The organism is Paenibacillus sp. EKM10P (genome assembly GCF_011800655.1).
In the GTDB taxonomy this organism is placed as follows: Bacteria; Bacillota; Bacilli; order Paenibacillales; family Paenibacillaceae; genus Paenibacillus; species Paenibacillus polymyxa.
On record NZ_JAALET010000005.1, the window covers coordinates 64,183 to 179,525 of the forward strand.

The following is a 115,343-nucleotide window of genomic DNA, read 5'->3' on the forward strand; positions in this document are numbered from 1 at the left end:
CCCTTTGGAACGCGAATCCTCCTGGTACTTGGGTACTGTATCGTTAGCCGTATGGGTACTGACAACACTTGGCATTGAATTTTTGCAAATTAAAAGCAAGAAAGTCAGGGATTTATCAGATGGAAAGACGACAGTCCTAATCAAAGACGGCAAAATTTTAGAGGATAATCTGAGAAAAGAGCGACTCACCCTGGATGAACTCATGGAACAGCTTCGAAGCAAGAATGTATTCAAAGTAGCTGATGTAGAATTTGCTCTTATGGAAACTAGTGGCGAAGTCAATGTGCTGTTAACCAAAGACAAGCAGCCTGTGACGCTTAAGGATCTGAATATGCTGCAGCTACCGGAGAAGGAACCTACTGCAGTCATTATGGATGGACAACTTATGGAGCAACAAATGGCATACATGGGGATTACTCAGCAATGGCTGGATGCCAAGCTAAAGGAAAAGAGTCTAACGGTCAAAGATGTGTTTTTTGCCCAGGTGGACACACAAGGAGAACTATATATTGACCAATATAGCGATAATGTACAACAATCCAAGGTACAGGACTCTAATCAAGCCGTGCTGACTCTATTAGAACAGTGCACTACTGAATTGCAAAAGCTCGCATCTGGCTCCAGTGAGCAGCAAAGAAAACAACTATACGAACAATGCTCACAAAGTTTGAAACAAGCTATACAGGAGATGAAGCCGGTAAATACATCTAACTCCTGAGCATATACACATAGCCCGTAAGAGTATAAGCATAGGAACAAAAAAAGGAGCGTCCTGCCAGCCGTTTATGGCTTGGAAGACGCTCCTTTTGTAATTACAGGGCCAGTGCGCATTTCATGTTTACACTGTAAAAAAATAATCTCGTTCTACCTTGCTCACTCTTAAACCGAATGCTGTATACCACTCGGATTTCCCTTTCTCCTGTGCTACCTTGTGCAGCTCGTTATCCTTCCAATGTTTTATAGCGTCCAAAGACTCCCAATAGGACACTGTGATGCCCACTCCGTTTTGGTCACGAACACTTTCCACACCTAGAAAGCCAGGCTGCTTGGCAGCCAGTTCCACTATTTTGTCCCCCATCTTTCCGTATCCACCATCCCCTTCCGAACGTTCAGAAGTAAAAATAGCTGCATAATAAGGGGGCAGTGGTGTCTTTGCAATTGAACTCATAGGTACCTCCCAGAAATTAATGATTAATCGGCATTTTTCTCAAGTTCGATTATAACCACAAAGCTGAGATAAAAAAAATGAATATATGTGATACTATGTATGAATATATTTCATTCTAAGTTGGAGGACATATGAATTTGTTTAAATATAAGGTCTTTCTTAGCGTAATAGAAGCAGGAAGCTTTACCAAAGCAGGAGAACTTCTCAATCTAACACAATCCGCTATTAGCCATGCCGTTTCCGCTTTGGAGCAGGAATTGGGCCTGACTCTTTTAATTAGAGGACGTTCAGGCATCCAATTGACCAGCAACGGAGAACGTCTGATGAAGCATTTCAGAGAAATCATACAAATGAATGAAAAGCTGTATCAAGAGGTCGCCCTCATCAAAGGATTGGAAACCGGAACTGTAAAGATAGGCACATTCTCAAGTGTATCCATCCATTGGTTGCCTGGGATCATCCAAAAGTTTAACGAGCAGTTCCCACTTATTGAACTAAAGTTGCTTGACGGGAACTACCATGACATTGAAAAATGGATAGCCAGCGGAGAAGCTGATTTTGGCTTCGTTAATCTGCCTACTCTCGATGGACTGGAAGTATTACCGTTAAAAAAAGAAAGAATGCTGTGCGTACTTCCATCTAATCATGTGCTTCGGGAGCAAACAAGCATACGTGTGGATCAGCTTCTCCATGAACCCTTCATTATGCCGGCTTCAGGCTGTGACACAGATGTACAGAAAATTTTTTCCCAGCATAAGCTTGTTCCGAAAATCAAATATGAATTAGAAGATGATCATGCCATTATGGCTATGGTGCAAAATGGCCTGGGCGTAAGTATCCTGCCCGAAATGATTTTAGTGCAAAACCCTTATGAAATTTGTATTCGGCCCTTGGATGGACCATATTTCCGTTCCGTTGGTATCGCTACTGCCTCCTCAAAGAACATGGCTCCAGCCGCCAAAAAGTGTATGGATTTTATTACTGAATGGATCAACTAGTTTCTTCATGTTGGCCAAGGCAACGGATTCTCAAAGCTGGACCAGTCCATTTCCATTTCGCTATCGTCCAGCAGACATTCATCTAGCTCTTCTTCCAAGTTCAGCCGATTCATTCCGATACCGATCATAACGATTTCGTTCAAGCGGTCTCCCCATTGCTCATCCCAATGGTCCAGAACCTCAGGGTTGGCCGCGACGATTTCCTGCTGTTCTTCTTCTGGCAACGCCGCAAGCCAGCTTCCCGCTGGACCAAATTGAATAGATGGCCCTGCCTGGCTGATACTCGCTGCCCAATCCTGGGGGGCTGCAATCCAGGCCAAACCCTTGGCGCGAACGATTTCCTCCGGCCAGTAGCTCATAAATTCTGCCAATCTTGCAGGATGGAACGGTCTTCTGCGGCGATAAACAAAGGAGTTGATTCCATATTCGTCCGTCTCCGGTGTGTGGCTTTCCAGCTCCAGCTCGCGAATCCATCCAGCGGATTGACTAGCTTTGTCAAAGTTGAACAGCCCCGTATTTAAAATGTCCGTAGGCGTGACCTTTCCCTTGGAGGTGCGAATGATTCGGGCTTCAGGCTGCAATCTCCGCAGCACACCCTCCAGCTTGTCCAGCTCTGCGGGCTGAACCAGATCGCACTTATTCAGAATCAATACATCACAAGTTTCAATCTGGTCAATTAGCAAGTCCGAGATATCACGTGTGTCATCTTCTCCAGTAGCCTGCTTGCGATCCAGCAGCGTTTCTCCTGATTCAAAGTCATGCCAGAAACGGTTCGCATCGACTACAGTCACCATACAATCCAGTTTTGCCAGCGAAGCTAAATCAATGCCTGTTTCTTCATCAGCGTATGTGAAGGTTTGAGCGATGGGTACGGGTTCACTGATGCCTGTAGATTCGATTAATATATAATCAAACTCACCTTGTTCCGCCAGCTTCTTGACCTCAAGTAATAAATCTTCACGCAATGTACAGCAAATACAGCCATTAGACAACTCGACCAGTTTTTCTTCTGTTCGGGACAAGCCGCCCTCTTTCTTAACCAGCTCGGCATCTATATTCACTTCATTCATGTCATTAACGATGACTGCTACTTTCATTCCGTCTCGATTGTTTAATACATGATTCAGAATCGTCGTTTTTCCTGCACCCAAATACCCGCTCAACACGGTTACCGGGATTGGTTTCTTATTCATTGCTGGTGCACTCCCTTTAATATTGGTTTATTATTGTTTTAATCGTAATTATTACTATTAAATCAGCATTCAGAAATATACATTATTCCTTTTGCTTTGTCAACTGTAAAGAAACTCTTGAAATGAATGATCTTGAGTCATTAATATGAGAAATAACGACACTTAAAGAATTAGGAGAATGCTATGCGCTCAATCTGGTTAGGTGTGTTTGCAGCTTTCTTTTTTGCTTTTACATTTGTTCTCAATCGGTCTATGGAGCTGTCTGGAGGAAGCTGGATCTGGAGTGCTTCGTTACGTTATCTGTTTATGGTTCCTATGTTGTTTGTCATTGTCATGGCCCAGCATAAGCTTAAGCCTCTGTGGAAAGTTATGAAGGAACAACCGGGAAGGTGGCTGTGGTGGAGCTTCATCGGATTTGGTTTATTTTATGCTCCGTTATGCTTCGCATCGGCATATTCACCAGGTTGGTTGATCGCAGGAACTTGGCAAATAACCATTATTTCCGGTTCTTTGCTTGTTCCTTTATTTGCTGAGGTTGTCCATACGGAGAACGGACCTGTCAAAGTACGAGAAAAAATCCCTATCCAAGGACTATTGATGTCTCTGATTATTTTAATCGGAATTATTGTGATGCAGGTCGAACAGTCGCAATCTATTTCTACTCAAGATTTTTTATTCGGTATATTGCCTGTCATACTGGCTTCTTTCGCATACCCTTTAGGTAATCGTAAAATGATGGAAGTTTGTGCGGGGCGGTTAGATGCCTATCAACGTGTGCTCGGAATGACTATAGCCAGCCTGCCTTTTTGGTTATTGCTTTCGTTATACGGGGTTTTTAGCACAGGATTGCCAAGCAAGGATCAGACCATACAGTCTGCTCTGGTGGCCGTGTTCTCAGGGGTCATTGCTACGGTTTTATTTTTTAAAGCTACAGATCAGGTACGTGGAAATATGCAAAAGCTGGCCACAGTAGAAGCCACACAATCGCTGGAAGTGCTTTTTGCACTAATGGGGGAATTAATCTTTTTGTCTATCCCCATCCCATCTGCTTGGTCATGGCTGGGAATGTTCATCGTTATCCTTGGTATGAGTCTGCATAGCTATGTATCACATCAAAAAACGACTGTTCAGCAAATACGATCTAAAAAGGCAGATTCCGTTTAGTGCAAAAGCAGCAGATCATAGAAGAGGCTTCTGATCTGCTGCTTTTTGCCGATTTATGATCAATCCATATTACCAAGCGTAGGCTTCTGGTGCAGGTTTTCCCGGACCCGGGAAAATCTCATCCAGCTTGGCAAGCACATCTTCACTTAATTTAACCTCAGGTACCCGCAGCGCATCCTCTAACTGTTCTAATGTACGTGGTCCGATAATTGGAGCCGTCACGGCCGGATGAGATAGCACCCAAGCCAGGGCAATCACGTCTTCCTTTTCGCCCAGCTCGCGGGACAACGCTGCAAATTGCTCCAGCTTCGCACGATTCTGCTCTACCTTTTCCTTGGCACGTGCGCTGCGGGAACCAGTACCTGCTAATGCATTGCGTCCCAGCAGTCCGCCCGCCAACGGACTCCATGGAATCACACCCAGACCCAGCTCTTGAGCTGCCGGTAATACTTCAAGCTCAGCTGAGCGTTCGTTCAGGTTGTACAAATGCTGCTCCGATACCAGTCCCAGAAAACGCCGTGCCTTCGCTTCGGCCTGCGCCACCGCAATGTGCCAACCCGCAAAATTACTGGAACCGATATAGCCAACTTGTCCCCGATCCACCACGGACTCAAATACGCCCCATAGCTCATCCCATGACACGTTGCGGTCAATGTGATGCATTTGATATAGCTCTATATGTTCTGTTTGCAGACGTTTCAGCGACGCATCCAAATGACGGCGAATTTTGTATGCAGATAAGCCCGACCCTGCATTGGGTCCGTCATTTTCATTTTTCATGTCTCCATATACCTTGGTTGCCAATACGACCTTCTCGCGTCTTCCACCACCCTGTTGGAACCATCGTCCGATAATTTCTTCTGTCCAGCCTTTACGGTCATGGCCATATACATTAGCCGTATCAAAGAAATTAATGCCCGCATCCAGCGCGGCATCCATAATTTTAAAAGCATCCTTTTCTTCAGTTTCCGGTCCGAAATTCATTGTGCCTAGACATAACCGACTAACCTTCAAGCCTGACTTTCCTAAGTATGAATATTCCATACTATCTCCCGCCTTTGCTTAAGGATTTTTTGAAAATTCCGAAAAATTGCATAAAAAAAGACCATACCTACTTCATTCACCAGAATAACCCCCCTTTGAAACACCCCAAAATGCATTTAAAAAGGTAGATAGCGCATGCAAAAAAGCCTCCGCACCATGCCGAAGCATTACATGCGGAGGCCACCCCTACATACTACACGCCGAATGTTAAGAAAGTGAATTTACGGCGGAGCCGCTCACCTCAGCCACCGTAACTAACTCTCTTTTTAACAATCAAGGAATTAATTTTGTTTCTTTCGCTCGCTCTGCCATTTTCTTCGTATGCTTGCTGAGCGGCTTCTTAAGTACTAATCCAAACAAGAAGCAAATTCCGATAAACACAAACAGCATCACTACATCTCGTGTTACCGTTGAAGGCAACATTCCTCCTACCGTTTCCCGTAGTAGACTAACCGCATAGGTGAACGGTACGAACGGATTCAGGGTCTGAAAGAAAGCTGTACTCGTCGCAATAGGAAATGTGCCCCCTGAACTGGAGAATTGGAGCACCAGCAGGATGACTGCCAGACCCTTCCCGATATTGCCGAACACCGAAACCAAAGTATAGGTCATGGCCGTAAACACTAGACTGATCAGCATAGAGGAGAGTACAAATGCTACTTTGGCATCCACATATGTTCCCAACAGGAACAAATCACCGAGAGATACGCTCAGCGCCTGAAAAATACCAATTGTAGAAAACGTCATGAGCCGTCCAAAATACACCTGGTAGCTTTTATATTGACCTTCCGGGTCATCCACATCTACCCTGAACATGGAGACCAGCAGCATCGCACCTACCCAAATCGATAATGTAGTGTAAAAAGGTGACATGGCAGAACCATAGTTAGGAATCGGGTATATCCGCTCCTGCTTCAGTGATACCGGACTACCGAGGAAATCACTTTCCTTTTTTACATCTCCCTTAAGCAACGCAATAGCTCTTCCGAGGGCATTTTCGCCCTTAAGCTTACGGATCGTGTCTGCTGCCTGACGTATGGAATCCTCGGCAGCAGGAAGATCGGTTCTGACAAAATTGGCTACCTGGTGTACCGCTTTTTCAGCTTCAGGAAATTTGTTTTCAATCAAATCCGCCATTTTAACAAACTGTTGTTCCGCTTTCGGCAAATCATTACGTACAAAGTCTGCCGCCTGATGAATTTTACTTTTAACCGTTGGCAAATCGTGCTTCACGAAGTCTGCTGCTTTGTTCACAGCATTCGTAAACTCGTCCATACGTCCCTGAATCGTCGTAGCGGCTTCATGCAGCTTTTGGCGATATTGTGGCAAGTCCTGCTGGATACGTGTTAGCTCTTGCTGGCCGAATTCAGCTGCGGCCTGTGCATCATTTAATAGCTTATCAATATTCGGGAGCTGCTCTTGAGCTGTGGTCAACACATTGGCAGAATTGCGGGCAACAGATTTGATTTGATCCAGCGCCTTTTGAATGGCAGGAGCATATTCCGTATCATAATTGTCCAAAATGCTGTCAATTCCGCTACTGATTTCTCCTGCAAGGCGGTCAGCATCATCCAGCAGATTTTGGGCAGGCTTCTCACCACGCTGAATAGCATCCCCAATGCTAGTGACCGTGCTATTCAATCGGCGGAAGCGATCCTCTACCCCGTTTACCCGGGAAATAAGTGAATTCAGTGGCTGGCTAGGCAAATATCCGTTCACACGGTTCAGCAGTTGAGAAATATGGTCCAGCACACCTACGGCAGTCGTGAGCCTACCGCTAATCCGATTCGCCGCAGCTTGTGCTGCTTTAGGATCAAAATCCACACCACGAATGATGCCTGTAATCTGTGAAACTTCATTCGCAATTTGTTGCACCAGCTGTAAATCTTCTTTAACTATGGTTCCGATCGAATCAAGCGCACCTTCGTTTTTATCCAGAAAGTCAAGTATACCAGTTGTAAAATCCTTGCCTGTATCGGCTATTTTCTGTACTTTCGGCAGTGCTGTCCGGGCAGCATTAATGACCTTTAGGGCCGTTTGCGTGTCCTCCAAGGCGGTAGCGAGTACACTTTCTACCTTATTGAAATTCTGATCCAGCTCAACAATTCGATCACCGGCTTTTTGAATATCGGGCAGTTTTTTTTGTATATCCAAAATAACTGCGGCCACCTTGTCCAGCTCAGGCAGGTTTTTGTCAATTTTAAGCACTAGGTCGCCAGCACGGTTGATTTCAGGGATTTTTTTCTTCAATGCAATGATCTTTTGGCCCTGAGCCTTAATTTTCGGTAAATTCTGCTCCAGCTCTAATGCCTGCTTACCCAACCGATCGATATCAGGCAACCGATTATTCAGCTCCAACACCCGATTTTCAATGTTGCGAATCGTCGGCAACTCCTCTTCCAGCTTTACTCCGGCTTCCTTTAATTTCGTCAAAACCGCCTGGCTGGCCGTTTCAATAAAGTTTTGGCTAATTTGGTTTGTCAGAGAGGTTGCCCCTGAAGAAGTAATTTTCGGAGCGACCGCGTTGATTTTTTCATTCACAGCATAATCAATCTCCGGCTTCTGCGGATTTTCTGTAAGCACACTCGTAATTTTCTCTGAAAAATCTTTTGGGATCAGCAGGCTGGCATAATAATCACCGTTCAGCACCCCTTTTCGCGCTTCCGCTTCATTGACAAAAGTCCAACCCAGCTTCTTGTTATTTTGAAGGCTATGTATAACCTCGTCGCCGATATTAATCTTTTTACCATTTACCTCAGCACCCTGATCTTGGCTGGTTACTGCAATTTTAATACCTGATGTATTCGCATATGGGTCCCACATTGCTTTCAAATTCACCCATGCGTAGACGGAAGGCAAAAGAATGATGCCAATGACTAATAAAGTCCCGGTCGATACTTTGAATACATTTTTCCAGTCTGTTAAGTAGATTTGCCATATCTTCCGCAACTTCACCACTCCTCATATGTACATTAACCTATCGTCCAGTGTTGTATGCACACGTATTGTAAACGATTTGAGCGGCTGAAGCGAATGTAATAAACGAACTCCATTTGCAGTCATAGCCTCCAGCGAATAAAAAGCACCCTATTTATTGATTTGGGGACTGCCCCCCATTTGTGAGACAGGGATCAAAACATTGGTTCTTCGCCTTTTCGATACCACCTCATTCATGTTTGTAGCTGTGCCTTATTCTTTATTCCCAATTGCTCCATAACCTCTCTTATCGAAACTCTTGCCAATCTCATTTCAATAGCTTTCATCTTTGTTTCTAAGGATAACTCACTCTCGTTGCCAACGTAAAAACACCTCCAAGGTTATCTTCATATCTTACGACATGGCTTGATTCTCTTGAAGGTGTTTTGATTTGTCTCACGTTATGAGGGCTGTTCCTCTTAAGCTGAAGGCAGTTCTTTCTTTAGTTTGCGTCTTAGTTTATATTTTGCCAGCAACATATAAAGAGACGGTACCACAAATAAAGTCAGAAGTGTAGAAAACAGCAAACTGCCAGTTACCGCGATTGGAATCATGCAGCCGACCACGTTGATCGGTTGCCTTTTAAGTTTTATTGAGTTATCGTCTCCCGTTAGCTTGATAATGCATTGCTATCGATTTGATACAATATGCTGATCATTTTGATGCGCATCTTCATTAAAGTAATGTTCAAACTGTTTTTCCATTTTATCGGCTACCAAGTTTGTGTGGCGTGAATGCACAATTGCTGTAATGACAAAATAAAGGGAAACTATTGTTAGAAAAAAATAAAGTATATTCATCGAAAAACCCCTCTCCAGAAGGTAGATGACCGAAGATTGTATGGTTCCATTTGACTTTATGTGAGCTGCATTTTTATTTTATAAAACTATTGGTCACTTTTTCTTACCATTCAACCTGATCAAAACGCATGTCTTTATAGTAGAACTCTCTATCATGATCCGTAATCTCACGAAGAACTCTGCATGGATTTCCAACAGCTATTACATTCGCAGGGATATCCTTGGTTACCACACTACCAGCACCAATTACACTCCCTTTGCCAATCGTGACTCCTGGAACAATAATCGCTCCGCTCCCGATCCATGCCCCATCCTCAATGACCACTGGTAATGCAAACATCCCGCCTTCTTTGCGCTTTTCTGGATGTACAGGATGATTCGTTACAGCAATCGTTACATTCGGGCCAAACATGACATCATTACCAATCGTAACTTTATAGTCGTCAACCACGGTTAGATTGAAATTGATATATACATTATTTCCTACGGTCGTATTTGAACCATAAGACATGCGAATTGGCGGCTCCATCCATACATTTTCTCCAATGCTTGCAAAGAGTTGTTTCATTAACGTTTTGCGCATTTCAACATCATCCGGATGCAAATTATTAATTTCATAGCATATTGCCTTACCACGCTGGCGTGCTTTCGCCAACTCTGCAGCCTCTTTCGGATAATTAGCATCGTGATCTGTAAATAATTGTTTGCTAGCCATTCGTTCTTGGATATTCATGCAACATTCTCCCTTATAAATGCTTGTATTTATTAGAGTAAATTGCATAACCCTTAGTTATGATCAGGTTTATGCAAAGTTTCTAGTTATGTTGTTAAGCCACTTAAACTGTCGATATCGAATAAAAGCAATGGGTAATTTAATCATCTCGTCTAAGCTGATGACGATATACAAAAAGATAGGCGGCACTTGCCAAACAAAAGCACATAGGTAACTAAGCGGCAGAATAATAAGCCACATGACAACAGTGTCGCACCAAAATCCAAATTTGGAATCCCCACCAGCCGTAAATATACCCGCTATAGTTGTGGAGTTTAAGGATTTAGCCATACAATAATACGCACTAATGTAAAGCATTCCATCTAGGTAACTTTGAGCAATTGAATTCAAATTGACGATGGAGTATACCAATGGTTTAATGAACAGAATCGTGCAGGCTGCAATAACTCCAAATATCAAAGCATAAAAACACATTTTGTTGCCCGCATGCTTTGCCTTCTCGATGTCACCCTGTCCCAAATACTTTCCAACAAGTACAGAGCCTCCAGTAGCTATGCCTCCACAGAGAACAACTGCTAGGTTTTTAACTACAGACGCTATCGAGTTAGCTGCTACCATATCGGAGTTCACATGGCCAATAATTGCAGCCGTAGCGGTAAGAGCTCCTCCCCATACAATATAATTCCCCTGTACAGGCAGAGTATATTTTAAGAAATCTTTTAATAAATTTCGTTGAATGCCATCACGTACAGGCAAACGAAAACGAATGCCCCCCTTGGTTACGGAGTGAATCATACAACATACTAGTTCAATAATCCGTGCTAAAACCGTGGCAAGAGCTACTGCGGAAATGGCCAGTTCGGGTCTTGATGGGAATAAAATAAAAATGCAAAAGTAATTTGCCCTGCGAGTGATACGGCTGACATTGCAGATTGACTAATCATACCCAGCATAAATACATCAACGGATATCACGGTTGCTGATATTAAATTTTGTAATGCAATGGGAATGACGAGCATCATTAACTCTCGATTAAAATCACGATTGCCAGATCCTCTAAATTGTATACGGTTTCTCACCTATACCCTGTCCTCTCGTTGATTTCCGCATTATAAGAATAGGATATTATTATTGTTATTTCCATTAAAATTGGCTATAATTTTATAAAAATCGTATATATTCAAAGGATGATTTTGTTGATGACAAATTTAGAGGTGTTTTCCGATTTATCAGAACGTTTGAATTATAATATTCCTGATTTACCACTTTACGTAAGAAAGGGAAGCCTTCATCAATTTAACAATCATACAGCAGTAGCGCATTGGCATGTGGACGTGGAGTTTATCTACGTATTAAAAGGAGCGATGGATTTCTCTGTTAATGGAACTATCACTCGATTGCATCAGGGAGATGGACTTTTTGTGAATAGCCAACGCTTGCATTTCGGTTATTCTCTTGCAGACCACAACGATTGTTTATTCCTTGTCATCGTCATTCATCCGTCTATCCTTGGTGTGAAGCCTTCATTTGTTCAAACATACTGGGGGGATAAGTTTAGTTTAATGATGGATGATTTTGTCGTGCTTACAAATCAGATTGATTGGCAGCAAAGAGTATTACTTTCCATTCAAGAAATCTATCAGGAAATGCACAAGGACCATACTCCTCCCAATCCGCTTCGTCTGGCATCACAAGCTTTATCTTTGTGTGCTACTATAGGGGATCATTTGCAACCCATTTCTGGGCAATCTGGAGTATTGACACATGTTCAGGAAATGACTCGTTTCATTCATCAAAACTATGATCAAAAAATAACTCTTGAGGAGATCGCATCTGCAGGAGCTGTTTGCAGAAGCCGTTGCTGTACATTATTTAACAAATATGTGGGCCAGACGCCCAACAACTATGTCACTCAATATCGCCTTCAAAAAAGTTGCGAAATGTTAAAAGAAACACGAAGATCCATTAGTGAAATCGCACTTGCCTGCGGTTTTCAAAGTGCTAGCTATTTTTCGTCCATTTTCAATAAACAGATGGGTGTAGTTCCGCAAAATTATCGAAAACAAGTTTCGAATAACGATTCAACTTGAATGGAAGTAATACAAGCCGATTTGAAATCATCTGGATTACAACAGTCTTCCAACTCAAATATTATTTTGTCAAAAGCGTAATATAGAAATTCAAACAATAAGGAGTACGGGCACTGCAACTCAAATGATAAAAGAGCGGGGCAATCACACCATTGCCCCGCTCTTTTACAGAATACAATACCATTTGACAGACAAGGGTCACTGCAAATCCAGTATTTTTTGAATCGTGAGAAGAACACCATTTTCTTCGTTTGACTTAGTAATGAAGTTTGCTGCCTTTTTAGTATTTTCACAAGCATTACTCACTGCAAAACTGTATTTCGCGATTGCCATGAGTTCCACATCATTCTCGCCGTCACCAAATGACATTGTTTCCTCGTATGTGACGCCCAACATTTCTTGCAGTTTCTTTACTGTCTCACCTTTGTGCGTATGCAATGCCGTGATATCCAACCATCTAGCTTCAGAATCAACAATATAAATTTGTCCACCTAACGTATTCTCAACATGTGCTCTTAATGCTGTACTTCGCCCCTCCGTGTCGAAGACCGTGATTTTGATAAAACGGCTATCTATGTTTGCAAAGGAGTCTGTTTTTAATACACGTTCATAGGAGCCTTTAACAACTTTATACATATCTTCTGAAATGGAAAAATGAACGTACGCAGCATCACTTGCACATACAATAAGCGTCATATTGTTGTCGAAGTCTTGAATTTGATCAATCGCCTGTAGAGCTAGATCCCGATCAATACTAAACTCTTTAACCACTTGGCCATCTTTTTTAATTCGAGCAGCACTGTCACCCAGTATCCAAACTCCCTTGCCATGTTCGTCAAACAATTTTTCAACACGTTCACATTGTTTACCTGTACATGCGACAAATGTAACTCCTTTTTGCTGCATCTCTGCATAAACTTTTTTGAAAAGTTCGACATCGTACTGACTTTTATTGTTCAGAAATGTTCCGTCTAGATCCGTGACTACAAGTTTAATCATACTTATGCCCTCCAGTTTTTTGCTTGTCTTTTTTGTCCTTTTGATTAAAATGATCTACGTGTTTCACTTGCATGTTTTCCACAAGAATTTGAATTTTTTGCGAATATACAATTGCGCTGATGATAAAATACGAACCTATCAAAATGCATGTGGTCAATATAATTCCCACTAATATTCCCATGAGTATTCGCTTCCTGTGAAGTTCATAAAGGTCTTTTTTTATATACTTTATAATGAATGTTTAAAAAGTATCTAAAAAAATTCAAAACGAGTTGGTAACATGCTTATCTATGATCTCTCGCTACAAAACAAGATTAAAATATGTAACTGGTTTCATGTCAATAAATTAATTTCAGTACATCAGACTTTAGCGTGGAATGAAACGATTCGATAGGGGCATAATCAGCGGGTGTTCCTTTACGGGACATGCTCATGGTCATGCCTTTTCCCTTTACTGCAGCTTGATAAGCCTGTGACGTATATACGCTTCCCTGAACGCTATGGAGCAGCATGCTTGTCTATTTTGGAAGTTGATTTAGCGTACCCACAACCAAGGACGTATCTTGCTTGTCCGCTATACTGTAAGCCACAATCTCCCCGTTGTACAGGTCTAGAATGCTAGAGAAGTACAATATCTTTCCGCCAAACGGTAAATTTTTCCCACAACAGTAGTCGTGCCTTTTTTAAGAATGTATATTCGTTTTTCTATATTTTCACAGTAAATCCATCCAGGTTAATTCCAAAAAGAGATATACACATAATCCTTAGACGTGGCATAAAAGTAAAGATTTGCTTAACCCAAAAGAAGCCCCTCAAGGCCTAAACGATAGGCTCAAGGAGCTTCTGATGCACAACATTATCCATTCTTCAGCAATCTGGTCGGCGAAAATCCTGCGCCATGACGCAGTTTCCGCTTTTCCAACCGTTTGTGCAGCGAACGGTTATACAGAACCTGAATGACAAAATACGAAATTATGCCCAGCACCACACCGAAAATAGACATGCCGATCAGGATGTGGAGGCCTCCGTGCAGTAAGTCTCTGAATACAGACCAGTTGCCGTGAAAAAGCTCCATAAAAGAATGCTCGTGAAGTCGACCGCCCCTGACATGTACCGGATAATGTGATGGATAAATCCAAGCTCCCAGTTGCTTGGCGAATGGCATCAGTACAATCGGCAAAAAGGTCAGCTTGCCGACAACGTTACCCACAATGGCGGCAGGCAGCGAACCACCGGACAGCCGAACAATCGGGTAAAACACGAGGTATACGAGAGAGGCCGTGGAAATTACGATCATCTCCAGACCAAAGCCAATGGCGAAGCCCAAAGAGATCTTTTTAACTCCACCAGGGGCGCGCAACAGCTTAATAAAATTCAGACGAATCGCCCGCCATATATTTTGAAACACATTGTATTTCTTCCTTGATTTATGAGGTTTGAGCCTTTTCGGATTGAACTTTATCAATAGGAGGACTCCTTCAACAGTACAAATTCAAGTTTAGGAATGAGTTCAAATAACTCCCCATCCTTACTTAGTCTATACTGTCATTATAACCCTCAGCGTTCGAAAAGCAATGCTATTCCGCCTGTTTCGCTATTTTAGAACACAATTCGCTTATTGACATCGCTGGATAGAGGTACAAGGTCCCAAATCTCAGCCGCGTATTGCTGGATTGTACAATCACTGGAGAATTTCCCGGAATGGGCCATATTTACAATAGCACGTCGTGTCCACTCCGAAGGATTGCGATACACCTGTTCAATATGAACCTGCGTATCTACATAAGCTGCAAAATCCTTAAGCACAAAGTATTCATCATTATGATCAATCAGAGATTGATAAATGGCCTCAAATTCCCGTTCATGCCGCGTAAAAGGTGCATCGTTCACCAGTTGATCCAGCACTTCACGCAATCTTTCATCACTGTTGGCTGTTTTGCGTGCCGAATACTGTCCATTCCGATAATAGTCTTCAATCTGATCTACCTTCAATCCAAAAATGAACATGTTGGCATCGCCTACCATTTCATGCATTTCAACATTAGCTCCGTCCAATGTACCCAGTGTGAGCGCGCCGTTCATCATAAATTTCATGTTCCCTGTGCCTGATGCTTCCTTGCCTGCCGTAGAAATCTGTTCACTGACATCCGCTGCAGGAATAATCAGCTCCGCCAGCGAGACCGAATAATTTTCAAGGAAAACGACTTTCAGCTTGTCCTTAACATCTACATCCCGATTGATCGTGTCCGCCACATTATTTATGAGCTTAATCGTCTGTTTAGCGAGAAAATAACCGGGGGCTGCTTTCGCGCCAAAAATAAATGTGCGTGGCGTAACATCCAGCGCAGGATTACTTTTGAGCTGGTTATATAGATGCATCACATGCAAAATATTGAGCAGTTGTCGCTTATATCCGTGCAACCGTTTGACCTGTACATCAAAAATGGAGGATGTATCCAGTCGTACGCCCTGTTTTGCAAACACATGCTCAGCAAGCCTGACCTTATTATTTCGCTTAATCACCTGAATCCGTTCTTGGAACGATTCGTCCCCACTGTAGCGAAGCAGGTCAATGAGTTCGCGTGGACGGGTTCTCCAGCGTGTACCGATAGTCTCATCATACAAGCTTGCCAGCTCCGGGTTGGCATGCATCAGCCAGCGTCTATGGGCAATTCCGTTTGTTTTATTATTAAACCGGTCAGGATACAATTCATGAAAGGACTTCATCTCTCGTTCCTTCAAGATTTGCGTATGCAGTGCAGCTACCCCATTCACACTGTAGCTGCCGACGATGGCCAAATGAGCCATACGAATTTGTTCACCATGAATAATCGCCATTTCACCAATTTTGATGTCCTGACCCGGATAACGCTCTAATAGCATAGCGCAATAACGTTTGTTCATTTCTTCAATGATCAAGTAAATCCGGGGAAGCAGTTCTCTCACCATGTTGACGGGCCATTGTTCCAGCGCCTCACTTAATATCGTATGATTCGTATATGAAACGGTCCGTGTCGTAATATCCCATGCTTCGTCCCACCCCAAGCCTTTCACGTCCATCAAAATACGCATCAGTTCCGGTATAACCAGCGTCGGATGGGTATCGTTAATTTGCAGTGCTATTTTATCAGGCAATTGACTGTAAGGTAAACGAAGCTTCTCAAACGTACGCAAAATGCTCTGTAATCCGGCCGAGCAGAGGAAATACTGCTGCTTCAAGCGAAGCAGCTTACCCTCATAATTGGAATCATCCGGATAGAGAAATGCCGAGATGGACTCTACCGATCGATTGTAATCGAGAAAGCGGTAATATCCGCCCTCGCCTCGAATCGGTCCTCGAACGGGATCAAGCGCGGATTCCGCACTCCAAATCCGTAGCGTATTCACCTGCGCATGACCATAGCCCACCAGCGGAATATCGTAAGGGACGGCCCAGACCGTCTCGGCATCCTGTGTCTCGAATACAAGACGCCCCTCCTGTTCACGAGTTTCCACACGTCCCCAAAAATGAACCTCGACCTTTTTGTCAGGACGACGTTCCTCCCATACATTCCCTTTCTGTAGCCAGTAATCCGGCAGTTCCACCTGATTTCCGTCTACAATACGCTGCTCAAACAGGCCATATTTATATCGAATCCCGCAGCCATGCCCTGCATAGCCAAGGGATGCTAATGAGTCCATGAAGCAAGCCGCCAGACGGCCGAGACCCCCATTGCCTAGCCCTGCGTCTGCTTCCTGTTCCTCGATTTCCTCCAGATTCCATCCCAATTCCCCCAATGCCTGCCGAACCATATCCAATACGCCCAAATTCAGCAAATTACTGCCCAATAGACGACCTATTAAAAATTCCAATGAAAAATAATAAATCTGCTTCACTTGTCCTTCTTTGTAGGCTTGGTTCGTTTCTGCCCAATTCTTGCCGACTTGTTCACGAATCATGCCACCCAAAACCTTATATACGTCTTCCGACTGAGCCTCCTGCATCGGTTTACCCAGTCTTCCGACTAGTTGCTCTCGAAAGGCCTGCTTAAATGCTTCTTTATTGCTGAACAAAGTGGTACCTCCTGTTAATTCCGTTTTAATGGCTAAGTATGATCTTTTAAATCACGCTATTCTTGGCAATCACATAGGGAACTTTAATGTCTCCAATCAGAGTTCGATCTGGTGAAAGCTGTACATCCTTATCTAAAACCACATTCTGCACAACTGCGCCTTTACGGATGATGCATTTTTGCATAATAATCGAGTTGCTTACCCGCGCGCCTTCCTCTACTTGCACGCCACGAAAAAGAATGCTGTTCTCGACCTTCCCCCCAATGGTGCAGCCATTGGCAACAAGGGAATGATCCACCTCGGCGTTGTACGTATAACGCGTCGGAGCTTCATACTTGATTTTGGTATGCACCGGCTGATTCTGGAACAGGGCTTGATATTGCTCCTGATCCAGCAGTTTCATGCTATTTTTATAATAGCTCTCGATAGAATTAATAACTGCATGATAACCATCATAGCGATACGCGTAGATGCGCAGGCCACTTGGATTTTTCTGAATCGCATCGCGAAAGAAATGATTATCATGATGAGCAATACAATGCTTTACCTGATCCAGATACAAGCTTTTGTCCATTACAAACATTTCTAGATAAATATTATGATGATCCTGCTCCTGATGAATACCGGTCACTCGTCCGCTGTCGTCAATCTCCAGCCGTACACACGGTGCATGCTCAGTTTCGAGCTGGTGAATGGGTTTATATACGAGGGTGACATCCGCATTCTTTTCCAGATGATATCGGTATACATCCTCTAAATCAACCTTGTTGATATGCTGAGTTCCTGCATGTACAATGGTTTGCCCCGATGAGCGATGGAAAAAATCCAGATTATTGTGCACATGCTGCAAGTCCCCACGTGATGTGTCCGTCGGATCGTTCCAGTCCGGTGGCAAAATAAACAACCCACCCCTTCTGCGGTCTAAATCCCATGGCCGACCTTCACCCAAATGATCCAGCAGCGAACGGTATTTGCGGCGGATAAACAGTGCAATATCCTGCATCCCTGCATGCATCATATTGGATAAGGTGAAATCAATGAGCCGATATCGACTAGCAAAGGGTACTGCTGCCCCGCACCGGAAATAAGTCAACTCCTTCAATTGATCCAATTCGTGATCCAGGTTGATCACTCCAATGAGCCGGCTCATAGCGGACACCGTCCTTATCCGAGTTATATTCGTGCGTGAAGCTGGCTTTCCTGATCGAACAAAATAATCTCATCCAGGCTATCTTCAGGTCCAATGACTGCGTTGTCTTCAATAACCATGTTCTCATTCACGATGGCCCGGTGAATACGTACATTGCGTCCGATTTTTACATTCGGCATGATGACAGAATCAGTAATAACGCTCCCCTCACCGACTTCAACCCCATAAAACAGTACGGAGTGCCTTACTTCTCCATCCACCATGCAGCCTTCATTTACGATGCTGTTTTTCAGGATCGCCCGCTGGGTGATATACTGGGCAGGTTGATTGGGGCTGCGGGTATAAATGCGCCAGAACGGGTCATTCAGATCTAGCGGCGGGTCCTGAACCAGAAGATCCATATTAGACTCCCACAAGCTCTGAATGGTGCCCACATCCTTCCAGTACCCAGCAAACGGGTATGCATACAGCGACCGGCCATGCTGAAGCAATAGCGGAATGATGTCTTTACCAAAATCATGTGAAGATTCAGAATCACTTGCGCTTTCCAGTAAGTAGTGGCGCAACACATCCCATTTGAATAAATAAATACCCATAGAGGCCAATGTGCTTTTCGGCTGTTCAGGCTTCTCCTCAAAGTCGTATATCTTCAGGTCCTCATCGGCGTTCAGTATCCCAAATCGTTGGGCCTCCTGAACCGTGACATTGATAACAGAAATGGTGCAATCGGCTCCCTTTTCCTTGTGATAGTGGAGCATTCGACTGTAATCCATTTTATAAATGTGATCCCCTGACAGAATGAGCACATGCTCCGGGTCATACTGATCCAGGAAATGCAGGTTCCGATAAATCGCATCCGCTGTCCCACGGTACCAATTGTTTCCATTCTCTTTCTCGTGCGGTGGTAAAACGAAAACTCCTCCATCCAGGCGATCCAAATCCCAGTCGCTGCCTACGCCGATATAGGAATGAAGCACCAACGGCTCATATTGGGTCAATACGCCCACGGTGTCTATTCCCGAATGAGAGCAATTGCTGAGAGGGAAATCAATAATACGATAAGTTCCTCCAAAAAATACTGCCGGTTTGGCCAGTGTGCGGGTTAGTCCTTTGAGTCTTTTGCCTTGTCCGCCGGCGAGCAGCATGGCAACCACTTCCTTCTTTCTCATAACAAAGACCTCCCTGTCATGTGCGTCTGAAGCAATTGTGGCAGGATATTTGATAATATCCATTAAACGTGAAAAGACAGTCGTAATCGTTTCATTACCAATGGAACGGGTAAGATGTGATGGAAAGGGTAAATCATAGTTATGCGGAACGAGTGCAAGGAATCACTAAATCGTAAAATCCCGTTCATCATTTCACATTTTGGATGCTTTTTAGGCATTAGCGTATGACAACATGATCATAAGGAGGCGTTATTGATGAAGAATAAAAAATGGGTAGTAGCAGCATTGGGAATGGGTGTTACGTATCTGATGAAAAATAAAGGAGCGCGTGATAAGGTGTTGAATAAGGTACAGACGATGGTCAACCGTGCAAAAACATCTGCAAAATCTTAATCGTAAATTTTAAAGCCAGAAACAAACGAGCCTCTCTGAAAAATTGTTCAGGGAGGCTCTGCTCTGACGCTACTCAGCAACCACGAACAATGCACAACACATCGGTTCGAGGCTGAATCATTAGACGTTCAGGCATTCTCCTTTTGCTCTTCTACTTCCATGATATGTTCGATGGTAAAGGTTCGATGCGTGCATTCGGAGGAACGGTACGCTTCTAGAAGACCCGAGGTACGAATGTTCTCTTTACTCACCTTCTTAAAGGTATGAGTAATCTCTACTTTACCCTTGAAAGGGAAAAAGGACAGACCTACTGTCTGGTCCGATAACCACTCAGCCCGAACCCGTCCGCTTTCATGACGAACAGCCGGGAAGCTCAAACCTTCAGCAAACCATTCATAATCTGCTGTAGGAGTACCCGGCTCTCGGCTGCATAAAAACAGACTCAATTCGTCGCAAAACAACATTCTCCGGACATCTGTCCGCACTTGATGTTCGAAGGTTACACTGCATGTCAGCTCCTGTTTGAGCCTCTGGCGACGCTGTTCCTCTGCCTCTTGATAAGCATGCGTAATCTGCTTGTCCTGAGCTTTTTCATGCTCGGTCCGTCCGACGAGCTCCTTGTACATCAAGCTGCACAGCAACGCCGCATACGCATTCTCTTGCTCGACTTCATCAATCCCGAGACGATAAAAAACAAAACGTGGACTAAGCGGAAAATCGATAAACGTATAAGGTGCTGACACATAATCATTCCAGAAAGGAGCAGCGTCCAGCCTAATCCAACCCCGGTCATGCTCCCTCGCTGCATATATAAAATCCTGTTTATGACGTCTATTTTTAAAGGCACTGTCTTCCCACTGTGAAGCCAACTCACCTGAAATACGGGCATGGTCATGCTGCGTCGTCATGATATAAGCTTGATCCGTTTCATAAATAACCATATGCTATCCCCTTCCGTTAGGCGTCTATCTGATATGTGTACAAACTTTCTGATCGAAGGCCATGGTTATGTTTACCTTCATTCATTATATCAGGATAAGGGTAAAAAGGCAGTGAAGTTTTCTCCATCCTTACTTTCAATTACCCCTTAGATTCTTCAGCCGAAACTGCTGCGGAGTCATCCCTTCCAGTTCACGGAACACCTTGTTAAAATGCTTGGCATTGTCAAAGCCCACAGTAGCCGCAATTTCATAAATCTTGCCCTCTTGACGCCCTAGCAGCTTTTTGGCTTCTGCAATGCGCAGCCTTTTTAAATATTGAACAAAACTAAGACCTGTATAGGCTTTGAACGCCTGACTAAAATACGTATAATTCAAGGATACTACATTAGATACTACCGCCATGTTCAAATCCTCGCTAAAATGAGCATGGATGTACTGGATTGCTCTCGTCAAGCTGCCGCTTCTATCGGCAATCGCACTAGCAACGTTCGTTCTTCCAGTCAGTCTATCTATCTCCCCGCTATTCACACAATCGTTTTTTAGAGAGTTCCTTTGCTGCAATTCTTCGTTCAAAACTGCCAACGCACTGAACAGTTCCTCTCTCACGATCGGCTTCAGCAAATACTCCCGCGCTCCACAACGAATCGCTTCGCGCGCATATTGGAACTCGTCATATCCACTGAGAATGATTACTGAAGGTCTGTCTCTTGGCTCCAGCTTGCGAATATGCTGCATCAGCATAATTCCATCCATAACAGGCATACGGATATCTGTTATCACCAACTCGGGTGAAAACTCCTTTACATGCTGCCAGGCTTCGCCTCCGTCCTTGACCAGCACGCATTCATAGAGATCGGAATACTCCCGTTCGATCATAGCTTGTAGCCCCATTCGAATGTTCTTCTCGTCATCTGCAATCAACAGCTTAGTCGTCATGGTTCGTCCCCCTCGTGATGTGACGTCTAGGCAAAATCAGGGTTACTGTCGTCGATTGTCCAGGAATGCTGGCCAGTTTTATGCCAAACCCTAGGCCATACTGCATACTCAAACGGCGATGCACATTATACAAACCGATCCCCCTATTTATCCCGGGCTCGTGGGAACCCATATCCGTCTGTTCCAGACCAGCCATGATGGCGTTTTTTCTTTCTTCAGACATCCCCACTCCATTATCCTGTATACGCAGTTCAACGATATCTTGCTTGGAGAAGGCTTCAATGTTGATGCGCAGCGGGCTTTGTAATGCACTCCAACCGTGCTTTATCGCATTTTCGACTACAGGCTGCAGCGACATTTTCAGTATTTCCAGTTCCATAAACGTCGACGACAGGCGAATGTCCAGTGCAATTTGGTTATCATGGCGGATGTTCATAATGGCTACATAATGCTGAATATGACGGATTTCATCCCGCAAAGAAACACACGGCCCAGACCATTGGAGATTATAGCGCATCATCGAACCAAGGGAGGTGAGCGCATCCGACAGCGGATACTGTCGCTCGATCTCCGCCATCATTTTTAGATTTTCCAATGTATTATAGAGAAAATGGGAATCAATCTGATGTTTGAGTCCTTGTAGCTCGGCCTCCTGAGCAGCGGCCTGCTTCTGTACAGCCTCAGCAATGAGCACGTTAATCCGACTTAGCAAACTGCGAAAATATAGTGCCAGCTCCGCGACTTCTCCCCGCCCATATACGGGGATTGTAAGCTGAAAGTCGCCCTCCTGCTGTACTTTTTTCATAGATTCACGCAGTGTATGCAGCTGCTTGAGAATAAGGGCGTGCAAGGTATAAGAAATAACGGACATTAGCAATATCAATATACAAATAATGAGCAGCATGGCATTGCGTTTTTGACGAAGGTCACCCAGCGGACCGTCCAGCGCCACTACATTTAGCAGATAAGCATCTATTCCTTCTATATAACGGTACAAACCAAGATAGGGCTTATTTCCATAGGTAAAGTCAAAAGCACCACCCTGTCCCTGAACGCGGGACTGTAACAGATGGTGCACATGGGACAGAGGGATCGGAATGGGATCAGGTTGAAAGGAAGCTGTAGCTATATCGGTAGAAGACACTGATTTTCCACCGTTCAGGATGAACATTTGCCATGCATAATCACGTGGTACGGTTCCGAATACTCTAGGTGAAAAGAGCTCCAGCCTCATGTTGGTTTCCACCAAGCCTGCGTGTTTTCCCCCGCTAGCCTGAATTTCACGCAGCAATGCTATATACCGTACCGCTTCACTTTCCTGCCCTGCTTGCCCCAGCAATAAGCTCTTAGGTCCCTTGTATATATCCCACCATATTTTTCCTTGCTGATGTTGAGCTGTTGTCAGCCAGGAAGCTTTGGGCAGGCGTGATTCATTGAAAATCATGGGCCATATTTCATGTACCTGGGGATTACTCGTATACAGCCGGATATTCTCTACGTTGGGATTGCTGTACAGCAAGTGCTGTAAATTGGGAAACACATTTAAGTTGAATTGAACCAGTTCATCGCTGCTTATTTCACGTTCCTCGGTTAGATAACGAAGTACGTTGCGATCTGAAATCGCAAGCTGTGCGGTCCGCTCCATAATTTCCATATTGCTGTGAATCTGGGCCAGCTCTGTATCCAGTACATACTGATTTTGTACGGTAATGTCATGCATGGTGTTCTCGTACAATTGATGAAAGGTATATAGCGAGAACAATACCACCGGGATTAAAATGACGCCGATATAAGCGACAATGAGCTTGACTTGAAGGGAGCAACCGCCTAGCCGATCGGCCGTATCCGTCAGCCACTGCCATATATGGCGGCGCAGCAGGCTCTTCAGCTGTGAACGTACACGGCCTGACATGAAATCACATCCTTAACATTCAATAGATAAATGATTGAGCGAGATCATTTTGTGAACTGTTCCATTTTTTTGAGGTTTTCCTCATAGGCTTTTTGTTGATAAGCCATTACTTTGTCATAGCCTGCTTTTCTGCGGTCTTCCAAAAGGCGGGCAAACAGCTGATCGAACTCCTCATCCGAGGAAGCTAGCAGCAGCTTCGGTAATGCCTTGCCCCAAATTTTGTCTATCTGGCCTGAAGCAATGCCTTCTGCCGAGGTTCCGGTCGGTTTGATATTTTCATATTGGGAGAAGCTGTGGGTCTTGCCTTTCGTCCAATCTTCCGGCTGCTTATACGGCTCGACGCTGGGCGGCGCCCACTGCAAATTCATATTCGTATCCATCAGCATCCAGAAAGTGAAGGAGGCGCCATACTTTTTGTCAAAAGCAGAGCGATCCTTGTTCAGCAGTTCCAGTACCTCCGGCTTGAAGGCTGGCTTACCGTTAACCGTGTCCCACAGCTTTCCCTGCTCTCCTAGATATAGATCACGGTTCCCTTCCTCGCTAATCAGATAAGTCAGAAATTCAATAGCCCGCTCCTTGTCTTTGACATCCTTCGAAATGAGCGTCACCGTCCAACCGGAAATGCCCGGCCCGGCCAGCGTCGGCGGGTCCAGCTTACTGTTGGAGGGTCCATCCACCGCAATATAGACGGAGTTCGGGTCCTTCGCATGTAACATCACCTGTTGTGTAGCAAAGTCGGAACGCTGATATAGCATGGCAAAATATCGGCCTTGTGCCACCTTTTCCTCCATTTGCGGACGTTTGTCGATAAATACGTCCTTGGCGATCAGGCCCTGCTCGTTTGCTTGACGGAATGTTTTGAGCCAGCGAATGTATTCTTCGTCTGAACGACGGTCGTACAGCTTCCCATCCTTTTCATGCGGAATGGCTAGAAAATTGAGTAAATAGTCTTCAAAAGAATAATTCCCGTTATCCGTAAATTCGTGGAACCCTATCGGGATCAACGGCTGACCGTTCACCTCTGGAAATTTCTCTTTCGCTTTTTGAAGCGCTTTCAAAAATCCTTCCGGTGTTCTCATATCCGGCTTGCCAATCGCCTCATACATATCCTTCCGAACCATAAACGTCTGATTGGAGACAAAATTTTGGCCGTATTTTTGGTAGTCCTGCGGTGAAGAGGACGCGTTGGGATACCCATATACATTCCCGTCTGTTTGACGATACCAGGACATTTTGGCCGGGTCAGCCATTTTAATCAGATACGGATCGTATTTCTCGGCCAGCTTGTTAAGCGGGAGAACCATCTTGCCCTCGATCATTTTTTTGACCGCATCCTCCCCCCAACCAAGCGTGACAAAATCAGGCAGCTTACCGGAGGCGAGCATGGTATTCAGCTTTTCATTTTCATTCCCAGCAGGTACGATAAAATTGACACTGACTCCAGTCTTTTGCGTCACATATTTCGAAGTCATATCCGTCCCCCACTTGTTCGGGAACCAGGAAAAATTTAAATACCAGTCAAACGTAATCGGCTCTGTATCGGCCTTCCAGCCTGGCGCATCTGCCGAAGCCTTAGTCTTCTCGTCCTTCAATTCCGTGACAGCGCCACTTCCACCGGATGTACATCCCACGAGCGTTCCTACCAGTAGAACAACAGCCAACAGCCCCTTCTGCCATTTGCGAATGTTCATCATAAATCTCCCCCTTGGATGATATGCTAGCCCTTAACCGAGCCGATCATTAGCCCTTTGACAAAATATTTTTGCAGAAATGGATATACAAGTACAATCGGCAACGTTGTTATGACCATCGTCGCCAGCTTGATGGACTGCGAAGTAACGGACTGGGCGACAATCCCGGGTGCGGCAGACATCATTTGATTAGAGCTGGATTGGGCAACAACCCGGTACAAATACGTCTGAATCGGCTGAAGATCCGTATTATTGATATAGATCATTCCTGTAAAATAATCGTTCCACTGGTACACCCCATGAAACAACGAAATGGTCGCTACTACAGGCATCGATACAGGAAGTACGATCCGGCAGAAGATGCTGAAGTCGTTAGCACCGTCTATTTTCGCCGCCTCCTCCAACGCATCCGGCAGCTCCCGGAAAAAAGCCATAAAAATAATAAGGTCAAAAAAGCTGAACATTGCAGGAATGATGTACACCCAAAAGCTGTCCAACAGCCCAAGATCACGAATCAGCAAATACGTAGGAATCAAACCTCCACCGAAAAATAGGGTAATGGTGCCGATCAGCATATACAGCTTACGCCCGATCAGCTCTCTACGGGAATATGCATATGCAATCATTGCGGTAAAAAACACATGTACAATCGTGCCAATTAGCGTCTTGGCAACCGTTACCCCCATCGCAGTCATAATGCCGCTGTTGGCAAATACAGCCTGATAGCTATCCAGACTAAAGAGTCTCGGCCACCAGTAAATGCCGCCTCGCATTGCGTCAGCTCCTTCGTTAAAGGAGTTCACCAGCACATACCACACGGGATATAAGGTCACAAAACAAATAACCAGCATGAAGATGTTGTTGAAGAAATCGAATATCGCTTCGCCTGCTGTTCTGCGTCGCAATAACTGCATACATCCGTCCTCCTTCAAAATAGAGAGGTATTATTCATCCGTTTGGTCACCGAATTGGCTATCAGCAGCAAAATGAGAGCAAGAACTGATTTTAGCAATCCCACCGCAGTAGAATACGAGAAGCGTCCCTGCTGAATGCCCACCTGATATACATAAATATCAACTACATTACTTGCACTTTCATTTAGCGAGTTACGCAGGACAAGAATTTGATCAAAGTTGGAGTTCAATATGCCGCTGACCGCTAAAATAAACAAAATGGATATTGTGCCCTTGATGGCGGGAAGTGTGACGTACCACATTTTCTGAAACCGTCCCGCTCCGTCAATGGTGGCTGCTTCGTACATGTCCGTAGATACGCCCGCCATGGCTGCCAAATAAATAATAGCTGACCATCCAAGCTCCTTCCAAATATCCGAGCTGACGACGATAGTCCAAAAATAGCCTGGCTCCGCTAAATAACTAATCGGCTGGTCGATCCAGCCCCAAGCCAGCAACAGTTGATTGATCATCCCAGTATCTGCCAGCCATGTGGTTAAAATTCCGCCAAGAATGACCCATGATAGAAAGTGAGGAAGGTACGAAATGGTCTGAATGGATTTTTTAAACCGCGTAGACCGGATTTCATTTAGAAACAGAGCAAATACAATAGGTAACGGGAACCCGATTGCCAGCTTGAGCAGGCTAATGCCCAGTGTATTTTTGACAATGTACCAGAAGTTATCATCCTCCAAGAAGGCGCGAAAATGCTCTAACCCCGCCCATGGTGCGCTTGATATAGTACCAATAATGTCAAAATGTTTGAAAGCAATCAAAATGCCGTACATCGGAATGTAATGGAAAATAATCATCCATACCACTCCAAGTAGTGCCATGGTCTGCAAATGTTTTTGCCCCCCCCATCTGCGGGCTAGTGACGTCCATCTCCCCGATCGAACCGATGGCTGTGGTTGTGGTTGTGGATTTTTCCATCCTGTACTCATACAGAAAACCTCCCCTCTCTATAATGTAAGCACTTACATTTATTATTTTAGGGGCTTTTGCTTCTAATGAGTAGTACTTGATTTTTTGATTTTGGTGTCTAAAGTTCAGGTGGAGATAGGACAATACGTAAAAAGTTTCTTCCAGCCTTTGGATTTTCTATATCTATTAATTCACAAAAAAGACTATCAGATGGTACGATAAGACTATATGGAATTCCAATCATTACCTATGACCTAGATCAGGAGGATTAAGAATGGAAGAATTGGTTCGTTCGATTCAGAAACAGGTTCGGATAAAAAGGTTTGCCTGCTGGGCAGGGCTCATCATGTTTGGCCTGTGTACTTTAGTTGGCATTGCAGCTGAGGAATGGTTTATGGCGCTTCTGGGACTCGCAATGACAGTCTTATCAATCTATGGATTAACCATGATGCGTGGTATGACGAAGTTTAATAAAGAGTATCAACCGGGAAAAGGATACGGTTATTATCGCCGTACGGCACAGCAAAAGCTGCGTTATTTGACTTGGGGACAATGGATACTCGGCGGCTTTATCGTCCTAATGTTCTTTATATATCACGTCCGTCTTAGTGCTTTTCTTATAGCTATCTTGGGGATCTTGACCATTCAGTTCAGTATCAAAAAACGAATTAAAAATCATCAGGAGCCTGACGTCACAGAGTTGGATGAGTTTGTACGAATGGGGATTGTTTCTCCGCATGAGCAGACTATTGGAGTGTATAAAGATTTCCTGCACCTTAGCCATACGTTTCAGGGCAACCAAATTGTTATCGTTACAGACAAACGGCTGATATCTGTGTTTGTAGAGGAACAAGGACGTGCGTTGAAAACAGAAATACTACTTTCAGGTATAAACAAAGTACGCGCCATCGGTACGGGTTTTCAGGGTCAAGGTTTATTACTGTCTGTAAGCAACCGTGACCATAACGAGCTTCACATTCATATGATCGGGAAAAGCATTTACTTTTCGCCAGAGCAATTCGTGGGCTGCTTGCTACGAGCACTGGACGCAGCATTAAAAATTGGATCATACAGTACAGAAGACACATTCCCCGCTTACCAACAGACAAGGATTTCATTGCATCCATTAGAACAAGGTTTGTTGCACAAGCCTACAACCGCTTAAATATTCCTCATAAAAAACGCTAAATAGCAAGCAAGCTCTGATCTTCATGAGCTTACTTGCTATTTGGTTAATCAAAACATCCTACTTTTTACCATTCTCACTTATTAATGATTGGCTCCATGATAAAACACGGTGATGAGATCATGACTAGTAACAAACACCAGCAAACTAAACAGACTGAGCGACAACGGGCGTGAAATCAATTTTTTCATCCTTTAACACTCCTTTTAGAATGGTTATATATTGGTCTTGCTGTGTTGCCGTAGCTTGGGATCTGAAAATCTCAAATATAGCAGTACATTTCCTAAACTCATGCTCATGTTCCATACCCAGAGTATCGGACAGCTTGAGAGATTGCAGGATATAGCCCAACGCAACCCTAAACTGCCGCAGTTTTATATAATAAAGAGCCAACTGATAGCAGAAGCGAAAATAATATGAAACATTCACAGGCTCTTCAAAATATTTAAAATCCTCAATTTGTTCGGCAAATGATTCAAGCACGCGTTCCAAAGGATAGTCGTGTCTGGTCGCTCCCTCAACAATGGAAAGAAGTCCTGGTAACAGCTCTTCCGGATTGTCACGAAGAAATTGAACGTATTCCTGCAACATTTCGGAACGACCTGACAAAATATCAAGAGCATATAAATTAGCTCTCGCAGCATGGCGATAATAATCCACTTCTGCTTCTCCATATGGATCGAGACCATTAAACCAGCCTAACTCTGCATATTTTTCAATGCAGTCTCGGGCGGCCTCATACTTGCCCTGTTTTTGGAAGGCCATGCCTTTCATAAGATGACTGTAGCCGTAATAGTAGACTAACGGCCGTTTGGTATGTATCGGTTGTATAGGTTTCTTGAATGCTTTGTAGAGCTGCCACTCTTGATACTTCTGGTTGACGTGGTAATACAGCTGATCGCATAAAGCGATCATATGGGTACCATCCATAAACGAAAAGGACAGCTTAATCATGTTAACAAGTGTGTCTAGATCTGTGATGTCGGAGTGAACAAGATCATCCACCCTCCCCACCTCCTTGTCCGACTTTTGTACTCATCAAACAAACCATGATCTATATCCCAATCAAAAATAACTTAATTACGTATTTATAACGTAATTAAGTTATATCATGAAATCAAATATATGACAAGGAAAATTATAAAATATTCCAGTTTTCAAAATGTAGATCCTATAGAGCATTCATTTGTTCAGTTCCATATGAAGCAACGGAAATGCCCGGCCTGATCCATCCAGCGCAGATCGTCCTGTTTGTTTAAAGCCATAATGTCTATAGAAAGCATGCGCCTTCTCGTTTTGCTCATTCACATCTACTTTGAGGTGCGTCCCTTTTATTTTTTCAGCATGCTTGATAAGTCGGCTGCCTGTGCCCTGTCTATGCCGTTCTGGGTCGACAAACAGCATCTCTATTTTCTGCCCGTCCAGCCCGATAAAACCCGTGGGCTCCTGAAGTTCAGTACATTCTACCCAAACCTCAATTTCTCTAAAAGCGCCGTTACTTACGATGTGATGGTAAAATTGAATGTCCTCTTCAGACAAAAATGTGTGCGTTTGGCGTACTGCCCGAAGCCAAATATCTACGAGTTGATCATGATTTTCTTCCCGATAAGCAATAATTTTATGTTGCACTGTACTTCCCCCTTATGCGAATATCCATATAGCATATTTTGCAGTAAGTTTAACAGCGTATTTAGAAGTATTCAAACACAAAAAAGGAAGCGGATCCATCCGCCTCCTTTAGGTTACAACCCTTTTACAACGTAACGCCATTTTTGAAAATAGCAAGCTCCCTGAAATTGTTTTTCTCATTATTCACCCAGGTTCCGCTGGCTACATCGATAATGTAATCGACAAAGTTGCGTAGCGCCTCTTCCATACTGACATCCTCCACCAGTGAACCAGCGTTATAGTCAATCCAGTGAGGTTTAGCCTTATATAACGGCGAGTTGGTCGACACCTTCATCGTCGGAACGAAGGAGCCAAAAGGCGTGCCACGCCCGGTTGTGAATATGACGAGCTGACAGCCCGCTGCAGCAAGAGCTGAAGAAGCAACCAGATCATTCCCCGGCGCGCTGAGCAGATTAAGTCCCTTGGTCTTGAGACGCTCCCCGTACTGAATGACATCGGTGACCGTGGAAGACCCGGATTTTTGCGTACAGCCCAGTGATTTATCCTCCAGTGTCGTGATGCCCCCTGCTTTATTGCCTGGTGACGGATTTTCGTATACTGGCTGCTTATAATCCAGAAAATATTGTTTAAAATCGTTAATCAAATGTACGATCTTATCAAATACTTGCTCATCGGCAGCGCGTTCCATTAAAATCGTCTCCGCGCCGAACATTTCGGGCACCTCCGTCAGTACAGTCGTTCCACCCTGTGCTGCCATATAATCCGACAGACGCCCAAGCAGTGGATTGGCAGTAATACCCGACAGGCCGTCAGATCCACCGCATTTTAAGCCGATGTTCAGCTCAGACAAAGGTACAGGCTCCCGTCGATCTTCTTGTACGGCTGCAAATATTTCATGGAGCAGCTTTACCCCTTCCTCCACTTCATCCGACACCTCCTGGGAAAGTAAGAACTTCACCCGCTCCGCGTCATATTCCCCGATGGCTTCTTTAAATTCTTTCATTTCATTGTTCTCACAGCCCAAACCAAGTACTAGTACGCCACCTGCATTCGCGTGTTTCACTGCATCAATCAAAATCGTGCGCGTATGTGCATGGTCGTCGCCCAACTGAGAACATCCATAGTTATGCTTGAGCACAAGTGCATTTTCAAAAGGTGAGAGATCTCCCACTTCCTGCTTGAAGCGGTTTAAAATGAGTTCGGCAATTCCGTTCACACAGCCTACCGTCGGCACAATCCACAACTCATTGCGAATCCCTACACGACCATCCTTGCGCCGAAATCCTTGAAACGTCCGACTCTCCTGTTCATAAATATGAGGAGCTGGCTTAGGCTTGTAAGTATATTCCTCCACACCTGTCAGATTCGTTTTCGTATTATGCGTATGCACATGTTGACCTGCCTGAATGGGCTGAATGGCATGACCGATGGGATATCCGTATTTCAGGACATGCCCACCTTCAGGGATGTCCTGCAACGCAATTTTGTGCCCACGCGCTACATCCTCCGCCAGCTCCACGCATTGTTCTTGTTGTGCTCCCCATGCCAGCGTCTCTCCCTGCTTGTAATCACGCAAAGCGACAGCCACGTTATCTTGATCATGAATTTGAATGAATTCCAGCATTCCAGTCTCCTCCTTGCTTATGCTCCGGGTACGCTGTTCCCGGTTAGAGAATCGAGCGTCTCCTTCATTCCTCTGCTTGTAATTTCATACACGTGCTGCGCCGTTTGTTCAGCCAGCCCTTCGATCTGATTCAGATCTTGACCCCACCATGTCTGTTTGCTGAGTACCTGCTCGGTCAATTGCTTTGCTCCAGCGAGAGATCCGTCATACGTACTCCACAGTTCGCCAAACGTGCTCAATACTTCCGCTTCGTCGGCCAATGCAATCGACTCGCCATTTCTGTCTCCCCGGTAAAATACGAGTAAGGATGCTAGCGAAAATACGATTTTGGCAGGCAACGCCTTACGCTGTGCCACATACTGTAGCAAGGATGGCAAGTTCCGTGTCTTGAACTTGGATACCGAATTCAATGCGATGCTCATGACATAATGACTTACATAGGGATTACGGAACCGTTCAATCACATCGTCGGCATATACATTCAATTCCGCTGCTGGCGAGTCCAGTGTCGGAATAATTTCTTCTCGAATCAACGACTGGATATATTCGCCCATAACCTTATGCTCGACCGCTTGCCCCACTGTATCCAGGCCATATAGATAGGCTACAGGGGTAAGCGCCGTATGTGCTCCATTCAAAATGCGCACCTTCCGTGTACGATATGGCGCCATATCGTCGACAATCAGTACATTCAATCCAGCCAAATGAGCAGGTAATTCTTCTTTAAGCCACTGTGGCCCTTCAATAACCCATAAATGATACTGTTCGCCCACAACAACCAAATCGTCCTTGTAACCCAATTCCGCTTGGATTTCATGAATCCGGTCTTTGGGATAACCAGGTACAATCCGATCCACCAAACTGTTGCAGAACGTATTCGCTTTCTCTAGCCATGCAATAAATTCGGACCCAAGCTCCCATTGGTTCGCATATTTCAGCACGATTTCCTTGAGAGCGTCTCCATTACGGTCGATGAGTTCGCACGGAATAATGACCAGTCCCTTGCTTTGATCGCCCTTGAAAAATTGAAAGCGCTTGTACAGAAAGGCGGTCAGCTTGCCTGGAAAGCTTTTTTGCGGGCGATCTTCCAATTGATCCTCAGGTGCATAAGCGATCCCTGCCTCCGTTGTGTTTGAAACAATAAAGCGCAGCTCTGGCTTTTGGGATAATGCTTCATACTCCATGAATTCCGGGCCGTATGGATTAATACCACGAGTGACGCACTCCACAACGGTATGCTCTTTCATGGCTTTCCCGTCCTTAATTCCTTCAAGGATAACCGTATAGAGACCATCCTGTACGTTAAGCTTCTCCACAAGGCCTCCTGGCTGCGGTTGTACAATCACAACCCCTGTATTCCATTCTGCCAGCTTATTCATTTTGTCAATTTGCCAGTCTACAAAAGCACGCAGGAAGTTTCCTTCCCCGAATTGCAGTACCCTCTCGGGATGTGGTTCTGTAATGATAAAGCTTTTTCTGTTTAATTGGTCTAATTCATCTACATGTTTCATCTGGAGTAGCCTCCCACTAGTACCATAATGATTTCACCGTTATTTTATCACAATGCACACGTTAACAAAATAGTTTTATCAACATTTTTAGTTTAAAAAAATAATAATGACAATAATATGAACACGTTAACATATACGTTTATATAAAAATATGCAAGTATATTGTCCTTCTTGCGTTGTTTCGCACCTGTTCCAAGACGGTTAAGGCTAACTATTACCCTATCCCGAGACCTTGTTCATATATACATTTCAGCAGAATAGACGCAAGAAAGCACGGGCAGGATAACACTACTTACTAGGCAGGAGGAGCATCTATGAAGACAATCGCAGATACTATTGTACAAGTTTTAGTTAATGCAGGGGTCAAGCGGATCTATGGCATCGTTGGAGATTCATTAAATAATATGGTGGATTCCATTCGCAGCAATGGTCAAATTGAATGGATTCATGTAAGGCACGAAGAAGTGGCTGCCTTTGCAGCTGGAGCAGATGCTGATCTTAGTGGCAGCATTGCCGTATGTGCCGGTAGTAGCGGCCCCGGGAATCTGCATCTGATTAACGGTTTATATGATTGCCACCGCAATCGAGTGCCTGTACTTGCTATTGCGGCTCATATTCCAAGTGATGAAATCGGAAGTGAATATTTTCAGGCTACACACCCTGAGCATCTTTTTGGAGAATGCAGTCACTTTTGTGAGGTAATTACGACACCGCGTCAAATTCCAAGAACAGTGACCATGGCTATTCAGGAGGCAGTTTCACGTTCAGGTGTTTCCGTCATTGTTCTTCCCGGTGACGTAGCAGCTTTGGAAGCTGAAAAGGTGCCCACTCCTGAACATGTCTATCACCCCACAGCACCTGTCGTCCATCCGTCCGCTTCTGAAATTTCCCGGCTGGCCGAATATTTAAATAACGGTAAACGAATTACGCTGCTATGTGGCGCTGGTTGTGCTCACTCTCACGACTTGCTTATGCAGCTGTGCGACAAGCTAAAGTCTCCCATGGTATCCGCTCTGCGAGGCAAGGAATATCTAGAATATAACAACCCTTATTATGCTGGATTGACGGGACTGATCGGGTATTCTTCCGGGTACCATGCCTTGATGGATTGTGACGTCCTGCTCATGCTCGGAACAGACTTTCCTTACAGACAATTTTATCCTGAAGATGCGATTGTCCTACAGGTAGATATAGATCCTTCCCATCTCGGCAGACGAACTCCGTTGACGTATGGTTTATGCGGGGATGTAAGGGCAACGTTGGAAATGCTGCTTCCTCATTTAACGTCGAAGCATGATGCCAAGCATCTGGAAAAAACCGTCTCCCATTATGCCAAGGTACGCCAGGAGCTGGACGATCTGGCGGTTGGTAAGCCAGGTCATATGCCGATCCATCCGCAATATCTCGCCAAGGTTATCAGTGATGCCGCCCAGGAAAATGCTATTTTCACTTGTGATGTCGGTACTCCCACAGTATGGGCAGCGCGTTATTTGCAAATGAACGGTCAGCGCCGACTTCTCGGTTCCTTCAATCATGGTACGATGGCAAATGCACTGCCGCAGGCGATCGGTGCGCAAGCCACTGAGCCTAACCGACAGGTGATTGCCCTCTCAGGCGATGGTGGACTCACGATGCTGATGGGCGACCTGCTCACCCTAAAACAGCATCAACTGCCTGTAAAAGTTATTGTTTTCAACAATGGCGCTCTCGGCTTTGTCGAGTTGGAAATGAAAGCAGCCGGATTCTTGGAAAACGGGACTGAACTGGTTAACCCTGATTTTGGTGCTGTAGCACAAGCCATGGGACTTAAGGGCATTCGGGTTGAAGATCCGACCATGCTGGAGGATGCCATTCAGCAAGCATTGACTCATGACGGCCCTGTTGTGGTAGATGTGGTGGTGAACCGCCAGGAACTATCCATGCCACCTAAAATTAATCTTAAGCAAGCAGAGGGATTTACACTGTGGATGATGAAAGCCGTGCTGAACGGACGCGGAGACGAGATTGTTGAACTGGCTAAAACCAATCTCTTTCGTTAAATACATGACGAAGCAGTGCTCATTTCAACAAAAAAGGGGCAGGAACAGTGCTTGAGCATTGTTCCTGCCCCTTTGGGGCTTGCCTCTTTTACATAACAAAACTCAGCGTAGTCTGTCTGCCGTCGATTTCCGCTTCATGAGCGCGGTTTCCATAAATATAAGCTCGCCCTCATTGGACGGTGACTGAATTCGTTCCAGAATGCAAGCGGCTCCGCGCTCGCTAATCTGCTCAATCGGTCTTTTGACCGTCGTTAACGGTGGAGTCGTATACATTGAGAAGCCGATATCGTCAAACCCAATGATAGAGATATCCTCCGGTACTTTCAAGCCATTTTCAAATACCGCATTCATCGCACCAATAGCCATATCATCGTTAGAGCAAAACACTGCTGTCGGTGGTTCTTCCAAGGCAAGCAGTTGCTTCATTGCCAGACTTCCGCTTTCCGTATCATAGTGACCCTGCACAATATATTCGTGTCGGATCGGCTTACCACGATCAATTAATGCATTCATGAAACCCTCGCGGCGTTGCTGGGTCGACTTGAAGCCTTCTACCCCCTCGATAATCGCAATGCGTTCATGCCCGCTTTCAATGAGAAAGGAAACAGCTTCATAGGAGCCTTCCTTATCATTAGAAATCACATTTACAATCCCAGCCCCAGACACCTGCCGGTTCAGTACAACTAGCGGAATGCCTTGACCTAGCACATGATAAATAAAAGGGTTGTCCGCTTCGCTTTGACTCATCAGAATGATGCCATCAAAACGCTTGCGATGAATAGCAGAAAAATCAGCGTAATCGTCAATTCCTCGCACAAACAGATTGTAATCCACCCCAATGACGTTGTTAACTCCACGGATGGTATCCGCAAAAAAACTGGAGCTAGTGCCTTCTGAAATACTGGTGAAAAACAGGCCTATCGTATGCGAGCGCTGGAGAACCAGGCTTTTAGCATTGTAATTTGGAATGTAATTGAGCTGCTCTGCCAACTCCATAATTTTGCGTTTCGTATCTTCTTTAATCAGCGGGCTGTTATTGAGCGCCCGGGAGACGGTTGTATGGGAAACATTAGCCAGTTTGGCAATGTCTTTAATAGTAGCTGCCATATACGTATCCTTTCCTTAGTAAGGCTCTAAAAAATTATATACTCACCATACCACAGGAGCCGCCCGGAAAAGAAGACCTTCACAAATTATACGCGGTTGTCCGCATGTCTACGCTGTAATTCTTGAACCATTTCTGCATGTCTGCTGTCCGTCAGTTTGTACATTTTACCGATTACTAGCATAGCCAATGCCAAGGCAACAGCCGGATAAAGACAAAGCAAGGCTTTGATTCCAAGCAGCGTTCCAGAGGATTGAATCACATTCGGTACATATCCTACAAGCGCCAGTCCAATACCCGATAGAAAACCGGACAAGGATTGAGCCAATTTACGTGAAAAGTTAAATAGTGAGTAGGTAATCCCTTCCTTGCGCTCCCCGGATGACCATTCGCCGTAATCAATGATATCGGACACGAATGCCCAGGTAACCCCGTTGGGAATACTAATACCAATGAACGAAATACTCGCCAGAATTGTGAAAATATATACGTTGGAAGGCATCAAAAAGTTAATCGAATCGGCAATAACGCTAACTAGCATCCCTAAGATTGCTGTTTTACGTTTACCAAAACGCCGTACCAGTTTGGGCAGGAACAATACACCCAGCAGTGACGAACCGATAATAATAAAATTCATATACGCCATTAATTCTACATGTCCCAAATTATATTCGGCAAAATAGATCAACAGTGCGGACTTGATATTGTAAGCGGAAATGGTGAAAATCGTCATTAAAACGAGTACCAGCAAGGGTTTATTATTCGTAAAGGTGTGCACAATCACGCCTAAAGATAGCTTCTCTTTGGGCCCGGACTGGCTAATAATACGTTCTTTCGTTCCTCGGTAACATATGATGAAAGCGATCACACCAATGAATGACATAATTCCCATGACCACCGGATAGCCAACATGATGGTTAGGAAACAATAAAATAAGCGGCATGACCACGACACTGGTTACGAATAATGCGCCTAGTGATCCCGCCTGACGGAAAGATGACAACGAAGCACGTTGCTGAGTATCCTGCGTAATGGCAGCACCCAACGAGCCGTATGGAATGTTTACAATAGAGTAACCAATCCCCCAGATCATATAGGACGCGTAGGCGTAAATGAGTTTGCCTGTGGGTGAAATATTCGGCGAAATAAAGGTAAGAACCGTAAGAATTGCTAGGATAACGCTTCCAACGACAAGAAAAGGTCTAAATTTTCCGCGTGTACCGATATGTTTGCGATAATCAACAAAGGACCCTACAATGGGATCACAGACGGCGGCGAACAGCTTGCTGACCAAGAAAATGCCTGCGGCGGCTCCTGCAGAAACCCCTGCTACATCCGTAAAAAATTTCAGCAAATACAACTGCCCCAAATCAAACATGAATCCGTTTCCAAAGTCACCCATACCATACGAAATCTTTTCTTTCAGGCTAATATGCTCACCTGTCTTGTTGTCAGTTTGGACGCTCTCCTGCACGATAGGCACTCCCATACCTACACACTCCTCTACACTTGTAATTATTTTCACATACTCATTGATATCTATTTTGGTTTTTAATTGCTCTTGCCGGGAGATGGGTACAAGCTCCTAGCAAGAGCTCCTTTTCTCTGAAGTTAGTGAGTCCTCACTTTAAATGTAGCGTCACTTACTATGAACAACCGTTGGGAAGTTAAAATATTGCTCGGCGTTATTGTAGCAAATATTTTGTACCATGGCTCCGAGCAGTTCCAGATCCTCAGGGGCCTTGCCCTCCTGAACCCACGTTCCGATTAAATCGCAAAGGATACGGCGGAAATATTCATGACGTGTGTAAGATAGAAAGCTGCGCGAATCCGTCAGCATGCCAATAAAGCGGGATAGCACTCCGTAATTAGCCAGCAGCTTCATCTGCTCCTGCATGCCTTCGATATGGTCATTAAACCACCAAGCGGTACCAAACTGGATTTTCCCTACTGTACCACCGGATTGGAAGCTGCCTGCGAGACTTGCCAATACTGGATAGTCAACCGAATTAAGCGAATACAAAATGGTTTTTGGCAATCCTCCTGCCAGTTCCTGTGCATCCAGCAATGCTGCCAGTGGACGAGCGAGGGAACCATCGTTTACAGCATCGTAGCCTGTATCCGGTCCCAAACGACGGAACATCGCAGTGTTGTTGTTACGCAGCGCGTGAATATGGTACTGCATCGCCCAGCCGTGTTCTGCATACTGTTTGCCAAGGAAGACCAGCACGTACGACTTATATTTCGCCTCTTCCAAAGGAGTCACACGGCCTTCCTCCAGCCCCTTGCTGAATATGGCTGCTGCTTCCTCCGGTGTTGTTTCTTCAAAAACTACAGTATCCAGCGCATGATCAGATACCCGACCTCCGGCAGCATGAAAATGGCGCACCCGGCTTGCCAGCGCATTCAAAAATCCTTCAAACCCGGAAACGTCCAATCCGCTGACTTCACCCAATCGAGCCACCCATGGCTGGAAGGTTTCACGATTAATTTCCAAAGCTTTGTCGGGGCGGAAGCTTGGCAACACAGCTACTGGGAAATCGGTCAGCTTGCTGATTTGTTTGTGGTATTCGAGATGGTCGGTCGGATCATCCGTGGTGCACACGACAGTTACCTTCGAGTTCACAATCAGATCACGTGCCCCATAGCCCGGCCCCTGCAGCTTTTGGTTTACCTTTTCCCAAATCACAGGTGCGTTCTGTTCATTCAGCAACTCGTAGACACCAAAAAAGCGTTGAAGCTCCAAATGTGTCCAATGGTACAACGGGTTGCCGATCAATGTAGGTACAGTTTTGGCCCAGGCCAGAAACTTGTCATAATCTTCACCATCACCCGTGATCAATCGCTCCTCGACCCCATTGGCCCGCATAAGTCTCCACTTGTAATGATCACCGTACAACCAAGCTTCCGTAATATTCTTGAATTTTTTATTTTCATAAATTTCTTGTGGACTTAAATGACAATGATAGTCAATAATCGGCATATCCTTGGCATATTGATGATACAAGGTTTCAGCCGTTGGATTGCTCAACAAAAAGTTTTCGTCTAAAAACGTTTTGGTCATTACTTTCTCATCCCTTCTATAATCGTGTTTCTTAATTAATTGTTAACGTTAACAAAAATATTCGAGCTCTACTTACCTTTTAACAATTACATTCTCCATAACATAGAAATCCACGTGGTTATACAGGATGAAAAAGCTATAATATGATTTCTGTACATCCTATCACGCTGGATTACTTCACCTTAAATTTAATGTTTACGTTAACAACAATTACATTGTAACCGCTATCCTTTGTAGAGGAAAGTGATTTTTATCATGTGAGCGGATAAAAATGATCTGCCCCCATTTGAGGAGAACTGTTCTAAACCTTCTCGATGACTGAGACCATAAGAAAATTCCACAAATTTTAATTTCCGCGATAAATCAAACTTTGAAAACGTTTTATACGATTTTCTCTTTTTTTCTGAAAATTTCTTTCTTGAAAATACCAGTTATTGTATTATAATTGCAATATACATCCATTGATTTACATTGAAAGTATTTCATTAGTTTATTTCACACACGAAGAAGAAGAGGTGGTAGCATTGAGTACAAAAGTGCAAGCTGTTCAAACTAAAACTAAAACCAAATCCGATACAAAAGGAGCCGACCTTGTTGTCGACTGTTTGATTAAGCAAGGGGTTACGCATATTTTTGGCATTCCAGGTGCCAAAATCGATTCTGTTTTTGATGTTCTTCAAGATCGGGGTCCAGAATTGATCGTATGCCGCCATGAACAAAATGCCGCCTTTATGGCAGCAGCGGTCGGTCGATTAACTGGTAAGCCGGGTGTATGCATTGTTACCTCGGGTCCAGGCGCGTCTAACTTGGCGACAGGACTTGTCACCGCGAATGCAGAAAGTGATCCTGTCGTCGCCATTGCAGGTGCAGTCCCAAGATCGGAACGCCTGAAACGCACACATCAATCTATGGATAATGCCGGACTATTCGAACCTATCACTAAATACAGTGTAGAAGTAGAACACCCTGATAATGTACCGGAAGCCATTGCTAATGCATTTCGGATTGCGACCTCAGCCCAGCCTGGAGCCACATTCGTCAGCCTGCCGCAGGACGTGTTGACTTCGTCATCCGAAGTAACAGTCATTGAGAAGGTTTCCCTTCCCCAGCTTGGGACTGCACCCGCCGAGCTCATCAAACAAGTCGCAGACCAAATCAAAAAAGCCAAACTGCCCGTACTTCTTCTCGGTATGAAAGCCAGCACGCCTGAAGCCACCGCAGCTATCCGTGCTCTTATTCGAGATACAGATCTGCCTGTTGTCGAAACCTTCCAGGCCGCTGGAGCCATCTCCCGTGAACTGGAAGACCACTATTTTGGAAGAGTGGGGCTGTTCCAAAATCAACCGGGTGATATGCTGCTTGGAGCCGCAGATTTGGTATTGACGATTGGCTATGATCCTATCGAATACGACCCAAAAAACTGGAACATCCCGGCAAATCGAACACTCATTCATCTGGATGACCATCAAGCCGATATTGATCATGATTATCAACCGGATTACGAGTTAATCGGGAACATAGGTCTGATTGTGAGTGGCCTCGCAGAAGAGTTGCCTACCTTAAAGCTACCTAAATCCTCCTGCGACCAATTGAATCGTCTACGCCATGATCTGAACGAGCAAGCAGCTGTTCCAGCCCACAAGCATGATTTTCTGATTCATCCATTACAATTTATTCGCACACTTCGCAGTCTGATTGATGATAACGTCACAGTCACCTGTGATGTCGGTTCACACTACATTTGGATGGCACGGTATTTCCGTTCGTATGAACCGCGACGCCTGCTATTCAGCAACGGAATGCAGACGTTGGGCGTAGCACTGCCTTGGGGGATTGCCGCTACACTCGTCAACCCCGGTCAAAAAGTCGTGTCTATTTCTGGAGACGGAGGATTTCTGTTTTCATCCATGGAGCTCGAAACCGCTGTACGTCTTAACTCACCGCTAGTGCATATTGTATGGAGAGATGGTACCTATGACATGGTCGCCTTTCAACAACAGATTAAATACGGCAGAACGTCTGGCGTAAAATTTGGAGATGTCGATGTCGTGAAATATGCGGAAAGCTTTGGGGCCACCGGATTACGCGTCCACTCTCCTGAAGAACTGGAAAACGTATTGCAGCAAGCTCTTCATACGGATGGCCCTGTGGTCGTTGATATTCCGATTGATTATCAAGATAATATCCAGTTGGGACGCAAACTGCTACCAAATCAATTAAACTAACTTTTACCGAGACTCTCTCGTGACGGTTTCGTGACAATTAAAGAGCAACACGTTATTTTTTATAATTTTTTTGAGCTATTTGTGTTATTTACTGAAACATTACGTTTATTATTGAAAAAGAAAGAAAATGAATGCATACAATTACAAAAGGAAGTGTATTACCATGACCGTTGCAGGACTGGAAACCAAGCAAGAAAATGATCATGATATTTACCAAACGTCCACTATGCTTGCTCTATTAGATGGTCTTTATGATGGAGTTGTTGCCTTTGAGGAGCTGCAAAAGCACGGGGATTTCGGAATTGGTACCTTTGATCAACTGAATGGCGAGATGATCGCGTTCGATGGTGAATTTTATCACTTGCTTCCAGACGGTACGGCCCATCGCGTAAAACCGGAAGAAACTACTCCGTTTTCCACCGTCACCTTTTTCCGCGAAGATTTCACATATACTATTGACCATCCCATGCATCGTGAAGAGCTGGAAGCTTTGCTGCTAAAGCTGTTTCCAAGCCGTAATCTGTTCTATGCCTTCCGTATGGATGGCACTTTTCGTGAAGTAAAGACACGTACTGTGCCTCATCAAGTGAAGCCTTACAAACCATTTATCGAAGCAACCAAGTCACAGCCTACCTTTACTTTTAATGACGCTTCCGGCGTGATCACAGGCTTTTGGACACCTGCTTATGCACAAGGGATTGGAGTAGCCGGATTTCATCTCCATTTTATTAATGATGAACGCACTGGAGGGGGGCATGTTTTTGATTTTGTTGTCGACAAGTGCACAATCCGCATTTGTCAAAAATCCAATCTACATCTTGTCCTGCCCGATACACCAGATTACTTGAAGGCTAATTTGTCCAGAGTAGACTTGGAGAAAGAAATTGCTGTCACCGAGGGTGCGCAATAATCACAGCATATAGCTCCTCCAGGTAGGCCCCTACAGCTAGACAATAAAAAGCAAAAGATCACAGTTAGAAAAGAGGCTTCCTGCTCTCTGACTGTGATCTTTTTATGTAGGAAACATATATACACAATGCCGCTTATGCTCTCACTCCGGCCTACTTATTCCTCGATCTGGTCTAACTTATCAGCATAATATTGAATGGCACGGGAGTACTCCTGTAATGTTATGTCTGCAGTCGTTTCAGCCAACTCCATGAGCAGCCCCTCCATGGCCTTCCCGTGTTTCCCCAGATTATATAACACCATAGCGTAGAATACCCGAAACGGTCTGTAATCCGGAAATTCGTTCATTCCTGTGTCCAACCACGCTTTCGCCTTGGCGTAATCCCCTAATACACGATATGTACTGCTTAATCCTAGGATGGCTCCTCTCCTGGAATCTGCGGCTAGTGCCATACCTAGGCTTTTTTCATAAAAGGGAACCGCCTCCCTTTCCATGCCCAATACGTCGTGCGTCCATGCTGTCTGATACCATAACTCCGCTTCTTTCGGCTCCTGCTCAAGGACCTCTAATAAAAGCTCACGTGCTTCCATTGCCTGTCCTGTACGTCTTAGATCGCTGACTTTTGCAATCATTTGTTCCATGCTAATTCCCCACTTTTTTCTTGACTATTTCCTTGAGATACATGTTACCCGACATTTGAATACGATGTAAATGGAGATTCTCAAATAAAATGAAGCGCACAAAAAGACTCTCCGCTTAGGAGAGTCGTTATAGTCCGTTGTTACGACTTATTTAACCTTTAAGGATGCTGTACTCAATATTCCCGCTACACGTTGCGTGTCGAAAATACGGGAAAGCTCCTCCACTGCTGTCAAGTACAGCAGGCCGTTGCCCTCCATCTTAGGAGAATTGCCGAGTGGAATTGTGCGTTTGATGAGTTGGGCGTATAATTCCGGTTCGGTGAGATCACGCTCAAAGCTCGCATTCGCCAGCTGCTTAATCAACGCCAATGCACCTGCTACGTGCGGAGTAGCCATCGATGTTCCGCTAAAGGTCGCATATTTCCCGCCCGGAACTGTGGACAAAATATCTTCTCCTGGTGCAACCAAATCCACCTCATTATTAGAATTACTGAACTCTGAGGCGTGTCTGTCAAAGTTGATAGCACCTACGCTGATCACTTCATTATAACAGCCAGGGTAGCCGAGCTCGTCCGTTCTGTCGTCACCGTCTCCCTCATTTCCAGCTGCACAGATGACCAGGATTTGGCTGGCTACAGCCTTTTTTACTGCTTCATGAAGCTCAGGCACATCCTCAGGGCCGCCAAGCGACATCGAGATGATGTCTGCCTTTTGCTCAATTGCATAATAGATACCTTGGATGATCCAGTCATATTGACCGGAGCCCTGCTTGTTTAGCACTTTGATGATGAGCAGATCTGCCTCTGGGGCGACACCTACGACACCATTCTCATTTTCCGCTGCCGCAATGGTTCCTGCCACATGTGTACCGTGACCGTTGTAATCCTTGAAAATTTCCGGATCACCTTCGTCATCATCCGTGAAATTGCGGCCACCAATAATGCGTGCCTTCAGATCCGGATGGTCCGCATCACAGCCCGTGTCCAGTACCGCCACCTTTACTCCTCGGCCTCGAGTCTGGTTCCATACCGCAGGTGCCTGGATCATCTCCACCCCTCGCGGTATTTCATTCACTTGTTGCTCCTGCTTGATCACTTGGTAAGGAATGATATGCACTTTACGTTCCATCTTATTCCCTCCTTCATGGATTCAATTGGAAACCATCCGTCTTTGAAACTTTGAAAACCTCTACTGCATTCGAGGTTACTATATTCTAGCAATTTTTGAAAAGTTTGAACATCCCAATTTGCTTATTTTTGCAAAAAAAACAGACATCAACCAAATCAATTGGGAAATGTCTGCCTCTATGAGCCTTAGATTGATTCCGCTTGTAGCTCAGCCTTAGATAGCAGCGATTTGTGCTGCCATTTCCGGCCTTTCCAGCGTAAATAGTGAAAAATACCTCGTACCCATTCATCGCATGCATGTGCTATCCACACACCCAGCACACCATATCCCATATGAATGCCTAGCACATATGCTAGCGGGATTTTGATCCCCCACATTGAAATAATGGCCATCATTAAGGGGAACTGAACATCTCCTGCTGCTCGCAGAGAGTTAATGACCACGTGATTGAACACACGGCCCGGCTCCAGCAATATACAGAACAACAAAATCGCTGCCCCTAATTGAATGATCGCTGGCTCGTCCGTAAAGATCGCCATCACTTCATATCGGAAAAAGGATACAGCCACGATCACAGCAATCGTAATGACTAGTGACCATTTCAGGCTTCGTAAAAGTTGATGATATGCTTTTTCCTTGTCTCCTGCTCCAATCAGGCGAGCCACAATAATTTCGGTTCCCTCGCCGACGGCCATTCCAAATACCATAAAAAAATACACAATCGTATTCGTATAGAAATGAGTTGCAATCGCTGTTGTACCCATAAAGCTGACAAATCGGGTCACCATCATTTGACTAAGCTGATAAGAAAGCCATTCCAGCCCGGCAGGAATACCAATTTTCAGGATCGCCACCAGCTTGCTCCATTGAAGCTGTACATAATATTGGATACGAATCGGCGCACTTACACGTTTGTACAGCAGGATAAAAATCCACACAAATGCGACGACGCGGCTAATAACCGTTGAAATCGCTGCTCCCGCCACTCCCATTTGCGGCAGACCAAACCAGCCGTATATGAGCAATGCATTTCCCACAACATGCAATATATTCATACCAATGCCTACGATCATCGTATCTTTGGTAAAACCATGCGAGCGAATGACCGGCCCTGCGGTTAGCATAAGGGCTTCCAAAAACAGCGAACCCCCTGCCAGCATCATATAGATTTCTGCATTTTCCTTAATGGTCGGAGTAATATGATAGAAGGATAGTAAAAAATCCCGGCTCACGATAAACATCAAACTCAGCGCCAGGCCAAATACCAGATTAAAGGTTAGTGCCGATGCGGTAACACGGCTTGCGTCCACATGCTTTTGCGCACCTAATAACTGAGCAATGATCACACCTACTCCAAGACCAAGCAGATTGAAGAGTATAATCGTAAATTCAATTAACTGTCTGGATACACCGACAGCCGATACAACCTCATCTGAAACATGGCTAAGCATGAACGTATCCACGCTACCCATCAAAATATGAAATAGCATTTCTATGAAGATCGGCCAAGTAATCGCGAAAACCGTCATCGTTTTAACGGCCTGCGCTTGCTTGGAGCCACTTTCCTGCGACAATGACATACTTATGTATTCCTCCCGCTTCCGTATGTAAATCCAAATTTACTCATACATTTTTTGATAACGCTTACTTATTCGTAAAAAGTCATATGTTTTTTATCATTTTTATAATATTCCAAGCGGTCCTGCAATTGTCCTGTGTGGAATTCGAACTTGTGTCCGTCTGGATCTGTAAAATAGACTGATCTTTTATCCTGTTCATTTCGCTCACGTCCGGGCAGAATAGGGACATTAAGAGTTTTCAGCTTGTTAAGCATACTTTCAAAATCCGCTTCCGCTACTGAAAATGCAATATGCGTGTAGGAATGATGAATTTCATTTCTCAGAATATCCTCTTCCACATTGAGAGCCAACCACATTCCCAGGCAATCCAGATAAGCCAGCTTGCGTCCTTTAACGAGCAGTTTTCCATCTAGTATATTCTGATAGAATTGTATAGACTTCTCCAAATTAGACACCGAAAAGCAAATGTGATTCCATCCTTGTATGCTCATGCTTCCTATTCCTTTCAACGAACCCTGTTCAGCCAGTAGTTCCATGCTTCTGTATATTGGTCTAGATCTTCCGGATGATGGCGAATGCAGGTAGCTATACGAAAGTATAATCCCTGTAGCACTTCCCTGTTCAGCTCATATTCCCCTGTCATCTCTGGACTAAGCTTCTCTACTGCCGGCAAAATGGTATCGATGGTCAGCCTATCCGGTGAAGAACAAAAGGCATATATCAAATCATACAGAGGTTCTCCCACCACTGGATCAGGGTCAATAATACCTGTCAATGTACCATCTTCGGCAAACACAAAATTATGTACTCCGAAATCGCCATGAAGCAAATATTTAATATTCCGTTGCGGTGATCCGGCCACAAGAGTATGGATGAACCGATGATTTTCTGGGGGTAAGACGTCTTGTATAATCTTTTCGGATTCTTTCGTTCTGTGGAGCAAAAAATCTCTCCATTCCACAAACGGATGATCCGAATAACCATACTTGCGTTCCTCTCGAAGGGATTTGTAGTGTGCAATGACCTCTGTCGCCAGACTGAGCAGCAAATCATCCTTATTTCTTTCACTATATTGCCTAGTGAATCCTGGCTTGAACGCATATACCAAATAACGATGCAGGGAATCTACATAAATCACTCGAGATAGCTTCTCAATCTGTGCATAGGTAAGCAAAAATTCTGCCTCGGCTTTTACAATCGCGGGATCATTTTGCTTAATGACATATCGTGGTCTGGTACCGTCCATGACAACAACCACTTCACTCGAAGTTCCGCCAGTCAGCGGTTTGAGATTTTGCATATGGCTTTCAAGCACGCCTGCTTCATACAGCTCATTCAGGATAAATTGAATGTCCATGTAAAACCTCCCTATGCATCTGATCCATAAATAATACGACAAATAATGTGGCTGGCGCTTCAGATTGCTGATCTAGCCCACCTGTTCGCCAGCCATTCTTTTCTTACAAATATATTTTTTCATGCTCCGCATAGATTTCAAGCGCCCGCTCCATCTTATGGACATAGGCTTTATCCTGACTGGTACATAGAAAAGTGACATGTCCCTCCTGCAATTGGCCGGTTGTCAACGGAGCTGCCAGTAAATTACGCTCGGACAGCACCTGTTTCAAGCGTTTGACCGTTCCCTGGCTCCCATCAATGAGCTGAATATGAGAAGGCAGCAGTTCTCTCAAAATTTCCTTATAAAATGGATAATGTGTACATCCCAATACGACCGTACCATAGACGTCTAAGTTAAACGAAGACAGCTTATGGTTAAAATAATTGAACAATTCCGTACGGTCAAAATTCAACTGTTCGCAATATTGTACGAGCTCCGGCAAAGGCAATGAGTCCACACTTCCGTGATCGTCAACTCTGGATACCAGTGCCGCATAACCGGATTGTTTTAATGTCAACGGTGTCGCCAGCACCAGAACTCTTTTACCATTGGCTCGGTTCATCTCGACCGCTGGCTTCACGGCTGGTTCCATTCCGATAATCGGAAATTTATATTCCTTCCTTAGCTCCGCCACCGCGATACTTGTAGCCGTATTGCAGGCAATCACCAATGCCTTAATATCCTCTTTTAGAATCGTTTGCACCGAAGCCTTGACATAACCAAGCACCTCTTGGGGTGTTTTCGTTCCATAAGGAACATGAAGCGTATCCGCCATGTAAACAAAATTTTCGTTTGGCAAACGTCTTAGCGCCTCAGACAATACTGTAACTCCACCCAATCCCGAATCAAAAAAACCTATCTTCAAGCTACTCACCTTTTTTCGTTCAACTATGGTGTTAAATCTTGATGGCACCATGTTCATTTCCTTCCTCGCCTATCCAAGCATACTCTTCATTAGACTTTACATTTAAATTTTACCGCAAAACTGATATTTTGCAAAAGAAACACGTAAATTTCACAGTGTAAAAAATAAAGCAGCTTTTCAAAGTAAATTTAATATAGAAGTGTTGACAGATATTATCTTTATATTGTAATATTACGTGGTAACTTACTAACTAAACTTACTTATTCAACTTACTTAGGGGGAAATAAATCATGTCTAAAGTATTATTTGTCAAAGCTAATGATCGTACAGCTGAAGAATCTGCAACAGTTAAATTGTATAACGCATTCGTGGAAAGCTACAAGTCTTCCCACCCATCTGATGAAATCACTGAGCTGGACCTGTTCTCCGTCGAGCTTCCTTATCTGAATGCTAACATGATCAACGGCACGTTCAAATCCGCAAGAGGCATGGAGCTGAACGCAGAAGAAGCTCGCCTGGCAAACATCGCTAATGGTTACCTGGATCAATTCTTGGCAGCAGACAAAGTCGTATTTGCTTTCCCGCTCTGGAATATGACGATTCCAGCTGTACTGCACACATACATTGACTACCTGAACCAAGCTGGTAAAACATTCAAATACACTGCTGAAGGTCCTGTAGGTCTTGTAACTGACACTAAAGTAGCCCTGTTGAATGCAAGAGGCGGCGTTTATTCCGAAGGGCCTGCTGCTGCTGCTGAGATGTCTTTGAACTTCATGAGCAACATCTTAACCTTCTTCGGTGTTAAAGACATTGTGAAGGTTGTACTGGAAGGACATAACCAAGCTCCTGACCAAGCACAAGAGATCGTTGCTTCTGCCGTACAACGTGCAGTAGACGCAGCAAAATCGTTCTAATTATATATATGAAGAAAAGAGGATGTCCGCACCCTTTTATGGGATGGAAATCCTCTTTTTTTGCTACAAAATACAAAAACACGTGCTCCCCTGATCTGTGATCAAGTAAGAAGCACGTGTCTGTATGAGCTTACCTCTATTTAAGGAATGAACTGCTGCACGATTTTTACAACCTTACCGTCACGAAGCGTAACATGGTATGGAAATTGGCTGAGGTCCAGAACATCCTTTTTAGCAAAATCCTTCTCAAACTGTGCCAAAGGAATGGATTCGTTCCATTGCACGTCTGTGTCTTCTATATTCCCTGTGTGGTCATAAATCTGCACCTCTACCGTAGCATCTGGTGCAACCTGATACACGTCATTTTGTACGGAATTGTTTACGATGTAGTAGCCATCCGGCGCTCCATCCAATCCTGTATTTCCTTCATGCTCCACAAATGCTTTGTCTGCTGCTGCGCCTTCGTACCATTCAATCGGGTCTGCTGACAAATAAATTTGTCCATCGCGAATGTCCATTTGGTTTATATATACGGTCTCCTGATTTTCAGCAGCTGCTACAGGTGTGTAGCCTTGCGCTGTTGCCCCTGCCGTCGTAATCAGCATCATCATCAAAGTCAATACGGTCCATTTCGAAGCTAATTTCATCATGTCTGATCTCTCCTTGCCGTTTGGGTATGTACACGGTGTCTGTAAGCTTCATTACCCTTGTGTACCTATCATAAACTTTGAACGGTTAAAAAGTGTATCAGATACATAAAAAATAAGTTACGATTTTTTAAGACTTGGTCTTAAAACTTGATGACATGTCCTAATTTACCTTTGTTATTTTAGTAATCCCACCTGACGTGCCTGTTCCTCGGTGAGAATAAACTCTTCATTTTGCCATACCTCGTCCTCTTTGGTTACAGCAAACATCCCCATAATCTCTGTCCAGATTCCTTTGTCGGCGGCTTCCTTTTGTGTAATGATTATTTTCATATGAATCCCATCCTCCTCAAGAATGCGTGCAATGTGTAGCCCACTGCGTAAACAGATGGTTTCTCCGATCGCTACTCCAAATCCACTGCCCGCTTCGTTACTCAGCTTATCCTTGCCATTCTCATCTTTCATGAATTTATCCAAAACAACAACGATCTAACAAACTGATACCAATACTTAGACTAAAATATATCTTTTCGTTTCAAAGCTCCAACCCTTATATATGGGAGCCACAGTGCTTGTCCTAAATTGCAAAAGGGATAACTGTTCCGCTTATAACATATGTACCCTTTTCCCACCGAGATTATTCGTATTTTATTTATGATCTTAAAACTTTATATTACTTCCGTGGGTAATGATCTATTTGGAACGACTGGGTATAAAATAAAAACGGCTGCAGTTATCCTACAAGCCGTTTCTACTAATAAATTTTTATGTTTGGTCCGTTCTCGTAGCGGTCACGAGCCGCATACCGTTACTTCAATAATTCTGATGTTTTTGCTCTATTTTTACACGGAAAAGTAAAAAGGCTGTACGCATACAGGCTTGGACACAGTTACTTGTTGTCCATTATAGGTCAAGCGGCCGCTTGCCTTGTCCACTTTGAAGGTAACAATATTGTTGGTGTCGCGGTTAGCCACGAGCATATAATCACCATTAGGTGTCAAAGCAAAATGACGCGGATGCTCGCCTTCAGCAGATACATGCTCCACTAGACTCAGCTTGCCTGTTGCAGCGTCTACAGCGTACACTACGATGCTATCATGTCCACGGTTGGAACCGTAAAGATAAGCTCCATCCTGTGAGATCGCAATTTCTGCAGTTGTGTTTTCGCCAGTAAAGTCAGACGGCAATGTCGGTACACTCTCCAGCTCAGTAAGCTTACCAGCTTCTGCATCATATGCAAAAGAAGTAATGGAAGAATCCACTTCGTTAATAACAAAAGCAAATTTACTGTTCGGGTGGAAAGTCAAGTGACGTGGACCTGCACCTGCATGGGTTTTTGTTTCACCGTGCAGCACCAGTTGCCCTTTGCTGTCATCAATGGTATAAATACGGATCAGATCCAGTCCAAGATCTTGTACGAACAGGAAGCGGCCGTCCGGGCTAAAGAAGCTGGAATGTGGATGTGGACGATCCTGACGCTCAGGATGCGCTCCTTTGCCCTCGTGCTGTTTAACATCCAGCAACTCACCGATACGTCCGTCCTCAGTCAGAGACACCAGCCCTACCATACCTCCGTGGTAGCTGACCACAATCAGGTAACGATCGGATGGATCACGCTGAATGTGACAAGTTGTGGAGCCTACGTTTTCCGCACGATTTAGCAATGTAAATGTGCCTTTAACCGGGTCAATTTCAAAAGCAGAGGCTTCGCCTACCTTCGCTCCTGCAGCGGAAGTTGTCTCGCCAATGGAATACAGCTTCCGATTTTTAACATCCACATTTAGGAATGTAGGATTTTTCAAGCCGGAGAACTCATCCTGTAGTGTCAGGGCTCCTGTCTGTTCATTAAAAGTATACGAATAAACTCCGTTACCTTCCAATTCGGCGTAAGAGCCTGCGAATACGAGCAATTTTTGTTGTGCTGTCATGGTTGTGTCCTCCTTGGATTAAAAAAATGATGGGCAATTGGAATGATTGCGCCTGTTACAGATATTGCTTTAAGAGGCGCGCTCCACCACAGGCTCTGTAGACAATGCTACATTTCCTGCTACGGCACGCGAGATCATACATGAGGTTTCAGCCTGCTCTGCAAGGCGCAATGCTTGTTCGATTTGTGATTCTGCTGCATCGACGGACAATAGAACTCGCGGACGATGCACGATTCGGCGATATGTAAAAATATTGTTCGTTACATCGACGATCCCTTCCGATTCCAGTGCCAGTGATACCACCGGGAGACTGGCACGCTCCATCATCGCCGCCAAAGTAATCAGATAGCAGGTAGCAGCTGCACCGAGCAGCATTTCATCCGGATTGGTGCCCACACCAGGGCCTCCCATCTCAGCCGGAATCGAAATCGCTGTTTGCAACTGTCCGGCCTCAATACGCCCGTCGCTGTTGCGCCCCCCGTTCCAGTCTGCCTTGAGCAGAAAGGTATGCTCCATTTCAGGTCACTCCTCTCTCTTGTATTATGAATCTTTACACAGGTGAATGTAAAGGTTAGTCAATCTCCTGATTTTTAGTTTCGGTACCCAGCAACCATACAGCAACTGCTCCGATCAGGATCGCTACGAAGAAAATCGCAAAGATAGATGGTAACGCTATGCCTTGTCCTACGAGTATACCAACCACAAAAGGCCCGATTACGCCCCCAATACGGCCAAATGCAGCTGCCATACCCACACCGGTAGAACGGGCAGACGTTGGGTATAGCTCCGGGGTATAAGCATACATGGCGCCCCATGCACCGAGATTAAAGAAGGACAAGCAAATACCAGCAGCCAGCAGCACCCCTGCCGTTTCCGAAGTTCCAAACCAAATAGCGGACACTGCTGTGAGCAACAAGTAGATAATTAGTACAAATTTGCGACCCAGCTTTTCAATCAGATAGGCAGCGGTAAAATAACCTGGTAATTGTGCAAGTGTCATGATTAGGACATACTCAAAGCTTTTAACCAGCTCAAACCCTTTCATAAACATTATGCTTGGCAGCCACAGGAACATGCCATAGTATGAAAATACAACTGTAAACCATAAAATCCACAGCATTAGCGTAGACTTGCGATGGGGTCCTGACCAAATCGCAGCCAAGCGTGCACGTAACGGAAGTTTGACGCTTTGCTGTTTGTATCGCGGTGAATCCTCAATAGCTCTGCGCAAATAAAGAGCGTACAGGGCAGGTACTGCGCCGAGAATAAAGGCAAGCTGCCAACCATATTTCGGAATAACAAAATAGGCAATAAGAGCCGAAAGAATCCAACCTGCCGCCCAGAAGCTTTCCAGCAGCACAACCGCTCTCCCTCGTTCTTTCACAGGCACTGATTCTGACACCAGTGTCGAAGCAACAGGCAATTCTCCACCTAAGCCTGCGCCAGCAATAAAACGCAGCACCAGCAGCATACCGAGACCTGTAGCCAAAGCAGACAAGCCACTGGCAATGGAAAAGATCAACAGGGTCCACACTAATATAGCGCGTCTGCCGTAACGATCTGCCAAAATCCCTGCCAAAGCAGCCCCAAATACCATTCCTATCGAATTCATTGCAGTCAGCAGACCAATCTGCTCTGACCCGAGATGCCACTCCTTAGCCAATGCTGCGACTATAAATGAGAGCAGCCCCACATCCATAGCATCAAACAGCCAGCTAAGTCCTGCGCTAAACAGCAATTTCCTTTTTTTGGCTGGTGGTAATGAAGTTAATTCACTCATGATCCGCTCTCCCTTAAAAATGCATCGTATGTAGACGTATATTCAGGTGTCTTGTCACCTGTAGTCCAGCCTCTATTGTACCGCAAGCTTCCTCAATCCGCGAGCATTTTAACGCAGAAAAAAACGGAAGATTGCCTACGGCAATTCTCCCGCCTTCTGGAACCTGCCACTTACCGGTTTTGGACCAGACCGATGATCGTCACCATGAGCACCAGCAGCTGGATGAGTGTATCGTTACTCATTCCAATCGCCTCCATCCCATATGAGATACTCCTTCGGCCGTTTCCCCTCTCCCCGGATTATGACGCTTGTTCCCCACTACATACCTATGCAGGTGGCGGGAAGCTTATGATCAATATTAGACATAAATCTTCAAACATACATTTAAGGTTTAATCCAGGACCACTGCAAATCCATTTCCTGAATGCATTCACGACTATCATGTTCATCATTGGCCACCAGCGGGGTCACCGGATAGATGCTCATATCACCTTGCTCATACGTGCGCAATAAAGGCAGCAACTCATCAATGTTCTGGAGCGACGGATCTAGCCATGAATCTATTTGGTCTACTTCCAAAATAGCGGGCATACGGCTGTCAAATTCACGTATATCCGTATTAGCTTGAACCGTCATCATCGTACAGGTGCGTAACGGTTCCTTTCGGCTATCCTGCCATATCTCATATAGCCCCGCGACCGCAAACATTTTCTGTTCCGGCAATACCACTCGGACGGCACACATGCGTTTTCCTAATTTTCGCCAATAATAAAATCCATTGCACGGAATAATACAGCGACGGGTTTCCGCCATCTTGCGATAGCTAGGATTTACCCGAACGGTATTCAGGTCTGCATTGACACAATCCTTGCCCCAATAGGGAATAAATCCCCAGCGAAATTCATCAAGCACCCGTTCTCCATCCTGATGCAGCACGATTGGAACATGCTGGGTGGGACTCATGTTATAACGTGTTTTATAATAATACATGACACGTTGTATACCAAAATGATCCCTGACCTCATCCAAATCTGCCGATAACGAAAATCTTTTGCACATATGCAATTCATCCCTCCGCCTTTTTTTACCTATTGTGCGGATATACAAGGAAAAATATGCATAAGGAAGAATTTTACAAAAATCTGATACTCAAAAACATATAGCAATATCCCCGCAGTCATGAAGCTACGGGGATAGATACTAACTTATATCGTTATTACTTCTTCTCTACAGCGTGGCCGCCAAATTCATTGCGCAGTGCAGCAACTACTTTTCCGTTGAATGTATCGGCATCCAGCGAACGGTAGCGCATCAGCAAGGACAAGGCAATGACCGGAGTTGCTGCCTGAAGATCCAGTGCTTCCTCAACTGTCCATTTACCTTCGCCGGAAGAGTGCATAACCCCACGGATTTCCTCCAGGTTTGCATCTTTGGAAAATGCGCGTTCTGTCAAGCCCATCAGCCAAGAGCGGATAACGGAACCGTTGTTCCACACACGCGCTACTTGTTCGTAATCAAAGTCAAAGTTACTTTTCTCCAGCACTTCAAAGCCTTCACCGATGGATGCCATCATGCCGTATTCCACACCATTGTGAACCATTTTCAGAAAATGTCCGCTACCGGATTTACCTGCATACAGATATCCATTTTCCACCGCTGTATCGCGGAAAATAGGCTCAACAACTGCCCAAGCTTCTGGATCGCCACCGATCATATAACAAGCACCGTTTCGCGCGCCTTCCATACCGCCAGAAGTTCCTGCATCCATGAAGCTAATACCATATTCTTTCAGACGGGCATGGCGAGCAATGGACTCTTTGTAATGAGAGTTTCCGCCTTCGATAATGATATCTCCTTTGGACAACATCGGTTGAAGCTGATCCAGTACAGAATCAACAATTTGGTGAGGAACCATAATCCACAGCACTCTAGGGGATTGAGTTGCTTGCACAAGCTCTTCCAAAGTAGAAGCACCCTTAGCTCCATATTCCTTCATTTCTTGGATTGCAGCTGCGTTGACGTCATAAGCCACAACTTCATGCTTATGATCGATCAGGTTTTTTCCAAGATTCAAGCCCATTTTTCCCAAACCAATTAATCCTACTTGCATTATAAAGGCCTCCTGCCGTAGCAAATATATATTTTGTATACACTTTTTTTATGTTGGGTTAAGCACGAACGACTGCTTTTTCAGAGCTTTCGGACTTTTCGTCCAACCACCATGTAAAGCCTTGTTCTTCCAACAATTGATCTGAAGCTTCTGGACCGTAAGAGCCTGCCGCATACGTGTGAAGCGGAACTTCACCACGGGCAAAAGCTTCCAGTACTGGTTGAACCCACAGCCATGAAAGCTCCACTTCGTTCCAATGAGCAAAAAAGGTGGAATCACCGCGCAGCGCATCATAGATGAGGCGTTCATAGGCTTCTGGAACATCCTTAGCCTCGGAATGATAATTCATCAGAATCGTCTCCAACTGGCCATTGTTCAGCGGATCTCTACTGTTCAAACGAAGTGTTACTTTTTCATCCGGGTTAACATGGATGATCAGCAAGTTCGGGTCTGTCGGCTGCCCTTGAGCAGCATAAGGATCTGTGTTGTCCTTTTTAAATTCCACGACGATACGAGTGGATTTTTCTTTCATGCGTTTGCCAGTACGAATATAGAACGGCACACCCGACCATTGTTCATTATCAATCCAAAGACGAGCTGAAATGAACGTATCATTTTGCGAATCAGGTCCGATATCCGGCTCTTCTTTATAGGATGGAACTGCTTTTCCGTTGATTTCACCTTCGGTATATTGTCCTCTAACTACGTTGGATTTAATATCGGAAGGATCGAGGGCACGAAGCGCGTCCATCACCTTACTTTTCTCGTCCCGCACCTGGTCAGCTGTGATATGTCCCGGTTTGTCCATCGCCGTCATCATCAGCACCTGCAGCATGTGATTTTGTACCATATCACGAATAGCACCGGAGTGATCGTAGTATCCTGCTCGCTCCTCTACACCTACAGTCTCAGATGCGGTAATTTGCACATTGGCAATGTACTGGTTGTTCCATATACCTTGAAGCAATGGATTAGCAAATTTCAAGGCTTCCAGGTTTTGAACCATGGGCTTACCTAAGTAATGGTCAATACGATAAATTTCATCCTCAGCAAAGGTTCTGCTCAGGCGATCATTCAGCTCACGTGCCGATTCCAAATCATGCCCAAATGGTTTTTCAATAATGAGTCGTTTCCAACCCTTCGTTTCAGCCAAACCACTTTCCCGAATATTGTGGGCAATCACATCAAAAAATTCCGGTGCCACCGATAAATAAAACATGCGGTTCCCCGGAATTCCCAAGTCATTTTCACGTTGCTCAGCAAGCTGTAGCAGCTTTTTATAATCTTCCGGGTGGTTAACGTTCAATGCGCTGTAACGGAAAGCACTTAAGAACTGATCCATCTGTGCACGGTCTTCATTCACATGTCTGGAAAAATCCTTAATGGATTGCTCTACATTACTTTGAAATTGCTCGTCTGCCACTTCACGACGCCCCATCCCAATTACAGAAAAGGAAGCCGGAATTTTACCTTCTACAAACAAATTATACAAGGCAGGGTAAATTTTGCGTTTGGCCAAATCCCCTGTCGCTCCAAATAAGACAAATGTCATTGAATCCATGAAATATTCCTTCTTCCCATTATAAAAGATGAGGTTATTAAAAGTTACCTGAGGAATTAACGTAACCCATAATACACCCAAAATAAGGGGCAAGTCAATCAAATTTTAGCGAAATCGTGAACATTCGATATATCCTGTAATGATAACGTTTTCTGTGGTATGATTGACGATAGGAAAGAGAAAAAAACTGTTAAAATTGTCACAGTTGATACAATGCATTATAGTTACTATTGGTATACAGAGTTACTTTTAGTATACTGTTTAAAACAACAATGAAATTGAGGGGATTCAGATGAGCGACGACAGGCAGCCTAAGCTTTTGTGCGGTAAGGTGGAACAGTCCTTTCAGATCATCAGCAAAAAATGGACCGCTCTCATCATTCATACTTTGATGGAACATCCCAAACGATTTAGTGAAATTCAAGTCTCCATACCTGATCTTAGCAAACGCATGCTCAACGAGCGCATCAAGGAACTAGAGCTTTCCGGCCTAATCCTTCGCAATGTCATCACAGAGCGGCCTGTGCGTACCGAATATTCGCTGACACGTAAGGGTAAAGAGCTAGGTGATGCATTGAATGGTGTGGAGAGCTGGGCCGAAAGATGGCTCTAACCGCTAACAGGAGATCGGCAAATACGCTCTCCTGTTATTGTGTTACTCCATGTGGATCATAATACAAGCAATAGGACGAAAATAATGGGACAAGCACGCAATAGCTCATGATTTCAGTAATGAGCCAGGAAAGGATGAGACCGATGGCATTTGGCATCACCGGACAGGAACTACTGACCTGGAAAAGAGAGGTCAGCCGTGGCCAGATTGCTTTTCTAACGCATTATTGGCTGGATGACCGCTTTCCAGGCATTACAACTGTCACCAAGGTGGGCTGTTCTGACTTGAATAAGCTACGCTCATGGTGCAAGCTCAACGGATTGGACCCCCAGTATATACATCAGCGTCAGCCCTATCCTCATTTTGATCTCATCGGTAACAAACAGACGGAAATTTTACGCAAGTATGGCATGAGCGATCAACTAAGACGCTTCGAGCCTCATCTTCAACCAAGTACACGCCCATCGTTCTAAACCGCAGCTCTCAGAGTTGCGGTATTTTTGTTTTCATACCGGATAATACCTTGTGTATCCAGATCGCTGACATAGCTCCTTCTCCCATTGCAACCGTCGCTTGCTCGGCATGAGCCCCTAAGTCTCCGGCCACCCATACATGTTCCACGTTTGTCATTTTGCTGCGGGGATGCGTCTCAATATGCTTGTTATGCAGCAGATGCACACCCATTTGCTCCGCCAGCTCTGAATGAGCATGGTTGCTTCCAAAGGCTAAGAAGCCCCGCTCTGCTCGAACCACTTGTCCATCAGCCAGCCGCACTCCTTCAAAACAGCCCGGTTGTCCCGTGATAATCTCAGAAATGGTTGCTTCCTTATATTCAATCCCTTTTTCCCGTAGCTTCACGATCAGCTCGTCCGGTACTTCTGAACGCTCATGATTGACATAGACAAGGTGATCGGTACGTGCCGACAAAATCAAGGCCATGGAAGCTCCCGATTTGCCCGCCCCCATGACGACTGTACTGCGATCCTGGACCTCATACCCGTCACAGTCCGGGCACACATATACACTGTTGCCCAAGCAGGCTTGTAGCCCTTCCAGCTTTGGAAAACGGTCCGTCAGCCCTGTGGCCAATAACAGCGTTTTTGACGTATAAACTGACCCTGCCTCCACTTCAATATCAAAAAGCTCATCTCTCTTGGTCGCTTTTATCGCCTTACCATCAACAAATTCAGTGCCTAGCCTCGTGGCTTCACTACGTCCAAGCCGTCGTAGCTCTTCACCAGAAATCCCATCAGGAAAGCCCAAAATATTATGATACTGATGGCACAGCGTAGATCGACCATAGCCCGAATCGATCACCAGCACCCGATGACTGCTGTATCTGCCCAATTGAATGGCTGCTTGCAATCCGGCAATTCCCCCACCGACAATAATGCAATCGTAGTTCATGTCCTAATTCCTCCTTCAAATACGTGCAAATGCTAAACATCTGCAAAAAAAGCAATCACACTTATGTAAACTTCTCATCCAATTTCAAACATAATATCACCCACTTACGGATGAATTAACCTCGTGCTCTATGTATTCCAAAGGTCACACTCCTTAAAAAATGGAATGGCAAACAGCACTGAGGATTATCTGCAGTGCTGTTCTCAGGTCGAATCTGAATCATTATACTATTGTGATCATTGTTTATAAAAATGGCCAATACCTTTTAATATCTCTGCTATAGCTCTTTCTCAAACTCTAGAGTTAAGAAGTTATAAACCATTAACAGGCCCCTTGGGCTTGATAATGGTCATACTTTCTATTATAGCTCATCCCAATATTACCAATTGTTTGTGAACAGTAAGATTAAGCATCAAGAGCGCTCATATCCAGATGAGCAGCTCCGAATGCAGCTCCCTTAGGAACTGCTTCATCGATTCGCTTCAAATCTTCTTGTGTAAGCATTATTTCTGTAGCACTGGCATTTTCCTCCAAGTACTTTCTACGTTTCGTTCCTGGAATTGGAACAATGTCGTTTCCTTGTGCCATTAGCCAAGCTAATGCCAATTGGGAGGGCTTAATGCCTTTCTCGGTGGCTATTTCTTCAATAAGCTTTACGAGATTCAGATTTTTGATGAAATTCTCCCCTGAAAACGGGGCGAGAACCTTCTGGCATCGTCTTCCGCTAGGTCTTCGAACTTTTGGATTTGACCTGTTAGAAATCCGTACCCGAGCGGACTGAAGGCGACAAAACCAATCCCGAGCTCGCGACATACTGCCAAAATGTCATCTTCTACATCGCGACTCCAGAGCGAATACTCCGACTGCAAAGCAGTAATGGGATGTACCGCATGTGCGCGCCGAATAGTTGCCACGGAGGCCTCAGACAACCCAATATGACGGACTTTGCCCTCACGTACCAGTTCGGACATGGCACCAACCGTTTCTTCAATAGGAGTATCAGGATCGATCCGATGTTGATAGTACAAATCGATATAGTCTGTGCCAAGTCGGCGAAGACTGGCGTCGCAAGCCGCTTTAACATATTCGGGACGACCATTCACGCCAAGATTTGCACCGTCATCGCTTCGCACAACTCCGAATTTTGTTCCCAGAATGACTTTGCTACGCAACCCTTTCAAGGCTTTGCCGATGAGCTCTTCGTTATCACCTACGCCATACATATCCGCCGTGTCCAGAAAATTTATACCCAGTTCGATAGAACCGTGCAGTGTACGGATCGATTCTGTTTTGTCACGACCACTGTAAAAATCGGACATACCCATGCAGCCTAGTCCAAGTGCCGAAACCTCCAAGCCGCTTTTGCCTAGCATTCTTTTCTTCAAAAGATTCACGCCTTTCTATTAAATTAAATGATATGGTGTCAATATCTTCTTATAAATTAACTTGTTTCATTCCTTGCTCAGGCATACGTTCACCATATGCTGTTGGACTAACAGCATCAATACGGGCTAAATCTTCAGAAGTAAGCTGAATGTCAACAGCACATGCGTTTTGTTCTAGATATTTTCGGCGTTTCGTACCTGGAATTGGCAACGCGCCATTGGCCATTGTCCAGGCTAGCGCTAATTGTGGGACAGTACAGTTTTTCTCTTTAGCAATTTCACTAAGCTTGTCTACTATATCAACGTTTTTCTGAAAGTTATCACTTTGAAAACGAGGTAGATATCTACGAAAATCATTATCATCAAGATCCTCAAATTTTCGAAGTTCGCCGGTGATGAATCCCCTGCTTAGAGGACTGTAAGCTACAAAAGTAATTCCCAGTTCTTTAATGGTAGGAAGAATCTCCTCTTCAATGTCCCGACTCCAAAGAGAATATTCCGATTGTAATGCGGAGATTGGATGTACCGCATGTGCTCGGCGAATCGTAGATGCGCCGGCTTCAGAAAGACCAAGATAACGTACTTTTCCTGCTTTAACTAGACCAGCCATAGCACCAACCGTCTCTTCGATTGGGATATCAGGATCGACTCGATGCTGATAATAGAGGTCGATATAATCAATATCAAGACGCCGTAAGCTTTCATCGATTGCTTTTTTAATGTAATCAGGATGTCCCCCGATAAACTCCCAATCAGGTCCAAATGAAAACTTAGTAGCGACAATCGCCTGCTCTCTGCGCCCCTTCAGTGCTTTGCCTAAAAGTTCCTCATTATGTCCTTTGCCATACGTATCAGCGGTATCAAACAACGTTATTCCAAGATCTAAAGCTCGATGTATCGTTTTAATAGACTCTTCATCATTTATGGTTCCATAAATACCCGGAGACATTCCCATCATACCCAATCCAATAGAAGAAACAACAAGATCACTATGGCCAAGTTTCTGCGTTTTCATTTAAATCATCCTCACTTTAAGTAGTTAACTGCCCATTCATCTTACCACACAAAGTATATAAATTAAACACTTTATATAAAAAACGTCTATTTAATCAAAATAATATGTGATGTATCTGTTATTATGGATTTAGGGTATAATTATATATTCAGATTACAATGAACATGGGGGTTTATGATTTGAGTAGCAAAATTAACAATTGTGATAAAATGAATGAGACGCGAAATAAGCTTATTACAAAAATCCTTCCTTACTTTCGAAAAAATGACCTTCAATCTGCTCGAATGGATGAAATCGCAAAAGTGATGGAGATTAGCAGAGCGACTTTATATAAATACTTCTCAACTAAAGAAGAAATAATCTTATACATCGTGGATGGTTTTGTAGATTACATGAATGAACTGACTTCAAATTCTTTAGATTCAGATCAAAATTTTGGTATTCGATTCCAACAAATATTTGAACAATCTGTCTTGCTTGTCGAATACTTTACAGATGTTTTCTTAAATGAACTCGAAAATAGTTATCCAGATTCTTATGATCGATTGAATGAAGCCATGAAGCAGCGAGAACAGCAAGTATTAACTTTCTATGAAGAAGGCGTTCGAAAAGGCATTTTTTATAATATCAATGGCAAGCTGCTAATCATGCAGGATGAACTTCTTCGAAGTCTGTTTAATGTCAAATATTTAATGACAAACCAAATAACCATTCAACAAATTTTATATGATTATTATCAATTAAAGAAAATTCAGTTATTTAAACCCGAAAAAATTTCAGCTGTCGATGATGAAGTCATGATGCCGAGAATTGAGTATTTGGCTCAAAAGATTATAAAAAATCTTTTTTGATTCATAGTGAGCATCAATCACCCTCTGCATCAATTCTTCCAGTTCCTCCTTTTCGTTTATCGTCTCACTTACTTCTATGATTTGTTGTTCATAACCGTTTGGTGAAATTCCAGCCGCTTGGACTTGCAGTAGCCCATTTTGACTGCCGCATAAGAGTCGATCCCGAAAGGGCGAATTTTCGCCCCTTAACGGTACCGGTATGAATCTTAGTAGATATTCGGGTGAGTGCCGAAGGCGGTGAGGCTTGCCCGGATTTCCGCTTAAATGAATTGGCAGGCTGTACTATATGAAAGTAAAAAGGTGAGCATGAATATCCAATAAAAAAACCGCCGGCGGCGGTTTTTTTTATTGGATATTGGTTATAGGTTATACGAAAATTCGCAAAACCCTTACTTAAATGTTTTTACGCGTTCCTCAATCGGCTGAAATTCTTTGTCACCTGGTTGGAATGTCGGTTTACCAAATGGCATTTCAGCAATCAGTTTCCAGTGCTCAGGAATGTTCCATTCATTTTTCACTTTTTCGTCGATCAAAGGATTATAGTGCTGAAGAGATGCGCCCAATCCTTCTTGCTCCAGAGCCGTCCATACAACCAGTTGCAGCATACCGTTAGATTGATTGGCCCAGATTGGGAAATTGTCCGCATACGCTTCAAATTGTTGTTGCAGACCAGCTACCACGTTGTTGTCTTCAAAGAACAAGACCGTTCCGTAACCGCTGCGGAAACCGTTCATTTTCTCAGTAGTAGATTTGAATTGTTCTTCATTGCCTACCACTTCCCGCAAAATATCTTCTGTAATATTCCACAGTTTGTCATGATGCTCTCCGAGCAACACTACAGCGCGTGAAGTTTGGGAGTTGAAAGAGGTAGGTGTGTACTTCACAGCTTCCTCTACGATCTCTTGAATCCGTTGGTCAGAAATTACTTGTTCTTTGCTAATGCCATAATAGGAGCGTCTGTCTTTCAGAGCTGTGAAGAAGTCTTTAGTCATTTTGTTACCTCCTGAGAAAAATTAATTACTTTTCGTAACTTAATATACATCGTATATATCTTAAAGTCAAGAGATTTCTTTTTAAATATTACCAGTTAGTCGAAAATTATACGCCGCCATTATATTTTTTCTCACTAGAAGAGGTGTGCTTGGTTACATCCTTGTCTCTCTCCTCTTGTCTTTCCATCTTTAAATCCTCTACGGGAATGGCATCTACCGTCTGCTCGATTTCAAAACGGTCGAACAAGCTTTCCTGATCTGTCGGATACTGCTCTGCATGATCACGATTAATCGGCTGTTCCTGATGTTTAGATTCCGTTGTCTCTTTCCCCGTCTGGCTTTTTTGCTCATTCTCACCGTGTAGCTTATCTTCAAATGGGTTCATCTTTCTTCCCTCCCTATCGGATTGGTATCCACAGTATACTTTTACCTTTCAGGTTGGGGATTAAACGCAAAAAAGAGAAAATCTCCGAAAGATTTTCTCTACTCATGCTCTTATAGATCGTTGACTGGGTTATTCCGAGCTGGATTTACGTGTACACTCATGAAAAAGATGAGGTTCCAGCTTCTCTCCCGCTACGAGCTTCTGCACCAGCTCTGTACCTGAGGCGGGGGTCATTTGACCATACCAGTCCCCTTGCGGATATACGATCACAACCGCAGCATCATGACAGCGCCCATTACAACGAGTTCTGGTCGTATGAATATAGGCTTCTGCATGTTGTTTACGAATTTCATCCCGAATTGCTTGTGTAACTTCTTCGCCTTCATGTCGCATACATGTGCCTCCATTGCAGATCAACACATGATGCTTCATCGGTTCTAAATCAAAAATAGCCATAGCTTCCCCTTTAATCAACAGTTGTTGGTTTTATATCAATGTTTATCTGGATAAAGAACAAGCCGTGCTTCCATCTGCCCGTCTTCAATCGTCAGCACGATAAATGAGTATTCGTCTTCACCGCGCTTGTCCGTGGGAGACCCCGGATTAAGGACAAGCAGATCATCTATCTTTTTGACCACAGGAATATGCGAATGTCCATAAATCAGGCAATCCAATGTTTCTCCCTTAAATGTATTCAGTGCGATATTCTCTGTCGAGCCGCGCCAGCCGTGACCATGAACCATGCCGATCCGCTTGCCTTGGACTTCAACGATTCGTTGATAGCCTAGACGCTCCACGATGTCGGTTCCATCATTGTTTCCGGCAATGCCCTTCACAGGCGCAAATTCAGCTAGACGTTCATATACGAACCAATCCGTCCAGTCTCCGGCATGGAGAATGAGGTCACTGCCTTTTAACTCCTGCACAAGCCGACTAGGCAGCGTTTTGCTTCTATGTGGCATATGAGTGTCTGAAAGTACGATGATTTTCATATCAATTTCTCCTTACCGGCGTCTTTACACGGATGAACTTTGTTGTCCAATCCGCTGCTGGAGCGCCTGCTCCAGATCTCGCAACGTAACGGTCTCGAAAAACGCCTGGATTTTCTGCTCTGCCACGGTATATAAACCATCCAACAAAGCATCTATGTTCCTGCCAACCTCGCAATTGTGATTGCTGTCGGTATGAATGGCAAACAACGGACCTTCATCCTTGGTCGCTTCATAGATCATTTTCAGATTAATGTTTGAACTCGACATGCTTAGACGAAAGCCACGCGCTCCCGGTGACGAATCCACCAGACCCGCTTGCTTGAGTCGGCTCATAATTCTTCTTACAACTACCGGGTTGGTATTGATACTGGAAGCAATAAGTGACGAAGTCATTCGCTCGGGTGCCCCTTCAGCCAGAAGAAGCAGACAATGGATACTAACGGAAAAATGGGTACTCATGTTAACCACCTTTATTTGTGTGCCTCATTAAATGTTTGGTAAAATGCATGTTTCCATCATACCACAATAGAGGCAACGACACAGTGCTAACTATTCCTTACTCCGGAAAATAGTCATTTTCAGGGCGTACTCGCACTTTTAGTTGGCGCACACTATATTCCAACTGCTTAATGATATCCTCCAGTTGACGTCGGTCAAGTGCATTAAAGTCGGTGGCAGGCTTGGGTGCACTTTTCAAATCACGTATGGTTGCCTGCTGCTCCTGCCACTTGTCCATCAGGTCGGCTATATTCGCATAAAAGCGTTCATAATCCTTGATTACTTCATCCAGAAAGGCATCCACCTCATCCGGATCATAGCCGCGCATTTTATTTTTGAACTGTTTCTCATGAATGGAGAGCGCGTCCAGCTGAATGCCCAGTTGTTTAAACAACTGCTTTTGCTTATCCAGACGACGCTTCATATGTTCATCCATCGGTTTTCCCTCCTTAACACACTATTCTTTTTATATCACATTCTAGGCTGGGAATAAAAGTCTCTGTGATTGCTAGGCTTTATGAACGGGTATAAAAGAGCATACACGCCACTCATACAGACCATGAAGGGGAGAGATGATCATGAACCATTTGAACGATTCGCAGCTTGCAGAGCTGAAACATATGTTATTGGAGCAGAAAAAGGATTTAGAAAAACATTTTAAACAAAATGGTCAGGAAAATACGAAATTGGGAGAAACACTGACAGATTCCACAGGGGAACTCTCATCCTATGATAACCACCCTGCTGATATAGGGACGGAAACCTTTGAACGATCCCGTGATCTGGCGATTAATGAGTCGCTGGAAAACGAGCTGGAGCAGGTTAATGCAGCCCTGCAACGGATGGAAGATGGGACGTATGGAATATGTGTGGAGAGCGGCGAAGAAATTCCTTTTGAACGGTTACAAGCCATTCCATATACAGCCTATACCGTCGAGCACACGCCAACACGGGAATTATCGAATGACCGCCCAATCGAGGAACAGGTTATGACTCCGCCGCCCAAAGGTGCAGGTGAGGTTCGCCAACGGAATGCAGGACGATTTGACGATGCGGGCGCATGGGACGCAGTAGAAAAATACGGCACATCGAATTCGCCTGCGACAGCCGCCAAGCGTGATGTTACAGATTATGATGAAAATATGTAATGCTCGAATGTGCAAAGACTCATTAAAAATACCTATGTATTGGTTCATCTAAAAAAGCAGCTTGTCCTTGGGACAGGCTGCCTTTTTATGCCTTCTGGGAATACGGTAATCCTGCTTATCCAATCTCTATCCGTTTACGACTGCGAGCTGATTCAATACAGGCGTCGATCACTTTCATATTACTAACCGCATCTTCTGGCTCATATGGCAAAGGAATACCGTCAAGCACGGCTTTGGCAAAAGCATCAGCTTGCAGTTCAAAAGAATTAAAACCCTTTAGACGTTCCTCACGCGTAACCGAACCAACGTGAACGAAAATTTGCGGTACGACAGACGTTCTTTCCCAACCGAACATTTTGGGCATCGCAATCGTACCCTTGCTGCCAAGAATTTCCATGTTGGAACGGTTGGCTGCCCACATGCCACAATCGAAAGTAAGGTTGACTCCACCCGGAAATTCCAGCAGACCGGAGGCCATCATATCAACGTTGTCATGCTCCGGGGAAAATAAAGCATGTACCGTCACTGCCTCCGGCTCCCGATCCAAATACATACGAGCGGCTGATATCGGATATACGCCCACATCATACAACGAGCCACCGCCCATGCTTTTATTAAAGCGCACATTATCTGCCTGATCGGTATTGTTAAATGTAAACGTGCAATGAATGCCGCGAATGTCACCAATTTCCCCACTATTGATGATTTCCTTAATTCTTCGATGTTTGGGATGATAGCGATACATAAAAGCTTCTGCAAAAGTCACTCCTGCACGGCGACATGCTTCAATCATACGGCTTGTCCCGGCCGAGCTAAGAGAAGATGGTTTTTCACACAAAACATGCTTGCCGGCCTCCGCTGCTTTTATGGTCCATTCTTCATGCAGATGGTTCGGCAACGGTATATACACTGCTCCGATTTCGGGATCGGCCAACAGCTCGTCATAGCTTCCATAACTTCTCGGAATATCGAACTCCCGGGCGGCCTCAGTGGCTTTATCCGCATTACGACTAGCAATTCCAAGTACTTCTCCGCGTTCGGATTGCTGAATCGCCGGAATTACAGCGATTTTGGCGATCTCCGCCGTGCCTAAAATTCCCCATTTCAGCTTTCTACCCATCATTCTCATCCTTTCGTCGTCAGGAATAGTTGTCTTGTTCCGCTTTATGCAGCATACCTAAGCAACGGTCCAGGTCGGCTTTGACCTGCTTTTTGTACAGCCGAGCTTTCTCCTCTCCATCGTCTGTGAAATGATAGAGCACAATCTCCTGGAAATCTACACGCGGGTCTGTTCCTTTTAATCGTTTGGTACGGTAAAAAACGCCTTCCTGAACCAGTTCATGCAGTGCCCGGTAGACCTCGCTTTGAGGCGGAACATATCCGAAACCACTAAACTCATCTTTCATCGATTCGAGCATCTGATATCCATATCCGCGATGCCTCTCTACCATTGTGATCAGATAAATTTTGATAAAAGCCCGCTGGGATATCATAAACGCCATTTCACAACCTCCTCTACACCTTATTCAAGTCTCTTATCTTCCATTATAAACCACTCTGCGTCCATAGACTATTTCCTTTCATAAATATGAGAGCTTACGAGAATTCTCCCTCCCTTGTGACTGGTGTTAAGATGACGAGAACTATGGAATGAAGCATTCTAGAGTAGTGTGCGTAGCGCTGAGGGGTGATTTTATGATTTTCTATTGTGAATTTTTCATGTATTGAAATAGAATAATACCACTTAAAAAAGTATCCCTTGGCCTTCTTCTGAGGGCTTCGGGATACTTTTTGTGAAATAATGTAACTTGATCGCTAAATCAAGCTTGCTTTTGTATGGCTGGCGGACTTCCTGCCGGACGAGGACGAATCCGAAGCCCCACAATCCATTTACCCAAAGGCAAATGTGCCAGCACCCATGTTCCAGCAATGGAAAAGATCATACAAAGAACGAATGAAGCCAGTGTACGAAGAACGTGACTCCAATCGGCAAACAACGCACTATCAAAATAGTAGGTTGCGCGCAACATAAAGGCATGCATCAGATACGCTCCATAGGACAATGTTCCGATGGCCGTTAGCACCCTCGCCGCACGCCCTCCCTTGTGAGCAATCCACGTTGCTATCCGATAAGCTACAAAAATAGACGTGATGCAATATACAGCCATGACCGGACGTAGCAGAGACAAGTAGTTAAAGGAAAGAACCGTACCTCGTGGTGTCTGAAACTGACCAATCATCTCATACAGCAAGTACCCTGTAATCACGATAAACAACGGCCAGTATACCAACTGTGCCTTGATGACCCAAGCATTCCAACGCTTGATGTTCATTCCGGCTGCCGCTCCTAATATAAAATAAAAGAAAAAATAGATCACATTCCGGTCAGCATATATGGTAAACCAAGAAGAAATGACGGGAAGCTGGAGCTGATCCATCACTTGATATACGGGTCCAACCGCGAACATAAGCAAAATATAGAGTACGCCGAATCCAGTCAATGCGGTGGGTCGCCATGTTGAAGGCAGTAGCGCAGACAAACGACGTACAGCATAACGAAACACGGGAAATAGCACATAACATTGAATAATCATAACGATATACCACAGATGATAGCTGCTTTTCCCGTTCAACAGCTTCTGGACAAAATCTAACGGGTGAATTAACCCTCCACCTTGCGCAAGCTGATTTCCCAACTCGTATAAAAGAGACCATATAATATAAGGAACAATGATGTCCATGAATCGTTTACGTAAAAACGTCCCATACTTTAAGGCTCCATCATAATTGTAAAATAGCACCATTCCAGTAATAAACACAAACACAGGCACTGCAAATTTGGCACACAGTAGTAATAGTGTCATCACAACTCCGTCCTGGATGCGCGCCCCCTGCGCAACCGCATAGTGTGCGACGGAATGCTGAAGAACAACGGCTGCAAAAGCCAGTCCTCTCAGCAAAGCAACTTCGGAAATTCTCTCTTTTTGACTCATGTCACTCTCCTGTTGCATCTAGCAATTTATAATCCAGGATTTTTGTAAAATCCCCAAATCTATTATAACGACAATTCTATAAAAATATATAGGAGGATAAACGTGCCAATGCAAGCCAAGCATCATCTGACTTAAGTGGTTTCAATAAGTAGGTAACACATAAAAGCAGCAGTCTTCCCTCTCGGGGAGACTGCTGCTGTAGAAATAATCTGTATACAAAGGAGATAGAAAAGCCTGTTAAATCACGTCCTCAAGTAGCCGTTCGGTGTTTACAGGTTCCTTCTAGTATCTGTGTACGCACCTGTCCGCGAATCTGCCACCGTATCATCATATGTTCTGTAACGATCCGCATTCAGAGAACGATTGGTGCGGAAAATATCATAAACATCCCTGTGATGATCAGCGGAATCCACCAGCACTAAAATCTTGCCCTGATCGACGTATGTCTCGTATTGACGAGCATCATCTTCTGGAATGCCTAGTCCGACCAGCCCACCGACCAAGCCACCTGCTCCCGCTCCGACAGCTGCCCCGGTAAGGGTAGCCGCAATAGGTCCAGCTGCAAGAATAGGTCCGATACCTGGAATCGCCAAGGCACCAATGCCTGCCAGCAAGCCAGCGACACCGCCTACAACACCACCAGTAGCCGCTCCTGTAGCCACACCCTCCGGTGCTTTGGTGCCTGTCTCTTCACTAATCGTCCTTAAGTCGTCACGGTCACGTGTGATCACAGAAATTTCACTGCTTGGGATTCCTTTGCTCTGCAATTGTCCAATTGCACGAGATGCTTCCTGCTCGGTATCAAAAACACCAACAATTTTCTTTTCATTATAATCGTTTAAGTTATTAGCCATGATAGTTACCTCCCAATATGTTGTTGTTGAGTGGTTCGTTTTTTTATTACCCCACTATCCTGACGTTTAAACGATTTTACAAAATTCGCGATGATGTCTATTCCAGGTTCGGTTGCCGATTATCGCTTGGGCTTTGCTCTATTAGTCGCCACAGCTTCTAGTGGATCATCTGGCCAATAATGCTTGGGGTATCTTCCTTTTAGGTCCTTTTTGACTTCAAAATATGCCTCGCTCCAGAAGCTGGACAGGTCGGATGTCACTTGCACAGGTCGCTGGGCTGGTGACAGGAGGTGCAGCACAATCGGAACTCGTCCGCGTCCAATACGGGGCGTATCCTTCATGCCGAACAGTTCTTGTAGTCTCACGGCCAGCGAAGGTGCCTCAGGTTGAGAATAATCGACAGGAATACGAGAACCACTGGGAACGCGTATATGCGTCGGTGCTTCCTGTTCGAGCTGCTGTCGCTGTTCCCAATTCAATCTGCCAAGCAGCAATTCACTACCGTCCAGTCGTTGCAGATCAGCTAAATTTTTGGCACCAACTGCAAATGGCAGCAGCCACGATTCCAGTGAATCCAGCAGCGCGGATTCCGAGCTGTCAGGCCAATCCTCGGGCGCAGAGAAGTGCATAAAAATCAGACGCGCCTGCAACTGAAGGGTTTGCCGATTCCAGGACAGCAGTTTGAGACCACGTTCCCGGACACCCTGCATTAAGGCAGCAGCGATTTCCTCTGCCGGAGGTCGCTCATAGGACGCTTCCTTTAGGATAAGCGAGCCCAGCCGCAGTACCTTACGGGCTCTCACGGCTGAAGCGGAGCTATCCCAGTATACGTTGGCTTGTTCCAGCAGCAAATCACTGCAATGCTGGATCAGCTCTTGCAATTCAATCGGTGCCGCCAACTGAATGGCGCCATCTGCTCCCTCGTCGTCCACTTCGGCGGCGACGAGATAGGACGAACGCGACATCCACTCCACTTGTCGGAGTCGCGCCCCCCGGCCGCCGCTAAGCAAAAAGCGGCCATCCCCTCGGCCCTGCGCGATCCGATCCGGATACGCAAAGGCCAGCAGTAGCCCGCAGGCCGCGGAGCCGTCAGGCTCGTCCTGCAATGTGGCTGTGGTCGGCAGCGTGGCTAGCAGCTGCCGACTCTCCTGCACGATACGACGAATCACCGTATCGTCTGCCGCTCCCAGCAGGCTGTGCGTGCTGCGGGCATGAGCCGCCTCGCGCAAGGCATCCAGCCGCGGGCGCAAATCCGTTCCGCCATGAGCACGGAACGGGTCCCGCTCTTGCAGCAGCGCCGCCAGACGGCTGGCGGTTGGGGCCAGGCCGAGGGCTGCTGCGCGCAGCAGCATGTGTCCTAAGCGCGGGTGCGTACCCAAGGCGGATACCTCGCGCCCATGCGCGGTGATGCCACCTGCTGTGCCATCGGCTGCGACTTCCAGGCAGCCAAGCTGACGCAACAGACCTGTGGCCTGGCGGTACGCCGCATCAGGCGGGGCATCCAGCCAGCCCAGCTCGGCGGGCTCGCGCACGCCCCAGGCCGCCAGCTCCAGCGCGAGCGGGGCCAGATCCGCCGCCGCGATTTCCGGGCGGCTGGCATCAGGGAGCGCGGCATGCTCCTGCGCGCTCCACAGCCGGTAGCATACGCCCGGCTGGAGACGGCCCGCCCGCCCGCGCCGCTGATCGGCGGAGGCCTTGGACACCTTGACGGTGGTCAAACGGCTCATGCCGGTTCGCGCGGAAAACACCGATTCGCGTGACAGTCCGCTATCGATCACCACCGTAATCCCGGCGATGGTCAAGCTGGACTCGGCAATCGAGGTGGCTAATACCACTTTACGGCTGTCCGGAGCCGACGGGCGTATTGCCTCATCTTGCTGCTCCAGCTTCATGCTGCCGTACAGCGGAATGATTTTGACGGAGGCCGGTAAATTTCTGGACATCAGTTCTCGTTCTGTTCTATGAATTTCTCTAGCCCCTGGTAAAAACACCAGTAAATCGCCTTCATGGGCATAAAGCGCCTTTTCTACCGTCTCAGCCGTAAAAGACTCTAATGAGGTTGACGAAGGCTTGGACATATGCAAGGTTTCTACCGGAAATACGGTGCCTGGGCACTCCAGTAAGGGTGCATCCCCTAGCAGTCTGCATACAGGCTCTGCCTCTAGGGTGGCAGACATGATTAATATTTTCAGATCCGGTCGCAGCAGCGCCTGGCTTTGCAGGGCAAGTGCCAAGCCCAAGTCTGCATGCAAGCTGCGTTCGTGAAACTCATCAAAAATAATCAGGCCAACTCCTTCCAAAGCCTGATCATGTTGCAACATCCGGGTCAGTACGCCCTCCGTAACCACTTCAATCCGCGTGCTTGGTCCTACCTTTGTATCCATACGAACGCGGTAACCTACGGTCTTCCCAGTTGACTCGCCTAGCGCCCTTGCCATTTGCGCTGCTGCCGCACGTGCTGCCAAGCGTCGCGGCTCCAGCATAATTATCTTTTGCTCCGCCAGCCACGGCTCATGCAGCAGTTCTAATGGTGTTACTGTTGTTTTCCCCGCTCCCGGCTGTGCAATCAGGACCGCCGCTGAATGGGATAGCAAGGCATGCTTAAGCTCGGGGATGACTTGCGTAATAGGCAATTGTTTATCTGTCAATGAAATCTCTCCAATGATACGCTTGAGGCGTAGAATCTAAGTTTGAATTCTTTTGCTATTGTGAATTTTTCACTATCTGTAATTATTGAAAAGTGAATAAAAAATGTTAAGCTGGTCCACAGCAAAGGGATTTCATCTCACCTGTCGTGCATGATTCTTCTAAATCTATTATACAGATATTTAAATTTGCCGTCTGGTCATCGCAGGTATGCACACTTTCCCGTGCCATCTCCTATACTTGTCGGGATGCACTCGCGGCAAGATCGTTTTATAATATGGTTGCAATGGATTGCTAAAGGACGGATTGTAGAAACACGGAATACAGAATCGAGGTAACTTCGTATGGAATTACAAACCCAACCCATTAGAGGACGATTCGCCCCAACACCATCGGGATGGATACACTTAGGAAACGCTCGCACCGCCTTATTATCCTGGCTGCATGTTCGTTCCCTAGGCGGAACCTATATTTTGCGCATGGAAGATATTGATATGACACGAGCTCGCAGCGCATTGGCGCAAGGAATTATGGAGGATTTGCGCTGGATCGGGCTGGATTGGGACGAAGGACCCGACATTGGCGGTCCCTATGGTCCTTACACTCAGAGCCAGCGACTGGAACGCTTCCAATCTGCATTGGAGAAACTCCAGGGGCAAGATTTACTGTATCCTTGTTTTTGCAGTCGGGCAGACATTATGGCTGCCGCCCATGCTCCGCACGGACTGTCGGGTGAAGGACCTGCATATTCAGGGACATGTCGTAACCTTAGCTCTTCAGAAGCTCTAGCTAAAGCACAGCATAAACTCCCTTCACTTCGTTTTAAAGTACCGCAGCATTCAGATGATATTATTTCTTTTCATGATCAGGTAGCTGGTCATGTATCCTTCCGTACGTCGGAGGGGGGCGATTTTATCATCAAACGGGCAGACGGCATGTTTTCCTATCAGCTTGCCGTCGTCGTCGATGATGCGGATATGCATATGACCGATGTGCTGCGCGGATATGATCTTCTCGATTCGACTCCCCGTCAGCTATTGTTATACCAAGCACTGGGCTTAGTGCCGCCACGTTTCGCACACGTCCCCCTTGTCCTGGGTCCGGATGGACGTAGACTGGCCAAACGACATGGTGGCGTAGCACTCCGAGCCATGCGTCGGCAAGGAATTACACCGGAAGCCGTCATTGGCTGGCTCGCCTACTTTTCCGGACTGCTGGATTCTCCTGAGCCTGTGAAGGCTATGGATTTAATCGATGGCTTTCATTTGGACAAGCTGCCTCGGGAGCCAGTCCTCCTGACCAAGCAATGCCTCACGAAATTATCTGCACTGCAACGGTAATGAGATTAAACACGGAAAGCAAAGTGTGTGGACAAGGGCATTTTGCCCTTTGCTCCTTTCGCTGTTATTCCTCCAGTCGCTGACGCACAGCAGACTCATATTCATAAAATACAGACGACATATTTAGCCCTCTTTCCTCCAGCAGCATACGAAGACGAAGTGATTTTTCAGTCAGCCTGCGACTGATTCGCTGTTGCTCTCCTGCCTCATGACAAGCGTGAAGCAAATCACGTAGCTGGACACATTCCTTTTGCAGCTGTAGCTCTTCCGGTAAAATACCTGCATTTTTCAACAGCTTGTACGACATCCGCAGCTCTTCTGGAACATGTGACAAATCCTCAATCACCAGTGGCTTGCCCTCTCCCGGCAAATGATCAAACTCACCTTTGGCCATCGCCTCGGCAATCTTCTGCTCTGCCATTCTAGAGAACATTCTCATTCACTCCTTGTAATAAGCGTCCTATGTACAATCTATATTAAATAAACCGGGAGTCCTTTGCCACTGTAGCTTACATATTATGAGGTTGTCCTGTATTTCTGTCGGAGAGTGATGGTTATTCTTCGATTCTAAGCACATATTGAGACATGACATGTTGGACGAGCGACATCCTAAAATGATTGGATTGATCCAAGTAAAGTATCCATAGTGTTGACAATGACTGAATTCATTTCTCTATGTGCATTCTCACCAGTAAAAGATATAGAAATTCCATTCAGAAACTCTATTCGATCTTTTAGTAACATGAAAAATCCCCTGATGTGGATGTAATCAAGGGATACATGGGTTTATTTCTCTCGCTTTGATAATACAAAGTTGATTATTAATCCAATCACAATTCCTGTGAAAATTGCAAAGAAGCCCATAGCGCTCATCTTATATCCCAAAGCGTAAAATAATCCTATAACTATTGCGTAGCTCAGCAAAATCGATGCATAACGCTTTAGAAACTTACTCATGAAACTTCTCATAAGCAACTCCTATCTTAAGTTATACTTCACCCATAGCAATGTTAGTTAATTATTGCACAAAAGTAAGGGGGAATTTGTTGAATAAGGAATCCGTTAAAAAGGAATTTGTACTATTTACTGCTGGGCGGGTCACAATACGAGACTTCTTTTTTCATGTCATCCATGTACGTACACGAAGTGAGGGGTATCACTAACATTCCCGACAAAACCCACTCTAAGACGATAAGAGATGAAGATTAGAACCATACAAGAACATACTCAGTGTTTTACATATGCAACGCCGATTGTTGCATGACCAATATTTTTAGGTAGAAACAGTACTTCAATTGCTGGGAATATCATCAATAGACCAAGAAACACAAAACCTAGTTCATATGCGATAGTAATTGGGAAGAAGATTTGTAATAAACCCACAACAACTGTCATAAGTGATATTCCCATCCCTTGAGCTAATGTTGAAACGACAGCATTCAAAGTATTGGCACTATTTCGATCTTTAGTGTCTACTTCAGAGAAACTCAGTCCACTGTAAGCAGTTAAGGCTAGTGATCGTCCTACACCTGAAACTAATGCAAGAAACATGATCACAATAGGAAAAGTATTAATTTGAATGAAAGCTAAAGCAATTGATGTAATAAATATCATCACAAATGATGACAATAATGCTCCACGATAGCCTATTTACGAATAATTGTATTGGCAAAAGGTTTGATTCCAATATTTCCAATAAAAATAAATAACACATAACTACCTGCTTTTACTGCTGACCAATGAAAGACCGTTTGTAAAAAAATTGTGAGGATATATGGCAATGCCCCAACACATAGCCACAAAACAGAACCACTTGTCTGGCAGATTCTAAAAGAAGTTATTTTTAATGCATCAAGTGAAAATAGTGGATTGTCTACTTTTTTCAAGTGCTTGAATACTATAAATCCTAGTATCATGCCTAAGACAATTAATCCTATTGCACTAAGCCAATAATTTTTTCCGTGAGTGGCTAGCTCTGCTCCAACTAGAATTATGCTGGATGAAAAGGTAATTTCTAAAAATCCCAAAAAGTCAAAAGTTGTTGTTTTATTTATCTTATCAGCATCAATTAATTTTATACCGATTAATACGATAATTAAACCTATTGGCACATTGATCAGAAAAATCCACTGCCAGCTCCAGTAAGTAACAATAAATCCGCCAATCAATGGTGCTATTGCGGGTGCTACAAGAGCAGGCCAAATGAGATAACTAAACATTTTCAATAGCTGTGAGGGCGGTGTCTTTTCTAATACAATCAGTCTTGCTGTAGGTGTCAATAAAGCACCAGAAATTCCTTGTATAATTCTCATTATTAAAAGGAAAGTGAAGCTTGGTGCTACTGCACTACCTAATGAGCTAAGGGTAAAAATAATAACAGCAATAATCCAAATCTTCTTTTTCCCGAATCGATTAGCCATCCATCCACTCAAAGGGATAAAAACGGCAACTGTAATCAAATACACACTGATGAGTAAAGCAATTGTTGCCGAACCTGTATGAAAATATTGAGCCATTTTAGGTAGTGCGGTAGTTACAATTGTTCCATCTAAAATCTCCATAAAGAGACTCGCAGCCATTAACAAGGCTATTTTTATTTCTTTTGTCATTCTGTTTACCACCCTCCTTTCTTTAATTCGTGTTTAAATTTTTCAATCCATTCAATTGTCACATTTGCTTGCTGTAGTCGTAACTCAAACCTCTTACTTGCATACCAGTGATCTTTTGAATCTTCTTCAGCTAATTCTTGTAGCGCGTCTTGCGTATCTTCTACGATATCTTTTTGTTCCTGATAGAATTGATCTAATAGTTGTATTTGTTCATCTAGAGCAAGATGCTGCATCACATCAAGCTTTATTAAATAGATATCAGCATTGTGAGCCCCACTTGGAACAGGCATTTTCATTAGTTCAAAAAAACGTTCCTTTCCTTTATCTGTAATAGTAGCAACTTTTTTATTTTTCCCGTCTGACCCTACATTAGTTATTTCTACAAAACCTTTGTTCTCTAATTTTTCAAGTAGGGGATAAATCACGCCATAGCTAATTTTTCTATGACGTCCTAAAGTGGCTTGCAATGCATTACGTAAACTATAACCACTTTGGGGTTCTTCCATTAATTCACCTAAAATAAAAAATTCGTTCATCATTTTAATCCTCCAATATATCTTTTAGATACATCAATCATATATCTTTTAGATATATAATGCGAGTTATTTGTATAAGGAATTTAAAAGCTATGTTGCAAAGCATCCTACCGACCGCGAATGGTAGCGATATGATTACTCCAATCCCACGCGTAATAGAGTGCGACAATAAAAATGCAGGAATTAATACCCTAAGGTATCAATTCCTGCATTTTCGAAAAACACGATGCTTAAAAAGCTTGAATCCACTATTGACTTCTAACGATAAAAGTGAATATAAATTTATTTCGACAAATTTCGAGGTGCGAAGGATCTGGGGTTTTTATGTGAGCTTCACATTCGCACCGTAAGTAAGAATACACTTAAGATACCACAAAACATTTCTCTGTCCCAGAGAATACTCCATTTTCTAAAACAATAACGACTCTGCCCCATCAATCACAATTTGTGCGCCAGTGATGTGACGCGAATGATCAGAGGCCAAGAATGTTACCAAATCAGCAACCTGTTCGGGCTGTCCCGGTCCATCTGCTAACGGCTGATTTCCCTCAGGAAATTGCACAGGGATGGTAATCTGCTTCAACCCTTCCGATTTCTCCGTGGTTTCATCAATATTCGTCGAAATGGCCCCTGGATAAATGACATTGACACGAATACGGAACTTGGCCAGCTCTAGGGCCGCCATTTTAGCAAAACCAGTTTGACCTGCCTTTGATGTGCTATAGGCTGACATCCCAAAGCTGGTAAAGCGCTGATTTCCATTAATCGAGCTGGTAATGATAATGCTGCCGCCACCGTTCTTTTTCAAATGTGGTATTGTATACTTCACCGTCAGGAAGGTGCCATCCAGATTCGTTGACAAGGTTTGCCGCCAATCCTCAATACTCAGCTCCTCGATTGGTCCGACGACCCCGTTAATCCCCGCATTGGCAAAAATGATATGCAGCCCGCCAAACAATTCAACCGCTTCCAGCACTGCTTTTTCAACACGCACCGGATCGGCAATGTCCACGTCAAAAGCCCGGGCTGACCCTTCACGTATGGCATTAATTTCTCTTTCCGTCTCCAAAATGCGATCATTACTTACGTCAAAAAGAGCGACATTTGCTCCTTCTCTAGCCATTTGGATGGCCGTTGCCTTGCCAATACCAGAACCAGCACCCGTAATTAGAGCAGTTTTGCCTTCAAAGCGCGCGCCTCCTGCATATGTATAGCTCATACGTATCGCTCCCTTTCAATAATCTGTATAATCACAAGATTACCCAAAAGGGTATACTTTATAATCACCATTTTTGCGCATTTTTTGCTGTTCCTTTGCGATATTCAGGAAAAGATCGAATATTTCGCGCATTAGTGCATCTTTTCTTCTTCCCTCTCGTTACATTCCGTAAATATCTTACCTATTCGCAGTTTTCTATGTATCTATCAAAAAAGGACGTTCTACAACCATCGATATGGATGCATACGTCCTTTGGCTTATTCATTTACCACTGCAGCTCAATAAATGCCGCATCATCATCAAGTCCCCCGGTATGAGACGCATCAAGTAATACCTGTATCTGCTCATCAGGGACAGGCTCGCGAATAGGATCTAAATCGGACAAACCGTCTGTGTATACCTGTAATCTCATTGGCATATCTGCGGGTATGCTTCTTTCGTACCAATGCGGCTTCCCTCCAATCGGTCCACGGCTTGTAGACCAGCGTTCCGCAGTAGAGAAGGTATGATCAAATAGTTCGCTGATTTCTTCCGTACCGTTCCACAATCGCAAACGTGAATCCCCTTGCCAGGCAAGTCGGAGACGACCACGGGTACCTCGTTTCGGCAGTTCGATTTTACCGCAAATATACATGGACTGGCTTCCCTGACGACGTTTATCTTCCAATACTGAACGCATTAAGCCTGATTCGTGATCCAAAGGCTGCCGATCCAGTTCCTTCGTAGCTGCACCTGCCAGATGTTCAAGATACTCCCTCAATTGATCAGCAGACAGATCCTGCCTCTGTTCCATCCAATCCAGTAAAGAAGAACCCAGATAGCGGGCTGCAAAATCTCCTCGGTAACTGAGCCCGACACCATCACACAAGACAAAACAACAGACAGATTTATGAATACGCACTGCGGCAAAATCCTGTCCGCTTTCCCCCATGCTGGCAGATTCGGCAGACCTTCCATAGCCATAACGACACATAAAACGACTGTGATGAGATGATAGAGGCTGATCGCCTGTCTGAGAGCTTATGTAAGCAAATTGCTGAGTCAGCCTTGCATTCAATCCCTTTTTTTTGCTCGTGGGGAGCAGGGACAGCAGTGGATTCATGCTTTTACCTCCTTACCGTACAGGCGTTGCGGCTGACATTTGAAAACCAATGGACACCAGTTCCGCACAGGTTCCAGGCAGCATCATGATGGCTCCTTCACCTAACTGATAATCTGCCTCAAACAGCATTTCCCGATAGCTTTCAGGAAGTACAGAAGACATATTACGTAATTTCACAGCATGCTCATCCTGCAACGGCGTATTATGCGTCAGACCTTTCCAGCGACGGGGGTCCTGAATAGGCGTTTCCAGCAACCTGTCGGATAAAAATATATTTTCCACCAGCACATTGCCATCTGGTACACTCATATTCATAATGCGCTTCGCAATCGGTTCCGGATCATCGCCTGTGGAAACACCATCTGTCATATGGCAGACCAAAGGTGCAGGACAATCCTGCATCCCTGGTAATTCCGCCTGCAAAATACGTTCAGCTTGCAAGAAGGCCTTTGCTGAATCTGAGAATCGTTTGGGTGTCAAATCAGGAAGCGAACCAATAGCCGCGATTTCATCAATTCCCTTGACACCATTCAGCAGGTCATATACGTCATCACTATAAGCTAAAATTGCAATCCGATAGCGCGCAGTCAACCGATTTCCCTTGGTCGATCGGAAAACCATCTGTCGGATCGCCAGCGATATAGCTTCATATACAACGTCAATACGTCGCCGCCCTTCCATCAGCATGTTCATCGACGCGCTGATGTCAATCAGGTAAATGATCAGGGCGGGAGTACGTTGTGAAGCCTGTATTGTATAATTCATGGTTTGTACATGCTCCCCTCAGTTACCTTCGATCTGTATTTGTTTCCTAATCTATCATTCCGCCATTATATAAACATATGAAACATCAAATTTTAGGCAGTCTAAAATTCGTATCTCCTAAAAAGTTATAAATAGAGGAAGCCCGATAGCCCACTTCACCTACTGAACGATAATAAGAAGGATTGCTATCATATAATGCTCTAAAACGTTTGGCAAAGCTCTTGGCCTTCGCGGTGCTTCCACCTTCCTGAGAAGCATACGCCTTGTTATAGAGGGAAATAAGCTGGAGAACATTCTCCTTGTTACGTGCCTGTACAGCATCTTTTCGCTTTTGTTCCGCCTCAGCTGCTGCTTTACGAGCTGCTTCTTCCTTGGCGGCACGAGCTTCCTGCTCCTTTTTCAAGGCCAGGTATTTTTCATACTTTTCCTGTTGATCATATGCTTTTTGCTTCGCCAACTTGGCAGCAGCCTGCTTGTTTTGTTCCTTTTGGGCGAGATAAGCTTCATATTTAACCTGTTGAGCGATCAGGGCTTGTTGTTTCTTCTGCTCTTCCTGTTGCTTTTGAGCAGCAAGAGCCTGTTGTTTAGCCTGCTGTTCAGCTTCCTGACGTTGTTTCTCCGTTAGCGATTTTTGAGCGGCCTCCTGCTCAGCTACCAACTTTTCCTCGGCTGCTTTTGCAGCCTTCACTGCTTCTTCTTGCTTTGCAGCCTCGATTTGTCGCTGATTAGACTGATCCGCAAGAATACTCACAGTTGGAATTCCAGCTGCCAACAGAACGACTGCGGCCGATGCTGTCACGATAAACATTTTGGAGCGATACCAGGCTTTCGATTTCTCAGGTTGCTCTGGCATCTTGGGGTTCAGCTGCTCCTCCAGTCCTGTGATCGCAGCCGACACTTCTACATGCAGAGGACTGCCATCTTCTACAAAGTGATACAACGAACGATATACTTCCAGCGCTGCAGCAGGTTTGTTCTGCTGCTCCAGTTCACGTGCCTGTCGAAACAGCTTGTCCGTTACTCCACGCTCTCCCTGCTCTAGGGCAGCCTGATTTAACATTTCAGCCTGTTCAGCCTTGAGCGGAGCAGGTGTTGCCAACGAGGGTACCGCTTCACTGGAAGTGCCGCTCATAGCAGCCAGATCTCCTGTATCTGTCCCAGCTGGCCCCGTTTCTGTATCCTCCACCAGAATTTCCTGCTCAGTAACCGCATTAAGTACAACCAGCCATTCGCCAAAGGTAGGACAACTGCTTAGATCCTGACTATCCCAAGCACGGCTGAATAGCTCTACCACCTTGCTACCCCAGCGGGCTTCAAGCGATTTCCGTAAAATAAAATAACGTTCGCAAGGCGTCTGCATTTCATGCTGATCAAAATAACTTTCGCCCCACGCTTTATCGACCACCACACGGTCAGACCAGCCTAGCATTTCTCCAATAATGATAGCTCCTGCAAAACGGTCTGCATACGCGCTCCATAACCCGCTGTGAACAGTACGATGTGCAGCATACCCCGGCGATCCTGCCAATAGTGCATCTGGACGATCCATTTTGGTGCTATACATTTGCTCCACGTCTACCAATTCCACAGCTGACGTGCCTTCAGGCAGTTCCACTTCAGAAAAAAACGGAAGCATAACATTGGGCGCTGATAAATCACAATGCGCCAATCCTTTTTGCTCCATCGCTGAACCGATCCCTGCCAGTGCTCTGGCTAAAGCCAGACTATCGGAAGCCTCAAGCTGACGCTGATCTGTGAGACAATCGAACCATGTCATACCATGAACCCATGGCATCAGCACCGCATACAGCAAATCAGGCTGCTCAGCGATCAGACTTCCGTTTCTTTCTGGAGTGAGCACATCACGCTTGCATACCTGCAAACCGGGAATATCCCCGTATGTTTCCATATGCTCAGATTGATAAACCATAGCCGGGATGCGGAACTTCGGAAAAAACACTTTGAGGGCTTTCGCCTCATGCGGTGCTCCGTTTTTGGCAATCAGCTGGTATACAATTCCCTGCCTCCCTGCTTGTGCATAGGCTAAACCGGGTGCAGCGGGATGTCGTCCAACCACATAAGCTGTGCCGTTTATGATCAATTCGTCTCCCGGATTCGGTTGAAAAGACATGAAACATCCCTCTCCTTATATCATTCAGTATGCTAGTTTTCCTCACCTTATTATATACGTCTATGGATGGCAAGAAAACCGGGTATCCGAAGATCGCCCGGTTTTTCCTATACAATCTGTGCCAAACCGTGAGGAATAGGTTCACATATTGCTTCATTATAGAGTGATATATGATAAGTTAATGCCGATCAGGCACGACAACTTATTTCGCTTGGTCAACCGTACGGAATTTGTTAGCGATAGCTGTCAATTCTTGGCTAATGCTATTCAAAGTCGTTACGAAAGCTTGCATTTGTTTGCTTGCTTCTTGGAACTCTTGGAAAAAGCGTTGTTTAGTCATACCTTCCCATTGACCTTCCATACCGGAGATGGACTGAGTCAAACTGGAAACGATCTGCTGGCTTTGCTCACCACTTTGTTTAAATTGGTTAGCTACCTGATCAACCTGTTCTGGGGTAATTAAAATGCGTCCTGCCATTTTTTGCGTCCTCCTTGATGATAAAAAATGTTTTTGTTTAGCTGGTTCAAATTGTACTATGGCTATTTAATTCCCTACAAAAGGCAAAGGACCTAATTGCAATAATCCCACTTTTTAACTATAAAACAGCATCTAACAGTACAATCTTAATAAAACAACCACCTAATAAGTCCCATATTAGTCCCATAAAACCGGGAATGGTATAACAAATTCATATGGATTACAGGCCGATCCAAATATCCCGGAACGATCCGAACTAAGCGACAGGCTGATCTCTTGCTATAGACGGATCAGTAAAATACCAATCCTGCGGACTGCTAGAAGACGCCTGCTTCAGAATATCCTGATGCAAGGTGCCCACATCCGAAGGCTGTACACCTGCAATAGCATGTACGACAGACTGCGGGTTTGAAATTAGACTGCTTCCTTCCGAAGCTTGCCCAGGCAGAATAGACGGTGATTGTTGATTCGACCAATCGAGCATCGTGACGGGTCGTCCCAATGGTTGGCTGGCAAATGGCAGAATCGTTTGATAGTTGTGGTCAACAGACTGAAACTGCTCTGCCTTTCGGTTCAGTTGTGTACCTGATGTATGGAGATAAGCATGAATCTGTTCTGACATCCGCTTGGCTTGCATCCACTGATTCAAGATCGCCTCACGCGCAGATACATCCCAATCCAGCGATTGTAACGCCTGCTCCAAACCTGCTGTTAACTGTTGAATTTGCTCCGCCGCATGCTGTAGCTGCCCGCTAAGCCCCCGAAGCACATCCGGTTCAACTCGAATGCGCATATCCATCACCCTTCTTCTGTCACTTCTTCAGTCACTGCCGACTGTTTCAACCAATTCAATAATAAGTCCACAAACTGATCTCTCGAAGCCATAGCTGCAATCAACCAGTCTCCGTTACCCGCAGAGCTCATCCGAAATATCCAGTTCATTGCAGGACAAAGGACAAAAGCTGCCCGTTGTGACTCCCACTCTCTGCCGTTCCAGACCAGCAATTGCAATTCTCCCTCGGCTACACGGGAACTCAAAGACTGAGCCAGTCTCATTGCTCCCTCTTCATCTCCGCTAGCCTCAGTTAGCTTACTGCTGATTTGAGACAAACTTTCTCCTGCAGATTGCTCGTAAATTTTATTAAAGGCCTGCTTGGAAAACATAAGCGCGGGAGATTCAGGTACAAGCCGATCAACCCAGCCCATTTTATCAATCAATGTTTCGCAAGCCTTTTCCACATTACCCAGATCGTACAGACGATATTCATCGGGTTCGTCAACAGATTTCACAAGCTCCACCACACGCTCATTCGTGCAATGAAGATAGCCTTCAAACTGCTTACCTCCCCTTACATAGCGTATACGGCAAGCCCTGTTGGATAATCCCGCGATAGCAACTCTTGAAAAAACGGTAGGAGGCATAGCCAGCTCTTTACCCTTATCGGCCTGCTTCAGATAACCTTTTTCCAGAAGAGCAGCTTTGACCTGCTCCCACTCTTCCGCCAACTCCTCTGCTAGATAGCCCTTAAACGGATCTTCCACCCCAAGCAGTCTGTCAGAACCCAATACGCCTGCCAGAAAAAACAGTTCCTTTGCCTTGAGGGTTATTAACTTCTGCTTGGAAGCTTGAAACGTTAACATTATGAGCCACCTCCCTTCAAACTACAACATGCCATCGGTCACGAATTTCCGTTATCCAATCCTCACAACTCATTTGCTCTGAGAAGGGAATCGCCGCTTTTATCCTGGTAAATTTGCGTCGTACGTAGTATCCCTGCCCAGGAGGCAGGACTTTTAGGCCACCAGCAGCGGCATTCGCTTCTGAATAAGGGATACGAAAGAACGATAAATCATTCGAATCCAGTGTTCCAAAAAGCATACCGCTTTGGCTTGCCTTGACATCATTAAACCAGTCCACACCAAAGGTAGGGAAATCAGATGGCACACCCGATAGCACGACATGTACATTGCGATCACGTCCCAACCGTACAATGGCGGAAAGCTGATCCTTTATCATAAAATCGTTCAGTTGCTTGCTTAACATATCCGCATCATCAATGACTAGGAGCAGTTCGGGATCATTTCCATCCTTGCTCCGTTGTTGAACGATATCATGCACCTGTTGTACCAGAGGTCCCATTTCTTCCTCGCTTTCGGCAGCAGCCTTGACATGAGGAAGATGCCGTAATCGGGATAGTCCCCCACCTCCATAGCGTGTATCGATCGTATAGACTTGCATTTGATCCGGCGAGGTGTAATAAGCGAGCGATATAATCCAACTCATCAGGAAGGAGGTTTTTCCACCCTCCATTGGACTACCTACGATAAAATTAGGCCCTTCTTTTAAATTTAGGAGAAAAGGCTCAAGATCGTCACTCTGTAGGCCTACAGGTACTTCGTAAGGAAGCGCACCTGATGGTCCACTCGTTCGATCCCACTGCTGAAGCAGTTCCAGCAACGGAATCCGCTCAGGCAATGGGAGAATGGCCGGTGCGTGCTTACCCTTCCATCCCTGCGCAATACCAGCGATATTGCGACGTAGTTGTGCTGATCGTTCCGCTTCATCTTCTCCTGGTGAAGGCAGTGCCGTCTGGAACTCCAGCGGAGGAACATGCCCTTTAACCAGAGCCCGGCCCGGAATTAAAGGTCCTGGTGTTTTGGCCGGTCGTCCTACCGCATAATAGTAGTCACTAGGATCAGCCAATTCGAAAGAAACAGCATTAGGTATGTTACTACGGAACTTCTCAAACACATCGGTAATCCGGTTCGCTGTAATGATGAAGGTGATGCCTAGACTGCCTCCTTCACGCAAGAGTGATTCCAGCAGTTCATTTTCATCCGGATACGCATTACGAAAATTAAGATATCCATCAATAACTACGACAATTTGCGGCACATCTTCAACAGCAGAACGTCGAAAAGAACTTATTGTTTTGACGCCAGCCTCAGAAAGCATTTCCTTGCGTAGGGCCACCATCTTGAACAAATAGCGGAACAACCGTTTAATCCGGTCATCCTCCTCTGCCATCATAACAGCACCGATTTGTGGAAGCTCTCCAAAGTCGCGCATGGTTCGACCCATGTCAATGATATAACCGTTCCAATGATTCACAGCGTAACGCTGTGCCGTGGACATAAGCAACGTATGCAAAAAGGTCGTTTTTCCCATGCCCGGCATGCCATACACAGCCCAATGACCATGATCCAGCGACGCATACATCGGCTCCTGCCGTTGATTCGGCAAATCATCGACCAGCCCAATAAGAGACTTCAGCTCCAACGATGATGATGTACTATCTATTTCGGTACATTGCGGTAGATTAGTTAAATCCAACATTTCTGGCAGCGGCGGAAGCCACGGTCCCTGAAGACGTTCGATTCCTGCCTTAGCTGCTTCTTTTGCAATATAATCAATAAATACTTGAAGCTGTTTAGGAGCTTCTTCTCCTTTTAAGCCTGAGCTTGCCCGTTCTCCGCCCGTCAATAGCGCTTCACGTTTGCCGTTCAGTCTCACTTCATGAACAGGTAAGGCAGAAGAAATGTCTCTGTTGCCTATATACGGCGCACCGCTCCAAGCAAATTGCATTTCTTCAAACACTTCGTCGCTACCCACTTGAAAATATCCTCGTCCCGGCTTCGTTATCCACGCGGCATTCGGTATTTTCAACATATCACGGCTATCACCTTCGCTTTGCACCCGCAAGCAGATGCGGAACCTGGAGTTACTCCAAATCTTATCATCGACAACACCTGCCGGCTTTTGAGTCGCCAAAATCAGATGGACACCTAATGTCCGCCCAATCGCGGCAATGCTGATTAGCTCGTCCATAAACTCTGGCTGATCCCGCTTTAACTGTGCAAATTCATCAATAATAATAACCAGATGAGGCAGCGGTTGTTCCTGCCGCTGCCGGAGTAGTCTGTAATATTCATCAATATGCTGTAAATTGCCTGCATCGTTCAATATCTTTTGTCGACGAACCAGTTCTGCTTTAAGAGATATTTTAGCACGTTCAATCAAATTATTGTCCAGGTTCGTGATTGTACCCACAACATGCGGCAAGTTAACGAACGTGTTGGACATGCCTCCACCCTTGTAATCGATCAGCATAAAAGCAAGATCATGTGGGTGAAACTCAGCAGCGAGCGAGGCTACGATAGACTGGATAACCTCACTTTTCCCTGAACCTGTCGTACCAGCGATCAAGCCATGGGGCCCATGCCCTTGACGCTCTATTTTATCATGCAAGTTAATCATAATCTTTTTGCCGCCTGCCCGCACGCCCATCGGCACAGGTAATGTATCAGGATGGCGGTTACGTCGCCACCGGTCTGCCACATCCAGTTCTTCCACACTTGCTACACTCATCATATCAAAAAGAGGCAGAACAGCGGGAATATCAGAAGCCGAAGAACGCTTCAAGCGAATAGGCGCCATGTACCGCGCCAGTGCATCGGCTTCCTCTTTGGACAAACGATCCGGTTTAAAACTTTGCTGTTCAACCTCCGCCGATTCTGATTTAAGGGCGTATACACCCTGTTCCTTGGAAGCTTCCACGATCAGCTGACACTGCATTGGCAAAGCTTCTTTACGAGAAGCCAGCACAATTGTACACGCCTCTATGGCTCGACCGTCCTCCAGCAACAACGGCAACAAAGGTTCTTCCTCAATCAGTTGGGTGTCAGATAAAACAATCACATAACACGGGGCTTCCATCCCTTTGCCCTGACGTTCATTGCGATTATTTTTTCGACGGTTCAATCTAGCAAACAGAAAGTCAGCTAATTGATGGGCGCTACTACTGCGGTCTGACATCATTCTCTGGATTCGGTCATCATCCCATACATGTGGGAGCCAGCGCATCCAAGTCCATTCACTTTCCTCTCGCTCATCATAGAAGGAGGCGATTTTCACTTCATCTGGCGAATGACGAACCGTTACTTGTGCCAAGATGACTCTTAACGCAGCCAGGGTATGCTCCCGCTCGCCGACCAATCCGATCACTTTGGATTGAAACAGTGGCAATGTAATGGAAGCAGCGCCCACCAAACGAAATTCTTCTTCCAGTTCATCTGCAGCTCCCAACAAAGGATCTCGGTCATAACCGTCAGGTCGTGGGATTTGCAGTTTAATATGAAAGGGAACTTGTCCAGTCCCGATACGTACCTGCAAGAAATCTTCATCCTCCGGTGATCGTTCCCAAAGAGAACTGTTGCGGTTTTTTACGATTTGAGTGCATATTTGCGGATCACCGTGAATTTCATATAGCGTGCGAACTTGTTCTTCGCGTTTCATTTTGAGTTCTTCACGATGCTTTTGGAGCTGCTCCCGGTACATGCGGTCCCGTTCCTCCAACTTGCGCTTATATTCCTTCTTATTATTTAAATAGACGAAAAAAGGAATCGTATAAGATGTAAGCATCATGACCACCGTGACCATCTGGAACATCAAATAGTTACTGTTGCCCATCTTGCCTGTTCTGCTCATATATACATAAAAGCCTATAGTCACCAACGTCATCATTAACGGAATAAGTATAGATATAATAGAAAAAGACGGCTTGCTCGGCTCAGCCGGAGGCCGTAAAATCTCTAGCTTCTCCTCTCGGAGGGCCGGTCTTAATCTCGGGGATCGCTGGTATAATACATTCAAGACAAAAGTCCCCCTTTTCGCTTACTATTTCATTTTACCAAGGTTTCATATTATTTCATGTGTGTATTTACCCATTTTTTTCAGTTTGAAACAAAGAACGCCTTCCATATACAGGCGCCTCGTCCTGAGTTGTCGAAAAAGCTCGCTGAATACGCACAGTACAGCCTTCCCGCAAACCTGCTCCTGTGAGTAGCTGGTTATCCTCCACTCTGAACCAAAGCCCTTCCGGGAACTTTGCTTCCATAATATATTGCATGCCTTCAGCCGGAGGCTCACCAAAAATACGCACACCCAGCATCAATTTTAAATGTTCTACCGAGTATTCATCTGCCACCTCAATATCAAACCACTCTGTTTCCTGTCGTCCTGAAAGCACGGTCAGGATCATCTGTCATCCCTCCCGATCCTTAATTTATACAGCAATACTCACGCAAAAAGCCTATTTCTACGGAAATATGGCTATCGTAACTGTAGCATCCGCCTATTAGACTGTCAATTTGTTACAAAATGCCCACGTTCAAAATAAAACGGTGACTATAGTCATACTTATAATTAATAGTAGAGTCATATGAATCAAAAATATGGATTTACAAATTTCATTTGCGTGCTTACGTCATTTTGTCGATTAGGTAGAACTAAATTCGATTGTTACCCAAATTGTTGTGAACACTTTGTAAATTTTTCAGACCTTTATGTTTTTATAAGGTGTTTTTAAGGTAATTTTAAGAAACGGGCACTACAATAAAGCCATGAAATAACTCAGGTGAGGTGATTTTTGTGAGAACATTAATTACATTTCAAAACAAACGTATTCCCGTATACTTCAATCAAGAAAATAAGCAACCGGTACAAAAAACCTTAAAACTTCTAAGTAATACTTTGGAGAACAAAATCTCCAGTGGCAAGCGTGCCCTTCAAAAATGTCTTAACTCTTTGATCAGTATAGAGATTGTCGGTTGTGAAGCCATCCTGCATAGCGTTAGTGAAAATGATTCATTGGCATTGTCCCTCTATTAAGAGGGACTTTTTTTGTTTGCATTAGACACAAAAAAGAGAGGGGCATTTCAGCACCCTCTCCATATCAGCGGTTACGAAACATGCTACATGTGACTTACCGCAGCCTATGCATTTGATCAGACTCTATTTATAGTATTCTGCGATAACCTTTTTTACCGCCTCGTTCCTTTTTCTGCGCCTTCTCAATTCGTATTCTAAACAGTTCTAGTAAATTAGCGCGTGTATGTTCTTCCCGGCAGTTGTCCAGCTTTTTTAAGATAAAACGGTCAATGGACATATGACTCAGGCTCCTTTACAGCAAGCTGCCCCTCCTTTTCAAGGGGATGATCCGGCTATCCATTTTTAACCATTCCACCTGTTGTTTAAACACGTACGATTTGACTAGGATAAAGCAGGCGGGATTACGCACCCTTTAAATAGGGTAAATACATAAAGTTTCGAAAGTTTTATCAGTTTAGCCTGGAAGCTACGGACAAGGAGCGAGCAAAAACTATGAGTAAGCACATAATGACCAAAATAAGCTGGAACCTTTTATGTATGTTCTTCATCCTAACTATGCTGGCTGCATGCAGCAGGGAGAAAGCCTCAACTCGAAGTATGGCCCAACACGAAGCTGAAGCACGTGCCTATACCGTGACAGGTAATCCGAACCAAGCTGCATCATCCCTTGATGAACGAGCTGCCAACGATGCACCTGTCCACCAGCAAGGCAGCAGCTATGTCGAAATATCAGGTGACGTAAGTATAGATAAAAATACAGTGAAGGTTACAGGGCATTCCAATCTGCCGGCTGGAGCACGGATCAAAGGGAATCTTGCAGTCAAAAACTCTCTGTTAACCGGATATACGGACGAGACAACTATTCAAAAGGACGGAAGTTTTGTACTTCAAGTACACCGACCTGGTATACAGGGAAGTATGGATCTGACTGTTCTGTTCCGTCCAGATGACCAAGACAAAGAAATACGAAATCTGTATGGTAGTGGTGGCAACAAATTAGAAGGCCCTTATGTATATCAATACGAAGAAAACGAACAACTTTTGCAAGAAATTCGGATAGGTGCTGAGTTTGATCCTGAACAAGACCGCCATGTCCCTCTAATTAAGCCTGTCTGGAACAAACCAAAGGACTACGGTAATCCTCAAGTGTGGATTAAGCCCGATGTGAGGCAAAAAGGAAATTATTATCACGTATATGCGCGTAGCAATTTGCTCGAGGGTTCGGACGTCAAGCTCACAATTGATTTTCCGGGACGATGGCAGTTTGGCTACGATGATCAAACCAAGGTCATGCCTGATGGTTCCTTCAGCATGAGGGTCAAAAAGCCGAGCCTTGCTAACCGCTACACCCTGGTCATAAGTTTCGAGCCGAACGAAGATATGTGGATCAACGCCAAACAGGCTTACGGTACAAAAGGAGAACGTCTTGCGGGATCATTAGTTAAATCCGCAGACGACAAAAAGGGCTCCAAACGGATTGAAGCCCGTGTCCAAATTCAACCCAAATCGTACTAGGCAGCCAAAGGAATCCTATATCATCTAGCTGTTAGGGCTGTATCGTGACCGGCGTCCCTATACTTACCTTCTCTTGAAGCTCCAGTACATCCTTATTATGCATTCGAATGCAGCCATGTGACACCAACTTGCCAATGGACCATGGCTCATTGGTGCCGTGAATGCCATAATGCGGCTTGGACAGCCCCATCCAGAACGCTCCGAAAGGACCGCCCGGATTGGGCTGTTTGTTAATAATCGTAAAATGCCCATGCGGTGTTTGTGTAGCCACCTTCCCAATACCGACTGGATAACTAAGAACGATCTGACTTCCATCTTTTAAATATAGACGACGATCCGATAAATCCACCACAATGCTGTAGTTCGGCATATGTTCACCCCTCTACACCATATGCCGACTACCACATAGATTTTCTTAAATTTCTACAAATGATGTTTCATGACAGCTCGCCTTACCACTCCACATCACGTCGCCAACCACCTCGCTGATCCCTGCGGCCCGGAGTTGTACTTGAACGGCTATCTTTTCTACGTCGGTCTGCTTCCTTGCGTGCCTGATATTCCAGTTCCCGCTGCATCTTGCGATAATTGTTCACTCTGGATTCCGATAATTTCCCTTTTTGGATAGCTTCCTCCACCGCACATCCAGCTTCTCCCTTATGCTTGCAATCGGCAAAACGGCATTGCTGAGCTGTTTCCATAATATCAGCAAAGGTATGAGCTACACCCGTGGAATCATCCCATAGATTAAGCTCGCGCATACCGGGTGTATCGAGCAGAACGGCTTGCTTTGCAATGGGAAAAAGCTGTCGGTGTGTGGTTGTATGCCTGCCTCGGCTGTCTTCCTCCCTCACATCCTGTGTCAGTTGAACTTCAGCCCCGGATAGCCAGTTCACTATTGTGGATTTGCCACTACCGGAAGAGCCAGTCAAAGCAACCGTACACCCAGGCTCAAGGAACGCCTCCAGCTGCTCTCTGCCTTCGTTCTGCAAAGCAGAAATTACGATAACGGGTACTCCAGGAGCAACTCCTTCCGCTTCTGCAACCCGCTGTTCGACATCTTCACAAAGGTCACTCTTACTCAACACGACAACCGGGTTTACTCCGCTATTCCAGGCCATGATTAAGTACCGTTCTAATCTGCGCATATTAAAATCATGATTCAGCGCATTAACAAGGAAAAGCGTATCTACATTGGTCGCGATCAGTTGCTCCTTCGTCTCAAAGCCTGCGGCCTGTCTAGATATTTGGCTTTTGCGTGGCAAGACAGCATGGATTACTGCATCCGATACTTCGTCCGACGTGGTGATGGCCACCCAATCCCCTACAGCCGGCATTTCCGCCGGGTCAACAATAGCATGTCTTAGCTTACCTGAAGCGGCTCCCCAGCGTTCCCCATCCATCGTAATAAGCTTCACCTTTTGTCCATAATCGGCAATCAAGCGGGCAGGGCGTATCTGCGTGTTTCCTGCTCGTTCCTCATAGTTTTGCTTCCATTGGTCCCACAAACCGTTCCAGTAATCAGACCAACCGTATTCATGTATACTCATTATTTTCCTCCTGAGATCATGTTTAATTTTTTTTGGTGTTACTCAATAGGTGTACATTTTTCTCTCCGCAAGCAAACAACGCAAAAAATCCGCAGGGAAACCCCTGCGGAAGGTATACAGCTCAAGCGATGTGATCCGTTCGTTCACTTATGCAAGCAGTCTTACACGGACTACTTTCGAAACCAACAACCGGATAACAAAACACTTGACCATAAAAAAATCCGCAGGGAATCACTCCCTGCGGATTTCGTTGGTTCTACTGTCCAACCAACTGCTGAGCTAAGACTATAGATCTAACAGTCTTTAGCCGTGCATCGTCCGTGCGGGAGACAAGTCATTCTGCTGCTGAACCCATTCACTCATGTTCGTACGCATATAACATCGCCTCCTCCTAAAATTTCCTTTATCATACAAGTCCATCAATTGTCTGTCAAGGCTGATTCTAAACATTTTAAACTATTTCAAGTTTTGTTTAACGTACCTGATCCCATCGTGTCCACATTTCACGCGGGTTCAATTCGTACATTTCTCGCTCCCTGTACATAAACTGATGCATGATCAGCTCACGCCGAATCGTCGCAAAATCCTCATGGTATTGCTTGATCCACTCGTTTAGTTCACGTTCAGGATAGATGCGCCCTGGCTCCAGCTTTTCGGCGAGCATCTGAAGTACGATCAATTTTTTCTTATACTGGGCAGGAATTTGACGCAACTTGCCGTCCTTGGCAAAAAAATTGCGTAAAACCGTTGCTTCCAGCGTTTCATTCAATTCGGACATATCTTCCTCTTCCTCTCCTTTTTCAAAAATAAAACGCACTGTCGCCTCGGCATGCTGCCGAATCAGCTCTGGGTTCAGTGTAAAATACACTGTGTTTTTATCACGGCGTTCCTTAATCAACCCGACCTCTCGGAGTTTGGAAGCATGATGCGTAACCGTAGGCTGTGACAGATTTAGCTTTTTCGCCAAAGCTTGACCATGCATCTCACCACGGGATAAAAGGAGTAATATTCGCATACGCGTTGGGTCCGCAAGTGCTTTATGATAATTGACCATTTTATCTAGTTGCACCGTAACTGCACCTCTTTTCACTACTACAGATTTGCTATGCAAGCAAATTCGCTTAACCTAAATAGATAATTATCTAATTATATGTTTGTCAAATGTTTCTGTCAATTCTCTCTTCCATCATCTCTTTCTGAAAACGGCTGGATATTGTGCACACATTACGGTAGGATTATTATTTGAAAACTTCTCACACACTGAGCTATTTGCATCAATTCTGAGATCTGTTTGACGAAATAAACTAATACAACTGGAGGTTCATCCAAATGCACGACGTAATCATTATCGGTGGCGGACCTTGCGGACTATCCGCTGCAATCGAATGCAGCCGCAGAGGTTTGCGTACGATCATTATTGAAAAAAGCAACATCGTTCACTCCATTTTTCTGTATCCAACAAATATGCAGTTTTTTAGCACCGCTGAACTATTGGAAATCGGTGATGTTCCGTTCAGCACTCCCAATGACAAGCCTTTTCGTCATGAAGCACTTGCGTACTATCGCAAAGTAGCCTCACATTATAACCTGGACATTCAGCATTATGAGGAGGCTCAATCCATTCAGCGGCAGGAAGACGGTACATTTACCGTACATACTCTAAGCAAACGGGAAATAACCAAGAGCTATTCTTCACGCTATGTCGTCGTGGCTACGGGATATTTTGATCATCCGAACTATCTGGGCATTCCCGGGGAACAATTGGATAAAGTCACTCACTATTTCAGCGAAGCCCACCCCTATACAGGAACCCGGGTCGCAGTCATCGGCGGTAGTAACTCTGCGGTAGATGCTGCAATGGAATTGGTGCGGGTCGGGGCTACGATTGATATGGTTTATCGTCGTAATGAGTTGTCTCCATATATCAAACCGTGGGTTCGTCCATTGTTCGACAGTATGGTACAAAAAGGGAAGATCACGCTGCACTTAGGCGCACGCATTACTGAAATTCATCCAGACCATGTCATCGTCACTCCGATGAGCACAGAAGCATTCCAGCTCGAAAATGATTTTGTACTGGCACTGACTGGATTTCACCCAGAACGAAAACTACTGGAGTCTGTCGGCGTCCACATGGCTGAAGATCTGGACAAACCCGAATTTAATCCTGCCACGATGGAAACTAACATCCCAGGTATATATGTCGCCGGAGTTATCGCTTCAGGCAGCAATGCCAATGAAGTGTTTATCGAAACAGGTCGCTGGCACGGGCGTCAAATCGCCGAACATATCCAAAGTTAAACGATCGAAGGAGAACAACTGAATGGATTACAGCTCACTTATCCTACTGGTACTGGCTGGCCTTGGAATTATCAGTGGCAACTCAACCGTGACGATTGCTATGGTAGTACTACTACTGCTGCGGGTAACCAGCTTTCATACTGCTTTCCCCTGGCTTGAAAAGTATGGCTTGACGATCGGAATTATTATTTTGACGATTGGGGTCATGACCCCGCTAGCCAGCGGTAAAATCAGCATCAATCAGGTGACAGAGTCCTTCCTGCACTGGAAGTCCCTGCTCGCGATTGGTATCGGAATTCTGGTAGCCTACCTTGGCGGCCGCGGAGTAACTTTGATGTCCGGACAGCCTATTATTGTGACAGGTCTACTGATCGGGACCGTCATTGGCGTTGCCTTCTTTAAAGGGGTTCCTGTTGGACCTCTGATTGCTGCCGGGCTGCTCTCCTTATTAATCGGTCGCTCCTAAATTTCTAGACACAGGATTGAAAAGAGCCGTTCAACAAATATACAAATGAATGATGGCAATCTGCATATCTGGCTGAATTCAGTCCCGCTTTGTGTTATACTCAAATCGCATAATTTGGTAAATGCAGGAGGCTTGACCGATGTCTCGACAATTTGTAACGGAAGCTGTAATGGTGGCTATATACGGCCAGCTGCTTACATCTCCCGCCCCTGTGGAATATATAGTGCCTTACACATCACTGCTAGAGCTGTACGAATTCCAGGACAGTACAGAGCCTCTCATGGATAACCCTATGGACGATCAACATGTGAAGCGAAAGGTAAGTGAGCTGATCAGTTATTTTGAAGAACCGTTGAATCAGAAAAAAATTCGGCGTGCCCTTCAGATGCCTTGGGCGAAAAGCTTGCCAATCCTATTCGATGCCAATACATCACTCATTGTCATTAATGCTGTTGATACGGCGTATTACGGAGAATATTTTGATCCGATTGAAACCGAACTGGTGTTGACAGCTCAGCGTGAAGCATTACCCATCCTGACTGATCAACTGGACTGGATTCACCGCATTATCGAAGCTTCCGTACCTGTACATGTGTACGATATTGATGATTTTGATTTTGCAGTCGATGGTCCGATGTTTAACAACCCTTAACAATACGGCATCCTGCCCTAACCACAATAAAGCGGCGGAGTATCATGTGCAGGTTCATCCCCTGCCACACGATACTCCGCCGCTTTTCATGTCCATAAACCATTACTGGCATGCTATTTTTAACGTGGAGGCATTAAGCTTGTTCATCCTTTTCATAGGTGTAAATAATGTCGTCATGTTCCTCCAAATACTTAACTTCCAGATGATGGCCCTTCAGATACCAGTAATCCTGGTCCTCCATATAAAACGTAATGCCAGCGGCTTCATGCTGTAATGCAGGGTGCTGCGGAGGCTCTACGGCAATTCCCAGAGAAAAGCCTGGATGCAACCCACCGCCGGAACTATAGCGAACAAAAAAACGGATGGAATCTCCACGATTCAAACCGAGCTCCTTAATGTACCACTGTGCCGCAGGTTCAGTTACCTGTATGCTCATGCGTTATGCTCATCTCCTTGTACAATGACGTCCTGTTAACTATATCATAGCATCTTTTGGAATAACGACCAACCGTCTCTCCCCATGCGGCTTCCTGGACAAGTCATATACATTTTTTTGAAAAAGGTTTGACAATTCGTAAAAAAGGGTGTTAAGATTCAACCATACGAGATCCATTTTGAAATTTATTACCAATTTGAACGATAACTCATGTAAGAATAACCCCATTTTGAGGAAGAAAGGAGTGTTTCCGGTGCTAAAATTTATGATTGTATTTCACCCACATCTACAAACAAAACAACTTCATACCGGAGCATCTCCCCTGTCGCATCCTTTAGAATTGGGCCATTTCTGTTGTATGGTTTAATACGAGTGGCTGCCTGCGTTTGAGCAGTTTTTCAGTGGTGAGTGTGCTGAAAATACCTGCGCGCCATATGATATTGAGATTTAAGGCATATCGTCTGCGGACGGTATGCCTTTTTTGCGCCTGTTGCCGAATCGTACTTGTGGCAACAAGCCGCTGTTGTTTCTTCAAAATGGTACACAACTCTCGAATGAACTTGACATGAAAGGATGGGATTCCTCTTGTTCTCAGTACTCAAAAATTTAGGCTGGTTTTTTAAAAGAGAACGAAGCCGATACGCCATTGGATTGTTTTTGCTGATTGCGGTTGGCGTTTTGGAGCTTGCTCCACCTCGGCTGCTAGGCAGCGCCATTGATGAGATTGTACGCGGTTCGATTTCCTGGTCCTCGCTTTGGCGTTATATTTTGTACATCATAGGCATTCTTGCCGTCATCTACTACATTACGTACATATGGATGCACAAGCTGTTTGGTGGTGCTAATCTGGTGGAGCGCCTATTGCGCACACGTTTTATGAATCATCTGCTGCGAATGACCCCTCCATTTTTTGAACGCAATCGTACAGGCGATCTGATGGCTCGTGCCACGAACGATCTTCGATCTGTCGCAAGTACAGCAGGCTTCGGTATGTTGACATTAACGGACTCCACTGTCTACCTTACCGTTGTATTGGTTGCCATGGGCACCCTGATTAGCTGGAAGCTAACACTGGCGGCCATTCTGCCCCTTCCTTTTATTGCGCTGGCCATGAGTATTTACGGTAAAGCCGTACATGAGCGTTACACACTAGCACAAGATGCATTTGGCGATATGAACGACCAGGTGCTGGAGTCGGTGGCTGGTATCCGTGTCATTCGGGCTTATGTGCAAGAACGAATGGACGAAAAACGTTTTGCCGATATTACTGAGGATGTGTTTCGTAAAAACTTGGCAGTGGCCCGAATGGATGCTCTCTTTGAACCAACAATCCGTTTATGTGTAGGACTTAGTTACGTTATCGGACTCGGGTATGGTATTTATCTGGTATTTCATAACGATATCACGCTAGGCGAACTGGTATCTTTTAACATGTATCTAGGAATGATGATTTGGCCGATGTTTGCCATTGGCGAACTGATTAACATTATGCAGCGCGGTAGCGCTTCCCTGGACCGGGTCAATGAAACTCTCGATGTCCAGCCAGACGTTCAGGATGTAGCCCAACCTGTTCCAGTGGATCATCCCGAATCCATCACTATGAAAGACGTGACTTTTCGTTATCCTACCTCCACGGTTGACAATCTGTCACATGTGAATCTGGAGCTCAAACGTGGAGAAACACTAGGTGTCGTCGGTCGAACAGGCAGTGGAAAATCCACTTTGCTCAAACAGCTATTGCATGAATATCCGACTGGCAGTGGTGATATTTTAATCTCCGGCACTCGGCTGGAGGACATTGCAGCGGAACAATTACACAGCTGGATTGGCTACGTGCCGCAAGAACAAATTTTGTTCTCCAAATCGGTGCGCGAGAACATTCAGTTCGGAAAGCCTGGGGCCGATGATGATTACATCATGGAAGCGATCCGTACGGCCGCCTTTGATCAGGATTTGGGAACCCTGTCCGATGGGCTGGATACACTCGTCGGAGAAAAAGGCATCGCCCTGTCCGGCGGTCAGAAGCAGCGTGTTTCGCTTGCGCGCGCCTTTATCGGTGATCCGGATATTCTAGTACTCGACGATGCACTATCAGCAGTAGATGCCCGCACGGAAGCACGTATTATTGACAATATCCGTCATAAACGCTCGGGTAAAACAACCTTGATCTCCACCCACCGTCTATCGGCTGTAGAGCATGCAGATCGGATCGTCGTGCTGGAGCAAGGACGTATTATTGAGGAAGGAACCCACAATGAGCTGCTTCAAGCTGACGGATGGTACCGACAACAATATGAACGGCAACAAGTGGAATCTGATCTGACCTCAGGGGAGGTATCCTAATGAAACTCAATATCGGCAAAAGGCTGTTCCAGTATGCACTGACGAGCAAAGCGGGTTTTATTGCCGCTCTCATCGCCCTGGCTATTGGAGTAGCCGCTGAGCTGGCCGGTCCCTTCATCGCCAAAACGATGATTGACGACCACATGCTCGCTATTGAAAAACCATTTTATGAAACGACTAGTGTGGACGGCACTATAAGTTATGCTGGAACCCATTTTAAACGTGAAGATCGCTTTGAGGCCGGGGAGACCAAAGGGCGCGAAGCGAGGATTTTACAAGTCGGCAGATCTTTTGTATTTGTCGATGGTTCCGTCCAGGTAGCGGATGGTAACCGATCCTTTACGAACGGTACGCTGACCGTGACACGCGGCTCCGACACCTTTCGTTATAAAGCTAAGGCTCTAACGGCTGATGAGCTGTATAGCTTTTACAAACCGGAAATGCCCGGCATTTTTCAGCTGATTGGGTGGTATTGCTTCTTTTTAGTCGTTTCGATTTTTGCCGAGTTCGGCAAAACATACTGGCTGCAATCCTCGGCGAACAAAGTCATTCAGAAGCTTCGGCTTGATCTCTATGCACACATTCAGCGCTTGCCAGTTTACTTTTTTGATAACTTACCCGCAGGCAAGGTCGTATCCCGTGTTACGAATGACACGGAGGCAGTCAAAGATTTGTTTGTGGCTGTACTCTCAAACTTCACTTCAGGGATTGTAACGATGGCAGGGGTATATGTGGCACTCTTTCTACTGGATTTCAGACTGGGTCTTATCTCTCTATTTATTGTACCGTTGCTGATCTTATGGATTGTATTGTACCGCAAGGTTGCAACCCGCTATAACACGATCATCCGATCCAGGCTCAGCGAGATTAATGCGATTATTAATGAATCCATTCAGGGGATGTCCATTATTCGTGTATTCCGGCATCAGAAACAAACACAGCAAGAGTTTGAAGAGTTAAATGATGACTATATGAAGCATCAGAATAAAATGCTGAATTTGAACGCTTTTACTTCGCACAATTTGGTCAACGTGTTGAGAAACCTCGCCTTCGCTGTCGTGTTGTGGTATTTTGGATCTGCGGCGCTTGGCACTACAGGTAGTGCGATATCACTAGGGGTATTGTATGCCTTCGTCGATGTGCTGGGTCGATTGTTCCAACCTATAACGGGGATGGTCAACCAGCTCGCCGTACTGGATACTTCCATCGTATCCTCAGGACGCGTATTTGAATTGATGGACGAAACTGGAGAGCCGGTGACAGATGGTACGATGCCGCGTTACAAAGGCCAGGTAGAATTTAATGATGTTTCCTTTGCCTACAAAAAGGATGATGTGCTTAAGCATATTTCCTTTACAGCACAGCCCGGCCAAACGGTTGCTCTTGTCGGGCATACCGGATCAGGTAAGAGCTCGATTATCAACCTGCTATTCCGGTTCTATGATCCGCAAAAAGGAACGATCACCATTGACGGAACGCCTGTCAAAAGTATTCCTAAGCAATGGCTTCGCCATCATATGGGTATTGTGCTTCAAGACCCATATTTGTTCACAGGTACGGTAGCCTCTAATGTCAGTCTCGGAGATAGTAGAATTACGAGAGAGCAGGTGAATAAAGCGCTGCATGACGTTGGAGCCGACAAACTGCTAGCCCATTTGCCCCAAGGATTTGATGAGCCTGTTATTGAAAAAGGCAGCACCTTATCCGCCGGGCAACGTCAGCTTATTTCTTTCGCTCGCGCGTTAGCCTTTGATCCGGCCATTTTAATTCTGGATGAAGCTACCGCCAATATTGATACCGAAACGGAAGCGCTCATCCAATCTGCTCTTGAAGTGCTCAAAAAGGGACGTACGACCTTTATCATTGCCCACCGTTTGTCCACCATTCGTAGTGCAGACCAAATTTTGGTGCTGCATCGGGGTGAAATTGTTGAACGGGGTAGCCATGACGAGCTTATGGCCCAGGGTGGACGTTACTTCCAAATGTATCAGCTTCAGTCAGGAACGGTTGCAGCAGAATCTGCATCTTCCTCAGCTACACCTTCTGCGCAAAATGACTTGCTTACAGGTAAAGTCGCATTTAAAGCTTAAATAATACTAGAGCCTGGGGCTAACAATTAATATTTAGCATGAAAAAGCCAGCGGTCTCCATTCATATTGGGGACTCGCTGGCTTTATTTTATATATGACATATCTTGTCGTTTTATTTAGCTACAGACGTGCCTGTACCTGTGGGAGGAAGCACTGTTCCATCGACTGCTTTGAGCGTAACCTTATACTTACTGTCTACCAATGTACTGGTATGGGTATCCGTAATGACTTGAATGTTCATTTCACCCGGTTTTGGACTCGTCAGCTTGTAGTAAATGACTGCATTCGTTTCATCTACGTAGTCGATGTGATCCACTTCAATGCCATAACCCGGATTAGGTGCCTGCAGACGAGTGATGGTCACTTTGTTCTGCTGGTCATTCGCCTTCTCTATGCTCATACTAATATTGGTTTGTTGAGCCGGGTCTACAGGCTCAGCTGGATTTTCCGGAGTGGCTTGCACCGGTTTATGATTTTGTACAAACTCGGATGCATGATAGACCATTTCAGCTGCCTCCATCCGCGTTACTTTACGATCCGGGTTAAAGTTACTCTTTTCATCCAATGTTGCAATTTTGGTCAACAAAAGAAATTGAACTGCTTCGTTCGACTCTTGGTCTAATTTTTTGCCATCTGCTATGTTAATAAGCATACGGACCGTTGGATATTCCCCCGTTGCACTCACTGCTTTATACAGAATATTCGCGAATTGCTCCCTAGTCATGCGGGTACTTGGATCAATATCCGGTGACAGAGGGATTTGGTGCTGGACTGCAATCCGATAGGAATCGGCATACCATGCGGAAGTCGGAATGTTTGCAAAGGAGCCCGTTGTAAAATCAGGCATAACCTGAAGATCCATCGCCCGAACAACCAAGTGTACTCCTTGTGCATACGTGAGCGTTTGATCCGGTGCAAACTTATCCTTGGTTATCCCTTGAATAATTCCTTTGTTCTGAAGTGAACTTACGATCTTCTCCTGCTCAGCTCCCTTTATATCACGAAAGGCAGAAGCCGACGTAGCCACAGCCAATGAACAGACGACAAGCAGCGCAGCTGCCACGCTTTTATTTTTGATCATGAGATACACCTCCATGTTTACTTTGCTTCTATACTTACGGACGCAATAAAACCATCAAATGTTTCAAATATGCACAAATTGGTTGCAAAACATTGGAATACCCTGCGATTAGTGTAACCCGTCTTGCTCTTTTCTGCTCACCATCTCCATGCAAACCCAAAAGTGTCTATGATAGTTTTCCTTTTGCAGCGCCTTTTAGAGAAAAGAGCTAATTCGCAGTAATTTTAGCTAGCAAAAGCAGCAGTGCACCTAACAAAAATACCCACTTGTGGTAGCTTACATCCGGTTAGGGGCTTTCAGTCCAAGAAGTCGCAGTGTACTTGCCAGCATATCTGCAGTCTGTTCCGCCAACTGAATGCGCCACTGTCCACCATCGACAATCCTTTCCTTAGCATAAAAACGGTTGAACGCCTGTGCTGTATCCAATGCAAATCTAGCAATAACCGAAGGTTCCAGTTGCTGAGCAGCACGTATCAGCTGCCCGTGATAGCGATCCAACTGCTTAAGCAAGGCCCAGCCTGCGTCACCCAGCATTTCATCCGAAACGATATTCCATTCAGGAGAATGCCCTTCTTGACCAAGGACGTTGTCACTGGAATTAGAATCAACCTCAGCGCGAGCGCGAGCTTTCTCCAGAAGGCTGCGTATACGCGCATGGGTATACTGCACATAAGGGCCAGTCTCACCTTCGAAGGTCAATGCCTCCTCCAACGAAAAATCCACTTCATTCAGACGGTTATTTTTTAAATCGCCAAAAATAATCGCTCCGATGCCGACATCTTCTGCTATTGCCTCTTGTTCCAGCAAATTGGGATTCTTCTCCGTAATAATGGCTTGAGCACGCGCTACAGCTTCATCCAGCACTTCCTCCAGTCTCACCACCTTGCCGCGTCTTGTGGACATTTTTTTGCCTGCAAACCGCATTAAACCAAACGGTACATGCTCACATTGCTCTGCCCATGCCTCCCCTGCATGCTTGAGCACCGCAAATACCTGTTGGAAATGTAACTTCTGTTCCCCGCCAACGACATACAGCAGCCGATCAGCCTTCATCACTTCATGACGATAAATCGCTGTTGCCAGGTCACGGGTGGGATAAATGGTGGTCCCATCCTTTTTCAAAATAAGACATGGTGGCAGCTGCTCGTCTTCCAGACGAACCACAAGTGCCCCATCACTTTCCTCCAGCAGTCCTTTTGCTCTTAATTGGGCAACAACTGCCTGCATCTTATCATTGTAAAAGCTTTCCCCCAACACATGGTCAAACGAAATGTTAAGACGTTGGTACATACGATCAAATTCACCCAGACTGACTTCAACAAAAAACTCCCATAGTTGTTGAGCCTCAGTATCCCCGTGCTCCAAACGTCGGAACCACTCGCGGCCTTCATCCTCCAAAGACGGGTCATGCTCAGCCTCCTGATGAAAACGGACATATAACTTCAATGATTCCCCGATCGGATCCTGTTGTAGCTGCTCTTCATTGCCCCATCTTTTATAGGCCGCAATTTGCTTGCCAAATTGTGTCCCCCAATCCCCTAGATGATTCACACTAATCGGTACATATCCGGTTTCACTAAGTATGCGATACAAGGCGGCACCGATAACAGTAGAACGAAGATGACCGATACCAAATGGTTTGGCAATATTGGGCGAGGACATATCAATTACTACTCGCTGTCCATGCCCAATATTGGGCTTGAGAAACTCAGTCTTGCTCAATTCAGCTAGCATAGGTGGAATATGAACAGATCGATCCAATGTAATATTTACATAGGCACCCGATGCTGTAGCGGTTAGACCCGCTTCATGGCTTACTAGCTCTGCCAATTCCATTGCAATATGCTGTGGAGACTTTCGAAATTTCTTAGCCAGCACAAAACAGGGAAACGCCACATCTCCCCATTCAGGCTGCGGAGGCACCTCGAATAAAGATAAAACTTCTTTCTCCTCCAAGCCCGTATGAGCTAAAATAGCTTGGGTAGCAATCATCAACAACATGTTCCTCTCTCCTTCTTTTTATAGGATCTAACAAAAAAAGCCCTCGTCTCTTGATATAATCAAGAGACGAGAACTTCGATATCCCCGCGGTACCACTCTTCGTAAATCGGTTGTGTAGATAAAGCTAGCTTACACAAATCGCGATTTCACTCCATTGACAAATAACGGTGTCAGCCGGGTTGATCTACTAGAAGTTCTTATCGTTGGATCAACCGTCTCCCGGGTGCGCTTCACATCGGATTTCATACCGGCTTCCACCTCTTCCGGCTCGCTGTAATGATACGGTTCCGTTGCTACTCTCCCGTTCCTTGACGTTAATTCCCACCATTATACAAACCTATTTAGTAGAAAGCAACCTTTTATTCCCTCTTCAGGGACTAGTTCTGTATATGTAATTACACTGCCACCAATTGGCGACAAGCCTCAACACAATGACGGCAGGCCTCTGCACAATGTTTGCAATGATTATGGGAATGCTTGCTGCATTCAGCAGCACATACCTCACAGGCTTTGGCGCATAGCTCACAGATTTCCTCGGCAAAATCCGTTCCGCGCTGCAACATTTGAGCAGCAAACCCACATATCTCTGCGCATTCCCTACTCACTCGAATACATTCACGCAGCATAGCTAAATCATATTCCTTCAAACTTGCTACATAGCATACATTGCAAGCGTTCATACATTCCAGGCAAGCATCCACGCATTTTTGGTATGAATGATTCATAATACAATTACCTCCCAGTTGTTGATCCTGCTGTACTATTACCCGCTGAGCCTTGAAATTAATCAATTGATGTTCGCGCTTTCAACAAAATAAACCCAGAAAATCCCGACTTATGTAAGGAAGTGTACTATATTCCAAGGTGCAAGCGCAAGGATATTAATCACATAACTTTTTATCCCTCGTTTCTGACTTGCATCCAGTCGGTCATTCCTCTATTGTAAAAAAAGAATATGCTTAACCATGAATCAAGGAGTGAAGATTGTAATGAACATAACATCTGTAGAGGAGCACCGACGGGAGTCTCCGCAGCAGGTTAACTGCATGGTCGTGACCGTCTCTGATACACGAACCATGGAAACCGATACTGGGGGCCGACTGCTCAAGGAACTACTAGAAACGAATGGATATAAGGTTGTTCGATATGTTATCGTCAAAGACGACTATGAGGGTATCCGGCAGTTGGTAACCGAAGCTGCAGCACATGAGGACATCGAGGCTGTACTTTTAACAGGTGGTACTGGCATTTCTCCGCGTGATACTACATATGAAGCCATCTCCTCTTTACTGGATAAGGAACTACCTGGCTTTGGTGAAATCTTCCGTTACTTAAGCTTTGCTGAGGACATTGGATCAGCAGCTATATTAAGCCGGGCTGTAGCGGGTACTGTGGGCCAGACAGCTGTGTTTTCTATGCCTGGCTCCCGCGGAGCCGTTCGTTTGGCAATGGAACGCATTATTGTTCCTGAACTGCGACATGTGATGAGAGAAATTTATAAATAAGCTCCTATTCCACACATGCGCCGACACAAAAAGGCACCCCATATGAATGAGGTGCCTTTTCACATTATTCTTTTTCTTCAACTTCGGGCTGCATGTAGCTATCAATCAGCTTTTGCTTCAGCTCCCATACCTTCTCACTAAGATTAACACGATAAATTTCAGGATTCAGCTTCCGCAAATATTCTGGCCAAAACAGTTTCAACTGTGAAGCATGATAGGCACGAATTTCATCCAGTTCGGGAAGCTCGTATACCTTCTGTCCATTTATAAAAATAGGTTCAAGCATCGGTACAGCTTCGTAATTTTCAACATACTTCTTCATATATGGATGCAAAGGGTTAAACAGCTTCAGGCGCTTACCATTGCGCGGACGTTCTTCATCCGGGAAAGAAATGTAATCAGCTACAGCTCTCCCTTTCTTCTTATCCACAATGCGGTATACATCCTTTTTGCCTGGTGTAGATACTTTTTCCGGGTTACCCGAGATCTTAATCGTCGGCAGCATTTCACCGTCTACTTCCCGCTCAACCAGCTTGTACACTCCGCCTAATGAAGGTTGATCTGAAGCCGTAATCAGCTGTGTTCCTACACCCCATACATCAATACGTGCACCTTGGGCTTTTAGATTGAAAATCGTATTTTCATCCAAATCGTTGGAAGCAACAATTTGTACGTAATCCAAACCTTCGGCATCCAGCATTTCCCGGGCCTGAATAGATAGATAAGCCAAATCACCGCTATCCAAACGGATGGCATTCATACGCTTGCCTTGACTCTCCAGCATCTTTGCTGTCCGAATCGCATGAGGAACACCGCTCTCCAGCGTGTCAAAGGTATCTACCAGCAATGTAACCTGATCTGGCAAAACCTTCGCGTACACGTCGAACGCCTCTTGCTCCGTCATAAAGGTTTGTACCCATGAATGGGCATGTGTTCCTTTTGTCGGAATCCCAAAATGTTCGCCTGCCAGCATATTAGAAGTCGCATCGAAACCTGCAACATAAGCTGCACGCGCTCCCCAAATCGCTGCATCTGCCTCCTGCGCACGCCGTGTACCAAATTCGAGCAGTGTATCGTCACTGGCCACCTGCTTGATACGCGATGCTTTTGTCGCAATGAGTGTCTGGTAATTCATAAAATTCAACAACGCCGTCTCGACAAGCTGCGTTTCCATAATTGTTCCTTCAACACGGACCAGAGGCTCATTTGGAAAAACAAGCGCCCCTTCTTTCATCGAATGGACCGTTCCGCCAAACTTAAACTGGCGCAATGCCTCCATGAACATGGGATCGTACTTTTCCTCCTGCTCTGACAGATAGCGAATGTCCTCTTCTGTAAACCGCAAATTTGAGATGTAATTCACAATGCGTTCCAGACCAGCGAACACGGCATATCCATTACCGAAAGGGAGCTTACGAAAATACGCCTCGAACACAGCTTTACGTTGGTGACTTCCGTTCACCCAATGGGCGTACATCATATTAATCTGATATTTATCTGTATGTAATGCGAGGCTCGTTGACTTCATCGTATCATCCTCTCTGACTGTCCCTGGTCCCTGGCTTGGTGACGGCATACCGTCTTGTCTGCCCAGATTCAGCAATATCCGACTCCATTTTGTTATCGGACATTGGTGCACAATCATTCAGTTATTTTACTTCTTCTGGCGCAAAAGCGTATCTTCAGCCGACCACACCGTGGCTCCAAGACTTCCCTCAAAATGGCCCAAAGCCCAGTCATGTCCCGCCTGATTAAAGCTCGCCACAGCGTCCTTATATACGGTAATAGCAAAACCTTTGTTATAAGCATCTACAGCCGTATGCAGCACACAAATATCTGTACACACACCAATCAGATGTACTTCCAGAATCCCGCGTTCGCGCAACCTGAGTTCCAGATCTGTACCAGCAAAAGCACTGTATCGTGTTTTATCCAACCAGTAGATACGATCACTTTGTTGCTTATAAAGGCTATGGAGCTTCCCATACAATTGTCGTCCATCGGTTCCACGTATATTATGTGGAGGAAACAGCTTACTCTCCGGGTGATAAGGGTCATTCTCCTCATGTAAATCAACAGCCATGACAACAAAGTCCCCTTGCTCTACATAGGCCTGCGTGATGGCTGTGATCCGTTCATCCAGCTCAATCGCAGGTAGCCCCACAGGCAGACTACCATCCACAAAATCCTTCGTGTAATCAATAACAATCAGTGCCTTCATCGTACAGTCAGCTCCTTATCATCAAAGTGAGATTGCACGCTCTATGCGTAACCTATCCCAATAAACGTTACGTATAGATAGATAAACGCGGTACCCTATCACTAAAGCGATATAACTGGGCCGGTCTTTGTGAATATTGATTGGAACTCAGCGGTTTACCATTCTCATCCCGAACCTCTTCCAGTATTCCTTGTCTGCTACGAGTCGATGTTATTTTGCGAATAAAATTCGGCTCTTCGAAATCCGGTACGACGCTCTGAATCACCTGATACAATTCACCCAGTGTAAAATGTGGCGGTAAAAACTGCTTGGCTATCGTTGTCTGAAGCATCTGCAACTGAATCTTGCGATAAGCATCGACTATGATATCCCGGTGATCGAACGCCAGCTCCAATTCCTCCAACGCTTCTCTGATCGTAAATAACCCGACCTCAGAAGCATCATCAGCCGCTTGCCGCTGCTCTAGCATCCATTCCTCTACCAACGCAAAAAAAGCATGCGATATGATCCACCCGCGCGGATCACGGCCTGGTCCACTATATACGCCCAAATACTCCAGATGCCCGCCGTCTACACCGGTTTCCTCTAACAGTTCCCGCTTGGCCGCTCCATATATGGATTCATCTTCTTGACAAAACCCTCCAGGCAACGCCCAGCGTCCCGCAAACGGCCAACTCCGGCGCTTGATGAGCATCACTTTCAGCTCACGAATCGGCAATGTCTTTGTTACCGTCTTGCGCTCACGCTTCGTTAAAGTAAACATTACGATATCCGCCGGAGCACCATCCGGGGTACGGTATTTCTTAATGTTATAAGACGCCTTCTGCGCCTCTTCGTTTATACGATTGCTATCCATTGGCATCACCATATTATATCGTTTTGATAAATTCATTATGACATAATAAAAATTTTTGTCAAGCGTTAGGCCTTACCTGAGTCACTTGCTTGTTGACGCAACACTCGGAACGTTGCTGTAGCTGTACAACCGAGTGTACCTTCGCTATCCCTTACTTCTGCCTCGGTGGTTATAGTGCGGCCTCCCTGATGAATAATCCGTGCTTTAACCTCCAGTCGTCCTTGTCCCATGGCTGACAAGAAATGAACATTCAGGTTCGTTGTTACACATGGATCCATATTTCGTGAAGCCATACTGACCATCCCCATCGCCTGATCCATCAATGAAGTGAGCACCCCCCCATGTACAATCCCCATCACATTGGTATGATGTTGTTTGGCCTCCAAAGCGATATGTGCCTCGTTAGCGTCAGCTGTGATCAGCTCACATCCTAAATACTCCCAAAAGGTATTATCTTCACCCTCTAGCATCTTACGCAACTTATCCATTCCCTCTCTTCCATCCCTTCTATGCTGTCGCAATTCTCTTGATGTCCCATGAACATATACGATGACTAATTGCTTCCGAAAAAAAGGCGTGGAAGCTAAGCCTCCACACCACAAATCTTATTCTAGTCACTGCAATTAGAGGAGGAAGTGACCTTCCCCTCTTCTACGTTCACCTTTTCAGCAACCGTATCACGGATGGCCGTGATCACCATTTGCAGTAGCTCATTAATTTCCACCTGGCTCTGCTGAAACTCTGTTACAATTGGAATACCGTCAAGCTCTTCCTGTAGCTCCTGAAGTTCAGCCTCTATTTTAGCAATCATTTTTTGATTCTTTAAAGATTCAAATGCTACAATTTCCTTTTGCTTCTTCTTCATCGTTGCAATCAGTTGCTGGATGCGCTCATGATCCTGAATCTTTTCTTCTGCTTTCCGGAACACCTGTACTTCCTCACTGCTGCCCAGAATACCCGCCAACTCTTTGGCCTTTGCCAATATCATATCGCGATTGACCAAATGATCATGCTGGCGCGCCGCCGATTGAAGTTCTGTTTGTTGCAACCGCTCCTCTGTCATTGTCCATCGCTCCTTTTCTCACTTAGATGGTCTTGCACGCAGCCTTTTATTCAAACCGCATGCAGCCCGCTAGACTGTTCTTTTTATCCGTTAACCGCTACTGGCGTTTGAACCAAGTCACCTTTAATGTAGAAGGTCATAGGTTCTGTAATTTTAACTTGGACAAAGGAACCAATCAGATCCTTCGATCCTTCAAAATGAACCAGCTTATTGGAACGAGTCCGACCAGCAAGCACGTTGCTGTCATTTTTGCTCTCGCCTTCCACCAGCACTTCCACCACTTCGCCACGCAATCGACTATTAAAGCGAAGGCTGTTTTGATTCACAGCAATGTTCAGACGCCGGAGACGCTCTTTTTTTACCGACATAGGCACATTATCTTCCATCGAAGCCGCTGGTGTGCCTTCACGTGGTGAATAAATAAATGTGTAGGCAAAGTCATAGCCCACTTCACGCACCAAAGATAGAGTATCTTCGAACTGTTCGTCTGTTTCACCCGGGAAACCGACGATAATATCCGTTGTCAGAGAAGCATGCGGAACAGCTGCTTTTATCTTCGCGGCCAGTTCCAGAACACGCTCACGAGTATATTTTCGGTTCATTTTCTTCAATATATCCGTATTACCGGATTGTACAGGCAAATGAATATGCTCCACCAGATTGCCACCCTTACCAAGGACTTCAACCAAATGGTCGTCAAAGTCACGCGGATGAGAGGTCGTAAAACGTACACGCGGAATATTGATTTTGCGCATATCATCCATCAGATCTCCGAATCTGTAATTCATATCCTTCAAATCCTTGCCATAGGCATTGACATTCTGACCCAACAAGGTAATCTCTTTAAATCCTTGACGGGCCAAATCCCGTACCTCAGCAATAACATCCTCTGGTCGGCGACTTCTTTCCTTACCACGTGTGAAGGGAACGATGCAATAGGTGCAAAACTTATCACAGCCGTACATGATGTTTACCCAAGCCCGCATACCCTCGCGCTTCTTCGGCAGGTTTTCGATAATGTCGCCCTCCTTGGACCACACTTCGACCACCATTTCTTTGCTAAAGAGTGCTTCCTTAACGAGCTGAGGCAAACGGTGAATATTATGGGTACCAAAGATCATATCGACAAAACCATGTTTTTGCATAATGCGGTTCACGACATTCTCTTCCTGCGACATGCAGCCACACACTCCGAGCAAAAGTCCTGGCTTTTCTGTTTTGAGATGCTTGAGGTGACCCAGCTCACCAAACACTTTATCTTCCGCATTTTCACGGATAGCGCAGGTGTTCAGTAAAATGATGTCTGCTTCCTTCCGATCCTCGGTTGCCTGGTAGCCCATTTGCTCCAGCAAACCTTTGATTGTTTCGGAATCATGCTCATTCATCTGGCAACCGAATGTATATACGATATAATGCTTGCCCTCACCGATATGCTTTAGCTCATCCGGGACTGCGTTATCATACAATACCTGTACGTCCTCTTTACCACGCTGCTTTTCTTTTCTATGGTTCGGCTCCGCCATAATGTTGATTTCACGTCCGCGAATACGAATCTTTTTGCTATGCTCATCTTCAGAAATAATCTTCGCATCCGAGAAATCAAAATATTTGGAGTAATCTTTTGTTTCCTTAGCCATTCGCTGGTCACTCCTTACACCATCTATTTCACGAGCTAATTTGTGATTTACTGTATCTTTAGGCAGTTGGTTATTTTATTTTATGCTCCAAAAAACCTTTGAAAAAGGCATTACACTAAATTATAGCATGATTTATAGGTCATAGCCATAGATCATCCCCGGATACGAATCAGATGCAGTGTGATGCACAAAGTTTTTTATGTATAAGGTGAGCATTGGTGTATTTATAGTATATAAAAAAAGCCCGACTCTTTTGCAAGAATCGGACTTTTACAACTTGTGTATTCAATACGTGTATTAGTCTACGATTTCAGCAGTGTCACCGTTTTTCACACCGGCTCCGTTCGCTTCATCCGTGTCAATATGCATATCCAAAGCAAAAGAATCGGACACACGTGCAAGAACATTTTCAAATACAAGGCCACGTTCGCCGCCAACACGTACTTTCAGCAACTGCTTGTCCTTAATGTCCCATTTAGCTGCATCGGATGTATGGAAATGGATATGGCGGGCTGCTACGATAACGCCTTCTTGCAGTTCCACTTCTCCGGCTGGTCCTTTCACTGTAATTCCTGGTGTACCATCAATGCTACCGGATTCGCGTACAGGTGCCTTTACACCAATAGCAAAGGAATCTGTGCGAGAGATTTCCAGTTGGGAAGCTGGACGAGCTGGTCCCAAAATGCGAACCTTATCAAATTGGCCTTTAGGACCAATTACAGCTACCGTTTCATTTGCGGCAAATTGTCCTGGTTGGGACAAAGGTTTAAATTCAGTCAATTGATAGCCTGCTCCGAACAAGATTTCAATATGCTCTTGAGTCAGGTGAATATGACGGGCGGAAACGCCGACAGGTACGATTTTAGTCATCGTGTGGTCACTCCTTTTTCTCTATACAATACTTTACACATCTATGTTATTATACTCCTATTTCGACAAGAAAGAAAAGGATAGCGCATAAAGTTCCCTTTTTCGCCCTAACCAGCCATACATATCGTCCATATAAAACTGGGATCAAACCGTCATTTTTGCAAACAGAAGAAAGAAAAGCATGATCTCAGCTACGATGAGATGAGGAACTACAATAAATATATTCAGAATAAACAGCGCACAGAGGATTCCAGTTAAGAAAAGAATGACTCTGAGACGAGGTTTAAGATGACTCAATCTGTACTGATGGAATACCAGCAAAACTGACAAAAAATAAATAAAAACAGAAGCAAAAGTAAAGCAAAGCACAAAAGTATAGGCTGCTTGCCCTAAAAACAAGAGCTGTATGGAAGCCGCAAGCATGCTAAGAGAAAGATAAATAAACAAATGACCATAGATAATAGTCTGTCCTGCTGTTTGTTTGGATTTGTCTACGCGCTTCTCTATATTCTCAAAATATTGCCACCAGATTGCGATGACCAATACAAATGTCAAAGCAGCAAAACCAATGGAAGAGATCGTGAAATGATCGGATTGTAAAACAGAAAGTATACTTATCACTGATTCTCCAAGCAGGATTAAGGTGAACTGTGCAAAACGCTCCAAAAGATGCTCTGTATGGATAGGTGTGATCACCAATTTTTTACGACCGATTAATGGAACGAGGATATCAACCGCAATGCCAGTATACAAAATCAAATATCGAACCCACGAGTCGAAGAAAAGGGAGAAGCTAGAGATAACGATCCCAACCCAAAGATAGGTTCCAAAAAAACGAGCTGTTTCCTGTTTATGAGCCGTTTCCTTGGGGGCCAAAAGCAAATATTGAACGACAGTCAAACCTCTTAAGCCAATATAGCCAACAAAAAAAGATACATAATACGCATCAAAATCTATATTCAGGCTAGCAGTCATGATTAACACAAAAAATAATTGCAAAATCATAAAAATCCGATGCGTTATACTGTCTTGACCAAAACGATTGTTATAGACTGTTTGCCCCACCCATGCCCACCAGATCGGAATAAAAATCAAAATAAACTTCTCTAAATTATGCCAACCAACACTACCATGCTCAACATGTAGTAAAACATGAGTTGCCTTGGACACAGCTGCTACAAACAATAAATCATAAAAGAGTTCAAGCCAGGTAACCTTTTTTATCAGCATGATGTAACGGAGCTCCCCTCTAGTATGGCGGTATAGCATGGTGCTTTCAGGCTCGCTTCTACGTATGCCCAATTTCGGAAAGCGTTATTTTAGCACCATGCAATCCTCGGATGCTCCAATTATTTCGTAATCGTTCTCGCTTTGTCAAGAAAATGCTCAGCCGAAAACAACTGCGATATTAAGCTATTTAGGACAACATTTTAGATGGCAGATTTGTTCTTAAATAGTCCAGTGCATGTTCTCCAAGCCATCCCTTGACCAGCTCCTCAGAGTAATGCTTCAGCAGTAGTTCTGCAAAAGCCGGATATTTCCCCGCGTGCTCCAGTCCTCGCACATGGGCCTCGATACCGTCAAAATCAGAGCCGAACATCAAATGTCTTTCGCCACCCAATGAACAAATGTGCTCAATGTGCGGTAACAGATCCTCAGCGTGTACTGTACCCTGCTCTTTCAGAAACATCGTGACAAAGGTCAACCCAATTCGTCCGTTGCGGGCGATCAGCGCCCCAATCTGTTCGTCCCGCAAGTTACGGGGATGAGGACATCTCGCAAAGGCGTTCGAATGCGAGGCGATGGGCGGTAAGGCCGCCTCCTCCATCACTTCCCAAAAGCCTTGTACAGACAAGTGTGATACATCTAGCAGCAGTCCCAGACTATTACAGCGATTGACCAAATCATGTCCCTTGCGGGTTAGACCCCCACCTCTAAGCTCCATAATGCCGTCAGCCGCCCAATTTGCATAATTCCACGTCAGCCCGATCAACCGTATTCCCAATGCATAGCACACATCCGCATAAAACGGATTTCCTTCCAGCGCATCTACCCCTTCGAGTGAGAGTAACGCCCAAGGTGACTCTGTATGATTCGTTCCATTACTATCCCAATTCGTTATCTTTCCAGCTTGCTTCTCTACGTCTGTCTGGTGTACTTGCTCCATTTGACGTGCAGCGGACATATTTTTAAGTGCTGCCAATTCCTCTCTCCATAGCAAAGGTTTTAACCCGCCTGAGGTAGAAGTCACATGCTGCCTGAACAGTTCAATTTGACGAACCACATGCTCAAATTTTGGCGTACCCAATACCTGTGAAATATATATAGCGAACGTTTGCAACTTTACGTTGCCTTCTAGCAAACGCTCTTTTGTGACATCAAGCGATGAATGACTGAAATCTACCTGCGAATCGAGTTGCATTTTACATAACACGTCGCAGTGAAGATCAACAACTGGCCAATTCGCTTCAAACTTATCATTCATGCACTATACCCCCATTGGATTAAAGCCCACAAATTTATTTTGAAAACCATAGGAGCTAACCACAAAGCAAAAAAGCCCGTTTACAAAACGTAAACAGGCTCAGGCAACTTCTATTTATTATCTTGGCTCTACAATCAATTTGATCGCAGTCCGATCTTCTCCATCAATAACAATGTCTGTAAAAGCAGGAATACAAATCAAATCCACTCCGCTTGGTGCGACAAATCCCCGGGCAATGGCTACCGCTTTAATGGCTTGGTTTAGTGCACCCGCTCCAATCGCCTGTAATTCTGCATTTCCGCGTTCACGCAGTACTCCTGCGAGTGCGCCTGCAACTGAATTGGGATTGGATTTTGCTGATACTTTTAATACATCCATAGTAAGTACCTCCCCTGGGAATGATGATGGTTTGATTCCACTATTAGATGTTATTCGAGGGTCAGCAAAAAATTCCTGCTTTTTGGTGACAGTTTTCCTTATTCTTTCCTTAAGTAGCTCACAACAAA

The 115,343-nt window shown here is 45.1% G+C and carries 108 protein-coding genes, 2 pseudogenes and 1 other annotated feature (1 of these 111 running past the window's edge); of the genes and pseudogenes, 23 read left to right on the plus strand and 87 right to left on the minus strand.

Translation table 11 applies throughout. The features are described from left to right. Nucleotides 1–718 carry the 3' portion of a DUF421 domain-containing protein gene (locus tag HFE01_RS14820; protein ID WP_016821104.1) on the plus strand. 152 nt of this gene lie to the left of the window's left edge, so 718 of the gene's 870 nt are visible here — the last part of the coding sequence; the start codon falls outside the window, past its left edge; its stop codon occupies nucleotides 716–718. Between the two features lie 120 nt (nucleotides 719–838). On the opposite strand, the gene HFE01_RS14825 is transcribed toward HFE01_RS14820, so the two are convergent. Further along, nucleotides 839–1,168 (minus strand): antibiotic biosynthesis monooxygenase family protein, encoded by a 330-nt coding sequence (locus tag HFE01_RS14825; RefSeq protein ID WP_167438430.1) that lies wholly within the window; start codon nucleotides 1,166–1,168, stop codon nucleotides 839–841. Nucleotides 1,169–1,299: 131 nt separating this feature from the next. On the opposite strand from HFE01_RS14825, the gene HFE01_RS14830 reads away from it, so the two are divergent. Further along, nucleotides 1,300–2,166, plus strand: a complete 867-nt coding sequence (locus tag HFE01_RS14830; protein ID WP_167438431.1) for a LysR family transcriptional regulator — start codon at nucleotides 1,300–1,302, stop codon at nucleotides 2,164–2,166. A 5-nt stretch (nucleotides 2,167–2,171) separates the two neighbouring features. On the opposite strand, the gene HFE01_RS14835 is transcribed toward HFE01_RS14830, so the two are convergent. Beyond that, on the minus strand, nucleotides 2,172–3,359 hold the full coding sequence (locus HFE01_RS14835; protein WP_167438432.1) for a GTP-binding protein: 1,188 nt from the start codon (nucleotides 3,357–3,359) through the stop codon (nucleotides 2,172–2,174). A 183-nt stretch (nucleotides 3,360–3,542) separates the two neighbouring features. Here HFE01_RS14835 and HFE01_RS14840 point away from each other — a divergent pair, with 183 nt between their 5' ends. After that, on the plus strand, nucleotides 3,543–4,523 hold the full coding sequence (locus HFE01_RS14840; protein ID WP_025364719.1) for a DMT family transporter: 981 nt from the start codon (nucleotides 3,543–3,545) through the stop codon (nucleotides 4,521–4,523). 69 nt (nucleotides 4,524–4,592) lie between these two features. Here the strand turns inward: HFE01_RS14840 and HFE01_RS14845 are convergent, their stop codons facing one another. The 5 genes from HFE01_RS14845 to HFE01_RS27340 all read right to left on the minus strand — a co-directional run bounded on the left by HFE01_RS14845 (nucleotide 4,593) and on the right by HFE01_RS27340 (nucleotide 11,155). After that, a complete protein-coding gene (locus tag HFE01_RS14845; RefSeq protein ID WP_126665651.1) occupies nucleotides 4,593–5,567 on the minus strand; it encodes an aldo/keto reductase in 975 nt (324 codons plus the stop codon). Nucleotides 5,568–5,840: 273 nt separating this feature from the next. Continuing rightward, on the minus strand, nucleotides 5,841–8,516 hold the full coding sequence (locus HFE01_RS14850) for a YhgE/Pip domain-containing protein (RefSeq protein ID WP_107734176.1): 2,676 nt from the start codon (nucleotides 8,514–8,516) through the stop codon (nucleotides 5,841–5,843). Between the two features lie 930 nt (nucleotides 8,517–9,446). Beyond that, nucleotides 9,447–10,076, minus strand: a complete 630-nt coding sequence (locus tag HFE01_RS14855) for a sugar O-acetyltransferase (protein WP_017428360.1) — start codon at nucleotides 10,074–10,076, stop codon at nucleotides 9,447–9,449. Nucleotides 10,077–10,145: 69 nt separating this feature from the next. Then, nucleotides 10,146–10,832 (minus strand): MATE family efflux transporter, encoded by a 687-nt coding sequence (locus tag HFE01_RS14860; protein ID WP_243208198.1) that lies wholly within the window; start codon nucleotides 10,830–10,832, stop codon nucleotides 10,146–10,148. 83 nt (nucleotides 10,833–10,915) lie between these two features. Beyond that, nucleotides 10,916–11,155 carry a hypothetical protein gene (locus tag HFE01_RS27340; RefSeq protein ID WP_243208199.1) on the minus strand — a complete coding sequence of 80 codons (240 nt, stop codon included), beginning with the start codon at nucleotides 11,153–11,155 and terminating at the stop codon, nucleotides 10,916–10,918. A gap of 120 nt (nucleotides 11,156–11,275) precedes the next feature. On the opposite strand from HFE01_RS27340, the gene HFE01_RS14865 reads away from it, so the two are divergent. Next, nucleotides 11,276–12,166, plus strand: coding sequence for a helix-turn-helix transcriptional regulator (locus HFE01_RS14865; protein WP_107734177.1), 891 nt, complete (start codon nucleotides 11,276–11,278; stop codon nucleotides 12,164–12,166). Nucleotides 12,167–12,364: 198 nt separating this feature from the next. Here HFE01_RS14865 and HFE01_RS14870 read toward each other — a convergent pair whose 3' ends face one another. The 7 genes and pseudogenes from HFE01_RS14870 to HFE01_RS14900 all read right to left on the minus strand — a co-directional run bounded on the left by HFE01_RS14870 (nucleotide 12,365) and on the right by HFE01_RS14900 (nucleotide 19,537). Then, nucleotides 12,365–13,165 (minus strand): HAD family hydrolase, encoded by an 801-nt coding sequence (locus HFE01_RS14870; protein ID WP_107734178.1) that lies wholly within the window; start codon nucleotides 13,163–13,165, stop codon nucleotides 12,365–12,367. Further along, nucleotides 13,158–13,346: a hypothetical protein gene (locus HFE01_RS14875; protein ID WP_016821091.1), complete on the minus strand. Its 189-nt coding sequence runs from the start codon at nucleotides 13,344–13,346 to the stop codon at nucleotides 13,158–13,160. The genes HFE01_RS14870 and HFE01_RS14875 overlap by 8 nt, the downstream gene beginning before the upstream one ends. A gap of 166 nt (nucleotides 13,347–13,512) precedes the next feature. Beyond that, a pseudogene (locus HFE01_RS27345) lies at nucleotides 13,513–13,818 on the minus strand (transposase); the annotation flags it as partial. A 203-nt stretch (nucleotides 13,819–14,021) separates the two neighbouring features. Continuing rightward, nucleotides 14,022–14,630: a DUF2062 domain-containing protein gene (locus tag HFE01_RS14885; protein WP_016821089.1), complete on the minus strand. Its 609-nt coding sequence runs from the start codon at nucleotides 14,628–14,630 to the stop codon at nucleotides 14,022–14,024. Nucleotides 14,631–14,764: 134 nt separating this feature from the next. Further along, a complete protein-coding gene (locus tag HFE01_RS14890; protein ID WP_167438433.1) occupies nucleotides 14,765–17,218 on the minus strand; it encodes a glycogen/starch/alpha-glucan phosphorylase in 2,454 nt (817 codons plus the stop codon). A 46-nt stretch (nucleotides 17,219–17,264) separates the two neighbouring features. Next, complete coding sequence (glgD, locus tag HFE01_RS14895; RefSeq protein ID WP_167438434.1) at nucleotides 17,265–18,368, minus strand: glucose-1-phosphate adenylyltransferase subunit GlgD; 1,104 nt, start codon at nucleotides 18,366–18,368, stop codon at nucleotides 17,265–17,267. Between the two features lie 23 nt (nucleotides 18,369–18,391). After that, entirely contained in the window at nucleotides 18,392–19,537 is a 1,146-nt protein-coding gene (locus tag HFE01_RS14900; protein WP_025364713.1) for a glucose-1-phosphate adenylyltransferase, read from the minus strand. Nucleotides 19,538–19,792: 255 nt separating this feature from the next. Between HFE01_RS14900 and HFE01_RS14905 the strand changes: the two genes are divergently transcribed. Then, nucleotides 19,793–19,930, plus strand: a complete 138-nt coding sequence (locus tag HFE01_RS14905) for a hypothetical protein (RefSeq protein WP_013370876.1) — start codon at nucleotides 19,793–19,795, stop codon at nucleotides 19,928–19,930. A 128-nt stretch (nucleotides 19,931–20,058) separates the two neighbouring features. On the opposite strand, the gene HFE01_RS14910 is transcribed toward HFE01_RS14905, so the two are convergent. From HFE01_RS14910 to HFE01_RS14935, 6 genes are all read right to left on the minus strand, one after another. Further along, nucleotides 20,059–20,871: a DUF3891 family protein gene (locus HFE01_RS14910; RefSeq protein ID WP_167438435.1), complete on the minus strand. Its 813-nt coding sequence runs from the start codon at nucleotides 20,869–20,871 to the stop codon at nucleotides 20,059–20,061. A 135-nt stretch (nucleotides 20,872–21,006) separates the two neighbouring features. Beyond that, a complete protein-coding gene (locus tag HFE01_RS14915; protein ID WP_167438436.1) occupies nucleotides 21,007–21,807 on the minus strand; it encodes a response regulator transcription factor in 801 nt (266 codons plus the stop codon). Continuing rightward, nucleotides 21,797–23,719 (minus strand): sensor histidine kinase, encoded by a 1,923-nt coding sequence (locus tag HFE01_RS14920; RefSeq protein ID WP_167438437.1) that lies wholly within the window; start codon nucleotides 23,717–23,719, stop codon nucleotides 21,797–21,799. The genes HFE01_RS14915 and HFE01_RS14920 overlap by 11 nt, the downstream gene beginning before the upstream one ends. A gap of 44 nt (nucleotides 23,720–23,763) precedes the next feature. Further along, on the minus strand, nucleotides 23,764–25,410 hold the full coding sequence (locus HFE01_RS14925; RefSeq protein ID WP_167438450.1) for a type 2 periplasmic-binding domain-containing protein: 1,647 nt from the start codon (nucleotides 25,408–25,410) through the stop codon (nucleotides 23,764–23,766). A 26-nt stretch (nucleotides 25,411–25,436) separates the two neighbouring features. Next, nucleotides 25,437–26,324, minus strand: a complete 888-nt coding sequence (locus tag HFE01_RS14930) for a carbohydrate ABC transporter permease (protein WP_016821081.1) — start codon at nucleotides 26,322–26,324, stop codon at nucleotides 25,437–25,439. A 14-nt stretch (nucleotides 26,325–26,338) separates the two neighbouring features. Further along, on the minus strand, nucleotides 26,339–27,307 hold the full coding sequence (locus HFE01_RS14935; RefSeq protein ID WP_167438438.1) for an ABC transporter permease: 969 nt from the start codon (nucleotides 27,305–27,307) through the stop codon (nucleotides 26,339–26,341). A 254-nt stretch (nucleotides 27,308–27,561) separates the two neighbouring features. On the opposite strand from HFE01_RS14935, the gene HFE01_RS14940 reads away from it, so the two are divergent. Then, nucleotides 27,562–28,452: a hypothetical protein gene (locus HFE01_RS14940; RefSeq protein WP_017428349.1), complete on the plus strand. Its 891-nt coding sequence runs from the start codon at nucleotides 27,562–27,564 to the stop codon at nucleotides 28,450–28,452. Nucleotides 28,453–28,620: 168 nt separating this feature from the next. Here the strand turns inward: HFE01_RS14940 and HFE01_RS14945 are convergent, their stop codons facing one another. The 4 genes from HFE01_RS14945 to HFE01_RS14960 form a co-directional block, all read right to left on the minus strand. Continuing rightward, nucleotides 28,621–29,478: a DNA-binding protein gene (locus HFE01_RS14945; RefSeq protein ID WP_016821078.1), complete on the minus strand. Its 858-nt coding sequence runs from the start codon at nucleotides 29,476–29,478 to the stop codon at nucleotides 28,621–28,623. Between the two features lie 177 nt (nucleotides 29,479–29,655). Then, a complete protein-coding gene (locus tag HFE01_RS14950; RefSeq protein ID WP_167438439.1) occupies nucleotides 29,656–30,102 on the minus strand; it encodes an acetyltransferase in 447 nt (148 codons plus the stop codon). Nucleotides 30,103–30,226: 124 nt separating this feature from the next. Then, on the minus strand, nucleotides 30,227–31,726 hold the full coding sequence (locus tag HFE01_RS14955; RefSeq protein WP_167438440.1) for a UxaA family hydrolase: 1,500 nt from the start codon (nucleotides 31,724–31,726) through the stop codon (nucleotides 30,227–30,229). A 17-nt stretch (nucleotides 31,727–31,743) separates the two neighbouring features. Continuing rightward, a complete protein-coding gene (locus HFE01_RS14960; RefSeq protein ID WP_167438441.1) occupies nucleotides 31,744–33,237 on the minus strand; it encodes a tagaturonate reductase in 1,494 nt (497 codons plus the stop codon). A 314-nt stretch (nucleotides 33,238–33,551) separates the two neighbouring features. Here HFE01_RS14960 and poxB point away from each other — a divergent pair, with 314 nt between their 5' ends. Then, complete coding sequence (gene poxB, locus HFE01_RS14965) at nucleotides 33,552–35,276, plus strand: ubiquinone-dependent pyruvate dehydrogenase (RefSeq protein ID WP_167438442.1); 1,725 nt, start codon at nucleotides 33,552–33,554, stop codon at nucleotides 35,274–35,276. A gap of 102 nt (nucleotides 35,277–35,378) precedes the next feature. Here the strand turns inward: poxB and HFE01_RS14970 are convergent, their stop codons facing one another. From HFE01_RS14970 to uxaC, 3 genes are all read right to left on the minus strand, one after another. Next, nucleotides 35,379–36,383 (minus strand): LacI family DNA-binding transcriptional regulator, encoded by a 1,005-nt coding sequence (locus tag HFE01_RS14970; protein ID WP_016821073.1) that lies wholly within the window; start codon nucleotides 36,381–36,383, stop codon nucleotides 35,379–35,381. 86 nt (nucleotides 36,384–36,469) lie between these two features. Further along, on the minus strand, nucleotides 36,470–37,870 hold the full coding sequence (locus HFE01_RS14975; protein ID WP_016821072.1) for an MFS transporter: 1,401 nt from the start codon (nucleotides 37,868–37,870) through the stop codon (nucleotides 36,470–36,472). A gap of 150 nt (nucleotides 37,871–38,020) precedes the next feature. Then, nucleotides 38,021–39,445 (minus strand): glucuronate isomerase, encoded by a 1,425-nt coding sequence (gene uxaC, locus HFE01_RS14980; RefSeq protein WP_016821071.1) that lies wholly within the window; start codon nucleotides 39,443–39,445, stop codon nucleotides 38,021–38,023. Between the two features lie 515 nt (nucleotides 39,446–39,960). On the opposite strand from uxaC, the gene alsS reads away from it, so the two are divergent. Both alsS and budA read left to right on the plus strand, forming a co-directional pair. Continuing rightward, on the plus strand, nucleotides 39,961–41,670 hold the full coding sequence (gene alsS / locus HFE01_RS14985) for an acetolactate synthase AlsS (RefSeq protein ID WP_181323677.1): 1,710 nt from the start codon (nucleotides 39,961–39,963) through the stop codon (nucleotides 41,668–41,670). A gap of 163 nt (nucleotides 41,671–41,833) precedes the next feature. Then, nucleotides 41,834–42,580 (plus strand): acetolactate decarboxylase, encoded by a 747-nt coding sequence (gene budA / locus HFE01_RS14990; RefSeq protein ID WP_025364704.1) that lies wholly within the window; start codon nucleotides 41,834–41,836, stop codon nucleotides 42,578–42,580. A gap of 155 nt (nucleotides 42,581–42,735) precedes the next feature. Here the strand turns inward: budA and HFE01_RS14995 are convergent, their stop codons facing one another. From HFE01_RS14995 to murI, 6 genes are all read right to left on the minus strand, one after another. Next, nucleotides 42,736–43,221 carry a tetratricopeptide repeat protein gene (locus HFE01_RS14995; RefSeq protein ID WP_167438443.1) on the minus strand — a complete coding sequence of 162 codons (486 nt, stop codon included), beginning with the start codon at nucleotides 43,219–43,221 and terminating at the stop codon, nucleotides 42,736–42,738. A gap of 147 nt (nucleotides 43,222–43,368) precedes the next feature. Next, nucleotides 43,369–44,349, minus strand: coding sequence for a S8 family peptidase (locus HFE01_RS15000; RefSeq protein WP_019687057.1), 981 nt, complete (start codon nucleotides 44,347–44,349; stop codon nucleotides 43,369–43,371). A 185-nt stretch (nucleotides 44,350–44,534) separates the two neighbouring features. Beyond that, nucleotides 44,535–45,929 carry an MATE family efflux transporter gene (locus HFE01_RS15005; protein WP_107734187.1) on the minus strand — a complete coding sequence of 465 codons (1,395 nt, stop codon included), beginning with the start codon at nucleotides 45,927–45,929 and terminating at the stop codon, nucleotides 44,535–44,537. Between the two features lie 68 nt (nucleotides 45,930–45,997). Continuing rightward, nucleotides 45,998–46,420, minus strand: a complete 423-nt coding sequence (gene fosB, locus HFE01_RS15010; RefSeq protein WP_107734188.1) for a metallothiol transferase FosB — start codon at nucleotides 46,418–46,420, stop codon at nucleotides 45,998–46,000. Nucleotides 46,421–46,434: 14 nt separating this feature from the next. Further along, nucleotides 46,435–47,286, minus strand: coding sequence for an aminoglycoside phosphotransferase family protein (locus HFE01_RS15015; RefSeq protein WP_107734189.1), 852 nt, complete (start codon nucleotides 47,284–47,286; stop codon nucleotides 46,435–46,437). 103 nt (nucleotides 47,287–47,389) lie between these two features. Further along, entirely contained in the window at nucleotides 47,390–48,244 is an 855-nt protein-coding gene (gene murI, locus HFE01_RS15020; protein ID WP_107734190.1) for a glutamate racemase, read from the minus strand. Between the two features lie 239 nt (nucleotides 48,245–48,483). Here murI and HFE01_RS15025 point away from each other — a divergent pair, with 239 nt between their 5' ends. Further along, the gene (locus HFE01_RS15025) at nucleotides 48,484–49,110 is read left to right on the plus strand and encodes an FMN-dependent NADH-azoreductase (protein WP_016821060.1); all 627 of its coding nucleotides are present in this window, start codon (nucleotides 48,484–48,486) and stop codon (nucleotides 49,108–49,110) included. A gap of 140 nt (nucleotides 49,111–49,250) precedes the next feature. Here the strand turns inward: HFE01_RS15025 and HFE01_RS15030 are convergent, their stop codons facing one another. The 8 genes from HFE01_RS15030 to zwf all read right to left on the minus strand — a co-directional run bounded on the left by HFE01_RS15030 (nucleotide 49,251) and on the right by zwf (nucleotide 57,136). Further along, nucleotides 49,251–49,760, minus strand: a complete 510-nt coding sequence (locus HFE01_RS15030) for a hypothetical protein (protein WP_017428339.1) — start codon at nucleotides 49,758–49,760, stop codon at nucleotides 49,251–49,253. A 174-nt stretch (nucleotides 49,761–49,934) separates the two neighbouring features. Further along, nucleotides 49,935–50,222, minus strand: a complete 288-nt coding sequence (locus tag HFE01_RS15035; protein WP_107734191.1) for a hypothetical protein — start codon at nucleotides 50,220–50,222, stop codon at nucleotides 49,935–49,937. A 377-nt stretch (nucleotides 50,223–50,599) separates the two neighbouring features. Then, complete coding sequence (locus tag HFE01_RS15040; RefSeq protein WP_107734192.1) at nucleotides 50,600–51,685, minus strand: lactonase family protein; 1,086 nt, start codon at nucleotides 51,683–51,685, stop codon at nucleotides 50,600–50,602. A 69-nt stretch (nucleotides 51,686–51,754) separates the two neighbouring features. Further along, the gene (locus HFE01_RS15045; protein WP_025364698.1) at nucleotides 51,755–52,201 is read right to left on the minus strand and encodes an OsmC family protein; all 447 of its coding nucleotides are present in this window, start codon (nucleotides 52,199–52,201) and stop codon (nucleotides 51,755–51,757) included. A gap of 55 nt (nucleotides 52,202–52,256) precedes the next feature. Beyond that, on the minus strand, nucleotides 52,257–53,465 hold the full coding sequence (locus HFE01_RS15050) for an MFS transporter (protein WP_107734193.1): 1,209 nt from the start codon (nucleotides 53,463–53,465) through the stop codon (nucleotides 52,257–52,259). 384 nt (nucleotides 53,466–53,849) lie between these two features. Continuing rightward, entirely contained in the window at nucleotides 53,850–54,524 is a 675-nt protein-coding gene (locus HFE01_RS15055; protein WP_017428335.1) for an SOS response-associated peptidase, read from the minus strand. A 157-nt stretch (nucleotides 54,525–54,681) separates the two neighbouring features. Beyond that, the gene (gnd, locus tag HFE01_RS15060; RefSeq protein WP_044785625.1) at nucleotides 54,682–55,575 is read right to left on the minus strand and encodes a phosphogluconate dehydrogenase (NAD(+)-dependent, decarboxylating); all 894 of its coding nucleotides are present in this window, start codon (nucleotides 55,573–55,575) and stop codon (nucleotides 54,682–54,684) included. Between the two features lie 58 nt (nucleotides 55,576–55,633). Continuing rightward, the gene (gene zwf, locus HFE01_RS15065; RefSeq protein WP_107734194.1) at nucleotides 55,634–57,136 is read right to left on the minus strand and encodes a glucose-6-phosphate dehydrogenase; all 1,503 of its coding nucleotides are present in this window, start codon (nucleotides 57,134–57,136) and stop codon (nucleotides 55,634–55,636) included. A gap of 292 nt (nucleotides 57,137–57,428) precedes the next feature. Between zwf and HFE01_RS15070 the strand changes: the two genes are divergently transcribed. Together HFE01_RS15070 and HFE01_RS15075 are read left to right on the plus strand one after the other, a co-directional pair. After that, a complete protein-coding gene (locus HFE01_RS15070) occupies nucleotides 57,429–57,749 on the plus strand; it encodes a winged helix-turn-helix transcriptional regulator (protein WP_014599691.1) in 321 nt (106 codons plus the stop codon). Between the two features lie 143 nt (nucleotides 57,750–57,892). Further along, complete coding sequence (locus HFE01_RS15075; RefSeq protein ID WP_167438444.1) at nucleotides 57,893–58,222, plus strand: hypothetical protein; 330 nt, start codon at nucleotides 57,893–57,895, stop codon at nucleotides 58,220–58,222. Nucleotides 58,223–58,232: 10 nt separating this feature from the next. Here HFE01_RS15075 and HFE01_RS15080 read toward each other — a convergent pair whose 3' ends face one another. From HFE01_RS15080 to HFE01_RS15090, 3 genes and pseudogenes are all read right to left on the minus strand, one after another. Further along, nucleotides 58,233–59,156 carry an NAD(P)/FAD-dependent oxidoreductase gene (locus tag HFE01_RS15080; RefSeq protein WP_167438445.1) on the minus strand — a complete coding sequence of 308 codons (924 nt, stop codon included), beginning with the start codon at nucleotides 59,154–59,156 and terminating at the stop codon, nucleotides 58,233–58,235. A gap of 405 nt (nucleotides 59,157–59,561) precedes the next feature. Then, nucleotides 59,562–60,541, minus strand: a pseudogene (locus tag HFE01_RS15085) (aldo/keto reductase). Between the two features lie 49 nt (nucleotides 60,542–60,590). Beyond that, on the minus strand, nucleotides 60,591–61,556 hold the full coding sequence (locus tag HFE01_RS15090; RefSeq protein ID WP_107734198.1) for an aldo/keto reductase: 966 nt from the start codon (nucleotides 61,554–61,556) through the stop codon (nucleotides 60,591–60,593). Between the two features lie 179 nt (nucleotides 61,557–61,735). On the opposite strand from HFE01_RS15090, the gene HFE01_RS15095 reads away from it, so the two are divergent. Continuing rightward, nucleotides 61,736–62,407, plus strand: coding sequence for a TetR/AcrR family transcriptional regulator (locus HFE01_RS15095; RefSeq protein ID WP_243208200.1), 672 nt, complete (start codon nucleotides 61,736–61,738; stop codon nucleotides 62,405–62,407). A 389-nt stretch (nucleotides 62,408–62,796) separates the two neighbouring features. Here HFE01_RS15095 and HFE01_RS15100 read toward each other — a convergent pair whose 3' ends face one another. From HFE01_RS15100 to HFE01_RS15125, 6 genes are all read right to left on the minus strand, one after another. Continuing rightward, nucleotides 62,797–63,399: a nitroreductase family protein gene (locus tag HFE01_RS15100; RefSeq protein WP_107734200.1), complete on the minus strand. Its 603-nt coding sequence runs from the start codon at nucleotides 63,397–63,399 to the stop codon at nucleotides 62,797–62,799. Nucleotides 63,400–63,505: 106 nt separating this feature from the next. Continuing rightward, nucleotides 63,506–63,784: a hypothetical protein gene (locus tag HFE01_RS15105; RefSeq protein WP_025364693.1), complete on the minus strand. Its 279-nt coding sequence runs from the start codon at nucleotides 63,782–63,784 to the stop codon at nucleotides 63,506–63,508. Nucleotides 63,785–63,913: 129 nt separating this feature from the next. Further along, nucleotides 63,914–64,240, minus strand: a complete 327-nt coding sequence (locus HFE01_RS15110) for a (2Fe-2S) ferredoxin domain-containing protein (protein WP_017428329.1) — start codon at nucleotides 64,238–64,240, stop codon at nucleotides 63,914–63,916. A gap of 35 nt (nucleotides 64,241–64,275) precedes the next feature. Further along, complete coding sequence (locus HFE01_RS15115; RefSeq protein WP_019687047.1) at nucleotides 64,276–64,776, minus strand: metallophosphoesterase family protein; 501 nt, start codon at nucleotides 64,774–64,776, stop codon at nucleotides 64,276–64,278. A 24-nt stretch (nucleotides 64,777–64,800) separates the two neighbouring features. After that, nucleotides 64,801–65,235 carry an Rrf2 family transcriptional regulator gene (locus HFE01_RS15120; RefSeq protein WP_107734201.1) on the minus strand — a complete coding sequence of 145 codons (435 nt, stop codon included), beginning with the start codon at nucleotides 65,233–65,235 and terminating at the stop codon, nucleotides 64,801–64,803. Nucleotides 65,236–65,332: 97 nt separating this feature from the next. Next, complete coding sequence (locus tag HFE01_RS15125) at nucleotides 65,333–65,710, minus strand: DivIVA domain-containing protein (protein WP_016821045.1); 378 nt, start codon at nucleotides 65,708–65,710, stop codon at nucleotides 65,333–65,335. 142 nt (nucleotides 65,711–65,852) lie between these two features. Here HFE01_RS15125 and HFE01_RS15130 point away from each other — a divergent pair, with 142 nt between their 5' ends. Then, the gene (locus HFE01_RS15130) at nucleotides 65,853–66,422 is read left to right on the plus strand and encodes a TraR/DksA C4-type zinc finger protein (protein WP_016821044.1); all 570 of its coding nucleotides are present in this window, start codon (nucleotides 65,853–65,855) and stop codon (nucleotides 66,420–66,422) included. Nucleotides 66,423–66,537: 115 nt separating this feature from the next. Here HFE01_RS15130 and HFE01_RS15135 read toward each other — a convergent pair whose 3' ends face one another. The 5 genes from HFE01_RS15135 to hrpB form a co-directional block, all read right to left on the minus strand. Next, nucleotides 66,538–67,542, minus strand: coding sequence for a Gfo/Idh/MocA family protein (locus HFE01_RS15135; protein ID WP_017428326.1), 1,005 nt, complete (start codon nucleotides 67,540–67,542; stop codon nucleotides 66,538–66,540). 19 nt (nucleotides 67,543–67,561) lie between these two features. Beyond that, the gene (locus HFE01_RS15140) at nucleotides 67,562–67,924 is read right to left on the minus strand and encodes a replication termination protein (protein WP_013310011.1); all 363 of its coding nucleotides are present in this window, start codon (nucleotides 67,922–67,924) and stop codon (nucleotides 67,562–67,564) included. 318 nt (nucleotides 67,925–68,242) lie between these two features. Beyond that, nucleotides 68,243–69,415 (minus strand): acyltransferase, encoded by a 1,173-nt coding sequence (locus tag HFE01_RS15145; protein WP_107734202.1) that lies wholly within the window; start codon nucleotides 69,413–69,415, stop codon nucleotides 68,243–68,245. A 269-nt stretch (nucleotides 69,416–69,684) separates the two neighbouring features. Then, complete coding sequence (locus HFE01_RS15150; protein WP_017428324.1) at nucleotides 69,685–70,269, minus strand: general stress protein; 585 nt, start codon at nucleotides 70,267–70,269, stop codon at nucleotides 69,685–69,687. Between the two features lie 119 nt (nucleotides 70,270–70,388). After that, the gene (gene hrpB / locus HFE01_RS15155) at nucleotides 70,389–72,917 is read right to left on the minus strand and encodes an ATP-dependent helicase HrpB (protein ID WP_107734203.1); all 2,529 of its coding nucleotides are present in this window, start codon (nucleotides 72,915–72,917) and stop codon (nucleotides 70,389–70,391) included. A gap of 342 nt (nucleotides 72,918–73,259) precedes the next feature. On the opposite strand from hrpB, the gene gluQRS reads away from it, so the two are divergent. Then, nucleotides 73,260–74,255: a tRNA glutamyl-Q(34) synthetase GluQRS gene (gluQRS, locus tag HFE01_RS15160; RefSeq protein ID WP_107734204.1), complete on the plus strand. Its 996-nt coding sequence runs from the start codon at nucleotides 73,260–73,262 to the stop codon at nucleotides 74,253–74,255. 64 nt (nucleotides 74,256–74,319) lie between these two features. Here gluQRS and HFE01_RS15165 read toward each other — a convergent pair whose 3' ends face one another. The 13 genes from HFE01_RS15165 to HFE01_RS15220 form a co-directional block, all read right to left on the minus strand. Next, on the minus strand, nucleotides 74,320–74,694 hold the full coding sequence (locus HFE01_RS15165) for a DnaJ family domain-containing protein (RefSeq protein WP_025364688.1): 375 nt from the start codon (nucleotides 74,692–74,694) through the stop codon (nucleotides 74,320–74,322). Between the two features lie 788 nt (nucleotides 74,695–75,482). After that, the gene (locus tag HFE01_RS27075) at nucleotides 75,483–75,869 is read right to left on the minus strand and encodes an MFS transporter (RefSeq protein WP_207714829.1); all 387 of its coding nucleotides are present in this window, start codon (nucleotides 75,867–75,869) and stop codon (nucleotides 75,483–75,485) included. Nucleotides 75,870–75,901: 32 nt separating this feature from the next. Further along, entirely contained in the window at nucleotides 75,902–76,864 is a 963-nt protein-coding gene (locus tag HFE01_RS15170) for an MFS transporter (protein WP_207714781.1), read from the minus strand. A 5-nt stretch (nucleotides 76,865–76,869) separates the two neighbouring features. Beyond that, nucleotides 76,870–77,400 carry a PadR family transcriptional regulator gene (locus HFE01_RS15175; protein ID WP_174820836.1) on the minus strand — a complete coding sequence of 177 codons (531 nt, stop codon included), beginning with the start codon at nucleotides 77,398–77,400 and terminating at the stop codon, nucleotides 76,870–76,872. 409 nt (nucleotides 77,401–77,809) lie between these two features. Continuing rightward, nucleotides 77,810–78,619 carry an SDR family oxidoreductase gene (locus HFE01_RS15180; RefSeq protein WP_107734206.1) on the minus strand — a complete coding sequence of 270 codons (810 nt, stop codon included), beginning with the start codon at nucleotides 78,617–78,619 and terminating at the stop codon, nucleotides 77,810–77,812. 265 nt (nucleotides 78,620–78,884) lie between these two features. Continuing rightward, nucleotides 78,885–79,721, minus strand: coding sequence for a hypothetical protein (locus HFE01_RS15185; RefSeq protein ID WP_107734207.1), 837 nt, complete (start codon nucleotides 79,719–79,721; stop codon nucleotides 78,885–78,887). 12 nt (nucleotides 79,722–79,733) lie between these two features. Beyond that, on the minus strand, nucleotides 79,734–80,486 hold the full coding sequence (locus tag HFE01_RS15190; RefSeq protein WP_013370788.1) for a vWA domain-containing protein: 753 nt from the start codon (nucleotides 80,484–80,486) through the stop codon (nucleotides 79,734–79,736). 85 nt (nucleotides 80,487–80,571) lie between these two features. Beyond that, nucleotides 80,572–82,617 carry a serine/threonine-protein kinase gene (locus HFE01_RS15195; protein WP_107734208.1) on the minus strand — a complete coding sequence of 682 codons (2,046 nt, stop codon included), beginning with the start codon at nucleotides 82,615–82,617 and terminating at the stop codon, nucleotides 80,572–80,574. Nucleotides 82,618–82,819: 202 nt separating this feature from the next. Next, on the minus strand, nucleotides 82,820–83,095 hold the full coding sequence (locus HFE01_RS15200) for a WXG100 family type VII secretion target (RefSeq protein ID WP_007430133.1): 276 nt from the start codon (nucleotides 83,093–83,095) through the stop codon (nucleotides 82,820–82,822). A gap of 256 nt (nucleotides 83,096–83,351) precedes the next feature. Then, nucleotides 83,352–83,888, minus strand: coding sequence for a WXG100 family type VII secretion target (locus HFE01_RS15205; RefSeq protein WP_013370786.1), 537 nt, complete (start codon nucleotides 83,886–83,888; stop codon nucleotides 83,352–83,354). 5 nt (nucleotides 83,889–83,893) lie between these two features. Further along, nucleotides 83,894–84,736, minus strand: coding sequence for a hypothetical protein (locus HFE01_RS15210; RefSeq protein WP_016821030.1), 843 nt, complete (start codon nucleotides 84,734–84,736; stop codon nucleotides 83,894–83,896). Between the two features lie 16 nt (nucleotides 84,737–84,752). Beyond that, a complete protein-coding gene (essC, locus tag HFE01_RS15215) occupies nucleotides 84,753–88,748 on the minus strand; it encodes a type VII secretion protein EssC (protein ID WP_167438446.1) in 3,996 nt (1,331 codons plus the stop codon). A 67-nt stretch (nucleotides 88,749–88,815) separates the two neighbouring features. Then, nucleotides 88,816–89,136 carry a hypothetical protein gene (locus tag HFE01_RS15220; protein WP_013370783.1) on the minus strand — a complete coding sequence of 107 codons (321 nt, stop codon included), beginning with the start codon at nucleotides 89,134–89,136 and terminating at the stop codon, nucleotides 88,816–88,818. A 389-nt stretch (nucleotides 89,137–89,525) separates the two neighbouring features. Here HFE01_RS15220 and HFE01_RS15225 point away from each other — a divergent pair, with 389 nt between their 5' ends. Continuing rightward, a complete protein-coding gene (locus HFE01_RS15225; RefSeq protein ID WP_013370782.1) occupies nucleotides 89,526–89,765 on the plus strand; it encodes a hypothetical protein in 240 nt (79 codons plus the stop codon). A gap of 127 nt (nucleotides 89,766–89,892) precedes the next feature. Here the strand turns inward: HFE01_RS15225 and HFE01_RS15230 are convergent, their stop codons facing one another. Continuing rightward, nucleotides 89,893–90,042, minus strand: a complete 150-nt coding sequence (locus HFE01_RS15230) for a hypothetical protein (RefSeq protein ID WP_016821028.1) — start codon at nucleotides 90,040–90,042, stop codon at nucleotides 89,893–89,895. 215 nt (nucleotides 90,043–90,257) lie between these two features. Here HFE01_RS15230 and HFE01_RS15235 point away from each other — a divergent pair, with 215 nt between their 5' ends. Beyond that, complete coding sequence (locus HFE01_RS15235; protein ID WP_240753675.1) at nucleotides 90,258–91,280, plus strand: flagellar motor protein MotB; 1,023 nt, start codon at nucleotides 90,258–90,260, stop codon at nucleotides 91,278–91,280. Between the two features lie 31 nt (nucleotides 91,281–91,311). Here the strand turns inward: HFE01_RS15235 and HFE01_RS15240 are convergent, their stop codons facing one another. From HFE01_RS15240 to HFE01_RS15250, 3 genes are all read right to left on the minus strand, one after another. After that, nucleotides 91,312–91,650 (minus strand): L,D-transpeptidase, encoded by a 339-nt coding sequence (locus tag HFE01_RS15240; protein ID WP_016821026.1) that lies wholly within the window; start codon nucleotides 91,648–91,650, stop codon nucleotides 91,312–91,314. 82 nt (nucleotides 91,651–91,732) lie between these two features. After that, nucleotides 91,733–92,830: a ribosome small subunit-dependent GTPase A gene (rsgA, locus tag HFE01_RS15245; protein WP_016821025.1), complete on the minus strand. Its 1,098-nt coding sequence runs from the start codon at nucleotides 92,828–92,830 to the stop codon at nucleotides 91,733–91,735. Between the two features lie 472 nt (nucleotides 92,831–93,302). Beyond that, on the minus strand, nucleotides 93,303–93,899 hold the full coding sequence (locus HFE01_RS15250) for a DUF2087 domain-containing protein (protein WP_013370777.1): 597 nt from the start codon (nucleotides 93,897–93,899) through the stop codon (nucleotides 93,303–93,305). Nucleotides 93,900–94,159: 260 nt separating this feature from the next. Here HFE01_RS15250 and HFE01_RS15255 point away from each other — a divergent pair, with 260 nt between their 5' ends. From HFE01_RS15255 to HFE01_RS15265, 3 genes are all read left to right on the plus strand, one after another. After that, on the plus strand, nucleotides 94,160–95,131 hold the full coding sequence (locus HFE01_RS15255; protein WP_025364677.1) for a YpdA family putative bacillithiol disulfide reductase: 972 nt from the start codon (nucleotides 94,160–94,162) through the stop codon (nucleotides 95,129–95,131). A gap of 22 nt (nucleotides 95,132–95,153) precedes the next feature. Further along, a complete protein-coding gene (locus HFE01_RS15260) occupies nucleotides 95,154–95,597 on the plus strand; it encodes a DUF441 domain-containing protein (protein WP_013370775.1) in 444 nt (147 codons plus the stop codon). A 139-nt stretch (nucleotides 95,598–95,736) separates the two neighbouring features. Beyond that, nucleotides 95,737–96,249 carry an ADP-heptose synthase gene (locus HFE01_RS15265; protein WP_107734210.1) on the plus strand — a complete coding sequence of 171 codons (513 nt, stop codon included), beginning with the start codon at nucleotides 95,737–95,739 and terminating at the stop codon, nucleotides 96,247–96,249. A 133-nt stretch (nucleotides 96,250–96,382) separates the two neighbouring features. Here HFE01_RS15265 and HFE01_RS15270 read toward each other — a convergent pair whose 3' ends face one another. Together HFE01_RS15270 and HFE01_RS15275 are read right to left on the minus strand one after the other, a co-directional pair. Continuing rightward, on the minus strand, nucleotides 96,383–96,685 hold the full coding sequence (locus HFE01_RS15270; protein WP_016821022.1) for a HesB/YadR/YfhF family protein: 303 nt from the start codon (nucleotides 96,683–96,685) through the stop codon (nucleotides 96,383–96,385). Between the two features lie 334 nt (nucleotides 96,686–97,019). Further along, nucleotides 97,020–97,220, minus strand: a complete 201-nt coding sequence (locus HFE01_RS15275; RefSeq protein ID WP_231124967.1) for a hypothetical protein — start codon at nucleotides 97,218–97,220, stop codon at nucleotides 97,020–97,022. Between the two features lie 50 nt (nucleotides 97,221–97,270). On the opposite strand from HFE01_RS15275, the gene HFE01_RS15280 reads away from it, so the two are divergent. After that, complete coding sequence (locus HFE01_RS15280) at nucleotides 97,271–99,028, plus strand: ABC transporter ATP-binding protein (protein WP_025364676.1); 1,758 nt, start codon at nucleotides 97,271–97,273, stop codon at nucleotides 99,026–99,028. Continuing rightward, on the plus strand, nucleotides 99,028–101,118 hold the full coding sequence (locus tag HFE01_RS15285) for an ABC transporter ATP-binding protein (RefSeq protein ID WP_107734211.1): 2,091 nt from the start codon (nucleotides 99,028–99,030) through the stop codon (nucleotides 101,116–101,118). The genes HFE01_RS15280 and HFE01_RS15285 overlap by 1 nt, the downstream gene beginning before the upstream one ends. Nucleotides 101,119–101,230: 112 nt before the next feature. Here HFE01_RS15285 and HFE01_RS15290 read toward each other — a convergent pair whose 3' ends face one another. From HFE01_RS15290 to HFE01_RS15300, 3 genes are all read right to left on the minus strand, one after another. Next, nucleotides 101,231–102,199 (minus strand): S-layer homology domain-containing protein, encoded by a 969-nt coding sequence (locus HFE01_RS15290; RefSeq protein ID WP_107734212.1) that lies wholly within the window; start codon nucleotides 102,197–102,199, stop codon nucleotides 101,231–101,233. Between the two features lie 276 nt (nucleotides 102,200–102,475). Further along, nucleotides 102,476–104,200, minus strand: a complete 1,725-nt coding sequence (gene argS / locus HFE01_RS15295; RefSeq protein WP_107734213.1) for an arginine--tRNA ligase — start codon at nucleotides 104,198–104,200, stop codon at nucleotides 102,476–102,478. 59 nt (nucleotides 104,201–104,259) lie between these two features. Beyond that, nucleotides 104,260–104,518, minus strand: a binding site (T-box leader). A gap of 77 nt (nucleotides 104,519–104,595) precedes the next feature. Then, nucleotides 104,596–104,925, minus strand: a complete 330-nt coding sequence (locus HFE01_RS15300; RefSeq protein WP_016821017.1) for a four-helix bundle copper-binding protein — start codon at nucleotides 104,923–104,925, stop codon at nucleotides 104,596–104,598. A 264-nt stretch (nucleotides 104,926–105,189) separates the two neighbouring features. Between HFE01_RS15300 and HFE01_RS15305 the strand changes: the two genes are divergently transcribed. Then, nucleotides 105,190–105,705 (plus strand): MogA/MoaB family molybdenum cofactor biosynthesis protein, encoded by a 516-nt coding sequence (locus tag HFE01_RS15305; RefSeq protein ID WP_016821016.1) that lies wholly within the window; start codon nucleotides 105,190–105,192, stop codon nucleotides 105,703–105,705. A 64-nt stretch (nucleotides 105,706–105,769) separates the two neighbouring features. Here the strand turns inward: HFE01_RS15305 and HFE01_RS15310 are convergent, their stop codons facing one another. From HFE01_RS15310 to HFE01_RS15355, 10 genes are all read right to left on the minus strand, one after another. Beyond that, nucleotides 105,770–107,233, minus strand: a complete 1,464-nt coding sequence (locus HFE01_RS15310) for a nicotinate phosphoribosyltransferase (RefSeq protein ID WP_019687018.1) — start codon at nucleotides 107,231–107,233, stop codon at nucleotides 105,770–105,772. 126 nt (nucleotides 107,234–107,359) lie between these two features. Continuing rightward, nucleotides 107,360–107,926: a cysteine hydrolase family protein gene (locus HFE01_RS15315; protein ID WP_107734214.1), complete on the minus strand. Its 567-nt coding sequence runs from the start codon at nucleotides 107,924–107,926 to the stop codon at nucleotides 107,360–107,362. A gap of 67 nt (nucleotides 107,927–107,993) precedes the next feature. Further along, a complete protein-coding gene (locus HFE01_RS15320) occupies nucleotides 107,994–108,782 on the minus strand; it encodes an NUDIX domain-containing protein (RefSeq protein WP_013370763.1) in 789 nt (262 codons plus the stop codon). 65 nt (nucleotides 108,783–108,847) lie between these two features. Continuing rightward, nucleotides 108,848–109,270 (minus strand): PaaI family thioesterase, encoded by a 423-nt coding sequence (locus HFE01_RS15325; protein WP_016821013.1) that lies wholly within the window; start codon nucleotides 109,268–109,270, stop codon nucleotides 108,848–108,850. 122 nt (nucleotides 109,271–109,392) lie between these two features. Beyond that, a complete protein-coding gene (locus HFE01_RS15330) occupies nucleotides 109,393–109,845 on the minus strand; it encodes a YlbF/YmcA family competence regulator (RefSeq protein WP_016821012.1) in 453 nt (150 codons plus the stop codon). Nucleotides 109,846–109,928: 83 nt separating this feature from the next. After that, on the minus strand, nucleotides 109,929–111,482 hold the full coding sequence (gene miaB / locus HFE01_RS15335) for a tRNA (N6-isopentenyl adenosine(37)-C2)-methylthiotransferase MiaB (protein WP_019687016.1): 1,554 nt from the start codon (nucleotides 111,480–111,482) through the stop codon (nucleotides 109,929–109,931). A 297-nt stretch (nucleotides 111,483–111,779) separates the two neighbouring features. Continuing rightward, nucleotides 111,780–112,352 (minus strand): phosphate propanoyltransferase, encoded by a 573-nt coding sequence (gene pduL, locus HFE01_RS15340; protein ID WP_016821010.1) that lies wholly within the window; start codon nucleotides 112,350–112,352, stop codon nucleotides 111,780–111,782. A 144-nt stretch (nucleotides 112,353–112,496) separates the two neighbouring features. Continuing rightward, the gene (locus tag HFE01_RS15345; protein WP_107734215.1) at nucleotides 112,497–113,582 is read right to left on the minus strand and encodes a low temperature requirement protein A; all 1,086 of its coding nucleotides are present in this window, start codon (nucleotides 113,580–113,582) and stop codon (nucleotides 112,497–112,499) included. A gap of 187 nt (nucleotides 113,583–113,769) precedes the next feature. Further along, a complete protein-coding gene (locus tag HFE01_RS15350; protein ID WP_107734216.1) occupies nucleotides 113,770–114,837 on the minus strand; it encodes a dipeptidase in 1,068 nt (355 codons plus the stop codon). Between the two features lie 117 nt (nucleotides 114,838–114,954). After that, nucleotides 114,955–115,215: a stage V sporulation protein S gene (locus tag HFE01_RS15355; protein WP_007430104.1), complete on the minus strand. Its 261-nt coding sequence runs from the start codon at nucleotides 115,213–115,215 to the stop codon at nucleotides 114,955–114,957. Nucleotides 115,216–115,343: the final 128 nt, after the last annotated feature.

Coding starts and splice junctions, on each gene's coding strand:
- HFE01_RS15305 (WP_016821016.1), top strand. CDS start 105,190: ATGAACATAACATCTGTAGAGGAGCACCGACGGGAGTCTCCGCAGCAG.
- HFE01_RS15260 (WP_013370775.1), top strand. CDS start 95,154: ATGGATTACAGCTCACTTATCCTACTGGTACTGGCTGGCCTTGGAATT.
- HFE01_RS14920 (WP_167438437.1), bottom strand. CDS start 23,719: ATGTCAGGCCGTGTACGTTCACAGCTGAAGAGCCTGCTGCGCCGCCAT.
- HFE01_RS15290 (WP_107734212.1), bottom strand. CDS start 102,199: ATGATCAAAAATAAAAGCGTGGCAGCTGCGCTGCTTGTCGTCTGTTCA.
- HFE01_RS15080 (WP_167438445.1), bottom strand. CDS start 59,156: ATGAACTACGATTGCATTATTGTCGGTGGGGGAATTGCCGGATTGCAA.
- HFE01_RS15120 (WP_107734201.1), bottom strand. CDS start 65,235: ATGAGTACCCATTTTTCCGTTAGTATCCATTGTCTGCTTCTTCTGGCT.
- HFE01_RS14970 (WP_016821073.1), bottom strand. CDS start 36,383: ATGGCAGCTACTATTAAAGACATTGCCAAACTGGCTAATGTTTCCCAT.
- uxaC (WP_016821071.1), bottom strand. CDS start 39,445: ATGACCAAAACGTTTTTAGACGAAAACTTTTTGTTGAGCAATCCAACG.
- HFE01_RS14995 (WP_167438443.1), bottom strand. CDS start 43,221: ATGGAACAAATGATTGCAAAAGTCAGCGATCTAAGACGTACAGGACAG.
- HFE01_RS14905 (WP_013370876.1), top strand. CDS start 19,793: ATGAAGAATAAAAAATGGGTAGTAGCAGCATTGGGAATGGGTGTTACG.
- HFE01_RS15310 (WP_019687018.1), bottom strand. CDS start 107,233: ATGAAGTCAACGAGCCTCGCATTACATACAGATAAATATCAGATTAAT.
- HFE01_RS15325 (WP_016821013.1), bottom strand. CDS start 109,270: ATGGATAAGTTGCGTAAGATGCTAGAGGGTGAAGATAATACCTTTTGG.
- HFE01_RS14935 (WP_167438438.1), bottom strand. CDS start 27,307: ATGAGTACAGGATGGAAAAATCCACAACCACAACCACAGCCATCGGTT.
- HFE01_RS15170 (WP_207714781.1), bottom strand. CDS start 76,864: ATGACAAAAGAAATAAAAATAGCCTTGTTAATGGCTGCGAGTCTCTTT.
- HFE01_RS14960 (WP_167438441.1), bottom strand. CDS start 33,237: ATGAAACATGTAGATGAATTAGACCAATTAAACAGAAAAAGCTTTATC.
- HFE01_RS15035 (WP_107734191.1), bottom strand. CDS start 50,222: ATGAAAGATGAGAATGGCAAGGATAAGCTGAGTAACGAAGCGGGCAGT.
- budA (WP_025364704.1), top strand. CDS start 41,834: ATGACCGTTGCAGGACTGGAAACCAAGCAAGAAAATGATCATGATATT.
- HFE01_RS15255 (WP_025364677.1), top strand. CDS start 94,160: ATGCACGACGTAATCATTATCGGTGGCGGACCTTGCGGACTATCCGCT.
- HFE01_RS15105 (WP_025364693.1), bottom strand. CDS start 63,784: ATGAACCCATTTGAAGATAAGCTACACGGTGAGAATGAGCAAAAAAGC.
- HFE01_RS15135 (WP_017428326.1), bottom strand. CDS start 67,542: ATGGGTAGAAAGCTGAAATGGGGAATTTTAGGCACGGCGGAGATCGCC.
- HFE01_RS15005 (WP_107734187.1), bottom strand. CDS start 45,929: ATGTCATTGTCGCAGGAAAGTGGCTCCAAGCAAGCGCAGGCCGTTAAA.
- HFE01_RS14875 (WP_016821091.1), bottom strand. CDS start 13,346: ATGGGAATATTAGTGGGAATTATATTGACCACATGCATTTTGATAGGT.
- HFE01_RS14910 (WP_167438435.1), bottom strand. CDS start 20,871: ATGGTTATTTATGAAACGGATCAAGCTTATATCATGACGACGCAGCAT.
- HFE01_RS15030 (WP_017428339.1), bottom strand. CDS start 49,760: ATGATGAAATTAGCTTCGAAATGGACCGTATTGACTTTGATGATGATG.
- HFE01_RS15265 (WP_107734210.1), top strand. CDS start 95,737: ATGTCTCGACAATTTGTAACGGAAGCTGTAATGGTGGCTATATACGGC.
- HFE01_RS15130 (WP_016821044.1), top strand. CDS start 65,853: ATGAACCATTTGAACGATTCGCAGCTTGCAGAGCTGAAACATATGTTA.
- HFE01_RS15050 (WP_107734193.1), bottom strand. CDS start 53,465: ATGAGTGAATTAACTTCATTACCACCAGCCAAAAAAAGGAAATTGCTG.
- pduL (WP_016821010.1), bottom strand. CDS start 112,352: ATGACTAAAATCGTACCTGTCGGCGTTTCCGCCCGTCATATTCACCTG.
- glgD (WP_167438434.1), bottom strand. CDS start 18,368: ATGAGCCGGCTCATTGGAGTGATCAACCTGGATCACGAATTGGATCAA.
- fosB (WP_107734188.1), bottom strand. CDS start 46,420: ATGAGCATACAAGGATGGAATCACATTTGCTTTTCGGTGTCTAATTTG.
- HFE01_RS15110 (WP_017428329.1), bottom strand. CDS start 64,240: ATGGCTATTTTTGATTTAGAACCGATGAAGCATCATGTGTTGATCTGC.
- HFE01_RS15345 (WP_107734215.1), bottom strand. CDS start 113,582: ATGCTGATAAAAAAGGTTACCTGGCTTGAACTCTTTTATGATTTATTG.
- HFE01_RS14955 (WP_167438440.1), bottom strand. CDS start 31,726: ATGCTGGAATTCATTCAAATTCATGATCAAGATAACGTGGCTGTCGCT.
- HFE01_RS15175 (WP_174820836.1), bottom strand. CDS start 77,400: ATGAACGAATTTTTTATTTTAGGTGAATTAATGGAAGAACCCCAAAGT.
- HFE01_RS15330 (WP_016821012.1), bottom strand. CDS start 109,845: ATGACAGAGGAGCGGTTGCAACAAACAGAACTTCAATCGGCGGCGCGC.
- rsgA (WP_016821025.1), bottom strand. CDS start 92,830: ATGAGTATACATGAATACGGTTGGTCTGATTACTGGAACGGTTTGTGG.
- HFE01_RS15200 (WP_007430133.1), bottom strand. CDS start 83,095: ATGGCAGGACGCATTTTAATTACCCCAGAACAGGTTGATCAGGTAGCT.
- HFE01_RS15140 (WP_013310011.1), bottom strand. CDS start 67,924: ATGGCGTTTATGATATCCCAGCGGGCTTTTATCAAAATTTATCTGATC.
- HFE01_RS15220 (WP_013370783.1), bottom strand. CDS start 89,136: ATGATCCTGACCGTGCTTTCAGGACGACAGGAAACAGAGTGGTTTGAT.
- murI (WP_107734190.1), bottom strand. CDS start 48,244: ATGGTGCCATCAAGATTTAACACCATAGTTGAACGAAAAAAGGTGAGT.
- HFE01_RS15025 (WP_016821060.1), top strand. CDS start 48,484: ATGTCTAAAGTATTATTTGTCAAAGCTAATGATCGTACAGCTGAAGAA.
- HFE01_RS15300 (WP_016821017.1), bottom strand. CDS start 104,925: ATGAATCATTCATACCAAAAATGCGTGGATGCTTGCCTGGAATGTATG.
- HFE01_RS15315 (WP_107734214.1), bottom strand. CDS start 107,926: ATGAAGGCACTGATTGTTATTGATTACACGAAGGATTTTGTGGATGGT.
- HFE01_RS14835 (WP_167438432.1), bottom strand. CDS start 3,359: ATGAATAAGAAACCAATCCCGGTAACCGTGTTGAGCGGGTATTTGGGT.
- HFE01_RS15045 (WP_025364698.1), bottom strand. CDS start 52,201: ATGGAGCATACCTTTCTGCTCAAGGCAGACTGGAACGGGGGGCGCAAC.
- HFE01_RS27075 (WP_207714829.1), bottom strand. CDS start 75,869: ATGATATTTATTACATCAATTGCTTTAGCTTTCATTCAAATTAATACT.
- HFE01_RS15210 (WP_016821030.1), bottom strand. CDS start 84,736: ATGTTAACGTTTCAAGCTTCCAAGCAGAAGTTAATAACCCTCAAGGCA.
- HFE01_RS15145 (WP_107734202.1), bottom strand. CDS start 69,415: ATGAGTCAAAAAGAGAGAATTTCCGAAGTTGCTTTGCTGAGAGGACTG.
- HFE01_RS15235 (WP_240753675.1), top strand. CDS start 90,258: ATGAGTAAGCACATAATGACCAAAATAAGCTGGAACCTTTTATGTATG.
- HFE01_RS14900 (WP_025364713.1), bottom strand. CDS start 19,537: ATGAGAAAGAAGGAAGTGGTTGCCATGCTGCTCGCCGGCGGACAAGGC.
- HFE01_RS14845 (WP_126665651.1), bottom strand. CDS start 5,567: ATGGAATATTCATACTTAGGAAAGTCAGGCTTGAAGGTTAGTCGGTTA.
- HFE01_RS15125 (WP_016821045.1), bottom strand. CDS start 65,710: ATGGATGAACATATGAAGCGTCGTCTGGATAAGCAAAAGCAGTTGTTT.
- HFE01_RS15320 (WP_013370763.1), bottom strand. CDS start 108,782: ATGGATAGCAATCGTATAAACGAAGAGGCGCAGAAGGCGTCTTATAAC.
- HFE01_RS15190 (WP_013370788.1), bottom strand. CDS start 80,486: ATGAATTATACAATACAGGCTTCACAACGTACTCCCGCCCTGATCATT.
- HFE01_RS14915 (WP_167438436.1), bottom strand. CDS start 21,807: ATGACGACTAAGCTGTTGATTGCAGATGACGAGAAGAACATTCGAATG.
- HFE01_RS15040 (WP_107734192.1), bottom strand. CDS start 51,685: ATGACAGCACAACAAAAATTGCTCGTATTCGCAGGCTCTTACGCCGAA.
- HFE01_RS14930 (WP_016821081.1), bottom strand. CDS start 26,324: ATGCAGTTATTGCGACGCAGAACAGCAGGCGAAGCGATATTCGATTTC.
- HFE01_RS15205 (WP_013370786.1), bottom strand. CDS start 83,888: ATGCGCATTCGAGTTGAACCGGATGTGCTTCGGGGGCTTAGCGGGCAG.
- gluQRS (WP_107734204.1), top strand. CDS start 73,260: ATGGAATTACAAACCCAACCCATTAGAGGACGATTCGCCCCAACACCA.
- HFE01_RS14975 (WP_016821072.1), bottom strand. CDS start 37,870: ATGGGAGTGCCTATCGTGCAGGAGAGCGTCCAAACTGACAACAAGACA.
- HFE01_RS14870 (WP_107734178.1), bottom strand. CDS start 13,165: ATGATTAAACTTGTAGTCACGGATCTAGACGGAACATTTCTGAACAAT.
- HFE01_RS15355 (WP_007430104.1), bottom strand. CDS start 115,215: ATGGATGTATTAAAAGTATCAGCAAAATCCAATCCCAATTCAGTTGCA.
- HFE01_RS15230 (WP_016821028.1), bottom strand. CDS start 90,042: ATGTCCATTGACCGTTTTATCTTAAAAAAGCTGGACAACTGCCGGGAA.
- HFE01_RS14925 (WP_167438450.1), bottom strand. CDS start 25,410: ATGAACATTCGCAAATGGCAGAAGGGGCTGTTGGCTGTTGTTCTACTG.
- miaB (WP_019687016.1), bottom strand. CDS start 111,482: ATGGCTAAGGAAACAAAAGATTACTCCAAATATTTTGATTTCTCGGAT.
- HFE01_RS15350 (WP_107734216.1), bottom strand. CDS start 114,837: ATGAATGATAAGTTTGAAGCGAATTGGCCAGTTGTTGATCTTCACTGC.
- zwf (WP_107734194.1), bottom strand. CDS start 57,136: ATGGATTCAATGACATTTGTCTTATTTGGAGCGACAGGGGATTTGGCC.
- HFE01_RS14830 (WP_167438431.1), top strand. CDS start 1,300: ATGAATTTGTTTAAATATAAGGTCTTTCTTAGCGTAATAGAAGCAGGA.
- HFE01_RS15270 (WP_016821022.1), bottom strand. CDS start 96,685: ATGAGCATACAGGTAACTGAACCTGCGGCACAGTGGTACATTAAGGAG.
- HFE01_RS15015 (WP_107734189.1), bottom strand. CDS start 47,286: ATGGACATTCAATTTATCCTGAATGAGCTGTATGAAGCAGGCGTGCTT.
- HFE01_RS15185 (WP_107734207.1), bottom strand. CDS start 79,721: ATGAATCCACTGCTGTCCCTGCTCCCCACGAGCAAAAAAAAGGGATTG.
- argS (WP_107734213.1), bottom strand. CDS start 104,200: ATGTTGTTGATGATTGCTACCCAAGCTATTTTAGCTCATACGGGCTTG.
- poxB (WP_167438442.1), top strand. CDS start 33,552: ATGAAGACAATCGCAGATACTATTGTACAAGTTTTAGTTAATGCAGGG.
- HFE01_RS15000 (WP_019687057.1), bottom strand. CDS start 44,349: ATGGAACGTAAAGTGCATATCATTCCTTACCAAGTGATCAAGCAGGAG.
- HFE01_RS15070 (WP_014599691.1), top strand. CDS start 57,429: ATGAGCGACGACAGGCAGCCTAAGCTTTTGTGCGGTAAGGTGGAACAG.
- HFE01_RS15165 (WP_025364688.1), bottom strand. CDS start 74,694: ATGAGAATGTTCTCTAGAATGGCAGAGCAGAAGATTGCCGAGGCGATG.
- HFE01_RS15240 (WP_016821026.1), bottom strand. CDS start 91,650: ATGCCGAACTACAGCATTGTGGTGGATTTATCGGATCGTCGTCTATAT.
- HFE01_RS15195 (WP_107734208.1), bottom strand. CDS start 82,617: ATGTCTTTTCAACCGAATCCGGGAGACGAATTGATCATAAACGGCACA.
- HFE01_RS15115 (WP_019687047.1), bottom strand. CDS start 64,776: ATGAAAATCATCGTACTTTCAGACACTCATATGCCACATAGAAGCAAA.
- HFE01_RS14855 (WP_017428360.1), bottom strand. CDS start 10,076: ATGAATATCCAAGAACGAATGGCTAGCAAACAATTATTTACAGATCAC.
- HFE01_RS14940 (WP_017428349.1), top strand. CDS start 27,562: ATGGAAGAATTGGTTCGTTCGATTCAGAAACAGGTTCGGATAAAAAGG.
- HFE01_RS14865 (WP_107734177.1), top strand. CDS start 11,276: ATGACAAATTTAGAGGTGTTTTCCGATTTATCAGAACGTTTGAATTAT.
- HFE01_RS15180 (WP_107734206.1), bottom strand. CDS start 78,619: ATGAGCTATACATATGCAGGAGGCGCGCGCTTTGAAGGCAAAACTGCT.
- HFE01_RS15100 (WP_107734200.1), bottom strand. CDS start 63,399: ATGACTAAAGACTTCTTCACAGCTCTGAAAGACAGACGCTCCTATTAT.
- HFE01_RS15150 (WP_017428324.1), bottom strand. CDS start 70,269: ATGGCTAATAACTTAAACGATTATAATGAAAAGAAAATTGTTGGTGTT.
- HFE01_RS15055 (WP_017428335.1), bottom strand. CDS start 54,524: ATGTGCAAAAGATTTTCGTTATCGGCAGATTTGGATGAGGTCAGGGAT.
- HFE01_RS15090 (WP_107734198.1), bottom strand. CDS start 61,556: ATGAAAACGCAGAAACTTGGCCATAGTGATCTTGTTGTTTCTTCTATT.
- HFE01_RS14840 (WP_025364719.1), top strand. CDS start 3,543: ATGCGCTCAATCTGGTTAGGTGTGTTTGCAGCTTTCTTTTTTGCTTTT.
- gnd (WP_044785625.1), bottom strand. CDS start 55,575: ATGCAAGTAGGATTAATTGGTTTGGGAAAAATGGGCTTGAATCTTGGA.
- HFE01_RS14825 (WP_167438430.1), bottom strand. CDS start 1,168: ATGAGTTCAATTGCAAAGACACCACTGCCCCCTTATTATGCAGCTATT.
- HFE01_RS15075 (WP_167438444.1), top strand. CDS start 57,893: ATGGCATTTGGCATCACCGGACAGGAACTACTGACCTGGAAAAGAGAG.
- HFE01_RS15285 (WP_107734211.1), top strand. CDS start 99,028: ATGAAACTCAATATCGGCAAAAGGCTGTTCCAGTATGCACTGACGAGC.